This window comes from Paraferrimonas haliotis (genome assembly GCF_002282895.1).
GTDB lineage: Bacteria > Pseudomonadota > Gammaproteobacteria > Enterobacterales > Shewanellaceae > Paraferrimonas > Paraferrimonas haliotis.
Genome location: NZ_NRRB01000004.1, coordinates 1 through 115,343, shown reverse-complemented (window position 1 = coordinate 115,343; position 115,343 = coordinate 1). Strand labels below are relative to the sequence as shown.

Below are 115,343 nucleotides of genomic sequence, written 5' to 3'. Positions count from 1 at the left end.
ACCGGCACCTTCAATGGTAGCCGGTGCAGGCATATCACCACCGCTCATTTCAGATAGGGTTTTACCCACAACTGAAATCTTACGACCGTGTGTGGTTGCAGCAACCGAGGTTACCCAAGGAGAGAAATGGTCAATGGCACCACGAGCTTGGTTAGCATAGGCCGGAGCGTATGAGTTACCTGCAGAAGCCGCAACCGAAATACCCGCTTCACGAGCAGCTAGGAACGCCATCTCGGTTGGGTTTTCCCAAGGGAACGACCCGTAAGCAGTACCGATAGAGAAGTTAATTACATCAACACCATCGGCGATGGCATCTTCAATACCCGATAGCAAAGCTGCACCAGGACAACCTCTAAATTCGTTACCTAAGGTACCATCGGTTGGATGACACACTTGGTACATAATGACGTTGGCACGAGGTGCAACACCAGAGATTTTAGGGAATTTAAGGCCCGTTGCGAAACCGTCACCGATTTCACCCAGCTCACCCACTACGTAGTCTACGTCGCTCATGGCGTTACCAGCAGCGGTGCTGGCGGTATGTGAACCGTGACCGTTATAGTCTTCGCCGTTGGCAGGACGTTTTGGTGCTTCTACCCAACCCCACTCAGGAAGCTCTGGGAAGAAACTGATGTGATCATAAGTGTCAGTAATGACTTCGTACGAACGAACACCAATCAGCTTGTCGTTACACATGCTGGCGAATTCTGCTTTTTCACAGTCACCAAGGTAAACACCAGAACCCAATGGGTTAACGTGGGTGTAACCGTCTTCAGCAACAGCAGCAAACGCTGGGTGATCGGTGTTAATACCGGTATCTAGAACACCAACAACAACGCCTTCACCTTTGTATTCCATGCCACCGGTTACTTCACCGGTCCAGAACTTGTCAGCACCAATGTGTTGTGGGCCAACGTCGGTATGAAGTTCGTACTTTTGCTCAAGCGTTACGTTACGAACACCAGGCTGTTGCGCTAGGCGCTGCGCTTGCTCTTGGGTTAAGGTGAGCGCCATACCGTTAAAGGCCAGGTTATAGCGACCTTTAACAACAGGCTTGTCACCCACGATACCAGCCGCTTGGGCCAGCACGTTATCTTGACGTTCGGTTAGATAGTTAACGTAATTTTTAACCGCGCCTGAATTAGTATCCAGTTTATTGGCGTTACGAGCACCCACACTGAATAAATTGTGCTTGTTGGCAGTAGGTGCCGTAGCTTGCAACCCAGCAACGCCACCTTGGTAGGTAGCGGCAGGGGCATCAGCCAACTCAACAATATAGGTGTGTTGACCGGTCAAACCGTTTTGATAGTTAAACGGAACCTTAGTGTCTGGGCTGGTTGCAATGCCACGGTGGACGTTGCGACCATTACTGTAATCTCGCTGCGCTAGGCTATTACGAGACATTCTGTCTTCGCCATTGCGCTTGTTGAACTCTTTAATTTCATCCGTTATGACAATCGGACGAAATTGAGTTTCGTTCATCCCCGATGCTCCGGCACTGCATGCGACATAAAGTGCAGACAGCGTGAGTAGCGTCGCTTTTTTTATTTTAATACTCATTCAAATACCTTATGTGTCCTTTAGGAACATTGCGTAATTTGTCGTGATTAGTTTTGTTGTTGCTAATGTCTAACAAGCATTGGTATCAAAGTCGGCAACCAACAATTAGTTGCATTTGATACTAATACTTAGGTCTAACCTGCAACATTATCGCAACAATTACAACGGCAAATTGTTCTATCATCTTTTGCTAACATAGGTATCCATTTCAAATAGCCCACTTTATGGAATTAACTTTCTAGTAACAAGTTATTTACAAAGCTGAACAGAATGTAGCTTAGCGATTGCTTATGAAGGTCAAAACCTAAGCTTTATGGGCAACAATGAATTAGAAGGGTAATGAAATTAGCGACAGGCGCATAAAAAACGCTCTAAAAACGGGGTTATGCAAACATTTTAAATTTAGGATAAATATCTAATAAGCAGCCCGTTGTTAGAATTTACTTTTTATTATGAGATTTACTTATAAAAAAGCCAGAGCATTTGCTCTGGCTCTTTAGGCAGAAAATCAACCGAGTTTAGCTATTTTCGTTGGTCCACAGTTTGTTGTTATCGTGTAATCGATACAAAGCTTCAGCTTTAGAGACAAGCGTTTGCGCAAACTTCGCTTGGGTTGGATCCTTAACGGCACCGGTATCTATGAGTTGCTGAGCTTTGATTTGCCATTGCAGCGAAAAGTAGCGAATGGCATCGCGGGCGGTCGCCGCTGCTGAAGCTTTAACGAAATCGGTGGGCACTTCCCCTGCAACCACCCAGTATTCCCCTTTAGGTTGCTCTGAAGACAGTTTCCATACCGCTAAAGCTGGAGCGAGAAAGCGACTATCGCTCAGTTTTACCTGTCCAGGGACAATGCCTTTCTCCGCTAAAAAGCGATTGGCTTTTTGAAATTGTTCCCTTGCCCATTGTGCTTCTTGTTCTTCATTTTCGATGGTTGGCACTTGTTGTTCTGACATAGTAATTACCACATTGTTGATGTAGCCTTCACTCTACTTTTCCTGCCTAATGATGGCAATAGAAACGCCACGGAAACGCTGCTTTTGTAATCAATTTTGCCCATGAAGAATAAATTTCAATTCGGAAAGAATAATTGCCAACTGGATCACACTTTTTTAAGCCCGGTTAATTGGGCAAATGCCTAGGCAATGGTATGGTTGCGCTCTTTACTAAAACGATAAACCGGAACCACCGGTACTTGCGAGAATTTGGAGAGAAAAGCAGTGACAGTTTTTAATCACGTATCATTTGATGATCACGAGCAAGTGGTCTTTTGCCAAGATCCAGCAACCGGACTTCGAGCCATCATTGCCGTTCACGACACCACCTTAGGTCCAGCGGTGGGCGGTTGCCGCATGTGGAACTACCAATCGGATGACGAAGCCATTAATGACGTACTGCGATTGAGCCGTGGCATGACCTATAAAAACGCACTGGCCGGTCTTGATTTCGGCGGTGGTAAATCGGTGATCATTGCCGATCCACGTACCAAAGACCGTGAAGCCTTATTCCGCGCCTTTGGACGCGCCGTTGATAAACTGGGCGGCTCATACTACTCAGCAGAAGATGTAGGCGTAACCACCAAAGATATTATGAACGCCTATAAAGAAACCCCTTTTATGGCGGGTCTTGAAGGCAAGTCCGGCGACCCATCTCCGTTTACCGCATTCGGTACCTACCAGGGCATTCGCGCAGCGGTTGAACACCGTTTAGGCAAAACCAACCTAGAAGGCCTAACCATTTCAGTGCAAGGTGTTGGTCATGTGGGTTACTACTTGTGTAAACACCTGCACGAAGCCGGTGCTAAGCTGATTGTTACCGACATTAATCAAGAGTCGCTCGCACGGGTTGAGAAAGAGTTTGGCGCCATCGTGGTAGCGCCTGAAGACATTTATCATCAAGAGGTAGATGTCTACGCCCCCTGCGCTTTGGGTGCCACCATTAACGACACCACCATTCCAAAGCTAAAAGCTAAAGTTATTGCCGGCTGTGCTAACAACCAGTTGGCGGAACGTCGTCACGATGATGTTTTAAAAAGCTTAGACATTTTATACGCGCCGGATTACGTCATTAACGCCGGTGGCATTATTAACGTGTTCTTTGAACGTGATTACGATGCGGATAAGTCAAAGGCCAAAGTGGCAGAAATCTACACCACCTTATGCAAGATTTTTGAGCAATCCAAGCTACAAGATCGCCCTACCGGTGAAGTGGCGGATGAAATGGCTCGCGGCATCATCAGCGATGCCAGACAAGCCAACTAGCAATACCCCTACCCTTTAGAAAAGACCAACGGCTTTCATGGATGTGAAAGCCGTTACTTTTTAGCCAGCTAAATTTGTACTTTTAAAGAAATAACGCTAGGCTTACTGCCCTTTTACCAACCCAAGGCCAGAGTCCGTTCTTCATGTCACGACTAACCACAGAAACAATCAGCGATTGGTTGCAACAACTGGGTATTGAATTCAGTTTGTGTCAACACTGCGACGGTTTGCACATTAACCTAGTGACTGAGCTTAATGGCGTGTTTGATTGCAAGGTCGAACTACTGGACAGCGATTTGTATTGGGTAACCGCGATAGAGGTTGCCCCACAAGACTTATTTCAAATTCAAGCCAACTTGGGGCCGTTGAGCATTAACTACGCAGAGCTTAAGTTTTTTATTGAACTGGATAACACCGAACTGCCACGACTGCTGTGCATGAATACCCTCTTCACTGAAAGCGGCGATATTAGCCAAGCCCAATTCAATTATTGGGTTAACCGCTTGATTCGCCAAACCACACTTGCGGTGCAAGATTTGGACGCTCAAGCGCTCGCCAGCGACACTAACGAAATCGTGAGCGCCAGCAGCTCATCGATATTGCACTAGCTAATAAGCTCTAACAACGCCTCTAACGGGTGCTTAACTTTAGTCTTGGCCATCCGTTTCACCTGCGACCGGCACGAATAACCCGACACTAAAATTTTGTCGTGATCCAGCTCGTCCATGGCCTGCTGCCAGCTCATGTTATACAGCTTGGTTGAATTGTCTAAGTTTGCGGTCTCGTGGCCATAGGTACCGGCCATGCCGCAACATCCAAGGTTTTTAAACTCAAGCTGTGCCCCTAAGCGCTCGAAAATTGCCTGCCATTGGCCAAACGACTGAGGTAAAGCGGTGGACTCGGTACAGTGACTGAACAGATGATAGGTGCTATTAGCCGCTTCAACTTGTGGTAAGCGCTCTAAGTTACTGAAGAGCCAATCTTGTAGGGTGTGTACCTCAAAATCGCCCCGAGCATCCCCTAAAACCTGACGGTATTCGTCACGATAAGTCAGCACCAGCGCCGGATCCACACCCACCAACGGCATGTTTAATTGACCCAATTGATTTAAAAAGTCGGCGTTGGATTTCGCGGTAGCAGCAAAGCGCTTTAAAAAGCCTTTAATGTGCATCGGCTTGCCGTTGGGCTTGTAAGGCAGCAGCACAGGCTTAAAGCCAAGAAGCTCGCACAGCAACACAGCCCGAGCCACCACTTGTGCATCGTAAAAGCTGTTAAACGGATCTTGCACAATCAATATGTAATCTTGGCGCTCCTCTGCAGGTATGGACTGCAGCGACGCTAAGTCGTAACCCAAGGCAGGATGCCCAGAAAGCTGTTGCTTTAAGGTGGGATACGATAACGCCGGCGCATCCACATAACCCAAGCTCTTTTTAACAATTAACTGCGACAGACGATTTTGGCTGGCGAAGTTCACCAGGCGCGGCATGCGCTCCATAAGCGGTAAGGCGTCTTCAATACCCGCCACCAAGTAATCCTTAGCCGGACGCAAATAGCGCTTGTAATATAGCTCAATAAACTCCGAGCGAAACTTTGGTACATCCACTTTCACCGGACACTGGCTGGTGCACGCTTTACAGGCTAAACAGGTGCGCATAGAGTCCATCACTTGGTGGCTAAAGTCGTATTCTTTATCTTTATTACGGCTGTTTTTAAATTTTTCCAGCCAACTGGCATCCGCCTGCTCAGACAATTGGGATGCGTCAACCCCTGCCTCAGATAACTGTCGTAACCATTCGCGCATTAAGGTAGCCCGCCCTTTTGGCGACTGGGCACGATCGCCGCTGACCTTAAACGAGGGACACATGGGCGAGTAATGGTTATAGTCAAAACACAAGCCATTGCCGTTACAGTTCATGGCATCAATAAAATCGTTTTTCACTTGAATCGGAATTTGGCGGTCAAATTTGCCGCGCTTTTGCGCATCAATAGAGATTAGCTCGCTGGAATCGTTAGCCGGAGTCACCAACTTGCCGGGATTTAGGCGGTTGTTCGGATCAAACAGTGCTTTAACCTGTCGCAAAACTTGAAACAGCTCGTCGCCAAACACATCCGGCCCATACTCTCCACGAACGCCTTTACCATGCTCACCCCACATCAGGCCACCGTATTTACGGGTAAGCGCCGCCACTTTGTCGGACAGTTCTCTGAGCAGTTTCTCATCATCTGGGTCGCACATATCCAACGCTGGACGCACGTGCAAGACGCCGGCATCCACGTGGCCAAACATGCCGTATTCAAGCTTGGCATCATCCAATAAGGCTCGAAATTCCATAATGTAATCGGCTAAGTGCTCCGGCGGCACCGCGGTGTCTTCGGCAAAGGCGATGGGTTTTCTAGTGCCTTTAGCCGCCCCAAGTAAGCCAACAGCCTTTTTGCGCATGGCGTAAATGGTTTTAATAGACTGGGCTTGTTGGCACACTTTAAAACCTAATACGCCATGACCACCACCGCTTAACTCACTCACCAGCGAATCTACTCGCTGTTGCACCTGTTGCTCGGTACCGGCGAACTCAACCATATTAAGGCCGTCCATTTCCGCCTTGTCAGCGGCGTCGATTAACGACTGCACCTTGTGCCAGATAATGTCTTGCTTGGCTAATCCCAGCACTTTAGAGTCGATGGTTTCAACGGCGGTGGCATTGGCCTGAACCAATTGCGGTGCATGACGCAGTGCCGATTCAAAACTGTCGTAACTTACCGTCACCAAACAGCGCTTCGCCGGCAGTGGCGTTAGGTTTAACTTCGCTTCGGTGATAATGGCTAAGGTGCCCTCGGAGCCGGATAATATCCGCCCTAAGTCAAAGCTCTGAAGCTCGTCATCCCACACGTTCTTTAAGTCATAACCGGTTAAAAAGCGATTGAGCTTAGGAAAGCGCTGTTCGATTTCGTGTCGATGCTCCAAACTCAACTGCGCCACGCTTTGGCTTAACTCCAGCGCGCCGCCTTGATACTGAGCTTCGAAGTTGTCTTTACTCACCTTAGCGGTGTTAATGGCTTGGCCATTGGCTAATACGCCTTTGAGCTCGATAACGTGATCACTGGTTTTACCGTAAACCAAAGAGCCGGCCCCGGAGGCATCGGTATTGATCATGCCGCCAATGGTGGCACGATTAGAGGTGGATAAATCGGGACTAAAGAAAAAATCGTGGGGTCTTAGGGCGTCGTTCAGGGCATCTTTCACCACGCCCGCTTCTACCCGAACCCAGCCTTCTTGCGGGTTAATTTCTAACACCTGAGTCAGATATTTAGACAAGTCCAGAATCAAGCCGAAATTCAGGGATTGGCCATTGGTTCCGGTACAACCGCCACGGGCGCTGATGTTAATGTCATCGAACTTAGCTTGGTTGGCCAATGTCAGCACCTGGGCAACGTCTTCATGACTTTTAGGGTATAAAATCCCTTGCGGCACAAACTGATACACCGAGTTATCCACCGCCTGCGTCATGCGTGCGCCATAACCGGTTTCCACCTCACCACTAAAACCAGTGCTTGAAAGCTCAGAAAGGAAGGCTTGGTAAATGGGCTCAAGGCTGTGCTGCTGAGATAATCTTGGAGTCATGGATACTGCTGCGCCACTTTTTCAATAAGTTATGGCCTCAGTATAAAAAACTTTACCAGCCAATGCGACGGATTAACCCGCACTTTTACTCATTAACAAGGCCAATTCAGATTCACTTAACTCGCGCCACTGACCTGCCGCCAAGTCCTCAGGCAAGTGCAAGTCACCAACAGCATATCGATGCAAGGCCACAACCGGGTTTCGAAAGCGGCCAAACATGCGCTTTATTTGGTGATAACGGCCTTCTTCAATGGACAAACTCGCCGTAAAAGTGGATTCAATCACCAACTTAGCCGGCTTGATGCTCACCCCTTCGTATTCAAAATACATGCCTTTAGCAAAGGCGTCGACGTAGCTTGAATCAATGGGGTTTTGAAGGGTCACATGATAATGCTTATAAAGCTTACTGGTAGGCTCGGTGAGCTGGCGAGTCCAGCGGCCATCGTTACTGAGCAGCACTAACCCTGTGGTGTTTTTGTCTAACCGACCGGCTAAATGCAAGGTGTTAGCAAACGGCGCATCAATTAAATCAATCACCGTGGTGTGCTCGTTGTCTCGGGTTGCGCTCACCACACCGGCGGGTTTATGCAAAATAACGTAATGCGCCTGTTGCTGCTGCAGCACTTGGTTTTTTAGCGCGATACAAGAGAGCTCGTTAACAATGCGATCGGCGTTGGTTTCAACGGCACCGTTCACCGTTACCTGGGAGGCGGCCAACAGCCTGCGTGCATCTTTTTTAGGAATGCTTAACTGCTTGCTTAACCAGCGGTCAAGCCGGTAACTTGCGCCACGCGCCATGAGTATCCACCTGAATAACATGTTTAGGCCGTCATTCTATCGCAAAGCGTTAGCGCTACCTAGGTTCAAGTACGCGGTGTTTGCTATTTTGGATGCAACCACGCCATTTTGTCGGTAAGCTAGCCCTTAGCCAATAGCAAACCTTAGAGTCGACGTGTGATTGCTCGTATCTTATTGATAACTTTGTTGTATGCCGCAACGATTAGCAGTGCTTACAGCGCTCCCCTAACCCTGAGCTTTAACGGCTTAAGTAATGATCACAGCAAGCTCGTGGTGCAAATATACGCTTCCAAGGCCAGTTGGCTTGACGACGATCCACAGCAAATGGCGCTGTTTAGCCTAATCGATCCGGCGCAATTAAGCGCGAATGGGAGCATTGAGGTTGAGTTAGAATTTGGTGATTACGCCATTTACGCCTACCAAGATCTGGATGATAACGGCGAGCTTAATAGCAATTGGATAGGCATTCCTACAGAGCCTGTGGGCACATCCAACGCCGCTAAAGGCTTTATGGGGCCGCCCAAATACGATGATGCCAAGTTTATTTTTACTAAAGACCATCAACAGATTCAGTTAACTCTGGTGGAAATCTAATACTTTAAAGGGAGACAACAATGCTTGAAGCCGCATGGGACAGTCGCTGGTTAGACGAGAATAAGAGTCGCCATAAAGATCATCGCTCACCGTTTCAACGCGACCGTGCCCGCATTCTCCACTCCGCCGCATTTAGACGGTTGCAAGCCAAAACCCAAGTGCTGGGCGTAGGTCAAAACGATTTCTACCGCACCCGCTTAACCCATTCACTGGAAGTGGCCCAAATTGGTACCGGCATTTGCGCACAACTGCGCCTAAAGCATGAAGAGTTGGCTTACTTGCTGGATAGCCGCAGTTTGATTGAAAGCCTGTGTCTCGCCCACGACATTGGCCATCCACCGTTTGGTCACGGTGGCGAAGTGGCGCTGAACTACGTCATGCGCCACCACGGCGGTTTTGAGGGCAACGGCCAAACCTTTCGCATTTTGACCCAGCTTGAGCCCTACACCAAAACCCACGGCATGAACTTGGCACGACGCACCCTGCTCGGCATCTTAAAGTACCCTGCGCTGCACAGCCAATTATCGAAACAGAACCTTAGCGCCGAGCCGTCTCGCTTTTTAAAAGCGCAGGACTGGGTCAGCGTCAAAGGCATTTTTGACGACGATAAAGCCGCGCTAGATTGGGTACTCGCCCCCTTTAGCGAACAAGACAAACAGCAGTTTGGCCGTTTTAAAGCGGTGGAGTCGAACCACTATCCCCATTTAAAATCTCAACACAAATCCTTTGACTGCTCCATCATGGAACTGGCGGATGACATTGCTTATTCGGTGCATGATCTGGAAGACGCCATTGTTATGGGCTTAGTGAGTCAAGACAGCTTTATTGAGCAGGTATCCAAGCCCCTCACTGAAAGCCAAGATCCTTGGCTTGCAAGCTTATTTGAAAGCCTCGACAAGCCACTCTTTAGCGACGAGCACTATCGCCGCAAAGACGCCATCGGCAATTTGGTGAATGGCTTTATTACTTCCATCAGCGCGCAACTGACCGGCCCTGAATTTGAGATTGAGTTTGAGCACGACTTGCTAAAATACAACGCCAAAATGGAGCCCGCCTTTGAGCAGGCCCTCACCACCTTAAAACGTTTTGTGAGCGCTCAAGTGATTAATCGCACCGAAGTGCAACGGCTTGAGTTTAAAGGCCAACAGGTGATTGTGGATTTATTTGAAGCACTGCAGTCTGACCCCGCCCGTTTACTGCCCCATAACACCTACAACCGCTGGTTAGCGCGTTGTCAGCAAGGCTTAAGCGGAGATAGGGTTATCGCCGATTATATTGCCGGCATGACTGATGATTTCGCCCAAAAGCTGCATCAAAACTTGTTCAGTCATGGCTAAGTTCAGTCATGGCTAAAAAATAACAAATCGTTGCTTAATAACTGCACAATAACCTTGTTGAGTTTTTGTTGGAATTTATTAGAAGTTTTGGAGTATTTCCGCTACCGCTTTTACACAATTTTGCCACAGTCCTTAACAACTGCAGCGAGCTAGGTCGCGTATTTATTTAAGGGTTAGCAAACTGATTGTATTTAAGCGGGTAATTGCTACTGTTAGCTGGATTTTAACGACGAGTTCGCGCCATGTTTTCGATATCTATGAACGCCACCTACGTCATTCCGGTCATCGTGATACTGATAACCGGATTGTGGCTGATAAAAACCAAAGACGATTAGCCAGACTGTTCGCTGGACAATTTAGCCAGTATAAGCCAGTGCTGGAAACAGTCCTTTAACGCCGGCTGCAATAATTTCAATGGCAATGGACAGCATAATCAACCCCATAATACGGGTAATCACGTTAATCCCGGTTTGGCCCAATAGCTTGTACAAGTAAGGCGCCATTCTAAACAGGCCCCAACTCACCGCGCCAAAGGCAACCACCGACACACCCATCATCAGCTTATCGATAAGCGATGGATGCTGCGCCGAGTATACAATCACCGAACTAATGGCACCTGGGCCCGCCATTAACGGCAGCGCCAACGGCACAACCGCCACCGACTCTTTGGCGGCAAATTCGCGGTTTTCTTCTTTGTTACTTTTCACCTCACCCAACTTACCTTGCAACATCGACAAGGCAATAATTGAGATCAGCACACCACCGGCAATACGGAACGCAGGAATGGAAATGTCGAACATGCCAAGGATGATTTCGCCGGCAATGAGGGTAACCAACAAAATAATGACCACCGCAAAGTGGGCCACATCGGCTGTTTGTCTGCGCTCGGCATCATTTTGGTGACTGGTTAAGCCAACAAACACCGGCAACAGACCCACCGGGTTAATAATGGCAAATAAGCCCACAAAAAATTTAAAGTATGCGATGTAGTCCAAGGGGTTCAGCCTCTAATGTTAATGTTCCAGCAACCAAAAAAGTGGGCGCTACTTTACCCGATACCCGCCGCTTTACAAAGTGAGTTTTTTTACTCTTATTATGCGCTTACGCATTAATAAAACTAATATAAAAAACTCACTACTACATCGCTAGCGGCGGTATCTCTTAAGCTAAGTTACTTAGCGGTCCACTTATCCATCCATTCGAATACATTGTCGTACCATTGGATTAAATTTTCTTGATTCAAAATCCAATGATTCTCATCGGGATAAATCAGCAATTTTGACGGAATGTTATTGCGCTGCATGTAGCTAAACGCCGCCAATCCTTGTCCGTAAGGTACTCGAAAATCTTTCTCGCCGTGGATCACTAGCATCGGCGTTTTCCAATTTTCAACATAGTTCACCGGATTGAACTTTTCATACAGCTCTTTGTTTTCGTGGTACTGACCACCAAACTCAAACTCCGGGAACCACAGCTCTTCAGTAACATAATACATAGAGCGCATGTCAAACAAGCCGGCGTGATTCACCAAGCAATTAAAGCCATCGCTCCAGTTACCTTGGATCCAGTTCATCATGTAGCCGCCGTAAGAGCCGCCCAAAGCACAAGCGCGACTGGCATCGAGCCAAGGTTGCTGCTTGGTGACCGCCGCTAAGCCTTTTTGCAAGTCTTCCAGCGGTTTGCCGCCCCAGTCTTTCGAGATGGAATCGGTAAAGGCTTGGCCATAGCCGGTGGAGCCGTGAAAATCGATCATCACCACGCCGTAGCCAGCACCGGCCCACAGTTGCGGGTTCCAGCGACCGCTAAAGCCGTTACCAAAGGAGCCTTGCGGACCACCATGCACCAAGAACGCTATGGGGTACTTCTTACCTTCTTGATAGCCGTAGGGTTTTATCCAATAGCCGTGCACGGTTTCGTTGTTCCAGCCTTTAAAGGTGAACTGCTCGTAATCGCTAAACTGAACGTTGGCCAGTTTTTGCTGGTTCACCTCGGTTAAACGACGCTGACCAAAGCCATCGAGGCCAATCAGGTGCAAATCGCCCGGCTCTACCAAAGACTTGTGCACATACACAAGCTTGTCGCCCGCTTGTCCCACAATGCTGTTATAGCCTTGAGAGTACACTGGCACAATGTCGCCAAACTGAGTATTCACCGCAAACATGGACACTTGGCCAACATCTTGCGCGGTTACGTATAAGGTGCGGTTATCGGTGCCAAAACGCAGCGAGCTGGCGCTTCGGTCCCACAGCGGCGCCACTTCTTTGGTTTGACCGGTTACCGTGTCTTTAAGCATGATGGCGTTGCGATCCGCCTCAAAACCGGGACGCTTCATCGCCAAATACGCCATGTAGCGGCCATCGGGTGAGAAGGTAGGATGGGAGTCCCACGCCAAATTGGCCTCGGTTAAGTTGGTGGTATTGCTGCCATCCACCGCCACTTGGAACAAGTCGTAATTGGTGGTCCAAGATTGATCCTTACTCGGCGCTTTGGCTGTGTAGACAATGTGTTTACCGTCTGGGGTAAAGGTCACCTCTTCCATGCCAGAAAACGGTTTAGGCGGGGTTTCTGTATCTAAACCTTGGGTGACGTCCACTACCTCGGTTACTTTGCCCTGCTCGTTAAACGCCCCTACGAACAAGTGAGCGCGAGCGTGATCGCCCCAAGTATCCCAATGGCGCACCATCAGCTGGTCATACACCTGACCCGAGGTGTTGCGATTAGCTTCTTGCTCGAAGCGCTCAACGCTGCAAGCCAAGTCTTTACACTCGGGGAACACCCGCATGTTAACCACAAGCTGCTTGCCATCGTTTGAGAGCTTATAGCCATCCACATTAAGCGGGAAATCCGTTACCTGCATGGCTTCGCCGCCGGTTAACGGCAAGCGCCACAACTGGCTGGAGCCACTGCGAGCCGATACAAAATAAAGGCTGTCGCCGTCTGGGGCAAAGCGCACGCTGTGCTCGGTGCCCTTGTTATCGGTAAGCTGTTGCGGCTTGGCGTTGGCATCGGTTAGGGATAAACGGTATAAGTCTGAGCGCTTAGCACCGTCGCTGCTGACTAAGGTAAGGCCGTACACCACCGACTTGCCATCCGGCGCAACCGCTGCGCTGTGCAGCTTATTAAGGCGGGCTAAATCGTGAACTGTGTAGGCGCGTTTGGCTTGCGGGGTTTCTGCGCTAGTCGCTGTGTTAGCTGTGGCATCTGCAGCTATGGCTGTGGTGCTAACTAATGCACTACCAAAGCCGCCAGAGCAGGCTAGCAGGCCTGCAATACTCAATTGAGTTAATCTGAATTTCCTGAATTTCCTGAATGTCATAGTTTATTATGCTTCTTTTGCTAAGTTAATTTTCCACACCGCTGGGCCGGTTTCATGGGCGTTCACCCCGTTTGAATCCACCGCCACCGTCACCGGCATGTCTTTGACTTCAAATTCGTAAATCGCTTCCATGCCCAAATCTTCAAAGGCCACAACCCGAGATTTCTTAATGGCTTTAGCCACCAAGTAGGCCGCACCGCCCACCGCCATCAAATAAACGGCTTTGTGCTGCTTAATGCTGGCCACGGTGGCCGGGCCGCGCTCGGCTTTCCCTATCATGCCCATTAAGCCGGTTTGCTCGAGCATCATGTCGGTAAACTTGTCCATACGGGTAGATGTTGTGGGTCCGGCCGGCCCTACCACTTCATCGCCCACGGGATCCACAGGACCTACGTAATAAATGAACTTATCGGTGAAATCCACACCTTCAGGTAAGCCTTCGCCGGACTCCAACAAGCCTTGAATGCGCTTATGGGCAGCGTCGCGACCGGTTAAAATCTTACCGCTTAATAACACGGTATCACCACTTTGCCAGGTGAGCATGTCTTCGCGCTTTAGGGTATCAAGATTCACCCGACGCACGTTTTCACCCACTTCCCAAGTTACTTGCGGCCAGTCTTCCAAGCTTGGCGGCGCTAACTCGGCAGGTCCGGTGCCATCTAAGTGAAAATGCGCGTGACGAGTGGCAGCACAGTTAGGGATCATCACCACAGGTTTAGACGCAGCGTGGGTAGGCGCAGACTTGATTTTAATGTCCAACACCGTGGTTACGCCGCCTAAGCCTTGGGCGCCAATGCCGGTGCCGTTACAGCGGTTAAAAATGTCTAAGCGCAGCGCTTCTTCCGCGTTGTCCGCGCCCTTTTCAATGAGCTCGTGAATGTCGCATGGCTCCATTAGCGACTCTTTGGCCATTACCGCCGCTTTTTCCGCGGTACCGCCAATGCCAATGCCTAACATGCCCGGCGGACACCAACCTGCGCCCATGGTGGGCAAGGTTTTTTCAACCCACTCGGCAATGTCGTCAGAAGGATTGAGCATCACCATTTTCGATTTGTTCTCAGAGCCGCCACCTTTCGCGGCAATCATAACTTCCACCTTATCGCCGGCCACTAGCTCTTGGTGCACCACCGCTGGAGTGTTGTCTTTGGTGTTTAAGCGCTTACCGGCGGGGTCTGCCACAATGGAGGCGCGCAACGGGTTATCTGGGTTGTTATAGGCGCGACGAACGCCCTCGTCCACCATTTGCTGCACGGTGAGATCGCTGTCCCACTGCACCTGCATGCCCACTTTCACAAAGCAGGTAACAATGCCGGTGTCTTGGCACAAGGGACGTTTACCCTCGGCGGACATGCGTGAATTAATGAGAATTTGGGCAATGGCGTCTTTGGCAGCCGCGCTTTGCTCTTTTTCATACGCCGCGGCCATGGCGTCGATAAAATCTTTAGGATGGTAGTAAGAAATGTACTGCAGCGATTGCTCAATGCTGTCAATAAAATCCGCTTTCTTAATGACTGTCATAGACGTTCTCCAACATACTAGGGTCTAGTATTACGGTCTAAGCCGTTTATTTTTGCTGTTATTCGGTTAATCCTTGTCGGCCGATATGATACTCTTTCGCACCTCATCAGACTAGCTTTTAGGCGCAACTAATCAATTGGCAATGGCGAAACAACTTTACAGCTTAACTCTCGACTGGTCGTGGCCGCTGTGCCAGCACTTTAGCGCATTGGCTCAGCTGCCTTGGGCCATGCTGCTCGACTCCTCCGATGCCGATCATGTGGATGCGCGCTTTGACATCGCGGTGGCACAGCCGTTGGCAACGCTCACCAGTAAGCAGGGTGAGACGCGGGTGAGCTATGCTGAGGAGCTAGGCGCTGGCTTTAACGCTTATGTGAGCAGCGACGCCTTTCATAGAAAGACTTCGCCTTTTGAGCTGGTAAAACGGGTGAGCGGCGAGCTGTTGGGCGAGCAACCGCTTGCCAGCGATCTAGGTGACCATTGGCCTTTTATTGGCGGCGCTTTGGGCTACTTTAGCTACGACTTGGGACGCTACAGCGAACACCTGCCAAGCCAAGCCGCTAACGACATTGACGCCTATGACATGGCGGTGGGCATCTTTGATTGGGCGCTGATTGCCGATAAGCACAATCGCTCCATAAACCTAGTCCACTTTGGCGATGAAGCCGGTTTAGCCAAGCGCTTGGCCTGGCTAGAAGCGCGAATAGCTGACTACCAGCAAGCCCCCAAAGCCCCCCAGTTTCAAAACACAGGCCCGTGGCGCTGCCAACAAAGTCAACAAGGCTACGTCCAAGCCTTTGAGCAAGTGCAAGCCTATTTGCACAGCGGCGATTGCTACCAGATTAACCTAACCCAGCGTTTTGACATGGGCTATGCTGGCGATGAGTATCAAGCTTACTTAAAGCTGCGTGAACACAATCAAGCCCCCTTTGCAGGCTTTATGCGCTTAGACGATCACGCCATTTTAAGCCTCTCCCCCGAGCGCTTTATTCAATGCCAAGACCAACAACTGCAAACCAAGCCCATTAAAGGCACCAAAGCGCGCCACGCAGAGCCTGACAAAGACCAACAAGCGGCGCAAGCGCTACAAGCTTCTGAGAAAGATCGAGCCGAAAATCTGATGATTGTGGATTTGCTCAGAAACGATTTTGGTCGCGTCGCCAAGCCTGGCAGCGTAACAGTGCCCAGCTTATTTGCTATTGAGAGCTTTCCGGCAGTGCATCATCTAGTGAGCACCATAAACGCCGAGCTTGATGAGCAGTACAGCGCTATTGATGCCCTAGCCGCAGCCTTTCCCGGCGGCTCCATTACCGGAGCGCCCAAAATTCGCGCCATGGAAATTATCGAAGAGCTGGAGCTTTCACGGCGCAGCATCTATTGCGGCTCGCTGGGTTATATTAGCCATCACGGTCACATGGACAGCAACATTTGCATTCGCACCTTGCTGGCTAAAAACAACACCCTGTATTGCTGGGCCGGCGGAGGCATAGTGGCGGACTCGCAACTCGAGCTGGAATATCAGGAATGCTTTGATAAAGTGAGTAAAATATTGCCGCTACTAGGAATGCCTCCTAACTAACATGCAACTTCAACAAGCCATCACTCAACTAAGCTTAAGCCCGAGCGCCGCATCGAGCGCCAAAGCCGCCAACTACCCACGCTTGGAGAAAGGCCAATACCGCGACAGTGCCGTGCTCATTGGTTTGTTTGAAAGAACCACAGAAAATGGCAAGCAGGCGTACATTTGGTTTACCCAGCGGCCAAATTACATGAAGCACCACCCCGGGCAAATCAGCTTTCCCGGCGGTAAATTCGAGACAAGCGATGGCAGCTTAATTAACACAGCGCTCAGAGAAGCCCATGAGGAAATTAATCTAGAGCGCGAGCAAGCTAAGGTTATCGCCACCCTGCCCACGCACTACAGCCACACCGGCTTCGCCATTACCCCGGTCATTGCCCACATCGACAGCGACTTTAGCCCCATTGCCGAGCCCAACGAAGTGGCGGATTGCTTTGCCCTGCCTTTGGCGTTTTTCTTAGATGAGCAAAACTTTCATATCCTCACCGTAAAGCGCAAGACACTAACACCCGAAAATCATAGCCACCCCGTGTACTTCGCCCCCTATAAAAATCGCTTCGTGTGGGGGATTACCGCCGCCATCTTGTGGCAACTGAAACAAATTTTGCGCGCTTGATTAAAATAATTGCTGTTTGTCACCAAATATCCACAGTTTTTGCTTGAGAAACCCAGCGCCCACGGTAAGATTATTCGTTTACAGTCAATATTCTTTATTGGAGCAATAGTCAATTATGACAGTGGCAAGCGTCGCAGCAATTTTAAAAGGTGAGCACGCCGTAGGCAGCAGTGTGACCGTTCAGGGCTGGATCCGTACTCGTCGAGATTCAAAAGCCGGTATTTCTTTTTTAGCCGTTTACGATGGCTCTTGTTTTGATGCCATTCAAGGCGTTGCCGCTAATGACTTGCCTAATTACCAAGAAGACATTTTAAAGCTCACCGCAGGTTGCTCCGTCGAAATGACCGGCGATGTGGTCGAAAGCCCAGGCAAAGGCCAAGCCTTTGAACTGCAAGTGACCGCGGTTAAAGTTGTAGGTTGGGTAGACGATCCCGATACCTACCCAATGGCGGCCAAGCGCCACTCCATTGAGCACCTTCGCGACGTGGCCCACTTACGCCCACGCACCAACATCATTGGCTCGGTTATGCGGGTACGCAACTGCCTAAGCCAAGCCTTGCACCGCTTTTTCCACGAGCAAGGTTACTTGTGGGTGTCTACCCCAATTTTAACCGCCTCGGATACCGAAGGTGCCGGTGAAATGTTCCGCGTGTCCACCTTAGACATGAACAACCTACCCCGCACCGACGCCGGTGACGTAGACTACGACAAAGATTTCTTCGGTAAAGAAACCTTCTTAACCGTATCGGGCCAGCTCAACGGCGAAACCTACGCCAGCGCCCTTAGCAAAATCTACACCTTCGGCCCAACCTTCCGCGCCGAAAACTCCAACACCAGCCGCCACTTGGCGGAGTTTTGGATGGTAGAGCCAGAAATCGCCTTTGCCGATCTGGACGACGCCGCCGAGTTGGCAGAAAAAATGCTGAAATACTGCTTTAACGCGGTATTAGAAGAGCGCCGTGACGACATGGAATTCTTCGCCCAACGCGTAGAGAAAGACGCCATTAACCGCCTTGAGCGCTTTGTGGCCGCTGACTTTGCTCAAGTGGACTACACCGACGCAGTAGAAATTCTTAAGAACTGCGGCAAGAAGTTCGAATACGACGTGGAATGGGGCGTAGACCTGCAATCCGAGCACGAACGCTACCTTGCCGAAGAGCACTTTAAAGCGCCTGTGGTCGTTAAAAACTACCCGAAAGACATTAAAGCCTTCTACATGCGCCTAAACGAAGACGGCAAAACCGTAGCCGCCATGGACGTACTCGCACCCGGCATCGGCGAAATCATCGGTGGCTCGCAGCGTGAAGAGCGCCTAGACGTACTCGACGCCCGCATGGAAGAAATGCAGCTAGAGAAAGAAGACTACTGGTGGTATCGCGACCTACGCCGCTACGGCACAGTGCCCCACTCCGGCTTTGGCCTGGGCTTCGAGCGCCTAGTGTCGTACGTTACCGGTGTCAGCAACATCCGCGACGTCATTCCATTCCCTCGCGCACCTCGCAGCGCTAACTTTTAGGGTTGGATTGTTATAGCGGTTAGCTAAGTGAGCGCTCAGGATTTTGATCTTGGGCGCTTTTTTTTGTGGCTAATATTGCATCTCAACAAATTAAAAGTTTTAACTTAAATTAGCCTCTCGATACTTCTTAAAATTCTCCGCTTGTTCAAAAATCTCTTTATAGACTTCATCTTTATCTACGGGTGGGTAATCCCACTTATCTAAAAGAATAACGATTCCAAAATGAAGCTCGGCTTTAATATCATTGCGTTTATCCCAATCGGTATATTGCGCTTTGTCGTCAACCAGCTTCTTCACTTCCTTAGCGAGCTCAATCAATTTTTGCTCGGGATAGGTAAAATCGTATTTATTGGCTAAGCTCAAAAGAATGTCGTAGAACGCCTTTTCCTCTATGCCGATACCAAGGCCATCTCCAGATGTAAATGCGTCTTTTACCTCTTTTAGCATGTCTAAAATTGACTTAGAGAAGTCCTCGATAACCTCAGAGCGAAGCACGTCATTTTCGTCACGCTCGTTATACTTTGCGACAATGTTATTCATGCGCTCGGTAAAATCCACGCCTTTGACTTTGTTGGTTTTAGATAGCTCACCGATTGCTTTTCCAAGTAGCTTTTTAAGCAGTTCCATCTTAGTAAAGGGTTGTTTTATCAGCTCTAGTTTTGCTAGATAATCCTCATCAAATACATCAATCTCACCGCTTTCACTGCCTAACTGCATAATCTCGCTTACACCTGAGCTTTCAAGCGCATTTGCAACCATTTCTCGAACACGCTGGTTCATTTGCTCAAGATCTGGCGCTTCGCCCTTGGTGAGTTTGTAAATGATACTGCGCACCGCAAGATAGTAGTGGATATCAGCTTTGTTATAGACAGAAAGCTCACTGCTACCTACGCAAATATCATAAGCAGATTTTAACCTGCGGGTTAAATCCATCATCAGCTTTTTGCGCTTTTCGATTTGCAGCACAAAGTTTGCCGAATCATTTAGGCAGTTAAGTTGCTCCAACGGCGAGCCTGTAAAATACAGGCTGTTATCAAAGCCATGAAATACGTTTTTAAGCAGTGCTAAATGGTCTTTTACGATAATAACTGATGCGGCGATGTCCTCAAGATCTTGCTCTTTTTTGTTGGTATAGGCAGAGAGCGCTTGGTTCATCTGCTTTTTGATGCCGATATAATCAACCACTAGCCCTTTCTTTTTGCCTTCAAATTTGCGGTTTACTCGGGAGATGGTCTGGATCAGATTATGCTTTTGTAGTGGCTTATCAATATAAATGGTATCTAAAAACGGCACGTCAAAGCCTGTCAGCCACATATCAACTACAATGGCGATTTTAAAGTTCGACTTTTCGTTTTTAAACTGCCCATCGAGCATCTTGCGATACTCTTTGGTGCCAAGCAGGTCATAGAGCGATTTGTCATCGTCTTTATTGCGCGTCATGATCATCTTAACGCGCGCCATTGGTAGAATTTTCTTCTCCTCCTGCTCGGTAAGCTCTACATCACCAGCTGATCGCTTAACCTCTGCCCACTCTGGGCGTATTGCGATTAGCTCTTTGTAAAACTGATAGGCAATCTCACGCGTTGCGCAGACAAACATGGCCTTGCCCTTTTGGGTTGTGCCCTCTGAAACGCGCTTTTCATAGTGATCGACAAAATCCAGTGCAATGGCTTTGATGCGAGATGGGTCGCCCAAGATGGTGCTCATGCTGCTCATCATCACTTTACTTTGCTCGATCTGCTCCTCATTTGAGCCTGCCGCTTCTGCGTCTCTGTAGTACTGCTCGATTTCATGCAGTTGATTGCTATGCAGCAACACCTCGGCAGCTCTGCCCTCATAGACAATGGGCACGGTTATTTCATCACGCACCGACTCTGCCATGGTGTAGCTATTTACAATCTCACCAAACACATCCAACGTTGCATCAATCGGCGTACCGGTAAAACCCACATAGGTGGCATTTGGCAGGCTATCGTGCAAATGCTTGGCAAAGCCATAGGTTTTCTTTACGCCCTTTTCGGTATAGCTGACTTTTTGCTCTAGGTTGGTTTGTGAGCGGTGGGCTTCATCGGAAATACAGATGATGTTGCTACGCTCTGATAGCAGGTCGATATCCTCTGAGAATTTATGAATGGTGGTTAAAAACACCCCGCCACTGCTGCGCCCTTTGAGCTTCTCTTTCAGATCTGCTCGGCTCTCTAGGCTGACGACCTCGTTATCCCCAATATAAGTTTTGGCGCTTACAAACTGCTTGGATAATTGATCGTCTAAATCGGTGCGGTCGGTAATGAGGATAATCGTGGGACTGCCGAGGCTTACATCCTTCATTAATAGGCGTGATAAAAACAGCATGGTAAAACTTTTACCACAACCCGTTGCCCCAAAGTACGTGCCGCCTTTACCATCACCTGATAGCAAATTGCCCTGTGCGTCCAACGTTTTCTGGTGAATTTTGATGTTTTCAAACAGCGCTTTGGCCGCATAATACTGCGGGTAGCGACAGACGATCTTCATCTCTTTGTCAGAACTATCTGGCATGTAAATAAAATGATGAATGACATCAAGTAGACGCGCTTTATCAAACAAGCCCTCAAGTAGCGTATAAAGCGAATCAATGCCTGAAACATCCTCACTCTCAGCGCCTGTTATCTGGCGCCAAGTATAGAAAAACTCATAGGGAGCAAACAACGAGCCCATTTTGTTATTCACGCCATCGCTTATCACGCAAAAGGCGTTGTATTTAAACAGCTTAGGTATGTCACGGCGATAACGTGTAGTGATTTGTCGGTAAGCACTGGCAATGTCAGCTTCCTCTCGGATGGCGCTTTTAAACTCAAACACCACAAGTGGCAGGCCGTTGATGTATAAAATCAGATCGGGTCTGCGCTCAGAAAAGCCTACGATGGTAATTTGACTTACCGTGCGAATGGCATTTTGCTCTATATCATCAAAATCAATCAGATTGACCCATATGTCTTTGGCCTTAGCATCTTCCCGCTTTAGGGCAAAACCTGACATCACCCACTGGTTGATTTGCTTGTTAGTCTCATACAGATCCGACGCAGGCAGGCGCTCTAGGGTGTTAATCACCTGCGTGATCTCATTATCTGTAATGCCCTCGGCGCGGTATTTGGCCTTTAGAAACGCTATCAAATCTGCTTTTATCAACACCTCATCGAAGGTGCGCTCAAGCGCCTCACCGTGAGTGTGTGGCAGGTTTTGCTTCTCTAGCAAATCGATGATGGCAGCTTCTAGTTTTGCTTCGGTAAATTTCATATGGATAATCTTTTTCCTAGATCGTCAAAATAAGTAACGCACATCCCCTATAAACTAGCCGTTTTCCAAATACTTATCTTGGGGGCTAACTTGCGGGGTAACTTGAGGGCTCAAAACCCAGCAAGTTATTCAGTCGTTTCAGATAGACTTTTGCAAAATGGCTCAAATGACTCACAATCAATAATCTGCCTTTGCACCTCTTTAATTAGCGTTTGAAAACGCAGGTGCTGCTCATCAACGGTATTTGTCCCTTCAAAAAAGGCAGCAGCAGTCATATAAATCATAAGCGGTCGCCACTTATTATATTTCCCATTTTTGCTTTCAGTGCTTCTATCGGTAACAACCCAGTTATCTGAGATTGTGTTTTTTAATTCATTGACAAGCTTTTGGTAAATTGGCATTTTTATGATGCTTTGCACCGCAGTATCTAGCTCGATAGAGACAAGGACAATCGGCCCATCTTCAAAAAGATCTTCTACTTGATGATCATAAGGGTCTACGACAAATCCACAAAAAAGACCCGGTTTCCACTCTCCTTGCGATTTAGTGCCTTTGGCCGAGTTAAACTCAATGCCAATTCTGCCCCATCGCGATTTAACAGACGCATTGTGCTTTTCCATCAGGCCTTTTTGCGTGATAGGCCAATCAATACTGGCATCATTGGCAGACTCAGCGATCGTTTTAAATTGCTGTTGAATTTGTTGGACTTCATTGTAATAACTAAATGTCAGTGTGTTAATCGGTGTTTGATTCAAAAGACCAAGAGAGCTAAGAAGTGCACAAAACTCTGCTCTAAACCAACCCAAAGTCTTATCATCACTTAGGGAGTCAATGATGTTTTTGACTTGATACCAACAAAGCCCATAGTCAGGTTTTTGTGTGTGTTGCATACGGCTTGCGGTTATAACCACAACACAATGCGACTTATAATGCTTTTGCGCATAGTCTCTGTAGTTTTTAAGCTGATTATGATGCAGTTCTGCCCACACTTTGTTTTCAAACACGATGGTAAAGGAGTCACTTTGCCAAACCATGTCAGGAAACTTGCCATCAAAATTAACCTGTGTAGATATGTCACCAAAATGAGCCACATTAAGATCGTTTATAGGGTTATAAGCCTCTTTTTTACAAAACTTAGGCAACTGTTTAAAAAATGCATTTCGTAGCGGTCTATCCACATTTAACAACCAAGCAAAAGCCTCTGTGACAAAGTTTTCCTTGGGCTGGTTTTTATCGCTTGCTGAGTATTTGATAAGACTCGTAAATAGGCCATTTTGTAAGTCCATTAACTAACCTCTGCTTCTACTTGTGATAAATCCAACTCGCCACTTAATAGTTTGGGTAGCAGGGTGTCACGTAGTTTGGTGAGTTCTTGCGTTTGTTTTACATTTTGCGTGATTGAGTCATATAGCGATTTAGCAATTTTTGTAAACTCTTTGACCAAGTCATTATTCGGAACGACAACTGGAATAGGTTTGAAGTTCTTTTTACTTATCTCGGCAAACGTACTGCCACTAGCTCGAGATTTGATTTCATCCATGCGATGAGTACACCACTGCAAAACAAACTCAGATGTTAGAGCCTTTTCGCATTTCATTGCGATGTAGCCCTGATTGATAGCTGTCGGAATTTTCGCTAATGCTAAATACCCAACTGGTGCACGAGATGACAGTAACACGGTATCGACAGGTAATAAGCCTGAGCTTATTTTTTCAAGTCCTAAATCTGTCACTTTGCTTGCCGTATCTAAAAGCACTTTATCCTTGACACCTGACAAGTCTTTTGGAGATGTCCAGTGATGAATACCACCTTCCCAAAAGTCATCATTCTTTTTAGAAGGAGTACCGCCACCTGCAACGGTGAGTTCATTCCCAATTTCAGAAACCTCCCACCCTTCGGGGATTAAACCGAGTTCGGAGTCTGTGAGTTTGTTTGGGAACAGGGCGGCGGTGGCGGTGTCCATCCCCTTTGGCGCCTCACCTGCCATTTTGCTTTTTACGGGGTCAAAATCCACAAACCAGCTTTTAAAAATCGCCTGCGCCATCGCCTCTAACGTCTCATTCGTCTGCGTGTTCAGCGCGATTTTTTTGTCGAGATCACCAAGAATTTTTGCGATTTTCTTTTGGATTGGTAGAGGTGGGAGCCCTATTTCTAATTTACCAATGTCTAACGGTTTAATTGCTGGGTAAGCGGAGGTAGAGTCTTCACCAACGGCTTGTAAATAATTAGTGATTTGCTCTTGTGTTATCCACCAATATAAAAAATTATTGTCGCACTTTTCAGGGTTACTCCTTATTACAGTAAAACCTGTAGAAACCAATAAATCATCTATATCACCTTGGACCAAACCATAATGTTTTTGGTTTGGGCGAACCGTTGAGTATAAAATGTCTCCTATCTTTACTTTCCTTTTAGCTCTACTCGGTAACTTATCATTTAACAAATCAAAATGTAGATATTCACCGATTTTATTCTCAGTTAAATTTGCTGTATCAAGATAAGTTACCGATTTCCAATTATCAGATTTTTTATAGCTATCTTGGTTAAGAGTCGCTATTTCGTTAATTGTTTTATATTCCCAATCAAAACTCATAACCCAACCCTTTTAAGTTCGCTTTGATATCATTTTCTAGCTTTGCGCTCTGGGCAAACTGCTCGCCAAGTTTAGCGGTTAAATCTGCCATTTTTTCTTCAAATGGGATGCCATCGTCTTCTTCTTCGGCTGCGCCCACATAGCGACCTGGGGTTAGCACATAGTCGTGCTTTTTGATTTCCTCTAATTCTGATGATTTACAGAATCCAGCTATGTCCTCGTAGTTTTCCCCATCACGCCAGTTGTGATAGGTCTGTGCAACCTTTGCGATGTCCTCAGCTGTAAAGTCACGCAGTACGCGCCCTTTCATATAGCCGATTTCTCGTGCGTCGATAAACAGCGTCTTGCCTGTGTTGTCCGCTTTGCGCTTTTTGTTTTTGCTCAAAAACCAAATGCACGCAGGGATTTGCGTGCCGTAAAACAGCTGACTTGGCAGGTTCACAATACAATCTACTAGGTCGTTCTCAAGTATTTGCTTACGGATAGCAAGCTCGCCTTTGGTTGAGGTACTCATAGAACCATTTGCCAGCACAATGCCCGCTGTGCCATTTACCGATAGCTTTGAGATCATATGCAAAAGCCACGCATAGTTAGCATTGCCCACTGGTGGCACTTCATAGCCTGCCCAGCGCGCATCGTCTAATAGCTCATCTTCGCCACGCCATTTGTCGATGTTAAATGGCGGATTTGCCATGATGTAGTCCGCTTTTAGATCTAAGTGCTGGTCGTTCTTTAACGTATCTCTTGGCGCTTCACCAAGGTTTGCCGAAATACCACGAATGGCAAGGTTCATCTTGGCAAGTTTAAAGGTGGTTGCGGTAAACTCCTGCCCATAAACCGAGATGTCTTTTTTGTTGCCTTGGTGGTTTTCAATGAACTTGAGCGACTGCACAAACATACCGCCCGAGCCGCAGCATGGGTCGTATATCTTGCCAGAGTACGGCTCTATCATTTCCGCTATCAGATTTACAATGCTATTAGGCGTGTAGAACTCACCGCCCTTTTTGCCCTCGTTGGCGGCAAAGTTTGCGAGGAAGTATTCATACACACGGCCAATGACATCTTCGCTAGATGTGGTGTCGATGTTATTCACCGCATCAATCAGCGCAGAGAGCGAGGCATTCTCAATCTGCAGGCGAGAGAACAGATTATCAGGCAGCGCCCCACGCAGGGCTTCGTTGCTTTTCTCAATAAGTGCTAATGCTGTATCGATTTTAAGAGAAATGTCCTCTTGCTTACTGTGCTGTTGTAGATATGACCAGCGAGACTCTTCTGGCAGATAAAACACGTTGTCTTTGGTGTAGGCGAACGGCTGCTCAGCTACACTTCCATGCCCATCGGCGATGAGTTTATCTCGCTGAATCGTAAACGCATCACCGACGTATTTTAAGAAGATGAGCGCAAGCACTGGGTATTTGTACTCTGAAGGCTCTAGGTTGCCACGAAGTGCTGTTGCCGTATCCCATAGGCTTTGTTCAAAGGATTTGGTTTCTGTTTTTTTAGTGGGTTGTTTTGCCATGATAATGACCTGATTCTGTTCGTTAAATTTATAAAGTTTTGTAAGGTTTTGAAGGCGCTAACTATGATGTTGATACCCAGGTGCAATCGCTAGATTTTCCGCACCGTACAAGGTCTGAATATTAGTAAGGTAGAGCTGGTATTCCGCGCCAAGCAAGGCTGCATCTTGCGAACAATCCACATTCCACCGTCTTAACAGATAACCCGCCATTGCCGCTCTCACGTTAATTTCGAGCACGCCATTTTGCATACCAAAGTCCAGCTTGATTGCGGTAGCGTGGGCAACGTTATTGGGGTGAGGCGCTAGTTGTAAAGGGATGATTCGGGTCCACTGATGATCTTCTAGCTTTTCTTCGTTTGGGAGTGGAGTGTCTGAGTTAATGGTAACTTTGGAAATTCGAGTTAGTACGAAGTCTCGGAAGGACTCCGTTTTACGGTCGTAGGCGCGCACGTGCCAGCGTAAGCCATTGTCTACAATGGAATGCGGCACAAGGTCACGACTGCCGGAGCCACTGGAAAGTGAGGTGTAAATTACATTGACTGCTTTGTTGTTAATAATGGCTTGGGAGATGTTTGCCACAACATCGATGTCGGGCACGTTTAACGGACTGGGAGATTCCACCGGAAATGAAGTATCGCCAATGGCATCGAAACCATCGCTAATGTCGTTGGCAAGCTTAATTAAGGTACGGCGGGCATCGTGCGTGAAGAGGGGCTTGAAGTGCTCGGAAATAAAATACTTCTTCTCAACGTTGTTGTACGCCATATTATCGGGCGCTTTTTCTTTGTAGATCTTTAAGTCTCTGGTGGCCGCTGCGAGACCTAACTCAAAGTGACTTACAATCTCGCTGCGAGTAACACGCCCCGTGAAATAGAGCTTAAAATCGATGTAAGCAAGTCGTTGCTTTTGCGCGTAGCTTAGTTCGTCCATTGGGTAGTCCGAATTCCTTAGGCTTGATACAAACTAGATGAACTCTAATATGTATGGTTTTGATTCGGACTGCAAATGGTTTTAAGGGTTTTGGTGCTCTAGTTTAATAATTTCTATAGTGGCTCACATGTTTTTATAGAAACGTTTTTTGCAGCTTCGCCAGAGTCCCATAAAAGAACGGTCTCACCAATCCCTCCTTTTGCAGAGGGCGATGCAATTTCAAGGCAGCCTAACTGCGGCGACTGCACTTTAATGTATACCCCTAATATGTAGTCGAGATCATAGTAACCATCGTATTCTTCGACTTTTACTGCCTCATTGGGCATTACGTTTTTATACTCGTAGTGGTTGCTGCTCGATACGCTAACTACATCATCATCTACCGTCTGAAAGCCGCCACTACTTGCAGTAACGAACTCCAAAGGTTCTTTGGAATTGTTTACCAGATAAAGCTCCCCACCATCACGAGCTAGCCATAAAATCGGTAGGCGCGTTTCAGGTGTTCTTGGAGGAGCTGGCCCCCCAAATTGACTTCTCCTCTTATCTATTGGAACCCAGGTGAAACCATCCTTGATTGTTTTGTGATCTTTCATTATGACCTCGCACCATAGAAGTTAGGGTGACCAAACATAACATGATTTTCATTGGCTTAGATAGTCCTAACGAAATGCATGTGCTAACCTAGTTTGCCAATGTTCTAAAAGAATCATTGCTCCTTCTAAAACCAACGTAAATAATAATAAACAGAGCGGTTTACGCATGACACTCATTCATTCCAAATACATCCCAATAATTTTTAGTCGCTTAAAACATTACTCCCTACGCGGTAATGGCGCCTTGTGGCGGGAGCTGAGAAAAGAGTTTACGGAGTCAAATCAAAGCTATTCCGCTGAACAAATCCTTGCTCATATAGATAACAAAGTAACAAACCTCATTGCACAAGCAAAAAAACCGGGGGGCTGGACCAGCGAAAGCGTCTATGTCGAAGAGCTAAATCAAGGTGGCATGTCTGGTGGCGTTCTTGATGTTAATTATTGGAATAGCTATATGCGCCCTACAATTGAGATAAGAGCTCGGCAACTAGAACAAGGTTTGCGCTTCAAAACTGAAAACAAAATAACGGACCTGTTTTTCATCGGCGATATCCACGCACAATCAGGTAAACTCCTCGCACTGTTAGACGAGCAAGGCTTTGACCTAGAAACACAAGAAAACGCCTACCATAAAATCGTCTTTTTAGGGGATCTCATTGATAACCATACAGCTTCAGAAACTGATCATCTCACTTTGTTAAATACCGTGAAACGCTTGGTAACTGACGGTAAGGCTTTATGTTTACTAGGAAACCACGAGTTCAATGCGATTGGTTGGTACCTTAAAAACGATAAAGGCGAACACTATAGAGATCGTAATAAGGCAAGTAACTTAAAACAACATCAGCATTTCCTTCAGCAAATAGGCGAAGACAGCGAACAACACAAAGATTGGATAGAATGGTTTATGAGCTTACCACTGTATCTTAACTTTGGAGATGTTCGTGCTATTCATGCGTGCTGGCACGATGAAGATATTGATTGTTTAGAGAAGTACCTTAACCCTGATCACTCTTTAAAAGTTGAACATTGGCCCGATGCTTTTAATCCCAATCATGAATTATTTAGACTTATAGAAACCTTGTTGAAAGGGCCAGAAATAGCGTTACCGGATGGCCTAACATTCAAAGATAAGTCGGGCACTACAAGAACTGACATGAGAATTGCGTGGTGGAACCACAGAAGTCGAACCTATGGTGACCTAGCCATTGGTGCATTACAGAAAAATGAATCTATCGCGAATATTTTCATTAATTCAGAAAACTGCAAATATAAGTTGCCACCGGTAATTCCTGTAATGGTAGGACACTACACGCTCCTACCAACTGATTTTCCAGAGCCTATGAGCGATAGCGTTGTATGCTTGGATTACAACGCAGCCAAAGACGATAACCCGTTGGTAGGTTATTTTATGAGCGACATTGATAATTGGGAAGAATCACCAGCCGAGTTGATTAACAAAGAAAACTTTGCTTTTATCGAACAGCTTAGCCCAAACACAATGATAGTGGATGGCATTAATGACACGCTCAATATAATGGTAGAAAAGACGCCTTTATTTGAAGGTAATGAAGAATTCTTGGAAACAGTAAGTAGCATTTTGCTTAAACAGTGGGATCCTATTGGAGTTTATGACCAAGACAACTTTGATGACGCCTTTGAGCACGAATACCATATGTACGTAGAGCCTGTTGCGCGTTTGATTCTAGCGGGCGACATCAACCAACTAACCGCTTACTTATTCTTAACTGAGCAATATTTGATTGGCATGGAAAGAGAAGAAGCCGAATATGATTGTGCAAAAGTTGCGAGTTGTTTAATGGGGATTTAGTTGTCAAAGTAATCACAGCAGTCCGCTTCGTACGGCCATATCAAACGGCTATCACCATTATGATCACAAATAAAAGGGATAGCCCACAGCTTTAGGGACTCACTAAAATCAAAACTGTGCTGAATTGGTTCTGCAAATAAAGGATGAGCTGGATATACCAAAAACATTTCACCTTTTCCGTTTAAGTACTTTTGGCCATAAGCAAACATTTGATACATGTCCGATTGAGCAATACCATAATTACGGGCTTTTAAGTCCAGCAGTTTCCATTTCGTATCCATTACGATTTGGGAGCCACTGTTGAAGCTAAGCAGAAGATCGGGCTTTAACTTAAACTGTTGGATATTTTTGTGTGTAACTAAAGAGTACTTCGATTCTTGTGTACTCAATTCTGCATCAAGTCCAATCTGCGAGCTGAGTATCGAGGCAACGTAGCTCTCAAAAACCGCTTCCATTGGAAAAAGTAAAGATAACGCACTGGCATCACCTTGCATACTAAGAGGTGAGAACCCGTTTAAAATAAGTTTAGCCCAAGCAATAGGTTCATTATAATCCACAGTACTCCGATCGAGCTTCAATGCGTTAGTATCAGCCATGATTGATTTACTATAAGAAACCTCAGCAAATACAAACTGTAGCTCGCGCAACAACTTTTGATTGGATGCTATTCTGGTATAGGAAGTTATTTTTTGTAGCGCAGATTTAATAATACGATTTGCTGGGCGGTCTAACAAATACTCGTCATAATTAACATAAAAGCGATGTTGCATGACCATGTTACGCCTTAGATGTGTGGCGACCCGTAACTTACCCTTTTGAAAACTTAAGTTATCTTCTTTAACTATATAGTCGTTCTTAAGTCCTCTTTTGACCAACTTGTTTACTGACTGAAGAAATTGCTCAATGAATACTTCAAGCATAGGCATTTGTTTTTTGGCAACATTCGCCTGCTGAGAAGTGATAAAACGAAAAGTACCAAGATGCGCCAGCATCGTAAGTAACAATTGACGGGCATCTTCAACTCTAGTTTTTGAATCCACCGATTCTCGTTCTATCTTAGGTAAGATTTCGATTTGCTCACCAGATGGAACAAACAGGACTCCCACGTAGTTTTGGACTTGAATGAGCTCATGCCCCAAGCGCTTAGTAAGCATAAGGTATTGGTTACCTCTAGTGTTATCACCACTGAGACTTACTTCTTTTAAGTACTTGAACGCTGCCTGCGAGATAAGTTTTGCGCTGACATCATCACAAGCTTGTTTATCACTCGAAAGATACCCAAATTCAAATACTGTTGTATGCATAGACTAGGATTCGACTGTCACGTGTGCATTTGTTAACGTCTGATAGATGCCAATATAAGCCTGCACATTATTCCATACAGGCTCATTAGATGCAGCTACTGAATATTGAATTACTTGCTGTCCATATTGATCTAGTTTATGGTGCGGCCCAAAGATACCGTCTAAATCGTTCTTCGATTGTTTGTTTTCTTTAATAAACTGTACTTCAGGATTTGTCTTTTGGTTATCTGCGAGAACCATGCGTATTTTGCTCCAATCTTCAAAAAAATATTCTTCAAGTAGCGGTATCACTTTATTTTTTAATACAGTAACCAGCTCCGCAAATGCTTCTTCGTGCATATTTTGATCGACTAACGCTCTTAGCGGCATAAAAAACGCGTGACCAAGAGTGTGTTCTCGGTCATGTAGGATTTCAATTCGCTTGTTTAGTGCGATCATTAATGCTTCTATATCAATCTCGTGACCATTGTGACGAACTTTAACCCCTTCAAGCAATTGGGGTTTTGGCATCATTTCCACAAAATCAAAACGGCGTCTAAGAGCTGTATCCATCATAGCCAGGGAGCGATCAGCTGTATTCATAGTGCCGATAATATGTAGATTTTCAGGTACTGAAAATGACTTATTAGACTGTGGAAGCATAAGCTCGATCCACTCACTTTTACCTTTGCGTTTAGACGGCTCAATAAGGGTAATTAATTCCCCGAATATCTTTGAGATGTTGCCACGATTAATTTCATCAATAACAAGTACGTAGTTCTGCCGTTCCCCAAAAGATTGCCCTTTGTCTAAGTACACCCCTTCACTTTTCAATCGCTCATATAGGTCTAAAGAGTTAAAACGGTTAAGTTCATAACAAGTTTTGAGGGTCAGCCTGGTGTTATCATTAAGCTCGTAAATATTGACGTCAAAATCCTTTGCTAGCCAATCAACTGGCAAAACGTGGCGAAATTCTTGATTACCTGCTGTGCCACCTTCGTCATAGTAATAATCACCAGAGACCACACCTATTGCTTGTATCGACCACATCCCTTTAACACAAACAACGATGTCCCCTTGAGCAATCCTCCCGGTAAACTCCATTAACGAAGACTTGGCTAAAGGACCAAGCCCTTCTATATACTCGATTTCCTTTGCACTATGCTCTGCAGAGGCCATATCTCCAGTTTGCCCCCAACCAACGCAGGCCACATTATTTTTAAAGCAATACTCTCGAACTTTACTCGCTTTAACTCCGTCAATGGATAGTTTCCAAATCTTCGCTTCAGGTTTTAAAATTGACGGCTGTTCTCCTGTATTCGCAAGCGCGTCAGTACAGATTTGCTTAAAAATTCCAGCTTGAACTTTATACTCTATTTGATGGTCATCATTGGTTATAGCTCGCATTCCCTCAACAAACTCTTCATAACCATAACTTTGATGGAAAGTTACAAAGCGAATGCGTTTGGCTTCTACTAGTTCTTGGTATCTCTGCCTTAACTGTTCACGCTGTTTAGCGCTAGTAAATACGTCATTAGAAATATCCAATGTAGCAAAATATTCAGGGTCAGCAGCTTTTACTGCAGCCTCCACCGTATGGTAGGTTTTTCCTGTACCAGGTGGGCCGTATAGTATTTGATTAAGTGGGGAGGTCATTTTAGTTTCCTTACTGATACTTACCGAACTTGATTGCTCTTCTACCTGGATGATTTCCGTCAAATCTAATTGGCAGAGGTAACGTATTAGGTCGGCACGTTGTGAAAACTTACGAATTCGATAGCCTGTTCGTTTTCTGCCCCCTCCAATGCCATCCTCTCGACAATATACGTTTTCATCATCTTCTAGCGTAAACTCAATAAAATCCGGCTCTAAAGAACTTGCAATATTAAAACGCTGTGACAAATATTTATTTACTTCTTGGCGCTTTGAATTAGCCTTTACTGGATATCGCTCATTAACCCTTAGTTGTAACTCTTCGCGGCTAATAAAATCAAAGCTGTTTAAAGGCAACTCACTTGTTAATTCAGCTAACGCTTTAAATACCTTGATGCAATTGATCTTGACGGGCTTAAGAGGGAATTCCTTTAATGTTTCTTCGATGTAAGATTTGTATATCCGAAACTGTTCATTTAAATCCATTAATGACATCCATTTTAGAAGTTATACCTAAAGACTGACAGTTACCTCACCCGCCCCACTGGACCCAAACCACCGCGGCCGCGCAAACCCAAGGGGCCAAGCCGTGCAACCAAGCTCGCGAGCCCTGCCCTTGGTAGTAACAATAATAGCTATACGCAAACCAGATGCCTTGCATGAGGTAGATGAGGCTTAGGAACATCAGCAGCATGGCAACTTGACCGTAGGCGATGTAGTTGAAGGCGCTGGCGCCAAGTACGGCTGCGCTTAGCAGATGAAAGGCGCTGCGGCTGTAAAACAAGCTGCGCAGCGTTAGCTGTTGGCCGTCGCTTAGGCCGTTTTGCCAGCTATTAGAAGCAATAATGCTTGGGTAGCTTTTTAGGTGGCTTAACAAGCACGCCAGTGCGGCGATGGCGGCGATGAGCAGCGCGATGCTCATAGGTAGCGCACCTTGGCGCTGATGTCGCGGCTTGGCTTGATTTTCGGGCTGATGGCTGGGGTGCCGAGGTACAAAAAGCCTACCAGCTTGTCGTCGCCTTCGATGGCCAGCGCTTCTTTGAGCTTGGGGTGCCAGGAGTAACTGCCGGTGCGCCAAATCGCGCCCAGCCCTTGAGCTTGTGCCGCCATTTGCATGGCCATGATTGCGCATCCCGCGCTTACGTGCTGCTCCCATGCTGGCACTTTAGGATGCTCGCTCACTCGGGCAATTACCGCAATGATCATGGGCGCTCGGGTGGGCATTTTAGCGGACTTGCGAATGCCCTCTTCGTCGCTGTTATTGGCCTTAGCCACGTCGACAAAGATGTCGGACAAGCGCTGCTGCCCAAGCCCTTCGACAATCACAAACTCCCACGGCATCAAGCCCATGTGATCCGGCGCTCTTGAAGCGGCTTCCAATATCAGCGCCAGTTGCTCGGCATTAGGCCCAGGCTCGGCTAAACGGGGGCAAGATTGGCGTTGGGTGAGTAACTCGAGCGCGTGCACGGCGATTTCCTTATTTGGCTAAACTCTGTCAATCACTCACGCTATCACAGCCGGCTTTTAGGCTCAATCGCTATAGCGCTTAGCAAGATAGTAATCCACGCTGAAATAACGCCCGCCGCCCATGACAATCAGCGCCGCAAACATGAGCAAATAGGTAATGGCAAACTCGATGCCGTTATTAAGCACCACAAAGTTGCCGGACGATGTAAGCCAGTCGTAGTTGCCATGCTCTTGCAAAATGGCTTTGGCGCGATCCAGCTTTTCTTGCGCTTCCATGACCCGCTCGTTCGCCAACCACGAGCTGCCATCGGCAATGGCCAGCCAGCCGTTTTGCCAATGCACCGAGAGTGCCGCCACCAACATGGTAACCGCCAGCGGTATGCTGATCAGGCGCGTTGCCAGCCCTAAAATCAGCAAAATGCCGCCAAAGAACTCGGTGCCCGCCGCCAGTGCGGTCATCAGCTCTGGAAACGGCAAACCCAGCCCCCAGTCGGGGTTACCAAACCACGCTGCGGTGTCGCTGAAGTTAGACAGCTTGTTGTAGCCTGCTTGGATCATCACCGGCGCCAAATACAGCCGCAACGCCAACGAGGCCACGCCATCGCAATGGCTCAGAGCCGCCACGAAGTTTTGATAATATTGAGTCAGTCGGGTTACCATAAGTCGTTCTCCCTATGCTTATAGCGCTTAATGGATTGTAAGATTATAGTGAGTAAGACCCTACACCCGCCGACTTTATTGCAAACAAGGTAACTCCATGCAAATTGACAGCAGAATCCTGAACGAATCGGTTGAGCTTGAAACCCTTGAAGCCATTCAAATTCGACTGCACAAACGCGCCGATTTTTTGTGGTTTACCCTGGTGCCTTTAATTGAAGGCGTTACCGAGCTCACCGAGCTAACGCTTGGCCAGCAATTGCAGCTCCTTGAAGCCATCGCCAAAGTCGAAGCTTTCATGAAAACCCAAGCCAGCCACCAAAAACTGAACGTGGCCGCCTTTGGCAACGTGGTGAGTCAGCTTCACGTGCATTGCATCAGCCGCAACACAGGCGATCGCCTCTGGCCCAAGCCCGCCTTTGACGATGCCGCCATTGTGTGGCGTAGTGACAGCGAGCTAGCGGAGGTGATTCGGGCTTGGCGGGGGTTGGAGGGCTAAGCTATAGTTTTAGTCGCTCTCTAAGCCCTGCTGGAGCCAAATAAGCCACAGCTTTTTGGTTCTTTAACTTGGACGCCATTAATAACTCGGCTTCAACTAGTTTATTCAGGTAAGAGCGCGCTGTATTTTCATTGATATCTAACTCCAATGACACCTGTTTAACCGTAAACACCTTACCGGGCTGCTTAACCGCTTCTTTAAGAACTTCAAGCTGGCCTCTTTTTAGCCCTTTAGAGACCGGACTTTTCTCTATCCATTCCATGAACTGATAGAACTCCAGCTTTTTAGCTTCTATATGCTCATGGAGCGAATTTACCGCTTTGGTCACAACATCAACTTGATGGTAGATAAAATAGGTTAAGTCGAACTCATCTGTTTCGGTATATATGTATGCCGTATCGTAGTCAGAACGTTTCTCTTGAATCAATTTACTGATAGAAACGTATTCAAATAGCCAATAACCAGAGCGCAACATAAACCAATAAAACAACGCCCTAGCCGTCCTACCATTTCCATCTCCAAATGGGTGAATATATCCAATCATGAAATGTAATATGATTGCTTTCACAAGCGGGTGGATAAAATGATCCGAATCAGTGCCATCATCACATTCATTTGCAAATTTACACAGATCTTGCAGCCTTTCTTTCAAAGAGTCAGCTGAAGGCGGTTCATGGGCAATTTCGTTGTAAATATTTGCCACGGTAACATCGTTTGTACTTCTCAATTCACCAGGAATTGCATCATTATCAATGGCTTCAAAAGTAGCGATGGCATGAAGCTCTAATATCAAATCGATTGAAAGCGGCTCACCTTTGCGTTCAACCGCTTTTTTCATTAATAAAAAGTTATTGAAAATCATTTGCTCAGATTTATCGGTTGGCTTTCTATTATTTTCAAGCATGTCTTTAGCAACTTTGCGAGTGGTAGAAGCCCCCTCTAACTGGGATGACGTAATAGCCTCTTCCATCATTAAGTTACGAACCAAGTACCGATCTTTTTCTCTAGCGGTTATAAAGGAGCCATCTCCAATTGCATGTCCACCGCCAGTAACTTTATCGATATGATGCAATTGAGCAAATAACGAGTCTGGAATGCAATAACTGAACTCTTGTTCGAATGTATCAGCTTTGAGAAGGGGTAACGGTTTAGCAAGCGCCTTTCTGGCAAACTTGGTTGCAATCCAAGCTGACTCGGTATCTATTCCTTTTTCCACTCTCCAGATAAACTTATCCCAATGTAAATACCGACCAGAAGAATCAGTAGCGCCATACTGACCTAGTAATGGCAAAAACTCATCAGGAGAATGTTTCTTCACTAATGTAGAAAAAAGCTCAGGGGTTCTGATTCTTGCCATCCTGCATACCTTAAACTTAAAAATGATTTTTTGAGTTTAAGGTAGCAAGTAATTTTTATCAACGTAAAAACTGAAATTTACGTTTTTAAGCATATATGGAGGAGAAAATGCAAATAGGTGGCTTAGTCCTCAAGGCTAAGTCAATTTTGCAGGATCTGTAGCACTCCCCATCGGGAAGTCAACCTTGACTCCGCCCCTAGTACTTAATTTCTCCCTAATACCGTGGTTATAACTGAGCGCATAAAGAGTAGAACAAAGCGGAGCGAGGAAAGTCTAGAATTTATCTATCGGGATTTAGTCGTTATAAGCGAAGTTGTTTATATAAGTCTTAGTTAAGTTAGGCAACCTCCAATTTTTTTTAACTAAATCTACTCTTACGTCATCCCAATCAAGTAAAATCTGATGTTCCTCTGATTGTTCACCATTCGCGCTTTTATATATCGCTAACAACAATGAGTCACCTTCTGCTTGAGCTTCGTATTGATTTATTAAAGTAGTAATTGTATCGCGAGCATTCGAAACGTTTACCTCGATTAATTCTCTTAGAGAAAAGTGGATTCTACCCAAGCACGATATATAGGCCTTGGAGCACGTGACAAGTTCAACTTTGTCTGGCATTTCATCAAGAACTATTTTTTTGAAGCTAGTGTTTTGCTTTAATATTTTCTTCAAGGCGAATGCGTGAATATAATAGCCAGCCTTTCTATTCTCACCTTCACCAGACCAGCCATGACCTCGACTGTTTAAATGTATTGCTAATCCTTGATGTTGAACGTGATTTCTTAGGGCTTCCATAAACCTGTATTCAAAACAGCTGTCATATTCGTCGCTGAAATACTTTTTGATGTCTACTTGATCATCTAAAGTGCATGCCTTGACGTGTTGGTGTATTTGATCAGAGTATAACCTTGCAGATGTTAATAGGTTAACGACACGTCGATTTAGAGTTGCGGTGTGCTTGTGATGGTCTGTATATCCTTGCGGAGAATGGACGATAAAATCTGCAGTTAAACTTAAGACTTCTTGCTGTAATTCAAGGAAGTTTGACAATAGAAGATCAAACTTCTCTTCTAGTGCAAGAGCATTATTTAGAACTTGTCTACTCTGTACAAGCTTTTCGAATAGTTCTTCAGATATCTCATCATTTAGATTTCTATTCAACATTAGGTTTTTAATAAAGTACTTCATTCTGAAATCATTCTTACATCTTTAGTGCACTCCATCTTAAAGCACACAGGTAATATATTGGTATTAACGTATAAACTGTATGATTAAGCTAATCACGCCGCCCTAATCGCTCGCCAAATCCGCCACATCCCTTTGCAGCTTATCCACCCGCTTCAAAAGCTTCGCTTTCTGCTTAGCCGATAAGCTTTGATGCAGTTGCTGCATGAACGCCAGCAGATGCTGACGGTTTTGGGTGAGGTTTTGTTGAAGCTCGGGGCTCCGTAGGCTTTCTGGATTTTCTAGAAGCTGTTTGAGCTCATTGGCGAATTCTGGCTGATTACGCTGGGCTAAGACGTGCTCAAATTCTTGATACCAGGCCTCTTGATAGCGGTTCCACAAATCGAAGGTGCGCAGACGTTTCGACAAGTACTCGTCTATCAGAATTTGTTGCTCGCTGCTTACGGAGCCGAGGTACTTTTTCAGGTTCTTCTTCCAGCGCTTTTGATTGGCTTCGAGCCGCTCTTCGTCGGTTTGCTCAGCGCGCTCTTCGGCTCGCTCAGCGCTTTCTTCGCGAATGTTTTCCAGCAATTCGCTCACCTGCTTGTCGCTTAGGCTAGGCATTAGTCGCACCAGTGCTGGGGTGATGTGGGCCAAGCTGGCTTTCCAGTGACCGCCGAGTTCGTCGAAATGCGCTTGGATTTGTTCTTGGGTAACGGAGTCCGCGGCGATGTCGCTGCTTAAGCGGGCGAGTTGGTCGGCGTATTGAGCCATCTCGGTTTGTTTATGCCACGCCAGAAAGGTTTCAATTTCTTGGTTGAGCTCGGCTTTTTGTTCTTTATTAAGCTTTACGTAATCGGATAACTTCCAGCCAATGGCCCAGTCGGCAAAGTAATAACCCATTTTTACCGATGAGCAACCGCCTATCATGAGCACGGTAAGTAATAGCAGCCAAGGCTTTTTCATTCGTTATCCCGTTTTATTGTTTTAGTCCTGCAAATTAGTCCATAAGCGCATACCAGTACCAAGCATAGGCTCGCATCAGCGTTCGTGCATGATTCAGTTGCTCGTCGCTCACCTGCAGTTGCGGATATTCCTGTTGATACGCAGCAATGGCCTGTTGCACCTCATTAGAGCTTAATACGCCTAAAGGCAGCATTTGGTTTTCTATAAGCGATGCAATATCCAAAATAATGGGCGCAATGCAGGCGTACTCGAAATCGATGAGGTAGGTTTGCTCATCACACAGCAAATTACCGCTGTGCAGATCCAAATGGCACAAGCCCCAAGTTAACGGGCTGGCCTCTAGGCTGTCAATGGCCTTGAGTGCGGCTTGGCGAGTCACTTCTGCCTCGTCCATGACTTGCTTGTCGGCCCGCTCCGCCAATAATTCATGATACAGCGTCAACCGCCCTTCCATGCTAAAACGCTCAATTTGCCCGGCCAGCTTAGCTTCAAGGGCACACCAGCGCGGTAACAGGTCATAAAAGCGAGTTAAGGCTTCAGCAGCGGACACCTCAGCATGAGAATGCCAGCGAGATAAGCAATAGTCGTCATTCGCCTTTACAAGCTCTGGCGCTATGCCGGCGTTATGGCCCGCTCGCCAAATGGCCATTTCTTGAGCGCGGTTAACCCAAGGGGTGTGGTGATTAAGTTTACGCAGGTGATAATCACTTGAGGCGCCATTTGAGTGCTGCGTGCGCACCCGATAATGACGATTGGATAAGCCTTGGGATAATGGCTCGATGCTCGTTATGTCACCAGAATCAAGGTCATCGAGCCATCCCAGCTGAGTTAGGTAGCGGTTAAGGTGTTGGGGCAATTACCCTGCTCCTGTTGCAAATAGGCTTTGCGCCACACCCAATAGCTGTAAAACGCCAGCACGGTGTAGAACACAAACAAGGCACTGGTGAGCATAAAGCCTTTGCTGACGTACAAATAGATGGACACCAAGTCGATAACCACCCAATACAACCAGTTTTCAATCACTTTTAGGGCCACCAGCACTGTGGTCATTACCGCAAAGGTGGTGGTGGCTGCATCAAGATATGCAAAGTCAGCATGGGTATAGTTGCTCATCACGTAACCCAGTGCCAGTGCCACCACAGCGGTCACAGCTATGAGCTGCAAATGGCGGCTTAGCGACCAAGACACCATGGCCACGCCGGTTTGAGAGCCTCCACCATAGCGCCACATCCAAAAGCCATATACCGCCATGGCCATGTAGTAGACGTTTAGCAGCGACTCCATCAAAAGGGCCACCTTCCAAAACAGCACGGTGTAAATGAGCGTGCTCACAAAGGCCGCTGGCCAGCACCACAGTTTGCTGTTCATGGCGCCCACTAAATACACCACTGCCAACGCGACAGCGATGCTTTCCCACAAGCTCATGGCTTGGGCGTCGGCACTGATGCTGGCCAACCACTCCATTAATCGCGCTCCTTAGCCTGAGCCTTACCAAACTCGTCTTGATAATCCAACTCAAGCGGGCCTTGTAAGAACTTACACACGAAAATGGCTTTGCCAAACTTCTGATAACCGGCTTTCATTTCCGCCGACAACATGGCCATTACCTCATCAAAGTCCCCTTGCACCTGAGTACAAGTGGCGGTGGTACGACGCTCAATGTTGGGATAACTGGCCAAGCGCTCGATGAACCATTTAATTGGGGTTAAATAGTCGTCGTGCAGCGGGTACATGGAAATTTCTACGGTTAATTTCATGGTATTTAGATCCAATCGATGCTGAAAGTAACGCCCACGTGGCGCGGATCGCCGTAGCGGATGTATTGTTTTGGCGTCCAACCGTTATCCGGCTCGTTACCAAAGTAGAAACCGCGGGTGCCGTAGCGCTCATCGGTAAGGTTGCGTCCCCACACACTGACCGACCAGAAGCTGCCTTGATAACCCACCTTGGCGTTCAAAATGCCGTAGGCTTTCGATTGCGAGTCATGGCTGTCGGAGTAATAGAACTTACTCTTGCCGCTGGTGTTAATGTTGGCAAACCAGCCCCAATCGTTAAGGTAGTTAAGGCCAAGGCTGTAAGTATGCGATGGCGCATGAGCCAGCTCACGACCGCTTAAATCAACCGTATTACCACCAGAATCTTTGTACTGATAGTCGTCATAAGTGGCGTTTAGAAGCCCCAAGCTTCCGTAAAGACTGAGGTCTTGACTTAGCTGTCCGTTAAACTCGAACTCAGCGCCATAGCTGGTGCTGCTGGTGGCGTTGGCTGTGTACAAGGTAAAGCGTTGTGGGTTGTCGGGATCTTGCTGCGACGCTTCCACTTGTTGGTCTTGGCGGTCCATGTAAAACAGCGCCACACTGGTGCTTAACCGACGCTCAAACCACTGCGAATTCAAACCAATTTCGTAGTTATACAGGGTTTCTGGATCGAAGGTTTTGTATTGCGCAAGCTCGGCTGGCAAGCCCATGTTAAAGCCACCGGCTTTGTAACCGCGGGCAATGCGACCGTACACGGCTTGGGTGTCGCTGTAAGCTTTACTCAGCGCAATGTGACCGCCCCACATGTTGTCGGTCGGGTCAAAGGCTTCGTTATCGCTGTCGCTGTACTCGCTGCTACGACGCTCAAAGCGCAAGCCCGTAGACAAAGACAAACCTTGGCCAAAGTCGGTATCTAACTGGCCAAACACCGCCAGGTTAGTGGCTTCGTAGCTAGATTGCAGCACTTGATCCGGATAGCCGTTGTACTCTGAGTACAAGTCATTGTCTTCATTAAGATTCATGCCATACACGCCCACCAGCCAATCGGTGGAGCCTGCAAACAGCTTGGAGTCTTGGGTGCTGGAGAAGCGCAGCTCTTGGCTTACGGTGTCGCGCTTGGCTTGTTTGTCCCACCAGTAATCGTACTGACAAGGGCCGCTGCCAATTACGTTCCAATCGTCGTCGTATTCTTCGCAGGTTTTGCCTGCCCAGTAATCTGGGTTGGCCCAATCGCCGTCATAGGCGTGGCGCTGATCGCTCTTAGCAACGCTGGTAAGAGACACCAGTTCAAAGTATTTAGCACCGCTGTAACTGAGTTTAACCGAGCCGGCGTAGGTTTTTTGGCTATCAACGCCCGGTTGGTCGGTTAGGCTGGTAAAGCCGTTGTTATCCAAGGTCCATACGTCATAGCCGTTATCAAAGTCGGCGCCCATAAGGGTTAAGTCGACGCTGAGGTCATCACTGGCTAACCAGCGCATTTTACCGCGCACACTCAGCTCATCGCGCTTGTTGGTGTCGTTGCGGTTAAGGTAGCTGTTCTCAACAAAGCCATTTTGCGAGTGCTGCTGAATGGCAAAGCGATACAACAAGCTGCCATCGTCAGTAGCACGCCCAGAGGTGTAGCCGCCCAGTGTTAACAGGTCATCTTGGCCAACTGAAGCTTCTAGACCGTGCTCGTAATCATAGGTGGGATCGTTAGACTTCATGTATATCAAGCCCGCCAGTGCGTTGGCACCGTAACGAGTGCCCTGGGGTCCGCGCAGCACTTCCACTTGCTGCATGTCAAACAGGCTGGCGGTCATGCCAATGCCAGACAAGTCGATGTCATCGACGATAAAGCCCACCGACGAGTTCGGCGCACCTTGGTATTCTTCCTGCTCGCCCACGCCGCGAATTTGGAAATAGCGCGGACGCGAGCTACCGCCAGACCAGTTGATGTTAGCAATGCCTTGCAGCGTTTCTTGGAAGTGCTGTTGCCCTTCTTGCTTCATGGTTTGCTGATCGACAACGCTCACGCTGGATGGCACTTGTGCCAGCGGTAATTGACGGTAATCGGAAGTGACTAAAATGCGCTCAATATTATCTTGAGCGGATTCATTCTCTTGGGTAAGAGTTTGTGAATAGGCTTGCGGTGCAACCAATGCACCTATAGTTAGGCTCAGCAATGATAGCTTGGCCTTTGTTATTGTTTTCATGGGACCTCAATAGCTACAAAGATCCGGCAGCCCGCCCCTTAAAGCGTGCATGTCCATTCCTACGCCGGTATCAGCCGGATCAGGTTCTAAGGGTTCACAAATGTGTCTCAGTTGCTCAGCAACACCCCTTGGCGCTCGCGCAGTATACTGCAAAAATTCCCTAGTAGGAAATGGCTTCTCGCACGTATACCTCAAAATCCACGGCATTGGCATTAGGAGCCAGGGCTTGCACTGGGTATTGCTGCTTGCCGTGAAGCTTTACGCTTTTCCAGGCTTGTCCTTCGTTCTCCAGCACAAAGCCGTTTTTGTCATACCAGCTAAAGCGATATTGCACTCGAAAGTCGGTGCTGATTTTCGACACTAACATGGCGCTGCCCTGCAGATGATCCGCCTGCATGCGAGAGCGCACATTGGTAATGGTTACCTTGTGGCCAAAGCTGCTGTTGTCGATGCGGGTGTCGCCGTTGGACTTAGCCGACACGCCGCCGGTTTTAGCGGCACAAGCGCCCAGCGCAATGGCCATCACCACCACAGCCAGTGAACGTAAACCGTGTTTCATAATCAACTCCTTAATCAATTAAAAAGTGCGCCCGAGCGGTGGCAATGGGCTGGCGACGGTTGTCTTGCCAGGCCACAATATTGACATTGGCCACTCGCCGCCCTTGGCGGGTTATTTGACAGCGTACATAGCTTTCTTTTTGTAAACCAGCGCGAATGTAGTCGATGGATATGTCGACAATTTTCGGCACCTTAGTGGTTTGCATAGCCAGCATCAGGTGGATCATGGCGGACATTTCCATAAAACCTGAAATCACCCCGCCATGCAAGGCCGGCAGTGTCGGGTTGCCAATGTTGGACTCTCTGGCGGGCAACACAAACACAAACTCGTCGCCAAACCCTTGGCATTGCATCCCTAAAAACTGGGCGTAGGGAAACAAGGTTAACAAGCCATCGTAATCGTGGGCTTGAATGTGTTGCTCTAATGCTTGGCTAAACTCCATTAACGCCATCCTCTAGCACTTGCTTAAACTCGTCGGTTAAGACATCGGTACCAATGCGCATAAACGAGCCCACCACGTTGGCAATGGGGTGCTGCGGGTCTTCTTGATAGGCCACCCCCCGCACAAAGGCAATGTTTTTGGTGATTTTATGACACTCCACCCGACCGTAAACCGGCAAATGCGGCTCTGCACTTTTCATGTAGTCCACCCGTAAATCCAACGTGGGCGAGAGCTCGCAATGGCCGTCGCTGCTGTAACAGGCGCACACTACCGCCGAGCCTGAGGTGGTATCCATTAAGGTGGTAATAACACCGCCGTGCAATACGCCGGTTTCGGGGTAGCCCACCAGTGCTTGATGGTAGGGCAAACTTAATACGGCGTAGTTCTCGCCGGCATCTTCCACCTGCAAATTTAGGTGTTTACAGTGAGTCAACTGCCCAACGAAGGCCTGAATCAAGCCTTTGTAGGGGTTAAAGGATTCGGTTTTGTCTGTCATGAGCGTTGCAACATAGGTCCGAGTGCTTTTCCGCCAACCAAATGCAGGTGAATGTGGTACACCTCTTGGCCACCGTGCTGGTTACAATTCATGATTAAGCGATAACCGTCTTCGGCAATACCGGCTTCTTTAGCAAGCTTAGCCGCCACTGTCATCATTCGACCCAACGCCGCTTCATCGGAGGCTTTAGCGTCGTTAATGGTGGGTATCAGGTGATTAGGGACAATAAGAATGTGCTGCGGCGCTTGCGGAGAGATGTCTCTAAAGGCGGTTACCAAGTCATCTTGGAACACAATATCGGCATCGATTTCACGACGAATGATTTTACTAAAAATGGTTTCTTCTGCCATTACCAAGTCCTTGCTGTGATAGCTTCGTTTCATCATAATATCTTCACAGTATAACAAGAGCTTTTATCCAAGATATAGGTAAGCTGATGATTCATTATCGAATTCTTCCTGTTGACCCAAGCGCCCATTTGTTTGAAGTCAGCCTCACCCTACCCGCAAACGCCGAGCATACTGAGTTATGGCTGCCCAGTTGGATCCCCGGCAGCTATATGATCCGCGATTTTTGCCGCAACCTAATAAACGTTAAAGCCTACAGCGACGCCGGTGCTCTCGACTTTGAGCAAACCGATAAACAAACCTTTGTTGTTGCTCCTTGCTCACACAGTTTCACGGTCAACTATCAAGTTTACGCGTGGGACTTGTCGGTACGCACTGCTCACCTTGACCAAACCCACGGATTTTTTAATGGCACCAGTGTCTTTTTAGCCGTAAAAGGCTCTGAAGATAAAGCGGTTACCCTCACCATCGATTTGCCCGAGCAATACCCTCATTGGAAGTTGGCCTCGTCCCTCACCCGTGTCTCCGGCAATAAATGGGGCGGCGGTACCTTTAGGGCTGACAACTTTGATGAGCTGATTGATCATCCGGTTGAAATGGGCGAGTTAGACATTTGCGAGTTCTCAGTGTTGGACACGCCCCACGCCTTGGTAATTAACGGTAAGCACAAAGCCGACATCGCTCGCATTTGCGCCGATTTAGCCAAAATCTGCCAATATCAAATTGAACTGTTTGGCGGGCAAGCGCCGTTTGACAGCTATCTGTTTTTAACCACCTTGGTGAATCAAGGCTTTGGTGGTCTTGAGCATCGCGCTTCCACCGCGCTGATTTGCAGTCGCTCCGACTTAATTGGTTTTGGCCAAGAGAGCAGCAGCGGCTACACCACCTTTTTAAGCCTGTGCAGCCACGAATATTTTCACAGCTGGAACGTTAAGCGCTTAAAACCGGCTGAGTTTGTGCCCTATCAGTTACAGCAAGAAAGCTACACCAAACAGCTGTGGGCTTATGAGGGCATTACCTCCTACTACGACGATTGGATCTTGTATCGCTGTGGGCTGATTAACGCCGAAGCCTACTTGGATTTACTGGCGCAAACCATGACTCGGGTGATGCGCGGCAGCGGTCGCTTTAAACAAACCTTGCGCCAATCTTCATTTAACGCCTGGACTAAGTTTTATAAGCAAGATGAAAACGCCGCCAACGCCATTGTCAGCTACTACACCAAAGGGGCCATGTTTGCGCTGTTGTTGGACTTAGCCATGATTGAGCGCAGCGAGGGTCAGGTGAATCTCGACACTTTGCTATCAACCCTTTATCAAGACTTTGCCCTGCAAGGCCTTGGCACCTTAGATGATAGCCACCAAACTGTTGCCGAGAAGCTGTGTGGCTGCTCGCTTGCTGACGTATTCGCCTATTTAGACAGCTGCGACGACTTGCCACTGGCCGAGGCTTTAGAAAGTGTTGGGGTTACCTTAAGCATGCGCAGTCGCACCGGCGAGCAAGACAAAGGTGGACGCACCCAGTTAATGCCGATTCGAGTAGACTCTGGCATGACAGTAAAAGCGCACCCCAAAGGCGTGCAAGTGGTCACGGTCAGCCAAGGTGAAGCGGCTCATTTGGCGGGGTTAGCCGCAGGTGATGTGATCATAGCGCTGGATAATGAAGCGGCGGACGGTCAATTATTGCAGCGTTTGCAGCATTACCCCTTGGATGCGGCACTAGACATTCACTGGTTTAGAGACGAGTTGCTGATGCAAGGCAAATTAGCCATAAAAAAAGCTCCACAAACAACAGTGGAGCTAACATTAGCGGATGTAAGCAAGACTAGATTATGGTTGCGACGTTAATTACTGGTCAGTGAAATAACGAAGCTTACGGGAACGGCGGGGCTGATGCTTGGAAGCCCTGCTACTTCACGTAACTTTTCAACGCCTGCACTCATGTTATAAGCGTCGGCGTTAAGCAGTAGCGGTTGTTCGCTGGTCACCAGTAGCTGTTTGTCAGCTAGGCGAGCCACTCGAACTTGCACTGGCATGGTTTGCGATTGGCCATGAAGCTCTAGGCTGGATTCCAAGCGCATGCTGGCTTGTTGGCCAACTCCAATGGCCGCCAAGGCGTCCATGTCGACCTTAGCGGTCAAGGTGGCTTTAGGGAATTTAGCTGCTTCGAAGAGCATGTCGATCATACGTTGGTTACGAATTTCAATTAAGGTGTCGACACTGGCAATGTCAATGTCAACTGAGAACTGGCCGTCGGCCGATAGGCCACCGGAAATTTGCTTAAAGTGATGATTCTCAGCAATGGTATTGGCTTTAATGGAGATGAAGTTAACGCGCGAGGTTGTGTTGTCGATGCTCCAGCTTGCAGCCAAAGCTTGCATGCTAAAGACCGCCAATAACAGCAGTAACACCACAGATAACAAGACTCGGTTCACGAACGATAAACTGCCCATAATAATTCCCTCTTCATTAGGCGTGCGCACAAAACATTTTGTAATTGATTATTGTTTTAGACTAGACGGATAAATGCAAAGCGCAAGTGATAAACAAAAAAAAGATCGGCAAGCTTTAGGTTACCGATCTTTTTATGCCTTTTAGCGACCTTTAGGGCGCTATTCATTAAGGTGCTAACCGCTGCACCTGCCAGTCACCATTGAGCTCGTATAAAAACCGATCGTGCAATCGTCTATCGCCACCTTGCCAAAATTCAAAGCTGTCGGGCTTAATGCAATAACCACCCCAAAAGCTTGGCAAGGGCACTTCGCCTTTAGCAAACTTTTGCTTGAGCTCTAAAAACTTGCCTTCCAGCACGCCGCGAGCACTGATTTTGCTGGATTGCTGCGATGCCCAAGCGCCAATTTGGCTGTCTTTCGGTCGAGTGGCGAAATAGGCCATGACTTCTGTGGTGGATAATGGCTCGGCGACGCCGGTAATAGCGATTTGTCGCTCTAAATCGTTCCACGGAAAAATCACGTTCACTTTGGCGTTATCTTTTATGTGCTGTGATTTACGGCTACCGGTATTGGTGAAAAACACCAACCCCGACTCGTCGAAGCGTTTGAGCAGCACCACCCGCTGAAACGGCTGGCCGTTTTGGTCAACGGTGGCCAGCACCATGGCGGTGGGATCGGTGATTTCTGCGGCTCGGGCTTGATCCATCCACTTTTCAAACAGCTTAAAGGGACTGTCTGGCAAATCTTTGGACCGCAACCCCCCTTGGTTATAGTCACGACGAATGTCGGAAAGGTCTTTCATCGGCTCACTCCTACCTCGGGCTAACTTCTAAAATCATTTGTTTTATAGCGTGTTTTCGCTCATCGCTGGCAAAGCTGGCGTCTACCGCGTTGTGACTTAGCTGGATTAAGTTCTCACGGGTCATGGCTAAGGCATCGGCGATGGCTTCAAAATTGTCGTTCATGTATCCGCCAAAATAAGCGGGATCGTCGGAATTAACCGTTACGCAGATCCCCTTTTGCAACATAGTCAAAATATTGTGCTGAGCCATGTGCTCGAACACTTTTAATTTGGTGTTAGACAGTGGGCATACCGTCAGCGGCATTTGCTGGCTTTGCAAATAGTCCATAAGGCGTTCGTCGTCGCTGGCGCGCACTCCGTGATCGATGCGATCCACTTTCAGCAACTCTATGGAGTCCCAAATGTTTTGTGCTGGGCCCTCTTCGCCGGCGTGGGCCACCAATCGATAACCCTGAGCTTTAGCAAGCGCAAACACCCGCTCAAACTTTTGCGGCGGATGACCCATTTCAGAGGAGTCCAAGCCAACGGCTTTAATCAGCGGCTTATAGGGCTGCGCCTGATCAAGGGTATTGATGGCATCGGCTTCGTCAAGATGGCGCAAAAAGCACATAATGAGCTCGCTGCTAATGTTAAATTGCGTCAACGCCTGTTGCTGTGCCTTGTGAATGCCGTTTATTACGGTGGCAAAGTCGACGCCGCGAGCGGTGTGGGTTTGTGGATCGAACATGATTTCACAATGCACCACATTATTAGCCTGGCAGCGCTTAAAATAAGCCATGGTGAGGTCAAAGAAGTCTTGCTCGTTAAGCAGTACCTGCGCCCCTTGATAATAAAGGTCTAGAAACGATTGCAAGGAATCAAACTGATAGGCTTGTTTCAATTGCTCTACCGAAGCATAGGGCAAGCTGATGCCATTGCGTTTGGCCAGCTCAAACATGAGTTCAGGCTCAAGCGAGCCTTCAATGTGCAAATGCAACTCAACTTTCGGCAATTGTTGGATAAATCGTTTCACGGCTTTCCTTTTTGTTCAGTAGCGTTAGCGCAAGCCTAGCTGTTACCAGCGCAGTTAAAATTGGTTCAGCACCTGCATAATGCGCTTATCGGATATGGGATAGCGAGTGCCTAGATTCTGCGCAAAGCAGCTGACTCGGTATTCTTCTATCATCCAGCGCACTTCAGCAAGCTCAGTCGGCACTGGCTGACCTTTACTCAGTTTAGACAAACTGGCCTGATAGCTGTCCATCACCTTTTGTACTTTTAAGGCGTGGTTGCGATCTCGAGTCGGGTCCACTTTAAGCTTCTCTAGGCGTTTATCAATGGCGCTTAAATAGCGAATCACGTCCGCCAATCGCTGCCAACCGGTTTTTGCCACAAAGCCTTTGTACACCAGAGCTTCGTGTTGCGCTTGAATGTCCGACAGCGCGAACGCCAACTCCAGCCCAATCTTACCTTTAAGCTGTTTTCGTATTTGTTGCGATAAAGTCAGGATTTTTTCAACTTGAAGCGCAATCTCGGTAACCGTGTCATTAAGCTCGGCGCGCACTTGTTGTTGCAGCTTTTGAAACTGCGGCTCAGTTCTTACCGGCTCACCATAGTCTTCAATCAGCTTATCTACCCCACAATACACCAAATCTTCGATTAACCATTGCACCTGACCAAAGGGATTAAAGTACATGGCCAACTTGGCTTTATTGGGCAGGGTTTGCTGCAAATGCTTAAGGGGCGAAGGAATATTTAATAGCAGCAAGCGTCGTAAACCGGCTCTGTGGGCGGCATTGGCTTGTTGCTCGTCGTCAAACAGTTGAATGGAAACGGTTTTCTTGTCATCCACTAAGGCGGGATAAGCTTTTACTTCGAAGCGACCTTGTTGCTTATTATATTCCTGCTTAAGCTCGCCAAAATTCCAGTCGGTGAGCTGTTTTTTCTCGATGCCACTGTCGGCCACTTTTCTAATGGCGCCTTTCACCTGCCCTTGCATGGACAGTTTTAATTGCTCGAGGTCACGACCTTGGGCGATGACCTTACCTTTATCGTCTTCCACCTTAATATTAAGGCGTAAATGTGGGCTTAATGCCTCGTCCGAGAAGTCATCGCTGCTCACTCGTACACCGGTCATTCTCAGCAATTGCTTGCAAAGATATTCCAGCATGTCGGTTTCTGGATCCGGCTGAGTTTGCAAGATGGCGTCGGCGTAGTTAGGTGCTGGCACAAAATTGCGCCGCTGCGTTTTGGGTAGGCTTTTAATCAGCCCAATCAGCTTTTCTTGGCGCAACCCAGGCACCAGCCAATCAAAGCCAGTAGCGTCTAACTGGTTCAGCAGCGTAAGCGGTACGTGCAGCGAAACCCCATCGTCTTGCTCACCCGGCTCAAAACGATAGCTTAGCGGCAGTTTAATGCCCTGCTGTATCCATACATCGGGAAAGTCTAACTGAGAAATGTGGTCGGCATCCCGCTGCATCAGCATGTTAATGTCGAAGTGCAGCCGCTTAGGCTCAGCGCTTTGGATCTGCTTCCACCAGCGGTTAAACGAGGCCACCGAGGTGAGATTGTCCGGCAACACCTTATCGTAAAAGTCGAATAAGATTTGCTCGTCAACCAAGATGTCTCGGCGTCTAGACTTGTGCTCGAGGTTTTCCACTTGATGAATCAGCTTTTGGTTGGCTAAGAAAAAGTCTTGTTTACAGGGCCATTTAGCTTCCACCAAGGCTTGCCTGATAAAGACTTCGCGAGCCTCAACCGGGTTTATTTTCCCATACTGACATTTGCGTCGATTAACAATGGTAAGCCCATACAGCACTTGGGTTTCAAAGGCCACCACCGACTGTTGTTTTACGTCGAAATGCGGCTCAGCGTAACTGCGTTTCACTAAATGTTGGGCCAAGGGCTCAACCCATTCGGGGCTGATTTTGCCACACACCCGAGCAAACAAACGGCTGGTTTCCACCAGCTCCGCCGCCATCAACCATTTCGGTGATTTTTTGGCAAGCGCTGAGCCGGGGAACACGTAAAAGCGGCTGTTTCGTGCACCCAAATAAGCGTTGGCGTCGCGATTACGCACTCGGCTTTTGGCTTTCTTAAGCTCGCTGTCTTTTACCCCAATGTGACTGAGCATACCCGCCAAAATGGACTGATGAATGGGCTCAAAACTGCTGGGGTTAAGGGTAATTTTAGCCCCAAGCTCCTTCATTGAGGTGGACAATTGATAATAGAGATCTTGCCATTCGCGAATGCGCAGGTAGTTTAAAAACTCTTGTTTGCAGCGTTTTCTAAACTGGCTTTTGGACACTTCGTTAGAAAGTTCTTCTAAGTATTCCCACAGCTTTAAAAAGCCCGCAAAATCAGAGTCGGTGTCTTTAAAGCGGCTGTGAAACTCATCCGATTTTTGTTGAAAGTCTGCCGGGCGCTCCCGTGGATCTTGAATCGACAAAGCAGCTGCAATCACCATCACTTGATGGACACAGTCGTGCTGTCGACTTTGCAACACCATTCGCGCCAACCTTGGATCGATGGGTAAGCGCGCCAATTCTCGGCCCAGTGGCGTCATCTTAGGTTGCAGCTTGTGCTGAGTAATGGCGCCAAGCTCTTCCAGCAACCGCATGCCGTCATTAATGGTGCGCGAATCCGGTGGCTGAATGAAAGGAAAGTCGGCAATTTTACCCAAGCCAATGGACAACATTTGCAAAATAACCGAGGCCAAATTGGTTCTCAGGATTTCCGGATCGGTAAACTCAGGGCGATTGTTAAAATCGTCCTCGTCAAACAAGCGAATGCAGATACCCGGCCCTACACGGCCGCAACGCCCTTGACGCTGATTGGCGCTGGCTTGGGAAATGGCTTCAATGGGCAGCCGCTGCACTTTGGTGCGATAGCTATAACGGCTGATGCGCGCGGTACCGGTATCCACCACATAGCGAATACCGGGCACGGTTAACGAGGTTTCGGCAACGTTGGTCGACAGCACGATACGCCGCCCGCTGTGGCCTGAAAAAATCTTAGATTGCTCGGCGAAGCTCAAACGGGCGTAAAGGGGTAATATTTCGGCGTTGATGCTGTTTACTTTGGCCAAATGCTCAGCGGCATCGCGGATTTCGCGCTCGCCGTTTAAGAACACCAGAATATCGCCTGGCCCTTCTCGGCACAGTTCGCTGACCGCATCGGCAATGCCTTCCATCACGTCGCGATCCTTGCCATCGGCTTGCAACAGAGGCCGATAGCGGGTTTCTACCGGAAAGGTACGGCCCGACACTTCGATGACCGGAGCGTTATTAAAGTGTTTGGAAAAGCGCTCAACGTCAATGGTTGCCGACGTGATGATAAGCTTTAAGTCGGGGCGTTTAGGCAGTAGTTGCTTAATGTAACCGATTAAAAAGTCGATGTTTAAACTGCGCTCATGGGCCTCATCAATAATGATGGTGTCGTATTGGGTGAGCCATTTGTCTTGGGTCATCTCCGCCAACATAATGCCGTCGGTCATCAGCTTCACATAAGCGCTGTCCCCCAGTTCGTCGGCAAAACGAACTTTGTAACCAATTAAGCTGCCCATGGGGGTGTTGGTTTCTTGGGCAATGCGAGTGGCTACCGAGCGCGCCGCTAACCGTCTGGGCTGAGTGTGGCCTATGTAGCCTTTAACCCCGCGCCCCAGCTCCATGCAGATTTTGGGTAGCTGAGTGGTTTTACCGGAACCCGTTTCACCGGCAACGATCACCACCTGATGAGCTTCTATGGCGGCTTTAATGTCGTCTTTCTTTTGGGAGACCGGCAACGATTCAGGGTAGCTTAGCGGCGGCAATAACAGCGCTTTGTCGGCCATTTTAGCCGCTGATTGTTGTGCAAACTCGGTGAGCTGTTCAATGGTTTTACGGCGTTTATTGGCGTCTTTGACGCGTTTAAGCCCACCCAGTCGGCGTTTTATTTGGGCGGCGTCCACTAACGCACATTGACTCAGAAGCTCGGGGGGGATCGGTTGCAATTGCAATTCCTTAACTCACCAATCATGAAAGCTAAGATCCTAGCAAGAAAGGCGTTTTTAGACCAGTTCCGTGTCGCCTTTAACGCTGTTGCACAATAGGATGACGCAGCCGTTGCAGATAATTTGAACACTCAAACCACTATCCATCAACAAAGGCGGTTGCAGAACACTTTTCCGTAGGATTTTAACAACGATCTTGTTACATTAAAGGCTATGGAACTTTGTATAACAATAAACCATCAATCAAGTCCGTTTAATGATTTCTAGAACCGCGTTATTGCTGGCCGCATCCCTCACCTTAGTGAGCATTGCCGTTAGCGCTGATGAAAACCTTGAGGTTGTCATTAATGGAGCGAACGATGCGCTAACCGCTAACATTCGGGCCCATCTTGGGGAACTGCCTGAAGATGCTGATGAACGCTCGTCTTACTTGTTTAGTGTAAAGAGTAATATTACTAAGGCGTTTGAGTCGCTTGGGTATTATCACGCCAGTTATACCGAGTCCCTTCAAGAAAGCGAAGACGAATGGCAATTAACGCTTAATGTCACTCCAGGTGAACGCATCACCATTAAGTACATTGACTTACAAGTGCTTGGAGATGGGGTGGAAGACAGTGCTTTTAACGACTATTTGCAAAAAGCCAAGCTTACGCCAGGTCAAGGGTTAAATCACGGCCGATACGAGTCATTTAAATCGGATTTCCAATCGCTAAGTTTGTCCCGAGGCTATTTCGACGGCCGCTTCACTCGCACCGAGATTGAAGTTAATCGCGACATCAACGAAGCCATTATTCATCTCACCTACGACTCGGGGCAGCGCTATACCCTGGGCGAAGTGACTTTTATTGGCTCTCCGGTAGACGTTGACCTGCTGCAGACCCTAGTACCTTTTGAGCCGGGTGCGCCTTATAGCTCCACTGACATTAGCCAGTTAAATCGAAGCCTGCTGGAAACCGGCTATTTCGCCAACATCAAGGTGATCCCGCAAATCGATAAGGCCAGCAACCGACAAGTGCCAGTAAAAGTGGATTTAACTCAACGCCCCCACAATCACACCTTTAATGTGGGTGTGGGTGCCTCAACCGATACCGGTCCTAGAATACGGTTAACCTGGCGCACGCCGGTGATTAACCATTACGGCCATCACCAAGAAACCAGTATCGAATACTCCAACAGACCCAAGTTTCAAAGCGTATACACCATTCCTCTGACTCACGCGCTCGATGACCAACTCAAAATAAGCGCCGAGTTGCAGCGCAACAAATACGGTCTGATTCAAACCTTCGACGATCAAAGCCAAGAGTTTGAGGGCAGTAAACAACTGGAAAGTGACTATTACCGACTGGGTGTATTTCGACAAAAACGCTGGAACAATGCTTGGATTTTCTCCTACGGTATTGCCGGGTCTAAAGAAAACTACACCCAGCAAGGCGACAGCCGCGTGGGTACCTTTATTACCCCAGGCGTTACCTTGTCTCAAACCAAACGCGGCGACGCCAGCTTAGATCCCAAATCCGGTTACCGACAAAGCTATACCCTGTCTGCGGGGGACCCGGCGTTAGGCTCCGACGTTCGCATAGCCCGTCTCACGTCGAGCTTTAAGTTCATTGAAACCTTTTTCAGTAACCATCGTTTTGTTGCCAGAGCGGATTTGGGTGCCAACATTGTGGACGATAACGATTTACCCAGTGTTATCCCATCACTGCGCTTTTTCGCCGGTGGTGATAACTCCATTCGTGGCTTTAATTACAACGAACTGGGTCCGAGGGTCGACAGCGTTAATGACGACGGTGTTGCGGTAAAAGAAACCGTGGGTGGCCGTTATTTAGCGGTGGCCAGTGTCGAGTATCAGTATTATTGGAATGAGTCTTGGCGCTCGGCCTTGTTTGTCGACAGCGGTAATGCTTTTAATAATACTGACTTCACTCCGGTGACCTCCGCCGGTACCGGTATTCATTGGATCACTCCTATTGGTCCGATTAAGTTGGACGTTGGGGTTGGGGTTGCAGGCGTTGACGATAGAAAGTCTCGTCCTTGGCGCATTCACATATCAATCGGTTCGGAGTTGTAATGAAACGATTTTTTTATGCCATCGCCTTTATTCCGCTGTTTATTTTGGTGTTGCTGGCCTTGATTTTAGGCACCAGTGCCGGCGCTCGTTTAACGGTTTATTTGGCCGATGAACTGGTGGATGGCTTAACGCTCGAGTACCAATCTGGGCAACTGAACGATCGACTAACACTGTCTAAGGCGGCTTGGCAAAGCCCCGGTATCGATTTTAAAGCTAACCAGCTTACCTTGGATTGGAAACCCACCTGCTTATTTCGCACTAAGGTGTGTGTTAAAGAGCTGTCGGTTGGTCAGTTAGATTTTACCCTTGGTGACATTCCTTCCGGACCAGAGGAAGCGCCAAGCAGCGGCGATGACTCCGCCTTTGTGATGCCCATTGCCGTTGAGCTTAGCTCTGCGCGGCTGAACCAAGTTCACTTGTCTATCTTCGAGCAGCTGATTAGCTGGAAAACCCTATCCCTTAGCGCCCTAATGGACAGCAGCGGCTTAACCGTGTCGTCGTTGCTGATTGATGAGCCGAGTTATATTGCGCCGGATGCCAACAGCGAGGCGGTTGATTCGAGCAACGAGGCTGTTGCTGCCAATGACAAGGCGAACGATGGCACAGATGAGTCGGTTATTACTGATAACACAGAAACAGCGCCTGAAGCCCCTGCCGATAACGACTGGGCACTAGCGGCGCTGCCCACCATTGAAGCGCCGTTTCCCATCGAGGTTAAACAGCTGCAGTTAACTCAAGGCCATTATCAAGTGGCGGGATTGGATCATCGCTTCGCCTTGCTGGAGCTGGCGGCCAACTGGCAACACACTCAAGTGGCGGTTTCTAAATTAGTGTTGGATCATCAATGGCTAACCGCCAACGCCACCGCAGATATCACCTTAGAGCACCCTTACCCACTGAATTTAGACCTGCAAACCCAGCTGCAGGACTTTGATTTAGCGCCGGAATTTAACGGCCAAGCTGCGCATCTGATTGCCAGTGGCTCATTTGCGGATTTGAACGCTAAGCTTGATGCCGATAACTTGTATCAACTGCAACTGGATGCCAATGCGGATATAACCACCGCCACCATTCCGTTTGAGCTTGAGGCCAATGTGCAACAGCTGCATTGGCCGGTTAAAGCGCCGCAATACCAGGTTCAAGACACCTATTTATCGGCAAACGGCGATTTAAAGCAACAACAGGCTGAGCTTCAAGGCACCATTTTACTGCCGCAATTACAGTCGCTTCAGGCCGATTTAGTGGCCTCCCATAATGATGGCGTAGCTAACATCAGTAAACTGCACATCAGCAGCGCCCAAGGCTTAGTCGACGTGGTTGGGATGCTGGACTACCGAGATGGCATTAGCTGGCAAGCGTCGCTCAACGCCGATAATTTGTTACTAAAACAGGTGGATGAACGCCTGCCGGAATTCGTTAGTGGCAAACTCAGCAGCACAGGTAAGCTTGACGGCGATAATTGGCAGGTGAGCGTAACCGATACCGACCTAACCGGACAATACCAAGACATCCCTTTCGAAGTGCTGGCGGATTTAGACATAGACCAAGCGCTTAAGCCTAACATTCGGGTGCTGAACCTAACTTCTAAAGAAACCACCATTAAGGCTCAAGGCCAAGCCACTGATACCTGGGACATTAAGGCCCACTTGGAAATTGCTAAGCTTGAGAATTGGCTGGAGGGAGCAAAAGGCGCCTTTAACGCTGATATTAACGTGATTGGTGAGGCCGATAACCCGCAAATCGTAATCATTGGTAACAGCGAATCGCTGCGCTTTCAAGAGCATTACGCCAACGCCGTTGAGCTTAAAGGCTTCTACTTCCCGTTTAAGGAGCACGACTTTAGAGTGGTGCTAAGAACCGACGATCTTAATGCCGCCGGTATCAAACAAGCCAATCTGCGCTTAGGTGGTAAAGGCAACATTAAAGAGCAGTTTTTAAAGTTGAGCAGCCAAGGCGATATCAATATTCAAACCAGCTTACACACCTTAATTGAAGACAATGTCATTAAAGGGGAGCTGTTTAAAACCGGTATCGATTATTTAGTGGGTCCTTTCGTATTAGGTGAGCCGGTTAACTTTTCCTATAACTTGGATAACTCGCAAATTGCCGTCGACGCCCATTGTTGGCTGCATAAAGACGCCAAACTGTGTTTACAAGAAAACGTGGTGGTGGCCGAACAAGGTGAAGCTGCGGTGCAGCTAACCGGTGACATAGGCGCCCTGCTCGACCCACTGTTGCCGGACAACATGGACTGGCGAGGCCCTCTCACCTTAGCCGCCAATGCCAGCTGGCAAGATGGCGCAGCGCCTGAAGCAAATGCAACCCTCACCATGCCCAATGGTGACTTTAAAGTAACCCATACGGATGAAAACTCGGGCCAATCTCGCCAAGTACAACTGGATTATCAAGCGGTAGAGTTTAAGGCCAACCTAGATAAAGAAAAGGCCCAAGCCAACTTCTCCATGTTGGGTGACCAGTGGCTTGAGTTAATTGCCGCCGTTAATATTGATATTGCCAACAACAATGGCCTCAGTGGCGACATTCAGCTTAATCGGTTAACGCTTGAGAAGCTAAAGCCACTGTTCGCCGATTTCAAAGAGTTGGCCGGTGATGCTAATGCCTCAATTCAGCTCTCTGGGAACTTGTCGGATCCTAAACTCGAGGGGCATTTCCTGTTTAAAGACGGTGAAATTGCGTCGCGATTCAACCCGACTGAGCTGTCTAACATTCAATTGGACGCCGACTTTGATGGCGGCAGCTTAGATCTCGACAGCAGCTTTACTGTGGGCGAAGGCGCCGCGAGTTTGACCGCCGACTTAAGCTGGCCAGACGATAAGCTGCAAGGTGATGTGCGCTTTAGCGGCGATGAGATGAGCGTTATCTATCCGCCCATGGTGATTTTGAAAATCAGCCCCGACCTACGCCTAAGCATTAACGAAAACCTGTTTACCCTCAGTGGCGATGTGATTGTGCCCTCGGGCAAAATTGAGCTACAAACCTTGCCGGAAGGTGGCGTTGCCGTGAGTGAAGACGTGGTATTTGTCGACAGCCAAGCCCAAGAGCAAGAAGAAAAGCAAATCATTGATTTAGCGGCCGACGTTAACATTCGTATCGGGCCCAAAGTAGCCATTAGCGGTTTTGGCTTAGATGGTAAATTAGTGGGCGCTTTGAACTTCCAACAAGATCCGAAGAAGCCGCCATTGTTGTTTGGTGATGTACGCATTGCCGACGGTCGCTACAAGTTTATGGGACAAAGCTTAGACATACCCCGTGGTGAGGTGCAGTTCTCGGGCCCTGCTGATTTACCGAGCTTAAACATTGAAGCGGTTCGTTTTATTAAGTCTGAAGACGTAACCGCCGGTGTGCGCATTACCGGTACCCCGAAAAAGCCAGAGGTCAATTTCTTCTCCAACCCAACCATGGAGCAAGCGGAGATCTTGTCTTACATTGCCAATGGACGCGGCTTCAGCTCGGAAAACAGTGATGACAATTCCATGCTGGCTGCAGCCGCATTATCCATGAGTGGCAATGTTGGAGTAATCAACAATTTAAGTAACTCCGCCTCTAACTTGGCGGAAAAAATTGGCTTTAACAACGTACAAGTGGATACCAATGACGACGGTCGAGTGGCTTTAAGTGGTTATATTGGCGAGAATTTAATGGTGAAATACGGCGTTGGCGTGTTGAATGCAGAAAACCAATTAACCGCACGCTACTTCCTGTTACCTCGACTGTATTTAGAAGTGGTCAGCCAATCCATTGAGCAATCCTTAGATTTGTATTTCAGCTTCGATGTGGGTACCCCTGAGCCGGTGGTTGAGCCACAACAATAGTAAAACCACAGTCATAAAAGCGGTCATAAAAACAAAAAAGGCGCCATTAGGCGCCTTTAAAGTTTGCTCAAGCGTTTGCTTAGGCGTATACGAAGTCTAAGTGTACTAACTTAGGCTTGAACGCGTGGCGTTGGATATCTTGAACTTTAACTTTGATTTCTTTACCGTCAACTACGATGGTTAGCACTTCGGTGTAGAACTCAGACTTTTCTTGAGCGTGGAACATTTTGTCTTGCTCAAGTTCAATAGCTACTGGCTCTTGGCCTTTACCATAGATAACAGCAGGGATTTTGTTGGCGTGACGTAGGCGGCGGCTCGCACCTTTCCCGATGACTTCACGCTTTACAGCTTCAAATACGAAAGACATAGTAAATTCTCTTTAAATAATAGTTAAAAACACTAAACAGCTTGCGACCAGCCATTTAGGAGCGCGAAGTCTATCACGCACGCGGGCTTCTCACAAGCGATTTACTGAAAGCGCGATTTGTTACTGAGTTTTAACTCAAAGTTAGCGGTGTCGTTGCCACTGTGTACGCAGTTGTTCATGTGCTTTATGGATCACAATCTACACCAAAAGAGTTAGTTATAGTACGCAGCCAATGCACCTTTTAACCTTATAGGAAACCCGTGAGCTTAGATCGCATCCATGAACAGCACCAACAGCTCGAGTTATTGTCTCGACAGTTGTGTCAGCGAATAAACCGTCCTCCTTTCGATTACGAAAGTTTGGATAGCGCGATCCTTGAACTCATCCATTTATACCGCCGTCACTTCATCTACGAAGAAGTGCAAATGGCTAAGTCGGCCTACCCGGATTATCAGCAGCATAAAAAACTGCATGGACAATTTTTATCGCGTTTACAAACTGCGTTTCAGCAATGGCAAGAAACGCGTGAATACCGAGTGCTAAAACATGTTTTCTCAGATTCGCTCATTATGGATCTGGAAGCGCATTTATCGGACAGCGATCAACACTTGATTGACCATTTAAGCACTCAAGACTAGCGCACAGAGTTAACTGGGGCGGCTTTTTTTGCGCATGCTCGTCGCATGGCCTGCAGCCACTGTGACACCTTAGGCCAACGTGCCCATAGCAACAGCAAAACCGCTACCCCGTAGAAAATGGGCTCCACCACATCGCTGCGAACCGACCAGTAATAATGCCAGACAACCAAGAGTGCTAACGGGTAAACGCTGCCGTGCAAAAGCTGCCAGTTTTTGCCCATGTTTTTGCGGATGGATTTTAATGAGGTAATGGCCAAGGCAGTCACGATGACAAAAGCAATAAAGCCAATGCTAATGTAGGGGCGCTTAAGTATTTCGCTGGCTAACAGCTTAACGTCAAAAACCAGATCCAATGCTATAAAAGCACTAATATGCAACGCTGCGTAGAACATCACGTACAGGCCAACTAGGCGGCGACACTGCATCAACCAGCTCCAACCAAAACGACGGGCAATTGGGGTTATCAGCAAAGTTGCTATCAGCGCATTTAACGCTCCTTTGCCGGTGAAGTGAATGATGTATTGCACCGGGTCACCACCGGCTTTATCCAATCCTACAGCCACCACAAGCAGCACCGTCGGCGTTAATGCCAACAAGTGCATTAAGACTTTTACAGCTACTAGGCCTCTGCCCCCCATCCCTACTCCTTAGTAGTTTCGCTTTAGGTCGAGATTGCGGTACAGATGAGCCACCTGCTCGCCGTAGCCGTTATACATTTCGGTTGGAATTCGTTTTGCCGATAACAAGCCGCCTTCGCCGATGCGACGCTCTGTAGCCTGTGACCAACGAGGATGATCCACCTCTGGATTTACGTTGGCGTAAAATCCGTATTCGTGAGGCGCCAAGCGATTCCACGTTGTCGGTGGGCGCTGCTCCATTAAGCGAATGCTGACGATACTCTTAATGCTTTTAAAACCGTACTTCCAAGGCACAACCAAACGCACCGGAGCGCCATTTTGCGGTGGTAAGGTTTTGCCATACAAGCCAAGCGCTAAAAAGCTCAGTTCATTGGTGGCTTCTTCTATGGTAAGCCCCTCCACATAGGGATACTCAATACCGCCACCAAGGCGGCGATTGGATTGTCCCGGCATTTGTTGGGGGTCAAACAAGGTTTCAAAGGCCACGTACTTGGCTTTGGAATTGGGTTGCGCCTTTTTAATCACGTCCGCAAGCGAAATGCCTACCCAAGGGATGACCATGGACCAGGCTTCAACACAGCGAAGGCGGTAAATGCGCTGTTGTACTTCAAACTGGTTTCGAAGATCGTCTAAATCAAGTGTGAGCGGATTATCCACCTCGCCGCTGATACTGACGCTCCAAGGATCCACCCGCAGCGACTGCGCCCGCTGATGTGGGTCCGCCTTATCGGTACCAAATTCGTAAAAATTGTTGTGCTGAGTGACTTTATTGTATGGCGTTAGCAACTCTTTGCTTTGAAATTGCGGCGGTTGCTTAAAGTTCATTGGCTTGCCTTGAAACTCAGGCGCGCTTTTGAACAAATCAAATATGCCCGCTTGCACCTGTGATGGCAGGCCAACACCAATCGAGGTGAGCCCAAGCGCCTTGATGATGTTACGGCGATCCTTAAACACTGACTCTGGGGTCACTTGGTTATCTTTCAAATGCCAAATTTTGTTCGCCATGGCTTACCTTCTTTTACGTTTGATGGACATCCTTTGTACTCTAATAGACAGGATATAGTGCAAAAATATTTCAAATGATCTCCCCTGCCGTGCGAATTACCTAAGACACTATTGCCAAGCTTGGCGTTTCTTGAAAAACTGAAGTCATTACCTTAAGGAAGCGTGCTTTTATGCCACAACACATTGCCTTTGAGCATTTTGTAATAGCCATTAGTCTGGTTGCGCTAGTTATTATTCTTGCCTGCGTGGCTTACTTTAAACCTCGATTACGCTCAGCGCTTGCCCGTAACGCCACGCTGCAACAACAAAGTGACAAACTGGCCCATTTGCAAGGCCATACCCAAGCCATGCAAACTCAACTGCAGCAAGCCAAATACGATCTTAAAACGCTCACAGAACGTCACACTGATCTTTCTGGCGACTACCAAGCCGCCAAAGCTCAGCTTAACTGGCAACAGCAGCAGTTAGCCGAGGCCAAGCAGCAGCAAGCTCAACAAAGCCAAACCATGAAACTTGAGTTTGAGCAGCTGGCCAGTCAGCTTCTTAAAAACAATCAAAGCGAATTCAGTCGCCAAAGCAGCGAACAGGTCAATCATCTGCTAACGCCACTCAAGCAGCAATTGTCTGATTTTAAACAAGCACTGCAAAGCAACTATACCAATCAAGCCAAAGAGCAACACGCCCTTAAGCACGAAATTAACGCCTTAAAGGCGCTGAACCTGCAAATGAGCGAAGAAGCGATTAATTTAACCAGGGCACTAAAAGGCGACTCTCGCCAGCAGGGGGATTGGGGTGAAATGCTGTTAAGCCGCATTTTAGAAGATTCTGGTCTTCGCGAAGGTCATGAGTATCACACCCAAACACAGCTTAAAAACGAAGCGGGCACGGCATATAAACCGGACGTGATTGTGCATTTACCGGAACAAAAAGACGTGGTCATTGATTCTAAAGTGTCGTTAACCGCTTATGAACGCTACTACAATTGTGATGATGAAGAGCAGGCGCAACTGCATTTAAAAGCGCATATAGCTTCCATTGCCACCCACATAAAGCAATTGTCGCAAAAGGACTATCACAAACTTAATGGCGTGCACTCATTGGATTACGTATTAATGTTCGTTCCCTTAGAGCCAGCGTTTTTGTTAGCGCTTGAGCACGAGCCTAACTTAGCCAAACAAGCCTACCGGCACAACATAATGTTGGTGAGCCCCACCAATTTGATGTTAGCCCTGCGAACGATTAGCAACCTGTGGCGATTTCAGCAACAAGAGCAACACGCTCAACAGATCGCCAATCAGGCCGGCAAAATGTACGACAAATTGTGTAACTACGTGGACGATTTAGACAAGCTTGGACGAGCGCTGGACAGCGCCAACAAGTCTTTTGCCAACGCTCGTAATAAACTCATTAGCGGTCGCGGAAATTTAATTCGTCAGGCTGAACAAATGAAAGATTTAGGCGTCCAATCTAACAAGCAATTATCAAGTGAACTGCTCAAGGAAGAACAGAATGTCGACTAACACGACCTAGGAGCATTTATGAAGCAAACATCGATGCGCGCCATTCTGCTGGTGGTTACCGGGCTATTGACCCAAACCAGCGTCGCGTCACCTGCCTCACAACAACAATTTGAATCGGCCTTGAAGGCCATTAACAGTAGCCAGTTCAAAGAATATCAAAAGCTGCGTCAAGGGTTAGCCGGGTATCCGCTCACGGTATATTTGGATTTCGAGCGGGACATCAATAACGTGGCCAGCATGACCCCGGCCCAATTTGAACGCTTCGCAAAGTCATTAGAAAACACCCCTCTTCTCAATCGTGCCAGGCATCGCTATTTAATGGCAAAAGGTCAACAACGCCAATGGCAGTCGTTTTTAGAGGTGAGTCCACAAGTCCCCAATGATACCCGTTTACAGTGTTACTATTACCGCGCTCAGCTTCAAAAAGGCGATCCGCAACTGGCGTGGAAAGGCGCCGGTAAACTGTGGCTAACCGGACGCTCTCAGGTAAAAGCCTGTGACGTACTCTTTAGCGAATGGAAAAAAAGCGGGGTGCGCACCGATCAAGACGTTTGGAATCGTCTGCTGTTAAGTCTCGACAGCCGTCAAGCCGGTTTAGCTCGTTACTTAGCGTCACAACTGAGTGCTAACAAACAAGCCCTTGGCCAGCATTTGCTCGCCGTTTATAACAACCCAAAACGCATTGAAAAGCTCACAGCTAAGCTGTCCAGCGATCCTTGGTTTGAAGACATAGCCGCCCTTGCGATAAAGCGCATGGCCAGACGAAATCTTGAAACCGCGTTCGATTGGCTGGATTACTATCAAGGTGTGGGCCACTTACAGCGCGCCACCGCTTATAACCTGTCTAACCACCTGCTGCGCATTGGCTTAATTCGTCAAAATGAATCGGTTAAAGACGAGATCGATCAGCATTTATTTGCCAGCCAACAAGACAACTTAGTCGAGATTCGTTTACGTTGGGCCTTAGCAGAGCAAGATTGGCCTGCCGTCGGCCATTGGTTAGGGCAATTGTCAGAAACCGCGAAGCAAAGCGACCGCTGGCAATTTTGGCAAGCGCGTTTGTACCAGCGCCAAGGTCAGCAGCAAGCGGCCGATGCCATCTTCCAACAACTGGCTCAAAATCGCGGCTTTTATGGCTTCTTAGCGGCGGATAAACTGCACAGTCCCTATGCACTAAACGCCGCCCCCATCGATGAAGACAGCTCTAAACAGGCGCGCATTGCATCACTGGCCACCACCCAGCGAGTTCACGAGTTACTTGCCTTGGGTCGCTATGACCAAGCCCGCTCCGAGTGGCTGTACTTACTGAATACCGCCATTCAAGCGTCATTACCGCAGTTCGCTATTTATGCGGCCAATCAAGGCTGGTCAAATTTCGCTATTGAAGCCGCCATCAAGGCCAAAACTTGGGATGCCATCAGCGTCCGCTTCCCCATTGATCATCAATCTGTGTTTCAAGAATTCGCCAAGATGCGCAATCTCGACAGCGAAGACCTGTTTGCCATTGCCCGCCGCGAAAGTGCTTATAACAATGGGGCTACCTCCCATGTGGGCGCTCGCGGCTTGATGCAGCTGATGCCTGCTACCGCCAAAAGCACCGCTGCCACCATAGGCTACCGCTACCAGGGTTCGCGCCAGCTGTACGAGGTAAAGCCAAACATTCGCCTAGGCAGCGCCTATTACAAGCAACTGTTAGAGCAATTTGACAGCAACCGCATTTTAGCGGCATCCAGTTATAACGCTGGGCCCAATAAAACTCGGGCTTGGCTGCGACAAAGCCAAGGTACCTTAGACTACGCCACCTTCATTGAAACCATTCCTTATCGGGAAACTCGCGAGTACGTACAGGCGGTGTTGAGCTATCGCGCAATTTACCAAATGCTGATGAATAGACCGGGGCAATTATTAAGCGCAACAGAAAAAGCTAGGCTGTACTAAAAAAAGTGCTAACCTTAAGTAATTGTTTAGTTTTTTAGGGATAAGCTGTGCAATTACTGATTGATGCTGCGCTGGCTCAGTTAAATCGAGTCATATTAGACAAGCCCCAACACATTAAGCTCGCGCTTGCTTGCGTGTTGGCTCGAGGCCATTTACTCATAGAAGACTTACCCGGTGTTGGTAAGTCGACCCTATCCCACGCCCTTGCCCTCACCTTAGGCTTGAGCCATCAACGCGTGCAATTTACCAGCGACATGCTGCCGGCGGATTTAACCGGCTTATCGATATTCGATCAGAGCAATCAATCCTTTGTGTTTCATCCTGGGCCTTTGTTTCACCAAGTGGTCCTTGCTGATGAAATTAACCGTGCCAGCCCCAAAACCCAAAGTGCTTTGCTTGAAGCCATGTCAGAGCAAAAGGTCAGCATTGACTCCACCACCCACGATTTACCCCACCCATTTTTCGTGATAGCCAGTCAAAATCCGCTGGAGCAAAGCGGTACCTTCCCTTTGCCAGAGTCGCAGCTTGACCGCTTCATGATGCGCCTAAGCCTAGGTTATCCCAGCGTTGAGGCTGAGTTTACTATGTTGGCAAATGCTAATAATGCCGTCACTTGTGAATCGGTAATGGACGTCAACCAACTGCTAGAACTGCAAAGTATGGTGGATAATGTCAGTGTTAGTGAAGGCAACATTCGCTACATCGTGGCCTTGGTGCATCATTCTCGTCAACAAAGTGATCATCACCCATTAAGCCCACGTGCCAGTAAAGCGATTTTGTGTGCAGCCAAAGCATGGGCCTTTATTCATGGTCGTGATTATGTGATACCTGATGACGTTCAAGCGATATTTGAAGCGGTGGCACAGCATCGCTTATCTGGCCTGCGGCCGCTTTCTCAGCAACAAGGAGCCAAAGCCATATTGGCTGACGTTAATCCGCTACAATGAAGGTTCCTGCACTGTTGTTGCCCTGGTGGAACAAGCTCACCGCAACCACCAGCTCACATCAACTAAGACTTAGCCACAACAACATTTTCTTGTGGCCCAGCCGCTATGGTGTAAGTTGGCTGGTAATGGCTGCAATTTTGTTTTTATTTGGGGTGAACTACCAGCATAACCTAGTGATTGGCTTTAGCTTTTTCTTGGTATCGTTATTTGTAACCAACCTCATCTACAGCTATCGAAATTTGGCCGGATTAAGGCTGTCTGCTCAGCCCCCAAGCTACGCCTTTGCCGGTGACGAGGTTCATTTTTATATTAAGCTCGAAAGTCGTCGCCCTCGCTATGGCTTAACCCTTGCCATTCAACAACAGCAGCGCTGCCCGATTACCGACATCGAAGCAGGACATACCATTATCGAGCTTAGCCAAAGCACTCATCGGCGCGGCCTGTTAACCCCAAATCCAGTTATTATCGAAAGTCGATTTCCATTAGGCTTATGTCGTGCTCGAGCCAAGTTTTCCAGCAAAATGTCGCAAATAATTTGGGCCAAACCGGATGCCCATTTACCACAAACGCTGGCAAACCCTTTAACCAGCGTTGAGCAGCAAGACCTTACCTTTACCGAGCTCAGAAGTTATCAACGAGGTCAAAGTAAAAGTCGCATCGCTTGGAAGCAAGTTGCTCAGCAAAAAGGCTGGTACAGCAAACATTTTGACATGGAAGGCAGCAGCGATATCACCCTGGTATTGGAGCAAATGCCCGCCACGAGCTACGAGCAACGCATCGCTCAATTGAGCGGCTTAATAGAATGGCACAGTCGCGCTAGCCACAGCTTCAGCGTACAAGCGGGCGCGACTCAAATAAGCGCCAACAGCGGCGAGGCGCATCGAATTCACTGCCAAAACTTATTGGCGGCATTACCTAAAACAGCGGAGGATGCGTGAGCGCTAAGGTTGGTTGGCAAACCTTAATATGGCTGGCGGTCAGTCAGTGTCTTATTATGCTGTCGATATGGTCACACATCGATCGTTCCGCGTTACTGGTATGCCTAAGTTGCTGGGGCTGGCAAATTGCGAAAGAGCTGGGTTACCCCATTAACGCCATTAAATACCTCATTGTTGCCGTTACCTTATACCTGTGCTTTGACCGCGTGGTGCACATTCAGCAACTAGGGGTGCTGTCGGTTATGGCCTCTTTATTGGTGCTTGGCTTTTCTTTAAAACTGTTGGAGCTTAAGTATCGACGAGACATTTTTGCGTTGGTGCTGGTGGGTTGCTTTACCATTGCACTGTCGTGCCTGTTTTACAACGACACCTTGCACAACATTCAAGCGTCGGTGCTGTTTATCATCAACATTGGTGTGTCGTTAATTTTGGTTCGCCAAAGTGTTAATAACCAGCAAATTGTAAAGCAATTGGCAAAAATGGTGCTGGTGAGCTTACCCCTTACCTTACTGTTGTTTTACTTTTTTCCTCGATTGCCTCCCCTATGGAGCGTTAACCAAAACAGTCCGACAGAGATTGGATTGTCGGACTCCATGTCACCGGGCAATGTTACCAAGCTTACCCAATCTAATGAGCTGGTGTTTACCGCCCGCTTCGAGCACACCCCACCAGACAATAGCGCGTTGTATTGGCGAGCCCTAGTGTTGGAAGACTTTGACGGGGAAACCTGGCAGCAAAATCCGATGCGTAAGCGCTTAACCAATCACAATTGGAATGGTGATCGGCAACTGAATCCAGTGTTTAAACAAGGCACTCCTTTGCGTTATACCGTGACCGCATTGGGCAGCGACCAACCTTGGTTGTATGGCCTAGATAGAGTCACCCTAGACAGCAAGGAGCTGGCCGTAGCTCGCGATTATAGCATTCATAAATTTGGCCAAAGCGATAACATTCAATACCAAGCTCAATCCTTCTTAAAAGCGCCTTTAAACTCCCCCATTTCGATTTATGAACGCCGCTTAAACACGCAAGTGCCAGCAGGTAACCCGAGAACTCGAGCTTGGGTTAATGAGCTACGCGAACAAGGCCTTTCCGGGCAGCAAGTTATGGCGCAAGTAATGCAACGTTTTGCTCAGCAAAACTACCGCTATTCTCTGGAGCCACCAAAAATGTTCACCCCGCAACAAGACGACTTTTTGTTTAATAAGAAAGTGGGATTTTGCATGCATTATGCGTCGGCCATGGCAACGATAGCGCGATTATATGGCCTTCCAACTCGGGTGGTGCTTGGGTATCAAGGAGGCGTGGTTGATGCTAAACACAATACCTTAAGCGTATATCAGTACATGGCGCACGCCTGGGTTGAAGTCTGGTTAGACGAGCTAGGTTGGCAACGCTACGACCCGACCTCTGTGGTAAGCCCTACGCGCATTGGCGCTGGCTTCGATGACTATTTAGATGAGCAACTACAGCAATACAGCGATGACTATTCATTTGCATTTCGATTAAGAAACCAAGCTTGGTTTCAAGCTTTAGCGCAATGGAGCCAACAAGCGCAAGGATTATCGGATTGGTTCAGTGGCTACAACCAGCAAAAACAAACCCAATGGATGGAGCAAATGTTTGGTGACAAAGCGCAGCAAGGCCGCTCTTGGATTTTGGCCAGCGGTTTGTTGCTGATTTTAATGGTGACGGCGTGGTGGCTTGGGCTGTTTCGTAAAAGCACCACAGCTGGCGCTTATCAGCAACAATATCAATTGCTCTGCGGGCAGCTTAGGCGCTATGACATCGAGCTAAGCGATGGCGAAACACCTAAGTCACTGTTAACCAAGGTTGCCCAGCAGTATCCCCACTCTAAGAGCGCTGCTATGGCCTTTTACAAGGAATTTGAGCGCGTGGAGTTTGGCCAAGGGCCGCAGCAAATTAAACGATTGAAGTTGGCTAAACGCGCATTGCTTAAAAGCTTATCCGCTGGCTGATTGCAATACGCTGGCGACCTTTCTAAGATGGTGCTAACGCATTTTCCCTAAAGCCTTATATACGGAAACACTTATGGATATGAATCTCACCTTAAACCAAACCCGCGTCATTGGTTGCCTTATCGAAAAGTCCATTACCACGCCGGATCAATACCCGCTGTCATTGAACGCCCTCACCAATGCCTGTAATCAGAAAAGCAACCGAGATCCAGTATTGGCACTGTCAGAATCTGAAGTCCAACAAACGGTGGACGAACTCGTTAAAAAGCGCTTGGTTAATGATGTGTCCTCTTTTGGCGCTCGGGTGAGCAAGTATCAACATCGTTTTTGTAATACCGAATTTGGCGACTTGCAGTTAACTGAGCAAGAGTTGGCTATTATTTGTCTGATGTTTTTAAGAGGGCTGCAAACACCGGGCGAGTTGCGCACCCGCAGCAATCGCTTAGCCGAATTTTCCGACGTTGCTCAAGTGGAGTCCTGTCTTACCGAACTGGCGGCGCGCCAACCGGCGCTGGTGGTGAAACTGCAGCGGGAGCCAGGCAAGCGTGAAAGTCGCTATGGCCATTGCTTTAGTGGCGAGGTTAGCCAAGCGCTTGCAGAGCATACCGAGACTTCTCACAGCCCAGTGGCCGATTCCCCTTTGCTGGCGCGCGTTGATGCTCTTGAGGCAGAGGTAGCAGAGCTTAAAGCGAAACTGACCAGCTTATTAGCTTCCCAGCGCTAGCACCTTTGCTGAATTTGAATGACGAAATCCAAGCTCACGGTCAGCGGTTTGTCCATGAGCTCAGTTTTTTGCTGCTCTGATAAGCGCCACGCATAAGGCGTCATCTGCAACAGATGTTGTACCGCCTCTTTGGTCTCTATGGTTAATGACTGTTGCACTCGCGTGCTGTTAACCCTCTTAAAACCGGCAAGAGGCTCCTCATTAAGCTCATGCTCTTTTGGGTAGGGGTAAATCACTTGTTTCAGTTCAAACAAATGCCGTGGGCCGGGTACCACCGTCAGCAAGTAGCCTCCCGTTTTTAGCAAACGTTGCAGCTCTTCGAGCTTACTGGGGGCGAAAATGCGCAAAATGGCATCGAATTGCTGATCGGCAAAAGGCAATTGATAGGCGCTAGCAACGGCAAACTCCACCGACCGATAGCGCTTTGCAGCATAACGAATGGCGCTTTTCGAAATGTCGATTCCGTTGATGTTAAGCGTTGCCTGGCTGTTCGCTAAACGGCCGGTGTAATAGCCCTCACCACAACCTAAATCCAATAATGAGTTTAGCTCAGCTTGTGCCGATAGCTCGGCAACACACTGATTCACAGCATCCGATAAGCTTTGGTAATAACCGCTTTCAAGAAAGCTGCGCCGAGCTTGCATCATGGCTTTATTATCACCTGGATCTTTTGAGCTTTTGTTTTGCACCGGTAACAGATTGACGTACCCTTCTTTAGCGCAATCAAAGCTGTGATTGTTCACGCACTTCCAGATTTGCTGTTGTAGGGTAAGCTCGGCTTGGCACAGCGGGCATTGATAGCTCATGAATGTTCTCGTTAACCTTATCGTCACTGTCGGTAAAGGCGGCGTATTATAGCAGCGCTTATGGATTCCATGCTAACATAATTGCAAAGCCTGCAACGGAAGCCTGCCACTGTGCAACAACAAGCCAACCACACTTTTCTTTGGCACGATTACGAGACTTGGGGGGTTCACCCCGGTAAAGACAGACCCGCCCAATTCGCCGCCATCCGTACCGATATGGATCTCAACATTATTGGCGAGCCGATGGAATATTTTTGTAAGTTAGCGCCGGATTATTTACCCAAGCCGGAAGCCATGTTGGTAACCGGCATTACCCCTCAACAAGCCAATCAACAAGGTGACGTAGAAGCCTTATTCATCAACAAAGTACATCAACAAATGAGCCATCCCAACACTTGTGTTGTGGGCTATAACTCGATTCGGTTTGATGATGAAGTCACCCGCTATACCTTGTATCGCAATTTCTTTGACCCTTATGAGCGGGAATGGAAAGACGGTAACTCCCGTTGGGATCTGATTGACCTAGTGCGCGCCTGTTACGCCTTGCGCCCAGAAGGCATTCACTGGCCAACCGATGCCAATGGCGTACCCAGTTTTCGATTAGAATTACTTACTCAGGCCAACGGTATTGGTCATGCCAATGCCCATGATGCCGTCGCGGATGTTGTGGCCACCATAGAAATGGCTAAATTGGTTAAAAAGGCGCAACCGCGGTTATTCGATTACGCCTTAAAACTGCGCAGAAAACAAGCCGCGGCAGCGGCGTTGGACGTGTTAAACATGGCACCGGTAGTGCACATCAACAGCCGCTACGGCAGTGTTCAAGGCTGTGCCTCCATTGCTGCTCCAATGATACATCACCCTCGCAATCAAAACGGTGTGGTTATGTTGAACTTGGCCGCCGACATATCCCCTATTTTGGATTTGTCCGCTGACGAGCTAAAGCAACACTTATATACCCGTAATAGTGAGGTTAAGGTACCCATTACTCAGCTGGCGTTGAACAAATGCCCTATCGTGGCACCGGCTAACAGTTTGAGCGATGACAATGCGGAGCGTTTAGGCATTGATAAGCCGTTAGCCCGCAAAAATTACCAAGTGTTGCAACAACATAAGAACGAAATACGAGAGAAAATTGGACAGCTGTTCGAGGATGAGCGTGAGTTTGAAGCTAACCAAGATCCGGATCTCATGTTGTACAGTGGTGGCTTTTTCAGTGATGCCGATAAGTCTAAAATGAGCCTTATCCGTAATACCGAGCCTCGCAACTTAGCGGCGTTGTCGTTACAATTTGATGACTCGCGCTTGCAAGATATGCTGTTTCGCTATCGCGCTCGTAACTTCCCGGAAGGACTCAGTCACGACGAGACCTTGCGTTGGGGAGAGTTTTGTAAACAGCGTTTAAATGATCCTGACTACGTCATGAATTTGCAGCAACTTATGGAAAATGCCCGCAGCAATCCACGCAATCAAGGGCTTTTGAGTCAATTGGCTTTGTACCTACAAAGCTTGTAAATCCGATTAATAAAGGTCGTTACCATGAACGCACAAGCGTTAGCTCTAAACAACTTGCCTTTGGCGCTAGCCCAAGCGCTTGAACCCATACTGCAAAGCGGCTTTCAAGGATATTTTACCCAACAGCAAGTGCAGCAATTGTGTCAAGTTCAAGGCTGCACCAAGGCTGAGCTATTTAATTTATTGCTGCCGTTAGCAGCCAGTTACGCCCGCGCCCCCATCAGTGGTTTCCACGTCGGTGCCATTGCCGAAGATCAGCGAGGTTATGCCTTTTTCGGAGCCAATTACGAAATTCCCGGGCAGTCGTTGAATCACTCTTTGCACGCCGAACAAGCAGCCATTAATCATGCCTGGAATCATGGTGCCAGCAGCATCAAAGCCATCACCATTAACGCCACTCCCTGCGGTCATTGTCGCCAATTTATGAACGAATTGGTGGACGCCGATAAGCTTGGCATTGCCATTCCAAGCGGTGAGTTGACATTAGCGCAACTGCTGCCCCATGGCTTCAAACCTGGTGACTTAGGGGTGGCGCAACCGTTTCTCAGCCACACTCACCAGAGTCTAGACTACTTAAGCAACGACCCGCTGCTTGGCTTAGCTGTGCAATACGCTAATCGCAGTTACTCACCGTACACTAACACCCACAGCGCCATAGCAGTAAGCTGTGCTGAGCTGGGCAATTTCGCCGGTAGTTACGTTGAGAATGCGGCATTTAACCCAAGCTTAATGCCAGCACAAGCAGTGCTCAGTGAATTGGCACTTAACGGCATCAGCCCAGCAAACATTGTTCGCGCAGTATTGGTGGAAAGTCAGCATGGGGCTATTTCGCTGGCTAACGCCAGCATGGAAGCGTTGCACAGTGTCACCAATGTGCAACTGGAACATTTGATTCTGGATTAAGCCTTATACAAGCGCAGTTTACATCACTTAAACGCTTTGGTTGGTGTACCTTGATGGAACACCAACTGCCACTGTTTGTCGCGCAATCGCCAAATTGAACTGCGCAACGAATAGATAATATGGGCTTCGTTGGCACGCTGCAGGCTGGCTCGATAAATAATTTGCACCACCCCTGAGGCTAATTCTCGTACTCGAAAGCCGTGGGTTTCGACTTTCGGTGAGGTTTCGCTGGGTAGCCTTTGCATGACCTCTGTTTTACCAAAGGCTACGCCGGAACTGCCAAACTCAAAGAAATCGTCTGCCAAAAACTTATCCAACTGCATAGGATCGGCTCGCACACTGGGCTCCAGCAAGTGCAATTCGAGGTCGATCATGGATTGTTTTAATTTTTCGTTCACGGTCAAACCTTAAAGGTAAACAATTAGTTAGTCGTTATTTTGCTCAAGTCTCGCAAGCAGACTTGAAGTATCCCAGCGATGGCCACCCAGTTTTTGCACTTCGCTGTAGAATTGATCTACTAATGCCGTCAACGGCAAGTTAGCGCCATTCGTGCGGGCTTCATTAAGTGCGATGCCCAAATCTTTGCGCATCCAATCCACGGCAAAGCCAAAGTCGTATTGGTCTTGTAGCATGGTTTGATAGCGATTTTCCATTTGCCAACTTTGAGCTGCGCCTTTGGAAATGACCTCAACCACTTTTTCGCCATCGAGCCCCGCTTTTTTAGCAAAATGTAACCCTTCCGCCAAGCCTTGAACTACCCCGGCAATGCAAATTTGGTTAACCATCTTAGCCAGCTGACCGCTGCCAACGGGCCCTATCAACTCAGCACAGCGGGCGTAGCTGTCCATAATGGCTTTGGTTGCATTAAACACCTCAGCATCACCACCCACCATTACGGTTAACACGCCGTTTTCAGCACCGGCTTGTCCGCCGGATACCGGCGCATCTAGAAAGCCAATGTCGTGTTTTGCCAGAGTGCTGCTCAGCTCTCGAGCTACATCGGCTGAGGCTGTTGTGTGATCCACAAGAATGGAACCAGGCTTCATACCTAACAACGCGCCCTCTTCACCGATAATAACCTGCTTTAGGTCGTCGTCATTACCAACACAACAAAACACCACATCGGCATCCGCTACCGCAGCCTTTGGCGTAGGCTGAGAACGGCCGCCGAAGTGTTCTACCCAAGTGTCAGCTTTGGCTTGAGTGCGGTTATAAACCGTTACTTGATGGCCGTTTTGCACTAGGTGTCCCGCCATTGGAAAGCCCATAACACCTAATCCTAAAAACGCTACTTTAGCCATGTTGTTGTCTCCGATCTTGATGGTATTTTTGATAACGGGCACTGTTTTCCCTATTTGGCAAAAACCGCTGTTTAACGTGGGCCATCTGTTCTCTTGCTTGCGTTATGTCGCGGTAGCGCCCGCTACCCACTGCGACACACATGGCTGCGCCTAATGCACAGGCTTGGTGTGTATGGATAGTTTCTACTGGTAAATTAAATAGGTCGGCGACCATTTGCAAGAGCTGTTTACTTTGACTGCCTCCACCGCTAACTCGCAGTGTCGTAATCTTGCTATCGGAACAGGCTTGAACTCGATGAAACTCGCGCTTTAAACCAAACAACACCCCTTCCAAACACGCGCGATAGGCTTGATAGCGCTGTGTATTTGTTAACCCCTGAGCACTGCTCTTAGAGGCATAAATCTTGGCCAATATGGCTTGTTCATCCTCTGTAGGCTTAATCGTTAGGCCGTTACAGCCAATAGGGATTGTATCAATATGTTGCATGACCAGCGACTCCACAGACAGTTGCAGCGATTGTGCTTGCTGTTGTTCTTGCAGGCCAAATTGCTGCAGCAATAAGCTCAGTAGCCATAAGCCCTGCTCAAGCTGGATCTCTACAATATGCTGGTTATTGGCAATTGAGGGAAATGCCGGTAAATATCGATAGGCTTCTTGATAGCTTGCTGCCTCAACACTGATGGTTGCCGCAGATCCTAAACTGATGTTGGCCACGCCTGCCAAGCCGCCACCACTGGCAAAGGACTCACAGGCTTTATCTGACCCGGCGGCATACACAGGCAAGCCAACCGGTAGGCCCGTTTTTTGAGCTACCTCAGCAGTAACGCATCCTAATCGTTGGCACGGTGGCACCAATTTTGGTAACTGCTTTGAGGTAATAGCGAGCGCTTTATAGCGCCAATTGTAGCTGGGATACCAAACCCCGGTTTTAAAATTAAAAGGCAGATACCCTATTTGAGAGGCGTCGCTGTCCACCAGAGTTTGGCATAGGTGCCACTGCAACCAAGCTGACAACTGCACCACCTTATTCGCCTTTTGCATGATGTCAGAGCCTTCTGACCAGACATTAACAATGGCTTTTTGGCGTAACAGATGAATGCGCTCGGATACGCCTGCAACTGCGAACGCTAACCGCTGATACCAGGGCATGGGCACAAGCTTGCTGGCCCGTCGTTTATCAGACCAGTGGACAAGATTTGAGATAGGACGAGCGTTTGTATCCAGTGCTATCAGGCAATTGCGCTGACAAGTAATACTGATACCCCGCAGTTGCGATAGAGCGGGATGGTGTTTGCTGGTGAGTTGCTTAAGAGCGGACTCTAACAGGCTAATCACCGCACTCGGCTGGTACTCTTTGCGTTGTGGCTCTGTTGGGCTGTCGATAAAGTTTGGTGATGCCAGCTGAACGGCATCGAGGGTTTCACCGCCATCGGAAACTAATAAGGCCCGCAGGCTTTGTGTGCCAAAATCTACTGCGATAAAACTGGCTGGTTCCATTGCCCCTCACAATCCATTAAAAAGCCGGTTGTTATGTTACGACAACCGGCTATTAATTCAACTAATGAATGGCGTTTAGCTTAATCCATTAAACGCCCATAAATCCGAGCTAGATTTTCTTAAATAGCAGAGAGCCATTCGTGCCACCAAATCCGAATGAATTGCACAAGGCGTATTCCATGTCGGCATCGCTGGCGACGTTGGCGACAAAATCAAGATCACAACCTTCATCAGGATTATCCAGATTAATGGTCGGTGGGATGCGCTGATCACGTAAGGCCAACAAAGTAAAGATGGCTTCGACAGAGCCCGCAGCCCCTAATAAGTGCCCGGTCATCGATTTAGTAGAGCTTACCTTTAATTGATAAGCGTGCTCAGCAAAGACTTGTTTCACAGCGGCCGCTTCGGCTTTATCGCCTGCAGGAGTCGAGGTGCCGTGGGCATTAATGTAGCCAACCAACTCTTTGTCGATGCCCGCATCCGCAACCGCATTCGCCATCGCCAACGCTGCACCGGCGCCATCTGCCGGTGGTGAGGTCATGTGAAAAGCATCGCCACTCATGCCAAAGCCTACCAGCTCGCCGTAAATGGTGGCCCCACGAGCTTTCGCGTGTTCGTACTCTTCCATAACCATCATTCCGGCACCCTCGCCCATGACAAAGCCATCGCGATCTTTGTCCCACGGACGACTGGCCGCTTTAGGATCATCGTTACGTGTCGATAACGCTTTTGCTGCGGCAAAGCCGCCTATGCCCATGGCGGTAGTAACCATTTCTGCGCCGCCGGCAATCATTACATCGGCATCACCGTATGCAATGGTTCTCGCCGCAAATCCGATGTTGTGAACGCCGGTGGTACAGGCGGTGGTTACTGCGAAATTAGGCCCTGTCATGCCATATTTAATGGAAACATGACCGGCAATCATATTAATAATGCAGCTTGGAATGAAAAACGGAGAAATCTTTCTTGGACCACCTTTAAGGTAGGCAGAATGATTATTTTCAATGGCTTCCATACCACCGATGCCAGCACCAATGGCTGTGCCTACTCGATGTTTCGGCAACGAATCCATATCCAACTTGGCGTCTTCAATGGCTTGAATCGATGCCGCCATGCCGTAATGAATGAAGGGATCCATTTTACGCGCATCTTTACGGGAGACGTATTGAGTGACGTCAAAGTCCTTAACGCACGCCGCAAACTGACAAGCAAATTCAGAGGCATCAAATTTCTCAATTTTGTCGACACCACTTTGGCCTGCTAATAAAGCCTTCCAAGTCGTCTCAACATCATTACCGACGGGAGTGACCGCTCCCAGTCCTGTAATTACAACGCGGCGTTTGCTCATGGCTATCTCCTCTACCGAATCGTTAAAATGGTTCGCTTAAAACAAAAACAGGCGGCTCAAGGCCACCTGTTTTCAAAATTCTGGCACTTATTGATTGTTAGTAACGTAATCAATAGCTGCTTGAACGGTAGTGATTTTCTCAGCTTCTTCATCTGGAATCTCAGTATCGAACTCTTCTTCAAGAGCCATTACTAGTTCAACAGTGTCTAGAGAATCTGCACCTAGGTCGTCTACGAAAGAAGCTTCTGCTTTTACGTCTTCTTCTTTAACACCTAGTTGTTCTACGATAATCTTGTGTACGCGTTCTTGGATGTTGCTCATGTTTTTTTATTCCCATTAATTTACGCTGTTGCGTATGATGCGAGTAGTTTATTCTATTTGAACGTTAATGCAAGCCGGAAAATTGTGGTCTAACCACGAAAATACCACCCGACTCACACTTTTTCTCTACTAGTTCGTAACTTTTCAATGCAGTGACTGCATTAAACCATGTACATGCCGCCATTAACGTGCAAAGTCTCGCCCGTTATGTATCCAGCTGCATCCGATGCCAAAAACGCGACCGTTTGCGCAATTTCTTGCGGTTGGCCCAAACGCGCCATTGGTACTTGAGACATGATTCCGGATTGTTGCTCTTCAGTCAACTCATCTGTCATATCTGTCTGGATAAATCCAGGTGCAATGGCATTCACGGTAATGTTACGACTGGCCACTTCCCGAGCTAACGACTTAGTAAAGCCTAATAGACCGGCTTTTGCTGCACCATAGTTGGCTTGACCAGCGTTACCCATGGTACCGATGACTGAACCAATATTAATGATGCGGCCTGAACGCGCTTTCATCATTGGACGCAATACCTGCTTGGTCAAATGAAAGACAGAACTTAAGTTGGTAGCGATGATATCGTCCCACTCATCGTCTTTCATGCGCATCATTAGGTTATCGCGGGTGATGCCTGCGTTATTAACTAAGATATCAACACTACCGGCTTTTTCTTTGATCTGAGTGAATAAAGCGGCAATTGACTCTTTATCGGTGACATTTAACACCATACCATGGCCTTGTTCACCAAGGTATTCGCCAATAGCAGCAGCGCCACGCTCACTGGTAGCAGTTCCAATCACGGTTGCACCGGCACTGGCTAAGGTTTCTGCGATTGCACGTCCAATACCACGGCTAGCACCGGTAACCAGAGCGACTTTACCGTTTAAGTCAAAACTGATGCTCATCAATTAATCCTTTTTGTTTAAATTTCTAAAGGGCATCAATATCAGCTTGGGTGTTAAACGCCTTAGCTGATACTGCTTTGTTAATTCGTTTCGTTAAGCCAGTTAGCACTTTGCCTGGACCACACTCTACAAGGTTATCAACCCCTTCTGCGGCCATTGCATTGACGGTTTCTGTCCAACGTACAGGGCAATATAATTGACGCACTAACGCGTCTTTGATGTCAGCGGCAGTGCGTGCTTGAGCCACATCAACGTTATTAATGACGTTAATTTCTGGCTGAGTAAACTCAATGGTTTCAAGCGCTTTAGCAAGCTCATCGGCGGCGGGCTTCATCAACGCACAATGAGATGGCACACTCACAGGTAATGGCAGTGCACGTTTCGCACCGGCTTCTTTGCACAAAGCACCAGCACGTTCTACGGCCGCTTTATTACCGGCAATGACCACCTGGCCGGGGCTATTAAAGTTTACCGGGCTCACAACTTCACCTTGAGCAGCTTGATCGCAGGCAGCGGCAATTGCGTCGTCATCAAGACCAATGATGGCGTACATAGCACCTTCACCTGCAGCAACCGCTTTTTGCATCAATTGACCGCGCAGTTCAACCAGCTTTACCGCATCGTTAAAATCGATGACGCCGGCACACACCAGTGCTGAGTATTCACCCAAACTGTGTCCAGCGAGCAAGACAGGTTTTTCACCGCCATTGGCCAAATAAGTTCGCCACAATGCAACACTGGCGGTTAATAACGCCGGTTGGGTTTTATCGGTTTGATTCAGTGATTCTGCCGGCCCATCTAAAACCAAGGCTTTTAGGTCGTAACCTAACGCCTCATTGGCTTGCTCGAAGATTTGTTGGGCTGCGAATGAATTTTCCAATACGTCGGCTAACATACCGACAGACTGAGACCCTTGTCCCGGAAAAACAAAAGCGGTTTTTGACATGTTCATTCCTTAGAATTTAACCAGCGCCGAGCCCCAAGTAAATCCGGCTCCAAACGCTTCAAGTAATAAAATTTGACCCCGCTGAATGCGGCCATCTCTAATGGCTTCATCAAGGGCAATAGGCACCGATGCGGCTGACGTATTGCCGTGTCGGTCCAAGGTAAGTACCACCTGCTCCATATCCATGTTTAGCTTACGAGCGGTGGCTTTAATGATTCGGTAGTTTGCTTGGTGCGGCACCAGCCAATCGATATCCGATTTATCAATGTTATTGGCCGTTACCGTCTGCTCAACCACATTGGCCAACTGAGTGACCGCGACTTTAAACACTTCATTGCCAGACATGTGAATGTATTCAGAGGCTTTGCCACTTTCTACCGTACGCTGGTTGAGTGTGCATTTAAGCAGATCGCCATAGGCGCCATCAGCATGTAAATGCGTTGAAATAATCCCGCTTTCTTCACTTGCGCCAACTACTGCAGCACCGGCACCGTCGCCAAATAAGATGATGGTGGAGCGATCCGCTTCGTCGCACAAACGAGATAAAATATCGGCGCCAATCACCAGTACTTTTTTGGCATCGCCGGTCTTTACAAATTTATCTGCAACCGCCAACGCGTAAATAAAGCCTGAACATGCGGCGGCGACGTCAAAACATGGAATGTTTTTAACGCCAAGCATGGCCTGAATTTCACAGGCCGATGCCGGAAAGGCATTATCACCGGATGTGGTACCCACCACTATCATGTCCAGCTCAGAGGGCTCAACACCGGCCATTTCTAATGCTTTTAAAGAGGCCTGATAGCCCATCGAGGAAACAGATTCTTCACTGGCGGCAATGCGACGCTCAGAAATACCTGTTCGTTCTACAATCCAAGAATCTGAGGTATCAACCATTTTTTCGAGATCTTGATTGCTACGAACTTGCTCAGGCAAATAGCTGCCTGTGCCGAGAATTTTTGTGTTCATAAACTAATGTCTAGTTGCTCTTATCCAACAGTATTTGTTCTAAACGCTCGGTCACCTTTTGCGGCAGTGAACGCTCGACTTCCATGATTGCCAAGTTGATTGCTTGGGTAAATGCAGCTTGATCAGCATTTCCATGGCTTTTTACTACAATGCTGCGCAATCCTATCAAACTTGCACCATTGTAGTGGTCGGGGTTCATCTGATTCAAACCGGAATTGAGTTTGGAAGAAAATACTCGAGCGAAATATCGAGTAATAAGTGAACGATTCAGACTGGCTCGAATTTTATCCGCCATTAAACGAGCCACACCTTCACTGCTTTTCAGGGCGATGTTGCCGACGAACCCATCACAAACAATAACATCTACGTCACCGCTGTATATTCGGTCACCTTCAATAAAGCCAATATAATTGAGTTGCTTAGTGTCTTTGAGCAATTGCGCCGCTTGCTGAACCTGATCGTTGCCCTTCATGTCTTCAACGCCAACGTTTAACAGCGCGATTCTTGGTGACTTAATGTTGTCGACGGTCTCAGCTATGGCCGCGCCCATTACAGCAAATTGAAACAACAATTCTGAATCACAGGAGATGTTAGCCCCCAAATCCAGCATATAAGTGGGTGTTTGATTTATCGACGGCATGCCGGTAATCAGGGCCGGTCTGTCGATACCAGGCAGGGTTTTTAACAACACCTTGGCCATGGTCATCAAGGCACCGGTATTGCCAGCACTTACGCAACCGTCGGCTTTTCCTTGCTCCACCAAATCAAGCGCTATTCGCATTGAAGAGGCTTTTTTATTACGTAGAGCGGAAAGAGGTCGCTCGTCCATTGCCACAACCTGAGCGGCGTGTTTAACGATGAGTCGTGGATGTAATTGGGCTTGATGTTGACGAAGAATTGGGGATAGCACCCTCTCATCACCAACAAGAATGATTTTTAGAAGCGGGGAATGTTCAAGTGCCTGCACGGCGGCAGGCACTATCATTTGGGGGCCATGATCGCCCCCCATGGCATCTAACGCAAGCGTCAGATTAGTCATGGGCAGTCAACTACTTGTTGACAACCTTTTGACCACGGTAGAAACCGTCTGCAGTCACGTGGTGACGCAAGTGTTTCTCACCGGTTTGGCTATCCACTGACAATTGAGTGGTAGTCAAAGCATCGTGTGAACGACGCATGCCACGCTTTGAACGGGTTTTACGATTCTGTTGTACGGCCATTGACCTAGTCTCCTGATTACTTGCTCTTCAGCTTCTCTAACACGGCAAACGGATTTGGACGTTCCTCTTGCACATCTTCAACCTTACCAACGGTAAGATCTTGGCTACCCATCTGACACTCACCTTCACGGTGCATGGCAATAATAGGCATGGCTACAATCAGTTCATCTTCGATTAACTGATGTAGGTGAATTTCGCCAATCTCATTCACTACAATCGGATCATACATATCCGGGAGCTCATCGATTTTTGTTTCATCCTTTACAGGCGTAAAACAAAAGTCGACCATTACCTCTGTGTTAAATGGCGTCATACAGCGTTGGCACTCCAAGGTGAGCTCCGTCACAGCCTTCCCTCTCAGGTAGACTATCCCTTGAACATCAACTCCGCATTCCAATGACACCGTCACTTCGGAACAGTCGCCGGCACAAATCCCGTTCAATCGCTTTAGCTGTCTACCAGGGATAACTCCTTGGTATTCAAGCCGTTTATTAGCTGCTCGAACCGGATCGATGGTAACCGGTATCTTAATTTGTTGCATAGGCGCGCATTCTCAAACAATCCGCACAGGAGGCGCATTCTACCGAGCTTAGGGCTATTGTCAAGGGATCTTGTTCGCCTTTGTTGTGTTATCCAACACCGCTAACACCCTTTTAGCCTCGGGCTTTGAGAGATATCTCTCTTGCCCAAGCCTGCAACCAAGGTTAAGCTTGTCCAACTTATCCTATTTACGGCTTAATTTGCCCAATTTCAGCAGTGCATTCCTATGTCTAAAACCATTATTTTAGCCTCCACTTCGGTGTTTAGAAAAGCAATTTTAGAAAAACTTAACATTGATTTTAAAACAGCCAAGCCCGAGGTCGATGAAACCGCACTCTGTGGCGAAAGTGCGCCACAGTTAGTCGAACGCTTAGCCATCGAAAAAGCACGAGCCGTTGCTAAGCAGCACCCCAATGCGCTGATTATTGGCAGCGATCAAGTGGCGCTTAACGGCGACCAAATTCTAGGTAAGCCATACCAGCATGACAACGCCGTTAAACAACTTCAACAAGCCAGTGGCAAAGTGGTGACCTTTTACACCGGCTTATGCTTGTATGACAGCAGTAACGATAGCTACCAAAGTTTGGTGGAGCCGTTTAAGGTGCATTTTAAAGCGTTAACGGAACAACAAATTGAAGGTTACTTGCTCACAGAGCAGCCTTACCAATGCGCTGGAAGCTTTAAAAGTGAAGGCTTAGGTATTGCGCTATTTGACCGCTTAGAAGGCCGTGACCCCAATACTCTAATCGGACTGCCATTAATCTCGCTATTAGAGATGCTGCAACAGTCCGGTGTGGATGTATTAACTCAACTCGCCGCTAAACAGCGCTAGTCCATGATGGGCCATATGACGATATGGTCCTGCAATTCTTTTATTTGAGTTTCGCAAATGGTTTTACCCTGCACCGACTTTTGCTTTCTGTGCATTTTTCGCTTATCGCCAGCAATTAGGTAATGCCATTTGGGAAGCGACTCACCGTAATACAAGCGCTTATACGCACAACTATTAGGTAACCAAGGCAGTGACTCGATATTCTCTAGGGTAATGGTGACGCAATCCGGCACGTACTTAAATCGGGTCTCATATTGCTTACACTGGCAGCTCTTGTCATCTAAGAGTTTACAGGCCACCTCGGTGTAATAAATATCGTCGGTGTCGTCATCGATGACTTTATTGAGGCAGCACTTGCCGCAACCATCACACAGTTGTTCCCACTCGTCGCTGGTTAGCTCTGATAATGATTTGGTTTCCCAAAAACCCGTTCCAGCTTTGTATTTCGACGCCAACTTACAACCTTACCTATGACTGGTTATTGAAACTTGATCCGATCCGCCAAATAGGCGGTCGCAATCGCTTGATAAAATGGAAATGACTCTCCCATCAGCAATTTGAAATTGGGGTAGCCTATGTAAATACGTCCTTCGATACCATCCGGCACAACCAAGCCAACATCCATATTAGAGATTTGAGGTAGTCGACCACCGTCCCAAGCGGTAACGCCTAAGGCTTCCCAATTGGCCAACGATTGCACCGTTTCAAAATTAAACAGTGATGCGTCTAAGGCTTCGGTGAGCTTTGCTTGTCGTCCCCAAGTGCGTCGACGGTCCCAGCCCTGCTCACTAAGCTCATTGGCTAAGGTTGCCATAATATCACCCAGGTTATTCCAAACATCGATTCGACCGTCATTGTCGTAATCTACACCATAACTAAGAAGCTGCGTCGGAGACAGTAAATACGGCCCTAGCAAACCATCGCCGTTGCTGGTTAGTTGCTCCAATCGATATTGCCCAGAGACAACTAGCTGCAACGCGGCAAGGGTTTGTTCCATCCAATAGGCGTTATCTTGGTCAGCGTATCCGCGACTGATTAACACTGACAACGCAGGAAAACTGCCCTGCTCTCTACCAAAGTCATGCAACAAAGCCCACTTGGCCACGATAAAGCGCACTTGCACGCCGTAGGCTGCATCAATTTGTTCAAACAGGGCTTGGTGATCATTATAATAGCTGCGCACTTGCCGCACCTTATCCATGGGGGCATATTGACGCAGGTAGCGCTCTAAATTCATCTCTGGCGCTTCTTCCGCTAATGGGCTTTCAACGCTCATGCGCTTATAGCGTTTTACACTCGACAAGATAGGCTTAATACGCGATTCAGTCATACCGCTGGCAACCGCTTGCTTTTCTACATGAGCCACATAATCGCTGTAACTGTCAAAACTTGTAGCCGCTGTGGCTGTGAACACACAACCTAACCCTAAAATTAAGCCAATAAAGTAGCGCATAATCATCCTTGTTTTATTAATCTTGTTTTTGTTGTGCTCTGTGCTGCTTGAGCAAATCTTCTTGCGGTGGTGGCAGTTGTAAATAGAAGCCCTTTTCTAACAAATCCGCTTTTACCAATTCAATGTCAGCCATGGCCAACTTTTCTAACTTGGATATTGGCAATAACATCACAAATTTTGGCGCTCCAAACAAGTTGGAAAGCGCTTCAGGCAAACAGCTAAAATCGTCTTTACTCTTCAGATACAGATAAGTATCCGCGCGACGAGTACTCTTATATACGGCACAAATTTTCATTAATTACGCTCTATTCACAAAATCTGGCGTACTATACCACATCCAATATTGGCGACAGCATCGAGTTGCTAAAAGTTAGATTTGAACAGCAAGCGATTCAAAGCTGCTGGTTAACAAACTGCCGCGCCAGCCATTAAGTACCAGCGGTTGTTTACCTTCTTTTTTATGATGCAGCCACAACAGGTATTCGTGTAACAAACGTTTAGGCGCCAAGGTTTCAATTGCGACCTGATGAGACTCGGCTATGGTTAGTGCAGTGCTTTTTAAGCGTTTCAACGCTTGCTTATAGGCATTGCTTAGTGCGATTTGTTCAAATTGTGGCGGTAGGTCGTCAAAATCAGTCGCTACCACGCATTGCGCCAATGCTTTAGCGTGACGTCGTTTTTCATGATCGGTAAGGGATGACAACTGATTCACCTGAGGAGCGTTCTTTGGCATGCGCATTGCCACATCTAAAAGGCCGGCGTCTTTAACCACAAACCCCACCGCTAAATTGCGACTCATGGCCTGGTTTAAGCGCCAACTGGCTAGCTCTCTTAACACGGCCAACTCTGGCCGGCTAAGCTTACCCGCGCCTTTTACTCGCAAATACGCCTGCTCTGGGTTAGGTGTTAGCAAACGTCCTTCACACAAACGCTGACACTCCTGTGTTAACCACTGTTCGCGCTCGCTGTCATTAATGCGCTTAGCCAATTTCGGGTATATTTGATGTAAATACAGCACGTCATTTGCGGCATAGTTTAATTGCGCTTGAGATAGAGGTCTGCGGGTCCAATCGGTTCTCGATTCACCTTTATCTATGCTAATGCCCAGTTGCTCCTCCACCAATTTTGCATAACCCAGTGCCGGTCCATCTCCTAACAGAGCGCTGGCGATTTGGGTGTCAAACAAAGGGGCTGGGATCACTTTGCCGTAATGGGCAAATACGTCCAAATCTTCTGAGCAGCTGTGCAGCACTTTAACGATAGTCGGATCCGTCAATAGCGCCCAAAATCCCGATAGGTCAAGACCTACTCTTGGGTCAATCAGAGCCAGTTGCTCACCGTCGTATATTTGAATCAAGCCAAATTCAGCATGGTAGGTTCGCTGCCGCACAAATTCGGTGTCGAGACTTAAAACCTCTGCTGTTTGATAGGCGTCAACCAATCGGTCTAACTCGCCCTGCTCTGCTATGTATTGATAATCTGGCACTCAGCCTCTCCAATAATAGAACAGCTGACCTAGGCCAGCTGTTGTGTCGTATTATGCTTGCTGCTCATCTCGTAACAAGCGTCGTAAAATTTTACCGACATTTGTTTTGGGTAGCTCATCTCTAAACTCTACGTGACGAGGCACCTTATAGCCAGTGAGATTCTTACGACAATGGCTGATGACATCTTCTTTGGTAAGTTTGCTGTCGTTAGACACCACAACCAGCTTCACTTCTTCTCCAGAAACCGGATGCGGCACGCCAATTGCCGCGGCTTCGATAATTGCTGGGTGAGTTACAGCAACGCCTTCCACTTCGTTAGGGAATACATTGAAGCCCGAAACCAAGATCATGTCTTTTTTACGGTCCACGATAAAGGTGTAGCCCCGCTCATCCATGTAACCAATGTCACCGGTAGACAACCAACCGTCTTTATCAACGGTTTCTGCGGTGGCTTCTGGACGTTTCCAGTAACCTTTCATCACCTGTGGACCGCGACCTTGAATTTCGCCGGTTTCTCCCAGTGGTAATGGCTTGCCCTGATCATCAACGATGCGCAAGTCCGTACCTGGGATCGGCAAACCAATGGAGCCATTGTATGCTGGTAAATCGGACGGTGCTACCGTGAGCACAGGCGAGCTTTCGGTAAGGCCATAGCCTTCAAGCAAGCGACACTTAGTCACTTCCATCCACTTATCGGCCACTGCTTTTTGCACCGCCATACCGCCGCCTAACGACATTTTCAGTTGGCTAAAATCAACTTTGGCGAAGTCGTCGTTATGGACAAGGGCGTTAAAGAGCGTGTTCACACCGGTTAAACAGGTAAATGGGTATTTTTCCAAATCGGCGATGAACGCCGGCAAATCACGAGGATTGGTAATGAGGATGTTGTGAGCGCCCAATTTTAAGAACAGCAGTCCGTTTACCACCAGCGCGAAGATATGGTAAAGCGGCAGCGCTGTTACGATAACTTCTTCATTTTCAACTAACAGCTTGCTGTAGTATTGATCCACCTGATTTAAGTTCGATACCACGTTGGTGTGCGTCAGCATGGCGCCTTTCGACACCCCAGTAGTGCCACCTGTGTATTGCAAAAACGCCAAATCATCGCCATTAAGTCGAGGGTTAACGTATTGACGTCTGCGACCTTTGCGCAGCGCTTGTTTGAACGAAAGCGCATTGGGAATATGGTATTTAGGTACCATTTTTTTGATGTACTTAACCACAAAGTTCACCACGGTACCTTTCGCCGTGCCGAGCTGATCGCCAAGGCTGGTAATGATGACGTTTTCAACCGGGGTTTCTTTAATGACGGCTTCTACGGTGTTGGCGAAGTTTGAAACCACCACCAATACCTTTGCTTCAGCGTCGCATAACTGATGCTTAAGCTCTCGCGGTGTATAAAGCGGATTAACGTTAACCACAACCATTCCGGCTCGAAGCGCACCAAACAAGGCTATCGGATATTGCAGCAAGTTAGGCATCATAATGGCAACCCGGTCGCCTTTTTTAAGCTTTAGGTCTTGCTGAAGATACGCTGCAAATGCTCTACTGCGCTCTTCCAGCTTACGAAACGTCATGGTCACACCCATGTTGTCGTAGGCCGGATTGTCATTAAAACGATTGACGGCTGTATTAAATACATCCACTAAGGTTTTATCGTCGCTTTCTTGTAATTCTGGAGAAACACCTTCAGGGTAGTTCTCAAGCCATGGTTTGTTCACCATTATCTCCTTTGTGCGCTCTTTTTCTGCGAGCGGCTCTTTTAAGTTCTATTTCGCAACCGCCCTATTATTTGCGACTAATATCACATATTTAGAGCAATAGTTCTAGACTAACGCAAACCTGTGTTTGCTAGCCAAATTCGTATTTTATTTGCCGTATCCTGTGCAGAGTGCATATGACAATGATGACCACCGTCTACCGACTTTACAGTTAGCGCGCGCCACCAGTCTCGGCGCTGCTCTAGGTAGCGATTTACCTTGTGAGCACTGCAATTACCTTGGATGAGCAAAGTGGGCGTTGTCAGCGGCTTTAGTAGCTCTTTGGCCTGCGCTTCGCTCATTTTTATCGGAGAAGCACTGTTCAGCCGAGCATCACTTCGCCATAACCAACCACCAGCTACCTTACGAGCGTTTCGTTCAAGCATAGGTTGCACTTGCGCAGGCGTTAACCCAGACAGCTTTGCTCGGGCCTCAATCATGCGCGACAACTCAAAAGGTTTCGCTACTTTTTCTTTCTTAAGTCGACTCAGGTGCTGGTTAACACTGGTGTGCAATTGCTCTCGAGTTTGCCCAGGCTTTGCCGTGACCGGACCAAAACTTTCGATAAGCACTAACCTGTTGATTGACTCCGGCGATATCGCAACAAAAGCCGATGCCACTATCCCACCAAGGGAGTGACCGATGATCGCCAAGGGCGGTTTTGGGAGTTCCTCGATGACGGCCGCAAGATCCAACAAATAATCGGCCCAATGATAAGGGTAATTTCCTGGGCGGTGGTCGGACATTCCATGCCCAGACCAGTCCAAGCTCACAATATAGAAGTCGTTGCTCAAATACTGAGCAAGTTCTGCAAAGCTTTGAGAATTATCTAACCATCCGTGCAAACACAGCAGCAACGGCTTTTCTGAGTTTCCCCAAGTTTGCGCAACTAAGGGCACTGGTGTTTGGTTAAATTTCATAGGCTGTTATGACCGAGTAAGTTGTTTCCAACAATACCAAAGTAACACTAACGATATAGAAAACCACATAACAATCCATACCAGCGCCGGAACATAGGTTAATTGGCTTAACATGAAGGCGTCGCCTCGTTTGTGGGTAAGCAATAAATAGAGAGGGCTTTTTATGGCATTAAGCAACACCGTCATGCCCACTAACTGCATCGCTAACGCCAACCAACGATTGCTTGGAAAGCGCATAGAAAAACCAAACAGCGCCACAAAGCCAATCACGATAATAGCCGTTAATAAGTCTCTAACCCAAAGCAGCAAGCTAACAACCAGCAACACCAATATGAGACTGCACACCCACTTGGCAAACTTAGGTTTCGCACTGATCACTAATATGGCGGCTCCCCAAAGTGACGCGCCGGCATATCCACTAAAGGCTATAAGGGTCGACCACCCCCCTTGGCTGAAACAAAGTCCCGAGCCATTAAGGTATAAATGCAACGACGTTACAGTACCGGCGGTAAATACGGTCGCTAGCGCGTGCGATATTTCATGAAAATAAGTTTCTAACCAGTTGAGCGGCAAACCAATAATAGGCACGTAAGTAATAATGATTGCCGCAATCAGCAAACTAAAAAACCGTATTTGCTTGGTCATGTTATTCTCTGCCCGGCAACTTTTTCCAAGTAACGGTATTGCGCAGGTATACCGGCTCTATGGACTCACAGCTGTGCCACTCATCTGAACTAGCCGCTATAGATGCTATGGCTTTTGCATCAGGAAAACGAACCTGATCGCTCAGTGTAAGCGCGGGCGCGAGTTGCAACAATTGCGGGTAACTTTCGAATCCGGTTCCTACGGCAATGGCAGGAGCGCTATCTAGACTAACTTGTTGCAGAATTTGTTCAGGGGTTGCCACGACTTCTTTAGACACTTGCTGCAACTGTCCGTTTTGCAAGCGATAGTGGCCAAAATACACTTCACCCATGCGGGCATCGATAGCGCACACCACCTGCTGCACTTGATGTACTTGCAGCGCTTGCTGGGCCATGGCTGCAAGTGTAGAGACGCCCTGACACGGAAGGTTGGCACCGAGCGACAAGCCTTGCGCCATGCTGGTACAAATTCGAATGCCAGTAAAACTGCCCGGCCCTCGACCAAACGCCAGTCCGTCGATGTCTGTCAATTTCAGGTTATGGCGCTCTAACAAGGTTTGCACCATTGGCAGCAACTGTTGGCTGTGTTCCCGCGGCGCTTCTTTGGCCAAACCATCAAGGTTACCGTTAATCCACAAGGCTGCAGAGCAAAGCTCTGTGCAGGTATCAATCGCCAAAATTATTCGATTCATCATAACTCTCTTAGGTAATCAAGCGCGGCTTCTATGCTAGAACATCTTTTCATCTGCGGCAGTGACGCTAGCATTTTTGTGCCGTAAGCCTCTGTTTGCAAGCGCGGGTCGCATATTACCAGCAACCCGCGTTGATTTTCACGTCTAATTAAGCGACCTACCCCTTGTTTTAGCTCTAAAATTCCCATAGGTAAGGTCAACTGATTAAAGGTTTGTTGTTGCGACAACGCCATTGCGTGCTGCATCGCCACCGCCGATTTAGACTGCGGTGACATAAAAGGTATTCTGTCGATTAGAGTACACACTACGCTGCCACTGGGCATATCGACGCCTTGCCAAAAGCTTTTGCTTGCCAGTAATACACTGTTGCCTAGTAAGCGAAAGCGCTGGATTAGGCTGCCTTGCGGGTATTGTCCTTGCACCAATACCTTTAACTGTGTGCTTTGCGAAAGCATCAACGCCACTTGCTGCATGAGTTCCAAATTGGTGAACAAACACAGGCATCTCCCCTGGCCTGCATCGGCTAACTTACTAATTAGCATAGCTAAATAATGCGCTCGTTGGTTAAAATCGGCATTAGGATGGGGAGCGTCGTTAGGAATGAGTAACTGAGCTTGGCGCTGATAATCAAACGTCTGCGATAATCGCAATTTTTTTTGTGGCGTTACCCCAATCAAACGAGCAAACCAATTCATATCTTCTTCAATGGCTAAGCTTGACGAAATCAATGCTTTACCTTTGGGCAACTTGTTCCAAAGCGCTTGCCAGCTTTTTTCGGTACTCTGCAACAATCGAATCTGAGGATATCCTCCAACAAACTCTATTTGCACTTGTTCTGTGGGCAAATGCAGGCAGCCACTCAACACCTCACAGGCTTGCGTCAATTGCGTCCCAAGGAGCACTAACTTTGGATCATTAAGCTGTAGAGCTGTTATATCCTGTTGTAGCCGGTTCAATTGCCCTAACCACACAGGATTGTTGTTGAGGGCTGCAAGCAGTCGCTCGCCACGGTCAATGTTAGGATTAATGTCCGTTTCAATGTCAGTGATGTCAGTTAACCAATGCTGAAGCTGCTGAGCTAAGTTTAAGATGGCTTGTTTAATTTCAAAGGCTTGCGGGCTTTGAGCATTCACTAATAACGGCCATTGCAGTATGGCGTTAAACCACCAACCACGAGTTAGTATTTGCAGGCCGACCTTAGGCAACCAATGGGCTTCATCTAACACGACATTTCGCTCAGTAAACCTGATCCAGTCCTGGTCATTCGCCATGGTTAATTCGCTCAACAGCCAGTGGTGGTTGACGACGACAACGTCGCAATCGATAGCGGCTAGACGCTGTTTTTGGTAGCGACACTGTGAAAATTTGGGGCAGTATTCCGATAAACATTCAGCGCTTTGAATGGTTACCTGTCGACGCTGTTGATCCGTTAAGTCTAAGGTAAAGTTATCCAAATCTTGAGTGTCGTCGTTAGCCTGCCAATGCTCAAGTTGCAGCAAGCGAGACTGAGTGACGTCATCAAAACTTGAGTAATCTTGCAGTGCGTCAGACAATTTCAAAGGGCATATGTAATTTCGACGTCCCTTTAATACCACATGAGAAATAGGCCGCTTTAACGCTCGAGCGGCAATGGCTATGTCTTTGAGCGCCAACTGCTCCTGTAAGCTTTTGGTCGCGGTCGATACCAATAAGCGCTCGCCCTTATGTAAACCCGCAAGCAAATACGCCAATGATTTACCGATACCTGTGGGAGCTTCGACCAATAAAGCAGTTGCATCAGAAAACGCCTTGTCTATTGCAATGCTGCACTCGACTTGACTTTTACGTGGCTGATAACCGGGTAACACATGCGCCAGTTGACTCTCTTGGTCAAACAGTTTTTCAAGGGACATAAATGGTTACAAAGTCTTCAGTATATTTGTCGAGTATCACCAGTATGCCACAGCTTGCGGCGTTTGACTTGTATACACAACAACTGCGAGCGCTCACGAATCGTTGAAGCTTTTTAAGAATGCTATAAAAGCGCTTGCAATCTTATTAGTTCGGCTTTAGTTTTGATTACTCATTACTTATTTATCGTCAGGATATCGCCATGTTTCACACACAGCATCACCATCATTTGAATAACCGATAGCCTTTGACGCATAGCGATCGAAGGGCAATCCTTTCGATGGTTCTACATGAAAACCCTTGGAAGGACTCCAAGGGTTTTTTTGTATTGATAGAAAGGAAATAACTAATGACAAACAATCGACTGAGAATTGCCGTACAAAAGTCGGGCCGTTTAAGCAAAGAGTCACACCTGTTACTGCGTCGTTGTGGTCTCAAGTTTAATGTAGACGAGCGCCGATTAATCACCAGAGTCGATAATCTCCCGATTGATATTTTGCAAGTGAGAGACGACGACATACCGGGGTTAGTCATGGATGGGGTTGTTGATTTGGGGATTGTTGGGGAAAACGTTCTCGAAGAAGTAGAGCTCGAGCGACAAGCCGCCAATAAAGCTTGCCAATACCAAAAACTGAAACCGCTTGATTTTGGCCGCTGTAAACTGTCGATTGCCTTGCCAGAAGAGTTCGACTACCAAGGACTCGCCAGTCTCCAAAATAAACGCATTGCTACCACCTACCCTTATTTACTCAAGCGATACTTGCAAGAACGCGACATTGAGTTTCAAGAGTGTCTTTTAAAGGGCTCAGTGGAAGTGGCACCTCGAGCTGGTTTGGCGGATGGCATTTGTGATTTAGTATCCACAGGAGCCACTTTAGAGGCCAACGGTTTAGTGGAAACACAAGTTATTTTCGAAAGCCAATCGGCCATTGTGCAATCCGCTGTAACTCAAAGTGATGAAAAGCAAGCCCTCATCGATAAATTAATGTCGCGCATCAACGGCGTAATTAAAGCCCGCGAAAGCAAGTACATCATGTTGCACGCCCCAAAATCTCAACTGAATGCCATTGTTGATTTACTGCCTGGAGCTGAAAATCCAACGATATTGCCGTTAAATGATGATCCATCCAAAGTGGCCATACACGCAGTCAGCTCTGAGGATCTATTTTGGGATACGATGGAAGAATTACGGGAACTCGGTGCCTCGTCAGTGCTGGTAATGCCCATTGAAAAAATGTTGGGCTAGGAGAGCGGCAATGGAACAAGTGGTATGGCAGGCGCTAAATGAAGCGGCTCAGCAAAAGGTGTTACAACGCAATCAATTGGTGGCCGATGCAACACTGTCTCCAACCGTGACTAATATTATTGGTCAGGTAAGAACTGAGAAAGACAGTGCTCTGCGGGAGTTCGCGAAGCAATTTGATAAACATGAGCTTAACGACATTGTGGTTAACCCAAGTGATCTACAAGCCATCGAGTTGCCCGATGCGTTAGTTGCAGCAATAGACCAAGCCATTGACAACATTCGTCGCTTTCACAACGCTCAAACGTCAGCGCCGATTAAGGTAGAGACCCAGCCTGGTATTGTTTGTGAGCTACGAAGCGAACCCATAGAAAGCGTTGGCTTGTACGTTCCTGGAGGCAGTGCGCCTTTGATCAGCACGGTATTAATGCTTGCTGTTCCTGCAAAAATCGCCGGCTGCAAGCGCATTGTCTTGGCCAGTCCTCCACCGATTAATCCCGCTATTTTATACGCAGCAAAGGCGTGCGCCGTCAGCGAAATTGTTCAAGTTGGTGGCGCTCAAGCCATTGCCGCTATGGCCTACGGTACTGAATCCGTACCCAAGGTCGACAAAATCTATGGTCCAGGTAATCGCTATGTTACCGAGGCTAAGACTCAAGTCAGCCTTGACCCACAAGGTGCCAGTATTGACATGCCAGCCGGCCCTTCTGAAGTGTTGGTAATCGCAGATGACCAGGCATCTGAGCAGTTTGTGGCGGCTGACTTGCTTTCACAAGCTGAGCACGGTGAAGACTCGCAAGCCATGTTGGTGTGTTTAAGTTGTGCGTTTGCCGATCGCGTACAAGATGCGGTGCAACAGCAACTCCAACAACTGCCGCGGGCAGAAATCGCGGCTAAGGCGTTGGCCTCCAGTAGAATCATTGTGGTTGAAGATATTTCCCAAGCCATTGCGGTATCTAATCGCTACGCTCCTGAGCATTTGATTTTACAAACCGAGTCGAACCAAACCGTATTAGCGGGCATTCGAAACGCAGGCTCAGTATTCGTAGGTCCCTATAGCCCGGAGTCTGTTGGCGATTACGCCTCGGGCACCAATCACGTATTACCCACCTATGGTTTCAGCAAAACGGTATCAAGTTTGTCGCTGGCGGATTTTCAGCGACGCTTCACTGTGCAAACCTTATCAAAGAACGGCTTGATGAAAATTGCTGACAGTGTGATGACACTGGCTAATGCTGAAGGGCTAAACGCACACGAAAACGCGGTTGCGGTTCGTCTTAAGGAGCTGTCATGACTACGTTAGCAAAGCGACTGTGTCGCAACGAACTGCTAGAACTTACGCCTTATCAATCGGCTCGTCGCATTGGCGGTAGTGGCGAAATTTGGTTGAACGCCAACGAGTCACCGTTTTGTAATTTTGAGTCTTCAACTGTTCTTAACGGAGAGTCTTCAACTGTTCTTGAGGGAGAATCTTCAGCGAGTATTAACCGCTATCCTGAAGCACAACCAAACCAACTTCGCAGCCATTACGCCAACTACGTAAAGCTGAGTGATGAGCAAGTATTGGTTACCCGCGGCGCCGATGAAGGCATCGAATTGCTGATTAGAGCATTTTGCACACCGGGAATCGATAGCATTTGCTACGCGGTACCCACCTATGGCATGTATCAAATTACCGCGCAAACCTATCATGTAGCCTGTGTCGAAGTGGCACTGGATGACAGCTTCGATTTGCCCATGCAGCTAGCCGAGCAGGCAAAGCGCTCAAAGCTGGTATTCGTATGTAACCCAAACAATCCTACGGGAAATCTAGTTTCTATTGATAAACTGCAGCAACTCTGTCGAGATTTACCCAATCAGATTGTGGTGGTCGACGAGGCCTACATCGAGTTCTCACCACAACACTCAATGGTGCCTTTTCTATCTCAGTTGCCCAATTTGGTAGTATTAAGAACCCTATCTAAAGCCTTTGCTTTAGCGGGGGCTCGAGTTGGCTATGTACTGGCGAGCAGCGACATTATTGATATTCTTAATCGAGTCATCGCCCCCTACCCGATTCCGTTGCCAAGCAGCGAGTTAGCGGAACAAGCAGTTAGCCCCCAAGGATTAGCTTTAATGGAAAGTCAGGTTGAACAATTGAACTTGTTAAAGCAATCTTTCGTAACCTTCGCTAACACGTTAGCACAGGTCACTCGAGTGTATCCCAGCGGCGCAAACTTTGTGCAAGTGCGCTTTGACGACCCTAACTACGTGCAACAACAATTAGCGAAGCAAGGCATTGTGGTTAGAGCCTACAGTCACCCACGATTGACTTCGTGCCTGCGCTTTAGCATTGGCAACCAATCTCAAATGAACCGACTTCAAACTGCGCTTAGCGATATTTGCGCACAAAAAGGATGAGTTATGAAACAAAAGCTCTTATTTATCGATAGAGATGGCACTTTAATCGAAGAGCCCATTACAGATAAGCAAGTTGATAGTTTAGAAAAGCTGGTGTTTGAACCCAACGTTATTCCGGTGTTGCTGCGTTTCGTAAACGCCGGCTATCAATTGGTGTTGGTGTCCAACCAAGACGGCTTAGGTACCAGTTCATACCCACAAGCGGATTTCGACAAGCCGCACAATAAAATGTTGGAAACCTTCGCCAGTCAGGGGATACATTTTATTGAGGAGCTCATTTGTCCCCATTTTGATAGCGACAATTGTAGTTGCCGAAAACCTAAGCTTGGTTTGGTTCAGCATTGGCTCACCAGCGGTCGTATTGATTTTCAACAGTCAGCCTTTATTGGTGATCGAGACACTGATATGCAAATGGCTCAAGCCATGGGCATTAATGGTTTGCTTTATCAACGCCAAGGCAGCAATAACAGCTATGATTGGCTCGCCATTGCCCGTCAGCTTCTCGATAAACCGCGCCAGGCGCAGGTGCAAAGAAATACTCGCGAAACTCAAATATCGGTGTCGGTGGATTTAGACGCCAATAGCCGCTGCAAAGCTGACACGGGTATCGGTTTTTTCGATCACATGCTGGAACAAATTGCCACCCACGGAAATTTGTCACTTACCTTAACCATGGAAGGGGATCTTAACGTAGACGATCATCACAGCGTTGAAGATGCCGCATTGGCATTAGGGGAAGCGATTCGCATCGCTCTAGGAGATAAGCGTGGGGTACAACGTTTTGGATTTAGCTTACCAATGGATGAAGCCAAAGCCGAGTGCTTATTAGACTTATCAGGACGACCTTTCTTGGTTTTTAACGCTGACTTTAAACGAGACAGTGTCGGCGGCATGGCCACCGAAATGGTGCCTCATTTCTTTAGGAGTTTAGCGGATGGACTGCGCTGTACCTTGCACCTTTCCACCCAAGGCGATAACGAGCATCATAAAGTTGAAAGTTTGTTTAAGGCCTTTGGACGAACATTGCGCCAAGCGAAAAAGATAGAAAGCGACCAACTTCCATCAAGCAAAGGCGTACTGTAAGGAGATTTGATGAGCCAACTAGTTATCGTAGACACGGGTTGTGCCAATCTTGCATCGGTTAAATTTGCCCTGCAGCGATTACAACAACAGCCTTTGTTGAGCAAGGATCCGCAGGTCATTCAAGCCGCTGAGCGAATCATTCTACCCGGCGTAGGCTCTGCTCAAGCGGCGATGCAAAGCATTCAACAGGCGGAGTTAGTCGATTGTCTGACCTCTCTTAATCAACCCACCTTAGGCATTTGCTTAGGCATGCAGCTATTAAGCGCCTACAGTGATGAAGGCGAGCAATCCTGTCTTAATGTAATCCCCACCACAATTAATGCGTTTAGTGACAATGGATTACCCTTGCCTCATATGGGATGGAATCAGTTACAAAAGCTAAACCACCCGGTTTTTAACGGTATAGACGAAGGCGCGTACGTTTATTATGTGCACGGTTTTCAAGCACCACTGTCGCAATTTACTGTGGCCCAAAGCGAATACGGGCAAGCTTTTAGTGCCGCTATCGCCAAAGATAATTTTATTGGTTTGCAGTTTCACCCTGAACGAAGCGCTTTGGTTGGCGCAACCATCTTACAAAACTTCCTGGAGTGGCAACGATGATCATCGCAGCGTTAGATTTAATAGACGGTGAAGTAGTACGGCTTTACCAAGGAGACTATCAACAAAAAACAGCGTTTGAATTTGATCCCATTCAACGCCTTAAAGATTACGATAGCAAGGGCGCGCGGTGGTTGCACATCGTGGATCTAGATGGGGCTAAAAATCCAAACAAAAGACAGTTAGCGCTTATTTCTAAGATGGTGAGTCAAGTAAATGCCCGTGTTCAAGTCGGTGGCGGAGTGCGAACCCAACAAGATGTTCAACAATTGCTCGATGCCGGTGTTGCTCGAGTGGTGATAGGCTCTGTAGCGGTGAGTCAACCAGAGTTGGTACAAGCGTGGTTCAAAGAATACGGCGCAGAGCGCATTTGTTTGGCGTTGGATGTCAACATTGACATCGACGGCCGCAAAGAAGTGGCCGTGAGTGGATGGCAACAAGGCAGCGGTAGAGCCATCGAGGATGTGCTCAATCATTACCTACCATTAGGGCTTAAGCATGTATTAGTTACCGATATTAGCAAAGACGGTACATTAGCCGGCGCAAATTGCGATTTATATCGAGACCTTTGCAGTGAGTATCCAACTATCCAATGGCAAGCTTCCGGTGGTATCGCTACCCTTGCAGACATTGAAGCGGTTAAAGCGAGCGGCGCTAACGCCATTATCGTAGGTAAAGCTTTGTTGATTAATAATTTTAGCCTGTCGGAGGCAATACAATGCTGGCCAAACGCATAGTCCCCTGCCTCGATGTTCGCAACGGTAAAGTGGTTAAAGGGGTCAAATTTCGCAATCACGAAATCATTGGTGACATTGAGCCATTAGCCCTGCGCTACGCACAAGAAGGCGCCGATGAACTGGTGTTTTACGACATTACCGCCTCTAGCGACGGTCGTACTGTCGATAAGTCCTGGGTAAGTCGAGTTGCCGAGGTGATAAACATTCCATTCAGTGTCGCCGGCGGTATAAACAATGTAGACAGTGCTCGAGAAATACTGGCGTTTGGTGCCGATAAAGTGTCAGTAAATTCTCCAGCGTTATCGGATCCAAGCCTAATTGAACGGCTTCACGATGAGTTTGGTAGACAGTGTGTGGTGGTTGGCATAGACAGTTACCAAGACGCACTAGGTCAATACTTAGTTAAGCAGTTTACCGGCGATGAGTCCCGCACCAAAGACACCGCTTGGTTTACCCAAGCATGGGTAGAAGAAGTGCAAAAGCGTGGCTGCGGCGAAATTGTGTTAAATACCATGAACCAAGACGGCGTTCGTAACGGTTACGATATTAAGCAACTGGCGCAAATACGACGCTTATGCGATGTGCCTTTGATTGCTTCCGGCGGCGCTGGCAGCATCGAGCATTTTGTAGAAGTTTTCCAACAAGCTCAGGTTGATGCTGCTTTGGCAGCCTCCGTATTTCATAAACAGATTATAGAAATATCAGAGCTAAAACAGACCTTACAGTCCCACCAAGTACAGGTACGATTATGACAGCACATACCATGCCCACTTGGGTAAATGACATTGATTGGAATAAAGTTGAGCAACTACTGCCTGTCGTTATCCAGCATTACTTAAATGGCCAAGTGTTGATGCTCGGCTACATGAGCCCAGACGCATTACAACAAACCTTAACCACCAACAAGGTAACCTTTTACAGTCGCACCAAACAACGACTTTGGGTTAAAGGCGAGACCTCTGGTCACTACTTGATGGTGGATAGCCTTTGCCTAGATTGCGACAACGACACCCTGCTCATTCAAGCGAGGCCTGAGGGTCCAACCTGTCACCTTGGCACTGTGTCCTGTTTTAACCAAATTGACGCGCAAAGCTTTTTAGGACAACTAGAAAATGTGATTTCACAGCGAAAAGCCAATGCTTCTGATGGCAGTTACACCGCTTCATTGTTCGCTCGTGGAACCAAGCGCATAGCGCAGAAAGTGGGTGAAGAAGGAGTTGAGGTTGCACTGGCGGCGGTGACTCAGGACCGGCAAAATCTCATCGATGAGTCTTCGGACCTGCTTTACCATTTATTGGTGGTGTTACAGGACCAAGATGTGAGTTTGGATGAGGTGTTATCGAATCTATACGCGCGCCATCAGTCATAAAAAAAGCCGCTTTGAAAGCGGCTTTTTATTGATGCTCAAGCCTTAAGTTTTAAGGCTTAACGAATTTTAGTGTCCAACGATCCGAGTTGCCGGTTACAGACTTACGACCTACTTCGTAGCGCAGTTCATCATCTGGCTTATAGTGTAAGTCCGTCATATCTACGAATTTAAAACCCGCGGCTTGAATTTCTTTAATCGCTAACACTGGGTCAAAACGACGGCGATTTTCGTTGTCAGTAGCTTGCATGTGTCGACGAGTATGATCTACCACCGCGTACACACCACCAGATTTCAACGCATCGAATGCCATTTTGTTCATGACTGCACGGCCTGATTCGCTGAAGTTATGGTAGTTACGGAAGGTCAGCACCATATCCATATCACTGACACCCAAACCATCGGCTTCTAACGCATAAAACTTAGAGCCTTCCGGTCGATATATTTTGGCTTCCTCGGCAGTGACTTTAACCTTGTCGAACCCAGCCTGTCCGGCAACGGCTTTCGAAGCTCTGCTGGTGCCAATGGCCATATAGTATTGGCCTTTATCAGCAACTACAGGGGCTAGGAGTTTGGTATACCAACCGCCGCCTGGCATTAGCTCTACCACTTTCATGTCATCTCGAAATCCAAAGAACTCGAGGGTGCGAACGGGTTTACGATTTCTATCTCGAGCGACTTCTTTATCGGTTCGAATATCAGCTGCCAGCGCCGTTTCCAATTTGTCTTTAGTGGCCGAGAAATCGGCAGCAAACGCACTGGAGCTAATCAGCAAGGTCGCCATCGATAGAGCAAGGGTTGTTTTCATGTTAACAATATCCATTAGTTAATGTGATCAGTTTCACACAATAACTTACCTTGCTCTGCTCTAACAATAAAGTGTTATGGACAACTTACTTGCGAAACGATGACTCCGGCAGAACCGTCTCGGGTATCCGTTGTATCCGTGTCGACAGCGACGTCAAACAAACACTGCGCAGTAGTTCCGTTGAGTTTTGGCCCCGCCATGCCAGGGCTACCATCACTGTAGCCCCACGAATTCACTGACATAACTTCCAGCGCATTTACATTCGGCTGTATCCATGGTCCACCTGATGAACCACCGGATAACCCGCAGTTGGCGAGCCACCAGTTATCGGGGCCATTAGAGGTCATGTTTTCAGCGCAGTACATAAAGTTAGGGTCATCACTGTAGGAATAACCCATACCACGTGTGTAATCAATGCTGGTTTGATCGGCACCACCAGAGCCTTGTTGTGGAGCTTGGAAATTAATCGTAAAGCTACCGGTGGTGGCTTCTATATCGCTGCTTCCAGGCCCTTGATGATTGTCATCAAACGCCACATAGTAGGCATAATCCCATGGAATATTGTCCGGGAATGTGCGATCACTCCAATTATTTTCCACTACACCAAAAGACGCCACCCAACATCCAAGTGGATCGTTATCGCAGTTTGAATCTGTTCCAGAGCCTGTTGTTTGCGCTTGATTTGGTATAAACAAAACATTCCTAGCAAACGCTTTATTAGCATCATCATATACACAATGAGCGGCTGTAACGATAACCGTTCGACCTGTACGGCCATCATTAATCACCGTTCCTGAACATACGTATCCAGCCCATCTTCTAAGATTTCGACTGGTGGGCATCTCGTAAAATAGCCTACCCGCAGCCGTTTGAACCACACCTCCATCTGCCCAAGGTGCGTTGCTAACGAGATCACCGTCATTGCCAGAGCCACCGCCATTATCGCCATTTAAATCAACTGATACTGACCACCACTCAGATGCAGCAGTGTTTCCACCACCTTTCGTAGCGTCTGCTGCTACCGCGCGCCAGTTAAAATCTCCGCCTTGATTAAAATTTAATGCAACAGACCAACTATCGCCCGAGGTATTGTTTGCGTTAAACGAAGAAATATTGCCGCTACCCGCTGGCGCTTCAAACTCTAGTGTCACCGAACGTACCCCAGATTCATCACTTGCTTGGACACTGAATGTCTGGCTAGCTCCAGAAACGGTTACCCCATCACTTGGGCTAGGGTTGCTTATTGTTGGAGGAGTTGTATCACTGCCGGGTTTTCCTTTTTGAGGAGTCGGCTTAGCTTGGCCATAAGCTGTGAGTTGGCCATTATTTGCCCGGATATAACCATTGCCTTGTTTATCAAGGTATAAATCTCTAGGAATGGCCTTTTGACGACGTTCCGATGTCCAGTGATCGATTACGTGTTGTTTATTTACCACCGCTCGGATAGGAGCATCCTTAGCGATGGCAACAAATGCAGTACTGCTTACTATCGCTGCTGAAAGTATCAAGTAAACTTTCATGTGATTGCCTCATCATGTGATTGATTTGTTTATTTTTTGTACAGTCAAGACAATGTAACAACTTAATCACGGTTTAGGCAAAATTTAGCAACAGCTAATTTAAATAATATTTCCTAAGATTAGCCAAACTGTCTTTGAATTAAATAAAACCCAGCGGCGACAGCAGCAAAACACAATATGAGGTTAGCCAGCATATTAAAGGACATCTTTAGATATTCTCCCTGTTGCAACAATAATAAGTTGTCCATAGAGAACGTTGAGAACGTCGTAAAAGCACCGAGAAAGCCAATCACAATGACTTGCTTCCAAGCTCCGTGCAATAGCACCTCTTGTTCAATCAGAGACACCATAACGCCGATGAGAAAAGAGCCAACAACGTTTACCGTTAACGTTGCAATAGGAAAGCCTCGGCCAAACAGCGCCAAACACAATTCCGCTACTAAAAAGCGACAACTGGCGCCCATAGCACCACCAAGAGCGATAAAGCCAATATTAGTAAACATAGTCACGTCACCTTTAACGTTAACGCATCACCGATATAAGGACTCCTCGGGATCGCGACGCGTTTTAAATATTTTAAGAAACCACATGTACTGTTCTGGGTAAGCCTTGATCACCATTTCGACCATTTGATTCAAGATCAACGCCTCATCGTATTTCGATGGTTTTTCTCCAAACTCGACGGCATCGTGCACCTCACAGGTGAAGCGTCTCGCTTGATAGTCATAACCAATAGTAATCGGCATCACTTTGGCATTGCCTGCCTGAGCTAATCTAGCAACCACAGGCACAGTGGCTTTTTCCGTCTCGAAAAATGGCGCAAACTCACTTCGATCACGACCTAAGTCTTCATCCGGCAAATAGAAAAAGCTATTATCTTGCTTCAACTCTGACAGCAAGGCACGAATGCCGGCTTCCCGCATATAAACGCGACCACCCAAACAGCTGCGCATTCGGTTATTAAACCACGAAAATAATTCATTTCTGTGTGCTTTTGCCATGGTGACCATGGGTAAATCACAGTTCAAACGTAACCCTGCGTACTCGATTGCCCATACGTGGGGCATAATAAAGATCACAGGATGCCCTTGCGCTCTGACCGCTTGTAAGCGTTCTTCACCAATTAAAGCAACCCGACGGTAAATATTGGCTTTTGAACGAATTAATAATTCGCCTTGACCAAGCAAAACCGTGGTAAAAGTACGCACGTTGTCTTTAATCAAACGATCCACTTCTTGGTCGGATAGCTCGGGGAAGCAGGTCTTTATATTAATTTTTGCAACCGACAGCGGCTTTTTAGCAATTTTCATGACCAGATTAGCCAGTAATTTCGCGATAGGATCTCGCAAATTCGCCGGCATAAGGGAGAAAATAACCAGAATTAAAATGGCAAACCAAGATGGCCAAAACTTAGGGTGTAGATAGCGCCACTTAAAGGACACATCAAACCATTTAGGTTGTCGCGACACGCTCGCTCCTATTACTTAACTGAATCATAGACAACTGAATCATAGAAAAGCCGCCTAATGGCGGCTTTTTAACAACAAAATATCGTGTTGTGTTACTTACCTGAAGGCGCTTTCTCAACACGGCTTTTTAATTTTTGTCCTGGGCGAAAGGTTACCACTCGACGAGCCGAAATTGGAATGTCTTCACCGGTTTTCGGATTTCGACCTGGACGTTCGTTTTTATCACGCAAATCGAAATTACCAAAGCCCGACAATTTGACCTGTTCACCGTTCTCTAATGAGGCGCGGATCTCTTCAAAAAATGCTTCTACAATCTCTTTGGATGCGCGCTTATTTAAGCCCAACGTTTCAAAAAGATGTTCCGCCATTTCAGCTTTGGTCAGTGCCATATTTTAATCCCTCAAGGACGCATTGAATTCTGATGTTAGCGCAGAAACGACTTTATCAACCACATCTGCGATGTCTTTCTCTTCTAAAGTACGAGTCGAATCTTGCAACGTCAGCGCAATGGCTAAACTTTTGCTTCCTTCGGCGACACCCGCACCTTGATATACATCGAACAAGTTTATGCCAACCAACTGATTTCCGCCAACTTTTCTGATAGTTTTTAGAATATTTTGAGCATTGATTGACGCATCTACAACCACAGCTATGTCACGACGATTAGACGGGAACTTAGATACAGCTTGAGCTACCGGCAATTTCGCTTGTAACAATGCTTCCTGTTGAATTTCAAACAAAAAAGCTTTGCCGTTGATACCAAATGGCTTGTTTAAACTTGGGTGCAATGCACCAATCCAACCGACGGCTTGTCCATTACGCAATATTTGCGCGGTTTGACCAGGATGAAGACCAGGGTGCGTAGCAACCTCATAGTTAAAGCTTAATTCGTCAGCAGTAATATCGGTTAATGCTTCAAGGTCGCCTTTTAAGTCAAAGAAATCAACAGTTTTTGACTCAACACCCCAATGTTCGTCGTGGCTATTACCGGCAATAACCGCACTTAATACCGGCTCTTGGCGCACGCCAACAGCACTATCGGCATCGGGAATAAAGCGTAAACCCGTTTCAAACAAACGCACGCGAGACTGTTGACGTTTTTGGTTATAAGCCACCGCGCCTAACAGACCCGTCCATAACGATAGACGCATCGCCGACATGTCCACCGAAATCGGATTCGGTAGCACTAAGGCTTCGATTTGCGGATGCACCAAGGCCTGTAATTTAGGGTCAACAAAGCTGTAAGTAATCGCTTCTTGATAGCCTCGACCGATTAACGCATCGCGAAAACGGCTTAACGGACGCTGTGACTCTTGATGTTGTGGCATGGTCAAATCGGCACTAGGTGCTTGATTTGGAATGTTATTGTAGCCATACACTCGCGCCACTTCTTCGATTAAGTCTTCTTCGATGGCCATATCGAAACGATAGCTTGGCGCTTTAGCCAACCATTGTTGCGATTGAACCTCAACGTCGAATCCTAACCCCTGTAAAATTGCTTCTACGTCGGCATCATTGATGTGATGACCAATTAAGCTATCTAGCTTGCTGCGGCGTAAGGTAATGGTGGCCGATGTTGGGAGATGCTCAGAGGCTTGCGCATGAGTAATCTCGCCTACTTCACCACCGCAAATATCAACAATCAGAGCGGTCGCTCGTTCCATTGCTAAGTGTTGCAATTGTGGATCCACTCCTCGCTCGAAGCGATGGCTCGAATCGGTGTGCAAACCATAGCTACGGGCTTTGCCCATAATGGCTAAGCGATTAAAGAATGCACACTCGAGTATGATATCAGTGGTGGTATCAGTAACGCCCGAATACTCGCCGCCAAAAATACCCGCCATCGCTAACGCTTGTTCATCATCTGCGATAACCAAGGTGTCACTGCGCAAAGTGACTTCATTGCCATCGAGCAAAGTGAGCTTCTCGCCATCGTTTGCAAAACGAGCGTTGATACTGCCCTGTACTTTTGCAGCATCAAAGGCATGCATTGGTTGACCTAACTCCAGGAGAACGAAGTTGGTAATATCAACAATGGGATCGATGGATCGAATACCGCCACGGCGCAACTTTTCTTGCATCCATAATGGCGTAGTAGCTGACACATCAACCTTGTTAATGCGGCGACCTAAATACTTAGGACACGCTTCGCTGGCGACTAAATTAACCGCTATTTTGTCGCTGCTGCTAATGGCTGCTTCGCCAAGCTCTGGCATGGTCATCTCGCTACGGTTCAAAGCCGCTACTTCACGAGCTAAGCCCAACATACCAAGGCAGTCCGCTCGGTTGGCGGTCAAATCAACGTCAATGCACACGTCATTAAGTTGCAAATATTCGCGGATATCGGCACCTAAAGGCGCGTCTGTTGGCAATTCCATGATGCCATCGCTTTCCACATCAATGCCAAGCTCAGAGAAGCTGCAAAGCATGCCGTGGCTCGGTTGGCCTCTTAGCTTTGCTTTTTTAATTTTAAAGTCGCCTGGTAAAACGGCACCTACAACCGCAACCGCCACTTTAAGGCCAAGTCGACAGTTGGACGCGCCACAAACAATGTCCAATAACTCGTCAGTGCCAACGTTTACCTTGGTCACTTGTAACTTGTCCGCATCCGGATGTTGCGCGCATTCAACCACTTCGCCAATCACTACGCCTGAGAACTCTCCGGCTACAGGCTCAACGTCGTCGACTTCAAGGCCGGCCATGGTAATTTGCTCGGCTAATTGTTCACTAGAGATTGTTGGATTGACCCACTCGCGTAGCCAAGATTCACTAAATTTCATACGTTCTAAGCTCCGCTTATTTAAACTGTTTCAAGAAACGAAGGTCGTTCTCGAAGAACGCCCGAAGGTCATTAACACCGTATCGCAACATGGTAAGGCGCTCGACACCCATGCCAAATGCGAAACCAGAGTATTTCTCTGGATCAATGCCGACTGAACGCAATACGTTTGGATGAACCATGCCGCAACCCAGCACTTCTAACCAGCCATTTTGGCCTTTCACGTCAACCTCAGCGGATGGTTCGGTAAACGGGAAGTATGATGGGCGAAAACGCACTTCAAGATCCTGCTCGAAAAAGTTGCGCAAAAAGTCGTGTAATATGCCTTTTAGTTCTGCAAAATTAACGTTTTCACCAACCATTAAGCCTTCCACTTGATGGAACATTGGCGTATGGGTTTGGTCGTAATCGTTACGGTAAACACGTCCAGGTGAGATAATACGAAGCGGTGGTTTTTCGACTTCCATGGTTCTAATTTGCACACCGGAGGTTTGCGTACGCAGCACCACTTTAGGGTTGAAATAAAACGTATCGTGATCGGCGCGAGCAGGATGGTGCTCTGGAATATTCAATGCGTCGAAGTTGTGATAATCATCTTCGACTTCTGGGCCTTCTTTAACCTCAAAGCCCAACTCTCCAAAAAATTGCTCAATACGCTCAATGGTGCGGTTTACTGGGTGAATTCCGCCCGCTGGCATTTTTCTACCTGGCAAAGTTACGTCAACTTTTTCAGCAGCTAAACGTTGGTTTAATTCAGCTTCTTTCAGTTCATTAATTTTGGCATTGAGTTTGCTCTGAACCTGCTGTTTCGCTTGGTTGACCATTTGGCCCATTTTAGGGCGCTCTTCAGGGCTTAGTTTTCCCATACCCTTCATGATTTCCGTTAGACGACCTTTTTTACCCAAGTAATTTACTCGGATCTCGTCCAACAATTTGAGGTCATTAGCTGCTTCAATAGCACTAACGCCTTCGGCTATGATTTCGTCAATTTGCTGCTGCATAGTATTTTCCAGTGCACGAGGCCAACAAAGGCCTACACATGAATTCGTTTTGGGGTGGCAAAAAAGAGTTAAATTTTACAGCAGAGACTTGGCTTTCGCTAGCTTTGAACGCCAGTAAGTGACAATCAATTTCGAAAAATTGACCAAAATTCAATTATTAGCTAATGACGTTGGCAATTGATGAGCCCATAAAGTCACAGAATGAAAGGCGGCATACACAAACGAGCGACGATAGTACACGCATTTGTGCATGAGCGTCACTCTGTTTCATTTTGCCTTGATTAAACTAAACCTTAACAACAAGGCTAATGGTTTGACTTTGCTTAAAAAATACGCGCTATCGCAAACTATTCGCCAATAGCACTTCACGAGCGCGATGAAAAGCGTAGAATCTTAGTCGATGGATTCTAAAAAAATCGTGTCGCAACAATGGGTAATCAACATGACCGACCTCGCACAAAAGAATTATCACGACATTGCTGAACAACTGAGCGATTATTGCGTCACCGATGCGACACGACGTCAGTTGGACGTAAATGTAAGAGCCATGCGGCCTGACGATAAATACGCGATGAAAGACATATACCCCACGCTTTCCCAGCGTACCCTCTACATGCGCTTTTTTAGAATCATCGAAACCCCTACCCTTGATCAATTGTCGCGGTTTGTTGACATGAATTTTACCAGCCGCATAGGTTGTTGCGTCACCTTACCTAACACCCATCAATTAGTAGGCGCCGGTCGTCTACTCAGAGCTAAAAGCGACAGTGATATCGCCGAGTTGTCATGCATTGTTGTCGACGACTATCAAAGCAAAGGCATTGGGCGGGTATTATTGAATCATTTGTTTGCGATGGGAAAATGCGCCGGTGTTAAAACGATTCTGGCGCTGGTTCACAACCAAAACCAAGCTATGCTGCGTTTACTTAAAAGCTGTGGCTATCCTGTCGAGGTTATGTATGATGACGGCGAATTTGAAGTCACATTGGATTTAACTCGAGATGCACCCTCTAATCAGGCGATTGATCGTCATGTCTCAATTGCACCAATGCATCAAGGCGTAGACCCAGTTTAACAGCTTATATTGTCAGCCAACCAGCGCTTGCGGTCTGTGGCGTTTAGAAAACTCCAAGCCATCACTCGACTTATCTTATTGCCCTGACTCATTTTCAGTACTTCAATCGCTTGAGCACCACTTTTTTGTAGGATACGTTTTAGCGGTCGTAGGTTTTCTTTATTGGAGATTAGGCTGGAAAACCACAATGCATTGTGGCGATATCGTCTACTTTCTTGGGCCATTTTTCTCAAAAACACGGCTTCACCGCCTTTACACCATAATTCATTGCTTTTACCGGAGAAGTTTAATCCCGATCGAGACTGATGTTTGCCAAGATTGCTCAACTTTCTTTGCTGTTGATTGCGAGCGTCTGCTTTGGAGCGATAAAACGGTGGGTTACACACAGTAAAGGTGAATCGATGTTGCGCTTGGATAACGCCGTCAAAAATGCGACTGTCATCGCTTTGTTGGATAAGGCTTATGTTTTTTGAAAGCTTATTGTTGGTGATGATAAGTTGCGCGCACTGCAAAGATTGCGGGTCAATATCTGAGCCAACGAACGACCATCCATAACTGCCGTTTCCAAGCAGTGGATAAACTAAACTGGCGCCGGTGCCTATGTCCAGAACAGCGAGTTGCTCTCCTTTGATAATGGCTCCGTCATTATCAGACGCAACTAAGTCGGCCATCTCATGCAAGTAGTCGGCACGCCCCGGTATACCTGGTGTTAGATTGTCTGTTGGAAATTCCCAAAAGTCGACTCCGTAGCCGTGCTTAATTAAAGCGCTGTTTAGCAAGCGTACGGCAACAGGATCAGCGAAATCAATAGAGCTGCGACGCCCCTTTTCTTTCTTAACATACTGAGTTAACGCCGGTATCGCCCTGCAAAGCAAGGAAAAATCATAACCATTGGCGTGACAATTTCGTTTATGCATTGAATTGCTGTAGTAGAGATAAAGTCCTATGATAACGTTTATAAAGAGAAACAATAAATAAAGTTGCTATCGTGCATGTTAAATATCGATGATCCAGCGCAAACTCAATCCATTGCCCCTTTGTGGCGATTAGCTTTTCGGCCTTTCTTTTTGTTCGCTGCGATACTAGCGGCAAGTTACATTCCGATTTGGCTTATTGCTTGGTATCTTCCCTCGTGGTCAATTTTCTCCAGTGATTTTTGGGCGAATGTGGTGCCTCTGTGGTGGCATCCCCATGAACTTCTTTTTGGTTTCGCCATGGCGATAGTCGCGGGCTTCTTATTGTCAGCGGTACAAACCTGGACCGGACAAAAGTCCTTATCAGGAACCAAGTTATGCATGCTATTCAGTTGCTGGGCGGGCGCCCGTATTGGCTTACTATTATCCAGCGTTATACCCATTTGGGTCCCCGCTCTGTTTGATACCTTGTTTCTTGGTACCTTATCGGTTGTGATGTTCAAGTTGGTTTATCGAGTAAAGCAGTGGCACAACATCGGCTTTTCTTTAATGCTATTGGTGGCGTTATTAATAAACGCCTATAGCTACAAAACTTTGTTTGAGAAAGACTTTGTTACTTCGTTTCGCTTGTGGGAAGGCATGTTGTGGTGGCTGGCCTTATTAATAACCATTGTGGGCGGACGTGTTATCCCTTTTTTTACGGCCATGCGCTTGAAGATCGATAAACCCGTGCCATTGCCTTGGATTGAAAAGCCCACCATTGCCCTGATGGTACTACTGGTTCTGCAAATACTGTTTAGGCCAATGCCAGAAGCGGCTCTACCCTATTTATTTGGTGTAACTGGCTTAATGCAACTGCTGCGGCTGTCACGATGGAATGGTCATCGAAGCTTACGGGAGCCCATGCTTTGGTCGCTGCATTTAGCCTATTTATTTATCCCCACGACCCTCATTCTAATGGCGATATTTTACGATAATCCCCTGGTATCAAGACAACTGTTGCATTTATTTGCTGTAGGAACGCTCGCAGGACTTTGCTTATCCATGATGTCTCGAGTATCTCTTGGGCACACCAGCCGTAATGTTTACCAAGGTCCAAGCATGGCCCCCGCCTTTTTGGCACTAGCCGTCGCCGCACTATTTAGAGCCATTTTACCCATTACAGATCCGGCAAACACTCAGCTGTGGCATTGGCTTGCCGGGACTTTTTGGGTATTAGGTTTCTTACTGTTTGTTTGGCACTATTTCCCTATGTTAACCCAGCCTCGTGTCGATGGAAGACCGGGCTAAAGTGAGTATTTTATGAAATCCACCTATTCGATCATCTCCTTTCTAAGTGTGCTTTTGTGTAGCAGTGCGTTTGCTACTGAGAAGGCACAACAACAGTATCCAACCGAATATAAAGAGTGGCAACAGACGCTAACTCAATCGGAAAACGAAGACATGCTGGAAAAATACCCCGCCACCGTGATTTTATGGGCTGGCAGCGGTTTTTCTAAAGACTATAACAGCCCCCGCGGTCATCAGTTTGCAGTGACCGACGCCGCCAGAACCTTGCGCACTGGAGTGGCTCCGAAAGACGGTAAAATGGGCAAGTCTGCCAGTTGCTGGACTTGTAAAACGCCTCAAGCATGGCAGACAATGAACATGAAAGGCGAAGAAGGATTCGCCGCCATGAACTTTACCGACATAGGGCCTTATGTAAATCAAGTCGTGCATTGCGATGATTGCCATAAAAGCGGCAGTGATGAACTTGCTTTGCCTCGCCCTCACGCTCAAAATGCGATGAAGAAAGTAAAACTTCCGTTTGAAAAACAACCACATTATATGCAGTCTTCGCAAACATGCGGGCAGTGCCATGTGACCTATTACTTTCAACCTGAAGCCGAGAATAAAGTTAACATTCCTTGGATTTTCGGAAGTACTGCAGACCTCATCGAGAAGTATTACGACACTCGTCGATTCTATGAATGGATACACCCCATTAGCCAAGTACCCATGCTAAAAGCTCGACACCCAGAGTTTGAACATTGGAGTCGCAGCTCCCATGCAAAACATGAGGTAGGCTGCGTTGATTGCCATATGCCGATAGTTAAAGATGAACAAGGAAACAAACATCACAGCCATCAAGTGGGCAGCGCTAGCGCCAATTTCGACACCACTTGCAAAGCATGTCATAGCAATAAAGAGTACCGACTTAAGCTGCTCGAGGAAAACACTCAATGGGTAGAAACAACCCGTAAGCGTCTTGAAGATTCTTTAGTCAAAGCACACTATGAAGCGCAAGCGGCTTGGAAAGCAGGAGCGAGCGTGCACCAAATGAACGAAGCCATTATGGCGATTCGTCACAGTCAGTGGCGTTGGGATTTCATTACCGCGTCTCACGGTGCTGCCGCCCACAACCCAGACGAAGCGAAACAAGTACTCAACATCGCCGTTCAGCAAGTTTCTGTGGCACGCAGCTTATTAGCTAAAATTCTGAAAGACTTCAAGGTTGAAACGGTTAACTATCCAGACTATTCAAGTAAAGCCAAAGCGCAGCAAGCAATAGGTCTCGATATCGACAGTTTAACCAAGGAAAAGCGGGATTATATAGAACAGGTTATCAATAAAGAATGGCAGCCTGTAGCGAACATCCAGGCTGGTCACTAGCAGGCTTCAGCAAGGCTTAAGTGTTGGTGCTTAAGCCTTGACTTTAATTAGCTAAGTTGCTGTTGACGAAGAGCATATTCTTGGCACATTTGTTCAATGGCATCGTTGCACAGTGGTCGTAAACCACTTAAAACTAGCGTCTTTTTACCTTTTCCAACCGGCTTACCTTGGTCGACTATTGCAAACAATAGAGTAGCATCGCCGCGTTTACCGTTAATATCCAGTTGAGTATCAATTAGCTCTAATTTGGGGGCAACTAGGTTTAAGGTATCGAATTCAAAGCCCATACTGTCATAGATAACCAAAGGTCTCGCAGGGTTAACCATAACTTCGTGCCGTTTCATTAGCGGTAAGACAACATCAGTAAAATTATGGCCCGAAAATGACACATAATGGCGGATGAAACGTTCAATAACCGCTGCATCAGTATTGGTTTCACCACTGCGTTGGGCCGACAGATACGTCTTATCTTTATCGTCCTTTAGCTCAAAGCTCGACTCAAAGGCATCGGGAAACAATAAGTTAGTCTCCTTTCCCACCATCCCTTGAAACTGAATCTCCATTTGCTCGCTTAAGCCAAATTTCATTAGCGTCATGGCAAACAACAAGTCCCCTGGCACGCAAAAGCGCTTTGATTCTGGGTCGTGAATGGGATTGAAATCTTGAGCAACATCTTTAGCAAAACGACTGGCTTGCTCGGCACTGATAACTGCCCCTTGGTCGCTTTCATTAAAATACGGTTGTAAAAACATTAACGGTGTTCCGTTTGGTTCAAAATACGATTAATTGAGTCAAGGGCGCATTATACACATTGCCTTTGCTACAACTCACCCGATGAGCTGAAACCTGTTAAGAATCGATCTAAGTCAAAGATTTTTGTTCGGGAAAAGCGCATGATAGCGCGCTTATATCCAATATCGTTCAATCGTGAGACAAAATATGACCATCAATGAAGAGCGTTTATTAAATAACTTCTTAAGTTATTTACGTATCGACAGTGAATCTGGCAACGAATTAGAAATGGCCAAACGCTTGGTAGATGACCTAACCGCCCTCGGATTTTTAGTGGAACAACAACCTGTCCCTTCAGAGCTAAGTAATGGCTTCAATGTATACGCGAAACTTGAAGGACAACTTAACGATAGTGTGTTGCTTAGCTGCCATATGGATACCGTAACCCCTGGCAATGGTATTGAGCCAATTGTTGAAGATGGCGTCGTCCGTTCAAAAGGTGACACAATTTTAGGCGCCGATGATAAGTCAGGCATTGCAGCAATCATCGAAGCGATTCAAAGCATCCAAGAAAAGAAACTGCCTCATAAAACCATTGAAATCGCCTTTACCGTTTTTGAAGAAGGTGGGCTTCACGGCAGTCGAGCCTTTAAGTTAGACCAAGTATCTTCCGACAAAGCCTTGGTCTTAGATTCTGGCGGCCCAATCGGCACCATTATTACTCAAGCGCCGGGGCAGCAAACTTTGCAGGTAACAATTCAAGGTAAACCGGCTCATGCTGGGCTTGCGCCAGAAGAAGGCATTAACGCGTTGACCGTTGCGGCAGCAGCCATTAACACCATGAACCTAGGTCGCATTGATTTTGAAACCACGGCCAACATTGGTACCGTAAACGGTGGCAGCGCAACCAATATTGTCATGCCAGAAGTGATCTTAAAAGCGGAAGCTCGATCATTAAATTCAGACAAACTAACGTCGCAAGTTGAGCATATGATTAATCGTTTCGAGGACGCTGCTTATAAACATGGCGCTAAGCTGTTGATTGACTCAGAGCGTGAATACGACGCCTATCAGATTGCTGAAGACGACCCCTTAGTTCAGTCGATCGCCAAAGCGTTTGAATCGGTATCCACCCAACCTCAAACCAAATCCACAGGGGGCGGTTCTGACGCCAATATATTTAATGAAAAAGGGTTAAAGACCGTTAATGTATCCACGGGCATGAGCAAAGTTCATACTACCGATGAGTTCATAACTATAGACGACCTCAATCAGGTAACTCGCTTCGTTGGCGCGTTTCTAACAGCTCAATAAGCACAAAAGCCAGTCGCGATACGCGACTGGCTGTTTTTCAAACTCAATTAGACGGTCTTTACCGGACTGTAATTACGCTCTCGCGGATAATGATTTGCCACCCACCAATTGTTTTGCACGGGCATACATATTATCGATTTCTTCTGCAAAGCGCTGGTTAATGACTTTACGTCGCAGCTTAAGCGTTGGCGTAAGCTCTCCTCGTGTCATGCAAAATTCTCTAGGCAGAAGCGTAAATTTCTTAACTTGTTCAAAGTTTGCCAATTCCTGCTGGACTTCTTTAAGACGACGTTCAAAGTGCTCAAGTACATCTGAATGCTGGATCAACTCCAGTTTGTCTTTGTATTCAATACCTTTTTCTTTCGCCCATGCTTCGAGCGAATCGAAAGCGGGTACGATCAACGCTGATACGTAGTTACGAGCATCTGCTACAATGGCGACTTGTTCAATTAAAGGTTCACGACCCACCATTCCTTCAACTCGTTGAGGCGCAATGTACTTGCCGTTAGAGGTTTTCATCAACTCCTTCAGTCTGTCGGTGATATGCAGTTGACCTTTTTCATCTAGGTAACCGGCATCACCGGTTTTAAACCAGCCGTCTTCGAAAACGTCAGCGGTGTCTTGTGGTCGATTATAATACCCTTTCATAACGGTATCGCCTTTCACCAAAATCTCGTCATTGTTGCCTATTTTTACCTGCGTTTGCGGTAGGACGCCGCCATTGCCTTTAATGCTGATAGCTCCTGGAATACCACAAGTAACGGTGGCTGTTGTTTCCGTTAGTCCATAGCCGCACATTAGAGTGATGCCAATGGATTGGAAAAATTCATGAACAACATCATCAAGTTTGGCACCACCACAAGGCATAAAACGCATGTTGCCGCCCAAAACTTGTCGTAATTTGCTCAATACTAATTTATCAGCAAGTGCCAATTGTAGCTTGCTTAATAACGACAAAGGCTTACCACCATTTTCGGCAACAAAACGCTTATTTCCTTGAGCCAATGCCCAGGCAAACAAACGTTGTTTATTGGCAGGCGCATTGCTCACTTTATCAGCTACCGCACTGTATACCTTCTCGTAAAAACGCGGTACCGCGCACATTACAGTAGGTTTAAATTCAGCCATTGCGCTTTGAACTTGGCTCGGATCATCAAGTAGCCCAACTTCCGCTCCCTGTCCAAGTGAGTAGAGTGTCCAACCGCGTTCAAATACGTGGGACAAAGGTAAAAAGGCTAAACTGCGATCGGTCTTCCCATAATCCAGAACTTGAGCGTGCTGACTGGTGGTACTAGCGAAGTTACGGTAATCCAGCATAACCCCTTTAGGTTCACCAGTGGTTCCTGAAGTGTATATTAGCGTTAATAGATCATCTAAATTGGCGTGCTCGATTCTTTCTTCTAACTGTTCGTTAAACGCCGATGATTCTAGCTTAACCGCTTCATCGAAATAGCACTGAGAGATACTAAGATCATGAGTTGTTATGGACGGATTCATCAATACGATTTGAGTCAAGCTTGCGCAGTTGTCTACAACCTTGATTAACTTGTCGTATTGTTCTTGATCACCAACAAAAATCACTTTCGCTTGTGAGTCATTAACGATATATGCCGCTTGCTCGTCGGTATTAGTCGGGTAGATAGGAACAACAACCGCACGTACTTGGGTAGCGGCCAGATCGGCAAGTACCCACTTTTCCGAGTTTTGCGAAAATATGGCCACTTTATCTTGTACATTCACATCGAATTTAATCAATGCCTTCGCTAGAGATGACGCCTGTACGCCTAACTCAGACCATAACATGGTCTGCCAGTTACCCTTTTCTTTATAAGATAATGCTGGCTTCTCAGCGCAATCTGTAATTCGGCTTTGAATTAATTTAACTAAATGTAAATCTGATAAGCTATTTTCCACAACCAACTCCAAGCTAATATTTTTTAGCGTACACATGTAAGCTTTTATTGAGGCGCAGTGTACAGAAGTTCGATGAACAAAGTAAGTAAAATAACCGCACGAAATGTGCTCTTGCGCTCAAACCCAACAATTTTTGGAGTTTTTACTCCAAACAATAGGCTTGTTTACCATCTGAATTCTTGAACACTTGTACTAGAAGCCAGCTCTATTAATAAGTATAGCTTTGGTAGCAAAAAAGAAAGACTCGATGCTGGTTATTACAGCGTTGCATAGCTTATCAAGAGCAAATAGCGGGCAGTTGCACAAAGTATGGGGGTGAGGAAGAACGACGCAAAGCGTCGCAGGCGGTTGAACCTAGTGTGTAGGACACCGTGAGGTGTCCAATACGAAAAAAGCCCCTGTCGTTAGACAGGGGCTTTTTTATATTTAAAGCCTGGCGGTGTCCAGGACAACATCATAGATGTTGTCCGTTCCGACCTGAGATTGCTCAGCCGCAATCTCCGAGCGGCTCCACCCTACTATCACATGATATGTGGCGCCTACGGCGCACTATTTATTTTCCCATGTGAGAGCACATCATCAAATTTGAAGCATAAAAAAACCCCCGTCAAAGACGGGGGCATTTTTATATTTAAAGCCTGGCGGTGACCTACTCTCACATGGGGAA

Annotated in this window: 101 protein-coding genes and 1 riboswitch (1 of these 102 running past the window's edge); of the genes, 34 read left to right on the top strand and 67 right to left on the bottom strand. The window is 47.4% G+C overall.

Annotation, left to right across the window (positions count from 1 at the left end):
- Positions 1-1,560, bottom strand: the start of a protein-coding gene (locus tag CLC91_RS15175) for a S8 family serine peptidase (RefSeq protein ID WP_269844425.1). It extends 3,414 nt beyond the left edge of the window; only the first 1,560 of its 4,974 coding nucleotides appear in the window; the start codon lies at positions 1,558-1,560; its stop codon lies beyond the left edge, outside the window.
- Between the two features lie 518 nt (positions 1,561-2,078).
- Complete coding sequence (locus CLC91_RS09590; protein ID WP_095499136.1) at positions 2,079-2,513, bottom strand: DUF4826 family protein; 435 nt, start codon at positions 2,511-2,513, stop codon at positions 2,079-2,081.
- Positions 2,514-2,777: 264 nt separating this feature from the next.
- On the opposite strand from CLC91_RS09590, the gene CLC91_RS09585 reads away from it, so the two are divergent.
- Together CLC91_RS09585 and CLC91_RS09580 are read left to right on the top strand one after the other, a co-directional pair.
- Positions 2,778-3,818, top strand: a complete 1,041-nt coding sequence (locus tag CLC91_RS09585) for a Leu/Phe/Val dehydrogenase (protein ID WP_095499137.1) — start codon at positions 2,778-2,780, stop codon at positions 3,816-3,818.
- A 143-nt stretch (positions 3,819-3,961) separates the two neighbouring features.
- Positions 3,962-4,426, top strand: a complete 465-nt coding sequence (locus tag CLC91_RS09580; protein ID WP_095499138.1) for a hypothetical protein — start codon at positions 3,962-3,964, stop codon at positions 4,424-4,426.
- Here CLC91_RS09580 and ydiJ read toward each other — a convergent pair.
- Positions 4,423-7,437 (bottom strand): D-2-hydroxyglutarate dehydrogenase YdiJ, encoded by a 3,015-nt coding sequence (gene ydiJ, locus CLC91_RS09575; protein WP_095500345.1) that lies wholly within the window; start codon positions 7,435-7,437, stop codon positions 4,423-4,425. The genes CLC91_RS09580 and ydiJ overlap by 4 nt on opposite strands.
- Before the next feature lie 72 nt (positions 7,438-7,509).
- Entirely contained in the window at positions 7,510-8,235 is a 726-nt protein-coding gene (locus CLC91_RS09570; RefSeq protein ID WP_095499140.1) for a 16S rRNA pseudouridine(516) synthase, read from the bottom strand.
- A 156-nt stretch (positions 8,236-8,391) separates the two neighbouring features.
- On the opposite strand from CLC91_RS09570, the gene CLC91_RS09565 reads away from it, so the two are divergent.
- Positions 8,392-8,829: a DUF2141 domain-containing protein gene (locus tag CLC91_RS09565; protein ID WP_095499141.1), complete on the top strand. Its 438-nt coding sequence runs from the start codon at positions 8,392-8,394 to the stop codon at positions 8,827-8,829.
- Positions 8,830-8,849: 20 nt separating this feature from the next.
- Entirely contained in the window at positions 8,850-10,166 is a 1,317-nt protein-coding gene (locus tag CLC91_RS09560) for an anti-phage deoxyguanosine triphosphatase (RefSeq protein ID WP_095500344.1), read from the top strand.
- A 356-nt stretch (positions 10,167-10,522) separates the two neighbouring features.
- On the opposite strand, the gene CLC91_RS09555 is transcribed toward CLC91_RS09560, so the two are convergent.
- The 3 genes from CLC91_RS09555 to CLC91_RS09545 all read right to left on the bottom strand — a co-directional run bounded on the left by CLC91_RS09555 (position 10,523) and on the right by CLC91_RS09545 (position 15,000).
- A complete protein-coding gene (locus tag CLC91_RS09555) occupies positions 10,523-11,161 on the bottom strand; it encodes a YchE family NAAT transporter (protein WP_095499143.1) in 639 nt (212 codons plus the stop codon).
- A gap of 176 nt (positions 11,162-11,337) precedes the next feature.
- Complete coding sequence (locus CLC91_RS09550; RefSeq protein ID WP_408634226.1) at positions 11,338-13,443, bottom strand: S9 family peptidase; 2,106 nt, start codon at positions 13,441-13,443, stop codon at positions 11,338-11,340.
- A 45-nt stretch (positions 13,444-13,488) separates the two neighbouring features.
- Positions 13,489-15,000 carry a fumarate hydratase gene (locus tag CLC91_RS09545; protein WP_095500342.1) on the bottom strand — a complete coding sequence of 504 codons (1,512 nt, stop codon included), beginning with the start codon at positions 14,998-15,000 and terminating at the stop codon, positions 13,489-13,491.
- Between the two features lie 142 nt (positions 15,001-15,142).
- Between CLC91_RS09545 and pabB the strand changes: the two genes are divergently transcribed.
- From pabB to asnS, 3 genes are all read left to right on the top strand, one after another.
- Positions 15,143-16,579, top strand: a complete 1,437-nt coding sequence (pabB, locus tag CLC91_RS09540) for an aminodeoxychorismate synthase component I (protein ID WP_095500341.1) — start codon at positions 15,143-15,145, stop codon at positions 16,577-16,579.
- A gap of 1 nt (position 16,580) precedes the next feature.
- Positions 16,581-17,195, top strand: a complete 615-nt coding sequence (locus CLC91_RS09535; protein WP_095500340.1) for a CoA pyrophosphatase — start codon at positions 16,581-16,583, stop codon at positions 17,193-17,195.
- 115 nt (positions 17,196-17,310) lie between these two features.
- Positions 17,311-18,711 carry an asparagine--tRNA ligase gene (gene asnS, locus CLC91_RS09530; RefSeq protein WP_095499148.1) on the top strand — a complete coding sequence of 467 codons (1,401 nt, stop codon included), beginning with the start codon at positions 17,311-17,313 and terminating at the stop codon, positions 18,709-18,711.
- Positions 18,712-18,810: 99 nt separating this feature from the next.
- On the opposite strand, the gene CLC91_RS09525 is transcribed toward asnS, so the two are convergent.
- The 6 genes from CLC91_RS09525 to CLC91_RS09500 all read right to left on the bottom strand — a co-directional run bounded on the left by CLC91_RS09525 (position 18,811) and on the right by CLC91_RS09500 (position 27,622).
- Positions 18,811-21,987 carry a type I restriction endonuclease subunit R gene (locus tag CLC91_RS09525; RefSeq protein WP_095500339.1) on the bottom strand — a complete coding sequence of 1,059 codons (3,177 nt, stop codon included), beginning with the start codon at positions 21,985-21,987 and terminating at the stop codon, positions 18,811-18,813.
- Positions 21,988-22,112: 125 nt separating this feature from the next.
- A complete protein-coding gene (locus CLC91_RS09520) occupies positions 22,113-23,273 on the bottom strand; it encodes a PD-(D/E)XK nuclease family protein (protein WP_095500338.1) in 1,161 nt (386 codons plus the stop codon).
- Complete coding sequence (locus tag CLC91_RS09515; RefSeq protein WP_095500337.1) at positions 23,273-24,580, bottom strand: restriction endonuclease subunit S; 1,308 nt, start codon at positions 24,578-24,580, stop codon at positions 23,273-23,275. The genes CLC91_RS09520 and CLC91_RS09515 overlap by 1 nt, the downstream gene beginning before the upstream one ends.
- Entirely contained in the window at positions 24,570-26,099 is a 1,530-nt protein-coding gene (locus CLC91_RS09510) for a class I SAM-dependent DNA methyltransferase (RefSeq protein WP_095500336.1), read from the bottom strand. The genes CLC91_RS09515 and CLC91_RS09510 overlap by 11 nt, the downstream gene beginning before the upstream one ends.
- A gap of 57 nt (positions 26,100-26,156) precedes the next feature.
- Positions 26,157-27,029 carry a WYL domain-containing transcriptional regulator gene (locus CLC91_RS09505; protein WP_095500335.1) on the bottom strand — a complete coding sequence of 291 codons (873 nt, stop codon included), beginning with the start codon at positions 27,027-27,029 and terminating at the stop codon, positions 26,157-26,159.
- Positions 27,030-27,142: 113 nt separating this feature from the next.
- Complete coding sequence (locus CLC91_RS09500) at positions 27,143-27,622, bottom strand: hypothetical protein (protein ID WP_095500334.1); 480 nt, start codon at positions 27,620-27,622, stop codon at positions 27,143-27,145.
- Positions 27,623-27,788: 166 nt separating this feature from the next.
- On the opposite strand from CLC91_RS09500, the gene CLC91_RS09495 reads away from it, so the two are divergent.
- The gene (locus tag CLC91_RS09495; protein WP_095500333.1) at positions 27,789-29,453 is read left to right on the top strand and encodes a metallophosphoesterase; all 1,665 of its coding nucleotides are present in this window, start codon (positions 27,789-27,791) and stop codon (positions 29,451-29,453) included.
- Here the strand turns inward: CLC91_RS09495 and CLC91_RS09490 are convergent.
- The 5 genes from CLC91_RS09490 to CLC91_RS09470 all read right to left on the bottom strand — a co-directional run bounded on the left by CLC91_RS09490 (position 29,450) and on the right by CLC91_RS09470 (position 34,516).
- Entirely contained in the window at positions 29,450-30,757 is a 1,308-nt protein-coding gene (locus tag CLC91_RS09490) for an McrC family protein (RefSeq protein ID WP_095500332.1), read from the bottom strand. The two genes, CLC91_RS09495 and CLC91_RS09490, sit on opposite strands and share 4 nt — an antisense overlap.
- A 3-nt stretch (positions 30,758-30,760) precedes the next feature.
- Entirely contained in the window at positions 30,761-32,875 is a 2,115-nt protein-coding gene (locus tag CLC91_RS09485) for an AAA family ATPase (protein ID WP_158220721.1), read from the bottom strand.
- Positions 32,876-32,921: 46 nt separating this feature from the next.
- Complete coding sequence (locus CLC91_RS09480; RefSeq protein ID WP_095500330.1) at positions 32,922-33,311, bottom strand: hypothetical protein; 390 nt, start codon at positions 33,309-33,311, stop codon at positions 32,922-32,924.
- Positions 33,308-33,856: an NAD(P)H nitroreductase gene (locus CLC91_RS09475; protein ID WP_095500329.1), complete on the bottom strand. Its 549-nt coding sequence runs from the start codon at positions 33,854-33,856 to the stop codon at positions 33,308-33,310. The genes CLC91_RS09480 and CLC91_RS09475 overlap by 4 nt, the downstream gene beginning before the upstream one ends.
- A 63-nt stretch (positions 33,857-33,919) precedes the next feature.
- On the bottom strand, positions 33,920-34,516 hold the full coding sequence (locus CLC91_RS09470) for an HvfX family Cu-binding RiPP maturation protein (protein WP_095500328.1): 597 nt from the start codon (positions 34,514-34,516) through the stop codon (positions 33,920-33,922).
- Positions 34,517-34,613: 97 nt separating this feature from the next.
- Between CLC91_RS09470 and CLC91_RS09465 the strand changes: the two genes are divergently transcribed.
- A complete protein-coding gene (locus CLC91_RS09465; RefSeq protein ID WP_095500327.1) occupies positions 34,614-35,012 on the top strand; it encodes an HIT domain-containing protein in 399 nt (132 codons plus the stop codon).
- A gap of 1 nt (position 35,013) precedes the next feature.
- Here the strand turns inward: CLC91_RS09465 and CLC91_RS09460 are convergent, their stop codons facing one another.
- From CLC91_RS09460 to hinT, 11 genes are all read right to left on the bottom strand, one after another.
- Positions 35,014-36,369: a Fic family protein gene (locus CLC91_RS09460; protein WP_095500326.1), complete on the bottom strand. Its 1,356-nt coding sequence runs from the start codon at positions 36,367-36,369 to the stop codon at positions 35,014-35,016.
- A gap of 294 nt (positions 36,370-36,663) precedes the next feature.
- Positions 36,664-37,557, bottom strand: a complete 894-nt coding sequence (locus tag CLC91_RS09455; protein ID WP_095500325.1) for a hypothetical protein — start codon at positions 37,555-37,557, stop codon at positions 36,664-36,666.
- Positions 37,558-37,659: 102 nt separating this feature from the next.
- Entirely contained in the window at positions 37,660-38,499 is an 840-nt protein-coding gene (locus CLC91_RS09450; RefSeq protein ID WP_095500324.1) for a DUF6279 family lipoprotein, read from the bottom strand.
- Between the two features lie 34 nt (positions 38,500-38,533).
- Complete coding sequence (locus CLC91_RS09445; protein WP_095500435.1) at positions 38,534-39,355, bottom strand: phosphotransferase; 822 nt, start codon at positions 39,353-39,355, stop codon at positions 38,534-38,536.
- Positions 39,328-39,963 carry a nicotinamide riboside transporter PnuC gene (gene pnuC / locus CLC91_RS09440; RefSeq protein WP_095500323.1) on the bottom strand — a complete coding sequence of 212 codons (636 nt, stop codon included), beginning with the start codon at positions 39,961-39,963 and terminating at the stop codon, positions 39,328-39,330. Before pnuC ends, CLC91_RS09445 begins: the two co-directional genes overlap by 28 nt.
- Positions 39,963-40,256: a hypothetical protein gene (locus CLC91_RS09435; RefSeq protein ID WP_095500322.1), complete on the bottom strand. Its 294-nt coding sequence runs from the start codon at positions 40,254-40,256 to the stop codon at positions 39,963-39,965. Before CLC91_RS09435 ends, pnuC begins: the two co-directional genes overlap by 1 nt.
- A 5-nt stretch (positions 40,257-40,261) precedes the next feature.
- Entirely contained in the window at positions 40,262-42,451 is a 2,190-nt protein-coding gene (locus tag CLC91_RS09430; RefSeq protein WP_095499538.1) for a TonB-dependent receptor, read from the bottom strand.
- Between the two features lie 39 nt (positions 42,452-42,490).
- A riboswitch (TPP riboswitch) is annotated at positions 42,491-42,590 on the bottom strand.
- Positions 42,591-42,611: 21 nt separating this feature from the next.
- Positions 42,612-43,010 carry a YcfL family protein gene (locus CLC91_RS09425; protein WP_095499537.1) on the bottom strand — a complete coding sequence of 133 codons (399 nt, stop codon included), beginning with the start codon at positions 43,008-43,010 and terminating at the stop codon, positions 42,612-42,614.
- 10 nt (positions 43,011-43,020) lie between these two features.
- Positions 43,021-43,452, bottom strand: coding sequence for a PaaI family thioesterase (locus tag CLC91_RS09420; RefSeq protein WP_095499548.1), 432 nt, complete (start codon positions 43,450-43,452; stop codon positions 43,021-43,023).
- Positions 43,442-43,948, bottom strand: a complete 507-nt coding sequence (locus CLC91_RS09415) for a PaaI family thioesterase (RefSeq protein ID WP_095499536.1) — start codon at positions 43,946-43,948, stop codon at positions 43,442-43,444. Before CLC91_RS09415 ends, CLC91_RS09420 begins: the two co-directional genes overlap by 11 nt.
- Entirely contained in the window at positions 43,945-44,298 is a 354-nt protein-coding gene (gene hinT / locus CLC91_RS09410) for a purine nucleoside phosphoramidase (RefSeq protein WP_095499547.1), read from the bottom strand. Before hinT ends, CLC91_RS09415 begins: the two co-directional genes overlap by 4 nt.
- 86 nt (positions 44,299-44,384) lie before the next feature.
- Between hinT and CLC91_RS09405 the strand changes: the two genes are divergently transcribed.
- Positions 44,385-46,142, top strand: coding sequence for a M61 family metallopeptidase (locus CLC91_RS09405; protein ID WP_095500321.1), 1,758 nt, complete (start codon positions 44,385-44,387; stop codon positions 46,140-46,142).
- Here the strand turns inward: CLC91_RS09405 and CLC91_RS09400 are convergent.
- The 4 genes from CLC91_RS09400 to hrpA all read right to left on the bottom strand — a co-directional run bounded on the left by CLC91_RS09400 (position 46,139) and on the right by hrpA (position 52,518).
- The gene (locus CLC91_RS09400) at positions 46,139-46,747 is read right to left on the bottom strand and encodes a YceI family protein (protein WP_095499534.1); all 609 of its coding nucleotides are present in this window, start codon (positions 46,745-46,747) and stop codon (positions 46,139-46,141) included. The genes CLC91_RS09405 and CLC91_RS09400 overlap by 4 nt on opposite strands.
- Positions 46,748-46,913: 166 nt before the next feature.
- Positions 46,914-47,549, bottom strand: a complete 636-nt coding sequence (gene pdxH / locus CLC91_RS09395) for a pyridoxamine 5'-phosphate oxidase (protein WP_095500320.1) — start codon at positions 47,547-47,549, stop codon at positions 46,914-46,916.
- Between the two features lie 10 nt (positions 47,550-47,559).
- Complete coding sequence (locus tag CLC91_RS09390) at positions 47,560-48,561, bottom strand: adenosine deaminase (RefSeq protein WP_095500319.1); 1,002 nt, start codon at positions 48,559-48,561, stop codon at positions 47,560-47,562.
- Between the two features lie 54 nt (positions 48,562-48,615).
- Complete coding sequence (gene hrpA / locus CLC91_RS09385) at positions 48,616-52,518, bottom strand: ATP-dependent RNA helicase HrpA (RefSeq protein ID WP_233132607.1); 3,903 nt, start codon at positions 52,516-52,518, stop codon at positions 48,616-48,618.
- Positions 52,519-52,774: 256 nt separating this feature from the next.
- On the opposite strand from hrpA, the gene CLC91_RS09380 reads away from it, so the two are divergent.
- Together CLC91_RS09380 and tamB are read left to right on the top strand one after the other, a co-directional pair.
- Positions 52,775-54,589, top strand: coding sequence for an autotransporter assembly complex protein TamA (locus CLC91_RS09380; protein ID WP_095500317.1), 1,815 nt, complete (start codon positions 52,775-52,777; stop codon positions 54,587-54,589).
- Entirely contained in the window at positions 54,589-58,422 is a 3,834-nt protein-coding gene (tamB, locus tag CLC91_RS09375) for an autotransporter assembly complex protein TamB (RefSeq protein WP_095500316.1), read from the top strand. Before CLC91_RS09380 ends, tamB begins: the two co-directional genes overlap by 1 nt.
- A gap of 79 nt (positions 58,423-58,501) precedes the next feature.
- Here tamB and rplY read toward each other — a convergent pair whose 3' ends face one another.
- Positions 58,502-58,789, bottom strand: a complete 288-nt coding sequence (rplY, locus tag CLC91_RS09370) for a 50S ribosomal protein L25 (protein ID WP_095499528.1) — start codon at positions 58,787-58,789, stop codon at positions 58,502-58,504.
- A 260-nt stretch (positions 58,790-59,049) separates the two neighbouring features.
- Between rplY and CLC91_RS09365 the strand changes: the two genes are divergently transcribed.
- Positions 59,050-59,427 carry a hemerythrin family protein gene (locus tag CLC91_RS09365; protein ID WP_095499527.1) on the top strand — a complete coding sequence of 126 codons (378 nt, stop codon included), beginning with the start codon at positions 59,050-59,052 and terminating at the stop codon, positions 59,425-59,427.
- On the opposite strand, the gene msrQ is transcribed toward CLC91_RS09365, so the two are convergent.
- Both msrQ and msrP read right to left on the bottom strand, forming a co-directional pair.
- On the bottom strand, positions 59,424-60,065 hold the full coding sequence (gene msrQ / locus CLC91_RS09360) for a protein-methionine-sulfoxide reductase heme-binding subunit MsrQ (protein WP_095499526.1): 642 nt from the start codon (positions 60,063-60,065) through the stop codon (positions 59,424-59,426). The two genes, CLC91_RS09365 and msrQ, sit on opposite strands and share 4 nt — an antisense overlap.
- A 9-nt stretch (positions 60,066-60,074) precedes the next feature.
- A complete protein-coding gene (gene msrP / locus CLC91_RS09355; RefSeq protein WP_095499525.1) occupies positions 60,075-61,070 on the bottom strand; it encodes a protein-methionine-sulfoxide reductase catalytic subunit MsrP in 996 nt (331 codons plus the stop codon).
- 170 nt (positions 61,071-61,240) lie between these two features.
- Here msrP and CLC91_RS09350 point away from each other — a divergent pair, with 170 nt between their 5' ends.
- The 6 genes from CLC91_RS09350 (at position 61,241) to CLC91_RS09325 (ending at position 69,116) form a co-directional block, all read left to right on the top strand.
- The gene (locus CLC91_RS09350) at positions 61,241-62,590 is read left to right on the top strand and encodes a DNA recombination protein RmuC (RefSeq protein ID WP_095499524.1); all 1,350 of its coding nucleotides are present in this window, start codon (positions 61,241-61,243) and stop codon (positions 62,588-62,590) included.
- A gap of 18 nt (positions 62,591-62,608) precedes the next feature.
- Positions 62,609-64,528: a transglycosylase SLT domain-containing protein gene (locus tag CLC91_RS09345; protein WP_095499523.1), complete on the top strand. Its 1,920-nt coding sequence runs from the start codon at positions 62,609-62,611 to the stop codon at positions 64,526-64,528.
- Between the two features lie 47 nt (positions 64,529-64,575).
- A complete protein-coding gene (locus CLC91_RS09340) occupies positions 64,576-65,475 on the top strand; it encodes an AAA family ATPase (protein ID WP_095499522.1) in 900 nt (299 codons plus the stop codon).
- The gene (locus CLC91_RS09335; RefSeq protein WP_095499521.1) at positions 65,472-66,413 is read left to right on the top strand and encodes a DUF58 domain-containing protein; all 942 of its coding nucleotides are present in this window, start codon (positions 65,472-65,474) and stop codon (positions 66,411-66,413) included. The genes CLC91_RS09340 and CLC91_RS09335 overlap by 4 nt, the downstream gene beginning before the upstream one ends.
- The gene (locus CLC91_RS09330; RefSeq protein ID WP_095499520.1) at positions 66,410-68,392 is read left to right on the top strand and encodes a transglutaminase family protein; all 1,983 of its coding nucleotides are present in this window, start codon (positions 66,410-66,412) and stop codon (positions 68,390-68,392) included. The genes CLC91_RS09335 and CLC91_RS09330 overlap by 4 nt, the downstream gene beginning before the upstream one ends.
- 79 nt (positions 68,393-68,471) lie before the next feature.
- The gene (locus CLC91_RS09325) at positions 68,472-69,116 is read left to right on the top strand and encodes a YceH family protein (RefSeq protein WP_198950925.1); all 645 of its coding nucleotides are present in this window, start codon (positions 68,472-68,474) and stop codon (positions 69,114-69,116) included.
- Here the strand turns inward: CLC91_RS09325 and rlmA are convergent.
- Positions 69,113-69,922 carry a 23S rRNA (guanine(745)-N(1))-methyltransferase gene (gene rlmA / locus CLC91_RS09320; RefSeq protein ID WP_095499518.1) on the bottom strand — a complete coding sequence of 270 codons (810 nt, stop codon included), beginning with the start codon at positions 69,920-69,922 and terminating at the stop codon, positions 69,113-69,115. The genes CLC91_RS09325 and rlmA overlap by 4 nt on opposite strands.
- A 111-nt stretch (positions 69,923-70,033) precedes the next feature.
- On the opposite strand from rlmA, the gene sbcB reads away from it, so the two are divergent.
- A complete protein-coding gene (gene sbcB, locus CLC91_RS09315) occupies positions 70,034-71,437 on the top strand; it encodes an exodeoxyribonuclease I (protein ID WP_095499546.1) in 1,404 nt (467 codons plus the stop codon).
- Positions 71,438-71,461: 24 nt separating this feature from the next.
- Entirely contained in the window at positions 71,462-72,340 is an 879-nt protein-coding gene (gene cdd / locus CLC91_RS09310) for a cytidine deaminase (RefSeq protein WP_095499517.1), read from the top strand.
- A gap of 23 nt (positions 72,341-72,363) precedes the next feature.
- On the opposite strand, the gene CLC91_RS09305 is transcribed toward cdd, so the two are convergent.
- The 11 genes from CLC91_RS09305 to yceD all read right to left on the bottom strand — a co-directional run bounded on the left by CLC91_RS09305 (position 72,364) and on the right by yceD (position 81,392).
- Complete coding sequence (locus tag CLC91_RS09305; protein WP_095499516.1) at positions 72,364-72,738, bottom strand: nuclear transport factor 2 family protein; 375 nt, start codon at positions 72,736-72,738, stop codon at positions 72,364-72,366.
- A gap of 27 nt (positions 72,739-72,765) precedes the next feature.
- Positions 72,766-73,641, bottom strand: a complete 876-nt coding sequence (locus CLC91_RS09300) for an NAD(P)-dependent oxidoreductase (protein ID WP_095499515.1) — start codon at positions 73,639-73,641, stop codon at positions 72,766-72,768.
- Complete coding sequence (locus CLC91_RS09295; RefSeq protein ID WP_095499514.1) at positions 73,634-75,139, bottom strand: FGGY family carbohydrate kinase; 1,506 nt, start codon at positions 75,137-75,139, stop codon at positions 73,634-73,636. The genes CLC91_RS09300 and CLC91_RS09295 overlap by 8 nt, the downstream gene beginning before the upstream one ends.
- A gap of 109 nt (positions 75,140-75,248) precedes the next feature.
- Positions 75,249-76,487: a beta-ketoacyl-ACP synthase II gene (fabF, locus tag CLC91_RS09290; protein ID WP_095500315.1), complete on the bottom strand. Its 1,239-nt coding sequence runs from the start codon at positions 76,485-76,487 to the stop codon at positions 75,249-75,251.
- An 87-nt stretch (positions 76,488-76,574) separates the two neighbouring features.
- Positions 76,575-76,808 carry an acyl carrier protein gene (acpP, locus tag CLC91_RS09285; protein WP_095499512.1) on the bottom strand — a complete coding sequence of 78 codons (234 nt, stop codon included), beginning with the start codon at positions 76,806-76,808 and terminating at the stop codon, positions 76,575-76,577.
- Between the two features lie 161 nt (positions 76,809-76,969).
- Positions 76,970-77,716 carry a 3-oxoacyl-ACP reductase FabG gene (gene fabG, locus CLC91_RS09280; protein WP_095499511.1) on the bottom strand — a complete coding sequence of 249 codons (747 nt, stop codon included), beginning with the start codon at positions 77,714-77,716 and terminating at the stop codon, positions 76,970-76,972.
- A 25-nt stretch (positions 77,717-77,741) separates the two neighbouring features.
- Positions 77,742-78,662, bottom strand: coding sequence for an ACP S-malonyltransferase (gene fabD / locus CLC91_RS09275; RefSeq protein WP_095500314.1), 921 nt, complete (start codon positions 78,660-78,662; stop codon positions 77,742-77,744).
- Between the two features lie 9 nt (positions 78,663-78,671).
- Positions 78,672-79,631, bottom strand: coding sequence for a beta-ketoacyl-ACP synthase III (locus tag CLC91_RS09270; RefSeq protein WP_095500313.1), 960 nt, complete (start codon positions 79,629-79,631; stop codon positions 78,672-78,674).
- A gap of 10 nt (positions 79,632-79,641) precedes the next feature.
- Positions 79,642-80,670 carry a phosphate acyltransferase PlsX gene (gene plsX / locus CLC91_RS09265; protein WP_095500312.1) on the bottom strand — a complete coding sequence of 343 codons (1,029 nt, stop codon included), beginning with the start codon at positions 80,668-80,670 and terminating at the stop codon, positions 79,642-79,644.
- 10 nt (positions 80,671-80,680) lie between these two features.
- Complete coding sequence (gene rpmF, locus CLC91_RS09260) at positions 80,681-80,851, bottom strand: 50S ribosomal protein L32 (protein ID WP_095499507.1); 171 nt, start codon at positions 80,849-80,851, stop codon at positions 80,681-80,683.
- 16 nt (positions 80,852-80,867) lie between these two features.
- On the bottom strand, positions 80,868-81,392 hold the full coding sequence (gene yceD, locus CLC91_RS09255; protein ID WP_095499506.1) for a 23S rRNA accumulation protein YceD: 525 nt from the start codon (positions 81,390-81,392) through the stop codon (positions 80,868-80,870).
- A gap of 225 nt (positions 81,393-81,617) precedes the next feature.
- Between yceD and CLC91_RS09250 the strand changes: the two genes are divergently transcribed.
- The gene (locus CLC91_RS09250; RefSeq protein WP_095499505.1) at positions 81,618-82,223 is read left to right on the top strand and encodes a Maf family protein; all 606 of its coding nucleotides are present in this window, start codon (positions 81,618-81,620) and stop codon (positions 82,221-82,223) included.
- Here CLC91_RS09250 and CLC91_RS09245 read toward each other — a convergent pair.
- From CLC91_RS09245 to CLC91_RS09205, 9 genes are all read right to left on the bottom strand, one after another.
- On the bottom strand, positions 82,220-82,678 hold the full coding sequence (locus tag CLC91_RS09245; protein ID WP_095499504.1) for a YcgN family cysteine cluster protein: 459 nt from the start codon (positions 82,676-82,678) through the stop codon (positions 82,220-82,222). The genes CLC91_RS09250 and CLC91_RS09245 overlap by 4 nt on opposite strands.
- 23 nt (positions 82,679-82,701) lie before the next feature.
- Positions 82,702-83,676, bottom strand: coding sequence for a lytic murein transglycosylase (locus tag CLC91_RS09240; RefSeq protein ID WP_158220720.1), 975 nt, complete (start codon positions 83,674-83,676; stop codon positions 82,702-82,704).
- 16 nt (positions 83,677-83,692) lie between these two features.
- A complete protein-coding gene (locus CLC91_RS09235) occupies positions 83,693-83,971 on the bottom strand; it encodes a YcgL domain-containing protein (protein WP_095499502.1) in 279 nt (92 codons plus the stop codon).
- A gap of 75 nt (positions 83,972-84,046) precedes the next feature.
- Positions 84,047-85,162 (bottom strand): ribonuclease D, encoded by a 1,116-nt coding sequence (gene rnd, locus CLC91_RS09230; protein WP_095500310.1) that lies wholly within the window; start codon positions 85,160-85,162, stop codon positions 84,047-84,049.
- A gap of 51 nt (positions 85,163-85,213) precedes the next feature.
- Positions 85,214-86,884, bottom strand: coding sequence for a long-chain-fatty-acid--CoA ligase FadD (fadD, locus tag CLC91_RS09225; RefSeq protein ID WP_095499545.1), 1,671 nt, complete (start codon positions 86,882-86,884; stop codon positions 85,214-85,216).
- 110 nt (positions 86,885-86,994) lie between these two features.
- Entirely contained in the window at positions 86,995-87,843 is an 849-nt protein-coding gene (locus tag CLC91_RS09220) for an alpha/beta fold hydrolase (protein ID WP_095499500.1), read from the bottom strand.
- A 6-nt stretch (positions 87,844-87,849) separates the two neighbouring features.
- Positions 87,850-88,488 carry a M50 family metallopeptidase gene (locus tag CLC91_RS09215; RefSeq protein WP_095499499.1) on the bottom strand — a complete coding sequence of 213 codons (639 nt, stop codon included), beginning with the start codon at positions 88,486-88,488 and terminating at the stop codon, positions 87,850-87,852.
- 1 nt (position 88,489) lies between these two features.
- Positions 88,490-89,182, bottom strand: a complete 693-nt coding sequence (gene tsaB, locus CLC91_RS09210; RefSeq protein WP_095499498.1) for a tRNA (adenosine(37)-N6)-threonylcarbamoyltransferase complex dimerization subunit type 1 TsaB — start codon at positions 89,180-89,182, stop codon at positions 88,490-88,492.
- Positions 89,179-91,071: an ATP-dependent DNA helicase gene (locus CLC91_RS09205; RefSeq protein ID WP_095499497.1), complete on the bottom strand. Its 1,893-nt coding sequence runs from the start codon at positions 91,069-91,071 to the stop codon at positions 89,179-89,181. The genes tsaB and CLC91_RS09205 overlap by 4 nt, the downstream gene beginning before the upstream one ends.
- 347 nt (positions 91,072-91,418) lie before the next feature.
- On the opposite strand from CLC91_RS09205, the gene hisG reads away from it, so the two are divergent.
- The 8 genes from hisG to hisIE are packed head-to-tail and all read left to right on the top strand — an operon-like array spanning position 91,419 to position 98,501.
- Positions 91,419-92,315 (top strand): ATP phosphoribosyltransferase, encoded by an 897-nt coding sequence (gene hisG, locus CLC91_RS09200; RefSeq protein ID WP_095500309.1) that lies wholly within the window; start codon positions 91,419-91,421, stop codon positions 92,313-92,315.
- Positions 92,316-92,325: 10 nt separating this feature from the next.
- Positions 92,326-93,606 (top strand): histidinol dehydrogenase, encoded by a 1,281-nt coding sequence (hisD, locus tag CLC91_RS09195; protein ID WP_095500308.1) that lies wholly within the window; start codon positions 92,326-92,328, stop codon positions 93,604-93,606.
- Positions 93,603-94,712 carry a histidinol-phosphate transaminase gene (gene hisC / locus CLC91_RS09190; protein WP_095500307.1) on the top strand — a complete coding sequence of 370 codons (1,110 nt, stop codon included), beginning with the start codon at positions 93,603-93,605 and terminating at the stop codon, positions 94,710-94,712. Before hisD ends, hisC begins: the two co-directional genes overlap by 4 nt.
- A 3-nt stretch (positions 94,713-94,715) precedes the next feature.
- Complete coding sequence (gene hisB, locus CLC91_RS09185) at positions 94,716-95,795, top strand: bifunctional histidinol-phosphatase/imidazoleglycerol-phosphate dehydratase HisB (RefSeq protein ID WP_095499493.1); 1,080 nt, start codon at positions 94,716-94,718, stop codon at positions 95,793-95,795.
- Positions 95,796-95,804: 9 nt separating this feature from the next.
- Positions 95,805-96,398 (top strand): imidazole glycerol phosphate synthase subunit HisH, encoded by a 594-nt coding sequence (hisH, locus tag CLC91_RS09180; RefSeq protein WP_095499492.1) that lies wholly within the window; start codon positions 95,805-95,807, stop codon positions 96,396-96,398.
- Complete coding sequence (hisA, locus tag CLC91_RS09175) at positions 96,395-97,132, top strand: 1-(5-phosphoribosyl)-5-[(5-phosphoribosylamino)methylideneamino]imidazole-4-carboxamide isomerase (protein WP_095499491.1); 738 nt, start codon at positions 96,395-96,397, stop codon at positions 97,130-97,132. The genes hisH and hisA overlap by 4 nt, the downstream gene beginning before the upstream one ends.
- The gene (hisF, locus tag CLC91_RS09170; protein WP_095499490.1) at positions 97,114-97,884 is read left to right on the top strand and encodes an imidazole glycerol phosphate synthase subunit HisF; all 771 of its coding nucleotides are present in this window, start codon (positions 97,114-97,116) and stop codon (positions 97,882-97,884) included. Before hisA ends, hisF begins: the two co-directional genes overlap by 19 nt.
- The gene (gene hisIE, locus CLC91_RS09165; protein ID WP_095499489.1) at positions 97,881-98,501 is read left to right on the top strand and encodes a bifunctional phosphoribosyl-AMP cyclohydrolase/phosphoribosyl-ATP diphosphatase HisIE; all 621 of its coding nucleotides are present in this window, start codon (positions 97,881-97,883) and stop codon (positions 98,499-98,501) included. Before hisF ends, hisIE begins: the two co-directional genes overlap by 4 nt.
- A gap of 49 nt (positions 98,502-98,550) precedes the next feature.
- On the opposite strand, the gene CLC91_RS09160 is transcribed toward hisIE, so the two are convergent.
- The 7 genes from CLC91_RS09160 to pheS form a co-directional block, all read right to left on the bottom strand.
- On the bottom strand, positions 98,551-99,306 hold the full coding sequence (locus tag CLC91_RS09160; RefSeq protein WP_233132606.1) for a class I SAM-dependent methyltransferase: 756 nt from the start codon (positions 99,304-99,306) through the stop codon (positions 98,551-98,553).
- Between the two features lie 74 nt (positions 99,307-99,380).
- A complete protein-coding gene (locus CLC91_RS09155; protein WP_095499487.1) occupies positions 99,381-100,826 on the bottom strand; it encodes an Ig-like domain-containing protein in 1,446 nt (481 codons plus the stop codon).
- 119 nt (positions 100,827-100,945) lie between these two features.
- Positions 100,946-101,329, bottom strand: a complete 384-nt coding sequence (gene crcB, locus CLC91_RS09150; RefSeq protein WP_095499486.1) for a fluoride efflux transporter CrcB — start codon at positions 101,327-101,329, stop codon at positions 100,946-100,948.
- Between the two features lie 27 nt (positions 101,330-101,356).
- Positions 101,357-102,295, bottom strand: coding sequence for a lauroyl-Kdo(2)-lipid IV(A) myristoyltransferase (lpxM, locus tag CLC91_RS09145; protein WP_095499485.1), 939 nt, complete (start codon positions 102,293-102,295; stop codon positions 101,357-101,359).
- Positions 102,296-102,387: 92 nt separating this feature from the next.
- Positions 102,388-102,684: an integration host factor subunit alpha gene (gene ihfA / locus CLC91_RS09140; RefSeq protein WP_095499484.1), complete on the bottom strand. Its 297-nt coding sequence runs from the start codon at positions 102,682-102,684 to the stop codon at positions 102,388-102,390.
- 3 nt (positions 102,685-102,687) lie between these two features.
- Positions 102,688-105,075 (bottom strand): phenylalanine--tRNA ligase subunit beta, encoded by a 2,388-nt coding sequence (pheT, locus tag CLC91_RS09135; protein WP_095499483.1) that lies wholly within the window; start codon positions 105,073-105,075, stop codon positions 102,688-102,690.
- Between the two features lie 16 nt (positions 105,076-105,091).
- Positions 105,092-106,075, bottom strand: a complete 984-nt coding sequence (gene pheS, locus CLC91_RS09130) for a phenylalanine--tRNA ligase subunit alpha (protein ID WP_095499482.1) — start codon at positions 106,073-106,075, stop codon at positions 105,092-105,094.
- Positions 106,076-106,475: 400 nt separating this feature from the next.
- On the opposite strand from pheS, the gene CLC91_RS09125 reads away from it, so the two are divergent.
- Positions 106,476-107,150, top strand: a complete 675-nt coding sequence (locus tag CLC91_RS09125; protein WP_095499481.1) for a GNAT family N-acetyltransferase — start codon at positions 106,476-106,478, stop codon at positions 107,148-107,150.
- On the opposite strand, the gene rlmF is transcribed toward CLC91_RS09125, so the two are convergent.
- On the bottom strand, positions 107,147-108,067 hold the full coding sequence (gene rlmF, locus CLC91_RS09120; RefSeq protein ID WP_095499480.1) for a 23S rRNA (adenine(1618)-N(6))-methyltransferase RlmF: 921 nt from the start codon (positions 108,065-108,067) through the stop codon (positions 107,147-107,149). The genes CLC91_RS09125 and rlmF overlap by 4 nt on opposite strands.
- 75 nt (positions 108,068-108,142) lie before the next feature.
- Here rlmF and CLC91_RS09115 point away from each other — a divergent pair, with 75 nt between their 5' ends.
- Both CLC91_RS09115 and CLC91_RS09110 read left to right on the top strand, forming a co-directional pair.
- A complete protein-coding gene (locus CLC91_RS09115; RefSeq protein WP_095499479.1) occupies positions 108,143-109,354 on the top strand; it encodes an NnrS family protein in 1,212 nt (403 codons plus the stop codon).
- Between the two features lie 12 nt (positions 109,355-109,366).
- Positions 109,367-110,716, top strand: a complete 1,350-nt coding sequence (locus tag CLC91_RS09110) for an ammonia-forming cytochrome c nitrite reductase subunit c552 (protein ID WP_095499478.1) — start codon at positions 109,367-109,369, stop codon at positions 110,714-110,716.
- A gap of 47 nt (positions 110,717-110,763) precedes the next feature.
- Here CLC91_RS09110 and CLC91_RS09105 read toward each other — a convergent pair whose 3' ends face one another.
- Complete coding sequence (locus tag CLC91_RS09105; protein ID WP_095499477.1) at positions 110,764-111,468, bottom strand: DUF3581 family protein; 705 nt, start codon at positions 111,466-111,468, stop codon at positions 110,764-110,766.
- 187 nt (positions 111,469-111,655) lie between these two features.
- On the opposite strand from CLC91_RS09105, the gene CLC91_RS09100 reads away from it, so the two are divergent.
- The gene (locus CLC91_RS09100; RefSeq protein ID WP_095499476.1) at positions 111,656-112,762 is read left to right on the top strand and encodes a M20/M25/M40 family metallo-hydrolase; all 1,107 of its coding nucleotides are present in this window, start codon (positions 111,656-111,658) and stop codon (positions 112,760-112,762) included.
- A 72-nt stretch (positions 112,763-112,834) separates the two neighbouring features.
- Here CLC91_RS09100 and CLC91_RS09095 read toward each other — a convergent pair whose 3' ends face one another.
- Positions 112,835-114,712 carry an AMP-dependent synthetase/ligase gene (locus CLC91_RS09095; RefSeq protein ID WP_095499475.1) on the bottom strand — a complete coding sequence of 626 codons (1,878 nt, stop codon included), beginning with the start codon at positions 114,710-114,712 and terminating at the stop codon, positions 112,835-112,837.
- Between the last annotated feature and the right edge of the window lie 631 nt (positions 114,713-115,343).

What these genes read in the sequence shown, in the direction of transcription:
- msrQ (WP_095499526.1), bottom strand. Translation starts at nt 60,065, where the DNA reads ATGGGGGGCAGAGGCCTAGTAGCTGTAAAAGTCTTAATGCACTTGTTG.
- CLC91_RS09220 (WP_095499500.1), bottom strand. Translation starts at nt 87,843, where the DNA reads ATGAAATTTAACCAAACACCAGTGCCCTTAGTTGCGCAAACTTGGGGA.
- CLC91_RS09400 (WP_095499534.1), bottom strand. Translation starts at nt 46,747, where the DNA reads ATGGGCAGTTTATCGTTCGTGAACCGAGTCTTGTTATCTGTGGTGTTA.
- CLC91_RS09590 (WP_095499136.1), bottom strand. Translation starts at nt 2,513, where the DNA reads ATGTCAGAACAACAAGTGCCAACCATCGAAAATGAAGAACAAGAAGCA.
- CLC91_RS09160 (WP_233132606.1), bottom strand. Translation starts at nt 99,306, where the DNA reads ATGAAAACAACCCTTGCTCTATCGATGGCGACCTTGCTGATTAGCTCC.
- CLC91_RS09250 (WP_095499505.1), top strand. Translation starts at nt 81,618, where the DNA reads ATGTCTAAAACCATTATTTTAGCCTCCACTTCGGTGTTTAGAAAAGCA.
- CLC91_RS09425 (WP_095499537.1), bottom strand. Translation starts at nt 43,010, where the DNA reads ATGAAACACGGTTTACGTTCACTGGCTGTGGTGGTGATGGCCATTGCG.
- CLC91_RS09240 (WP_158220720.1), bottom strand. Translation starts at nt 83,676, where the DNA reads ATGCGCTACTTTATTGGCTTAATTTTAGGGTTAGGTTGTGTGTTCACA.
- pheS (WP_095499482.1), bottom strand. Translation starts at nt 106,075, where the DNA reads ATGCAGCAGCAAATTGACGAAATCATAGCCGAAGGCGTTAGTGCTATT.
- rpmF (WP_095499507.1), bottom strand. Translation starts at nt 80,851, where the DNA reads ATGGCCGTACAACAGAATCGTAAAACCCGTTCAAAGCGTGGCATGCGT.
- msrP (WP_095499525.1), bottom strand. Translation starts at nt 61,070, where the DNA reads ATGGCGAACAAAATTTGGCATTTGAAAGATAACCAAGTGACCCCAGAG.
- fabF (WP_095500315.1), bottom strand. Translation starts at nt 76,487, where the DNA reads ATGAGCAAACGCCGCGTTGTAATTACAGGACTGGGAGCGGTCACTCCC.
- hisC (WP_095500307.1), top strand. Translation starts at nt 93,603, where the DNA reads ATGACTACGTTAGCAAAGCGACTGTGTCGCAACGAACTGCTAGAACTT.
- CLC91_RS09415 (WP_095499536.1), bottom strand. Translation starts at nt 43,948, where the DNA reads ATGACAGACAAAACCGAATCCTTTAACCCCTACAAAGGCTTGATTCAG.
- CLC91_RS09505 (WP_095500335.1), bottom strand. Translation starts at nt 27,029, where the DNA reads ATGGACGAACTAAGCTACGCGCAAAAGCAACGACTTGCTTACATCGAT.
- ihfA (WP_095499484.1), bottom strand. Translation starts at nt 102,684, where the DNA reads ATGGCACTGACCAAAGCTGAAATGGCGGAACATCTTTTTGAAACGTTG.
- CLC91_RS09455 (WP_095500325.1), bottom strand. Translation starts at nt 37,557, where the DNA reads ATGAAGTACTTTATTAAAAACCTAATGTTGAATAGAAATCTAAATGAT.
- CLC91_RS09155 (WP_095499487.1), bottom strand. Translation starts at nt 100,826, where the DNA reads ATGAAAGTTTACTTGATACTTTCAGCAGCGATAGTAAGCAGTACTGCA.
- CLC91_RS09460 (WP_095500326.1), bottom strand. Translation starts at nt 36,369, where the DNA reads ATGGCAAGAATCAGAACCCCTGAGCTTTTTTCTACATTAGTGAAGAAA.
- CLC91_RS09490 (WP_095500332.1), bottom strand. Translation starts at nt 30,757, where the DNA reads ATGCATACAACAGTATTTGAATTTGGGTATCTTTCGAGTGATAAACAA.
- CLC91_RS09300 (WP_095499515.1), bottom strand. Translation starts at nt 73,641, where the DNA reads ATGGCTAAAGTAGCGTTTTTAGGATTAGGTGTTATGGGCTTTCCAATG.
- hisD (WP_095500308.1), top strand. Translation starts at nt 92,326, where the DNA reads ATGGAACAAGTGGTATGGCAGGCGCTAAATGAAGCGGCTCAGCAAAAG.
- CLC91_RS09480 (WP_095500330.1), bottom strand. Translation starts at nt 33,311, where the DNA reads ATGAGCATCGCGCTGCTCATCGCCGCCATCGCCGCACTGGCGTGCTTG.
- CLC91_RS09500 (WP_095500334.1), bottom strand. Translation starts at nt 27,622, where the DNA reads ATGAAAGATCACAAAACAATCAAGGATGGTTTCACCTGGGTTCCAATA.
- CLC91_RS09095 (WP_095499475.1), bottom strand. Translation starts at nt 114,712, where the DNA reads ATGTGTACGCTAAAAAATATTAGCTTGGAGTTGGTTGTGGAAAATAGC.
- CLC91_RS09525 (WP_095500339.1), bottom strand. Translation starts at nt 21,987, where the DNA reads ATGAAATTTACCGAAGCAAAACTAGAAGCTGCCATCATCGATTTGCTA.
- pabB (WP_095500341.1), top strand. Translation starts at nt 15,143, where the DNA reads ATGGCGAAACAACTTTACAGCTTAACTCTCGACTGGTCGTGGCCGCTG.
- CLC91_RS09380 (WP_095500317.1), top strand. Translation starts at nt 52,775, where the DNA reads ATGATTTCTAGAACCGCGTTATTGCTGGCCGCATCCCTCACCTTAGTG.
- CLC91_RS09515 (WP_095500337.1), bottom strand. Translation starts at nt 24,580, where the DNA reads ATGAGTTTTGATTGGGAATATAAAACAATTAACGAAATAGCGACTCTT.
- CLC91_RS09335 (WP_095499521.1), top strand. Translation starts at nt 65,472, where the DNA reads ATGAAGGTTCCTGCACTGTTGTTGCCCTGGTGGAACAAGCTCACCGCA.
- acpP (WP_095499512.1), bottom strand. Translation starts at nt 76,808, where the DNA reads ATGAGCAACATCCAAGAACGCGTACACAAGATTATCGTAGAACAACTA.
- hinT (WP_095499547.1), bottom strand. Translation starts at nt 44,298, where the DNA reads ATGGCAGAAGAAACCATTTTTAGTAAAATCATTCGTCGTGAAATCGAT.
- plsX (WP_095500312.1), bottom strand. Translation starts at nt 80,670, where the DNA reads ATGACTAATCTGACGCTTGCGTTAGATGCCATGGGGGGCGATCATGGC.
- asnS (WP_095499148.1), top strand. Translation starts at nt 17,311, where the DNA reads ATGACAGTGGCAAGCGTCGCAGCAATTTTAAAAGGTGAGCACGCCGTA.
- CLC91_RS09205 (WP_095499497.1), bottom strand. Translation starts at nt 91,071, where the DNA reads ATGTCCCTTGAAAAACTGTTTGACCAAGAGAGTCAACTGGCGCATGTG.
- CLC91_RS09435 (WP_095500322.1), bottom strand. Translation starts at nt 40,256, where the DNA reads ATGAAATTAACCGTAGAAATTTCCATGTACCCGCTGCACGACGACTAT.
- CLC91_RS09125 (WP_095499481.1), top strand. Translation starts at nt 106,476, where the DNA reads ATGGATTCTAAAAAAATCGTGTCGCAACAATGGGTAATCAACATGACC.
- CLC91_RS09485 (WP_158220721.1), bottom strand. Translation starts at nt 32,875, where the DNA reads ATGGATTTAAATGAACAGTTTCGGATATACAAATCTTACATCGAAGAA.
- hisG (WP_095500309.1), top strand. Translation starts at nt 91,419, where the DNA reads ATGACAAACAATCGACTGAGAATTGCCGTACAAAAGTCGGGCCGTTTA.
- CLC91_RS09345 (WP_095499523.1), top strand. Translation starts at nt 62,609, where the DNA reads ATGAAGCAAACATCGATGCGCGCCATTCTGCTGGTGGTTACCGGGCTA.
- CLC91_RS09465 (WP_095500327.1), top strand. Translation starts at nt 34,614, where the DNA reads ATGCAAATTGACAGCAGAATCCTGAACGAATCGGTTGAGCTTGAAACC.
- yceD (WP_095499506.1), bottom strand. Translation starts at nt 81,392, where the DNA reads ATGCAACAAATTAAGATACCGGTTACCATCGATCCGGTTCGAGCAGCT.
- CLC91_RS09295 (WP_095499514.1), bottom strand. Translation starts at nt 75,139, where the DNA reads ATGGAACCAGCCAGTTTTATCGCAGTAGATTTTGGCACACAAAGCCTG.
- tamB (WP_095500316.1), top strand. Translation starts at nt 54,589, where the DNA reads ATGAAACGATTTTTTTATGCCATCGCCTTTATTCCGCTGTTTATTTTG.
- CLC91_RS09270 (WP_095500313.1), bottom strand. Translation starts at nt 79,631, where the DNA reads ATGAACACAAAAATTCTCGGCACAGGCAGCTATTTGCCTGAGCAAGTT.
- CLC91_RS09105 (WP_095499477.1), bottom strand. Translation starts at nt 111,468, where the DNA reads ATGTTTTTACAACCGTATTTTAATGAAAGCGACCAAGGGGCAGTTATC.
- CLC91_RS09430 (WP_095499538.1), bottom strand. Translation starts at nt 42,451, where the DNA reads ATGAAAACAATAACAAAGGCCAAGCTATCATTGCTGAGCCTAACTATA.
- fabG (WP_095499511.1), bottom strand. Translation starts at nt 77,716, where the DNA reads ATGAGCATCAGTTTTGACTTAAACGGTAAAGTCGCTCTGGTTACCGGT.
- CLC91_RS09510 (WP_095500336.1), bottom strand. Translation starts at nt 26,099, where the DNA reads ATGGCAAAACAACCCACTAAAAAAACAGAAACCAAATCCTTTGAACAA.
- CLC91_RS09110 (WP_095499478.1), top strand. Translation starts at nt 109,367, where the DNA reads ATGAAATCCACCTATTCGATCATCTCCTTTCTAAGTGTGCTTTTGTGT.
- CLC91_RS09350 (WP_095499524.1), top strand. Translation starts at nt 61,241, where the DNA reads ATGCCACAACACATTGCCTTTGAGCATTTTGTAATAGCCATTAGTCTG.
- CLC91_RS09560 (WP_095500344.1), top strand. Translation starts at nt 8,850, where the DNA reads ATGCTTGAAGCCGCATGGGACAGTCGCTGGTTAGACGAGAATAAGAGT.
- CLC91_RS09235 (WP_095499502.1), bottom strand. Translation starts at nt 83,971, where the DNA reads ATGAAAATTTGTGCCGTATATAAGAGTACTCGTCGCGCGGATACTTAT.
- CLC91_RS09450 (WP_095500324.1), bottom strand. Translation starts at nt 38,499, where the DNA reads ATGAAAAAGCCTTGGCTGCTATTACTTACCGTGCTCATGATAGGCGGT.
- hisF (WP_095499490.1), top strand. Translation starts at nt 97,114, where the DNA reads ATGCTGGCCAAACGCATAGTCCCCTGCCTCGATGTTCGCAACGGTAAA.
- CLC91_RS09215 (WP_095499499.1), bottom strand. Translation starts at nt 88,488, where the DNA reads ATGACCAAGCAAATACGGTTTTTTAGTTTGCTGATTGCGGCAATCATT.
- CLC91_RS09580 (WP_095499138.1), top strand. Translation starts at nt 3,962, where the DNA reads ATGTCACGACTAACCACAGAAACAATCAGCGATTGGTTGCAACAACTG.
- pdxH (WP_095500320.1), bottom strand. Translation starts at nt 47,549, where the DNA reads ATGAAAGACCTTTCCGACATTCGTCGTGACTATAACCAAGGGGGGTTG.
- hisA (WP_095499491.1), top strand. Translation starts at nt 96,395, where the DNA reads ATGATCATCGCAGCGTTAGATTTAATAGACGGTGAAGTAGTACGGCTT.
- CLC91_RS09405 (WP_095500321.1), top strand. Translation starts at nt 44,385, where the DNA reads ATGATTCATTATCGAATTCTTCCTGTTGACCCAAGCGCCCATTTGTTT.
- hisB (WP_095499493.1), top strand. Translation starts at nt 94,716, where the DNA reads ATGAAACAAAAGCTCTTATTTATCGATAGAGATGGCACTTTAATCGAA.
- tsaB (WP_095499498.1), bottom strand. Translation starts at nt 89,182, where the DNA reads ATGATGAATCGAATAATTTTGGCGATTGATACCTGCACAGAGCTTTGC.
- CLC91_RS09545 (WP_095500342.1), bottom strand. Translation starts at nt 15,000, where the DNA reads ATGACAGTCATTAAGAAAGCGGATTTTATTGACAGCATTGAGCAATCG.
- rlmA (WP_095499518.1), bottom strand. Translation starts at nt 69,922, where the DNA reads ATGAGCTATCAATGCCCGCTGTGCCAAGCCGAGCTTACCCTACAACAG.
- ydiJ (WP_095500345.1), bottom strand. Translation starts at nt 7,437, where the DNA reads ATGACTCCAAGATTATCTCAGCAGCACAGCCTTGAGCCCATTTACCAA.
- CLC91_RS09535 (WP_095500340.1), top strand. Translation starts at nt 16,581, where the DNA reads ATGCAACTTCAACAAGCCATCACTCAACTAAGCTTAAGCCCGAGCGCC.
- pheT (WP_095499483.1), bottom strand. Translation starts at nt 105,075, where the DNA reads ATGAAATTTAGTGAATCTTGGCTACGCGAGTGGGTCAATCCAACAATC.
- CLC91_RS09115 (WP_095499479.1), top strand. Translation starts at nt 108,143, where the DNA reads ATGTTAAATATCGATGATCCAGCGCAAACTCAATCCATTGCCCCTTTG.
- pnuC (WP_095500323.1), bottom strand. Translation starts at nt 39,963, where the DNA reads ATGGAGTGGTTGGCCAGCATCAGTGCCGACGCCCAAGCCATGAGCTTG.
- hisH (WP_095499492.1), top strand. Translation starts at nt 95,805, where the DNA reads ATGAGCCAACTAGTTATCGTAGACACGGGTTGTGCCAATCTTGCATCG.
- hisIE (WP_095499489.1), top strand. Translation starts at nt 97,881, where the DNA reads ATGACAGCACATACCATGCCCACTTGGGTAAATGACATTGATTGGAAT.
- CLC91_RS09470 (WP_095500328.1), bottom strand. Translation starts at nt 34,516, where the DNA reads ATGGTAACCCGACTGACTCAATATTATCAAAACTTCGTGGCGGCTCTG.
- CLC91_RS09570 (WP_095499140.1), bottom strand. Translation starts at nt 8,235, where the DNA reads ATGGCGCGTGGCGCAAGTTACCGGCTTGACCGCTGGTTAAGCAAGCAG.
- fabD (WP_095500314.1), bottom strand. Translation starts at nt 78,662, where the DNA reads ATGTCAAAAACCGCTTTTGTTTTTCCGGGACAAGGGTCTCAGTCTGTC.
- crcB (WP_095499486.1), bottom strand. Translation starts at nt 101,329, where the DNA reads ATGTTTACTAATATTGGCTTTATCGCTCTTGGTGGTGCTATGGGCGCC.
- CLC91_RS09495 (WP_095500333.1), top strand. Translation starts at nt 27,789, where the DNA reads ATGACACTCATTCATTCCAAATACATCCCAATAATTTTTAGTCGCTTA.
- CLC91_RS09100 (WP_095499476.1), top strand. Translation starts at nt 111,656, where the DNA reads ATGACCATCAATGAAGAGCGTTTATTAAATAACTTCTTAAGTTATTTA.
- rlmF (WP_095499480.1), bottom strand. Translation starts at nt 108,067, where the DNA reads ATGCATAAACGAAATTGTCACGCCAATGGTTATGATTTTTCCTTGCTT.
- CLC91_RS09520 (WP_095500338.1), bottom strand. Translation starts at nt 23,273, where the DNA reads ATGGACTTACAAAATGGCCTATTTACGAGTCTTATCAAATACTCAGCA.
- rplY (WP_095499528.1), bottom strand. Translation starts at nt 58,789, where the DNA reads ATGTCTTTCGTATTTGAAGCTGTAAAGCGTGAAGTCATCGGGAAAGGT.
- CLC91_RS09325 (WP_198950925.1), top strand. Translation starts at nt 68,472, where the DNA reads ATGAATCTCACCTTAAACCAAACCCGCGTCATTGGTTGCCTTATCGAA.
- CLC91_RS09420 (WP_095499548.1), bottom strand. Translation starts at nt 43,452, where the DNA reads ATGGAGTTTAGCCAAGCATTAGAGCAACACATTCAAGCCCACGATTAC.
- cdd (WP_095499517.1), top strand. Translation starts at nt 71,462, where the DNA reads ATGAACGCACAAGCGTTAGCTCTAAACAACTTGCCTTTGGCGCTAGCC.